Source organism: Mucilaginibacter tolerans (assembly GCF_030519375.1).
GTDB lineage: Bacteria > Bacteroidota > Bacteroidia > Sphingobacteriales > Sphingobacteriaceae > Mucilaginibacter.
The window spans coordinates 1-115,343 of the sequence record NZ_JAUMKB010000004.1; the positions used below are offsets into that span (position 1 = coordinate 1).

The window sequence follows — 115,343 nt, forward strand, 5'->3', positions numbered from 1 at the left end:
AAAAGACATAAAAGAATATATTGACTACTACAATAGAGAAAGAATCAAACTCAATTTAAACGGGATGAGCCCGATAATTTATCGGGCTCATCATTACAATTAATTTTTAAATTCGTCCAACTTTTGGGGTTCAGTCCATTATCAGCCAGGCACTTTTACAGCGAGTTGTTTTTTTAATTATAGTACGTTTTTCCAGCTTACCAGCTCGCCGATGATTTTATCCAGTTGATTGGCAGAAACACGTTCTTGTTGCATAGTGTCGCGATAACGGATGGTTACGGTATTGTCCTCTAACGTCTGGTGATCTACAGTGATGCAGAAAGGAGTACCAATAGCATCCTGGCGGCGATAGCGTTTACCGATAGCGTCTTTTTCCTCGTAGTACAAATTGAAATCAAGTTTTAGTTTGTCCATAATTTCCCGGGCCTTTTCTGGCAGGCCATCTTTCTTGGTTAGCGGGAAAATAGCTGCTTTTACAGGTGCCAGGCATGGGTGCAGGCGCAGAACTACGCGGCTATCCTGCTTTTCCGGTGTGCTCAGGTTTTCTTCTTCGTACGCATTGATTAGAGTCAGTAAAAACATACGGTCTAACCCAATAGAGGTCTCGATCACATAGGGCACGTAGTTCTGATTGATCTCCGGGTCGAAATACTGCAATTTCTTGCCTGAGTATTTCTGATGCTGACCCAGGTCAAAATCGGTGCGGCTGTGGATACCTTCAACTTCCTTGAATCCAAATGGGAACTCAAATTCAATGTCAAAAGCCGCATCGGCATAATGTGCGAGTTTGGTATGCTCGTGGAAACGATATTTGGCAGGGGACGTGCCTAACGCCAAATGCCATTTCAGGCGCGTTTGTTTCCAATGCTCGAACCATTCTTTTTGTGAACCGGGACGAATAAAGAATTGCATCTCCATCTGTTCAAACTCCCGCATACGGATGATGAACTGACGTGCAATTACCTCGTTACGGAAAGCTTTACCAATTTGCGCAATACCAAAAGGAATTTTCATCCTGCCCGATTTTTGTACATTCAGGTAGTTTACGAAAATGCCCTGCGCAGTTTCGGGGCGAAGGTAGATCACATCCGCCTCTTCGGCTATCGCACCCATTTGGGTACTGAACATCAGGTTAAACTGGCGGACTTCGGTCCAGTTAGCGGTACCGCTAATAGGGCAAGTGATATTGTGTTCGATGATGAGTTCACGCAGGCGGGTTAAATCGTCACTTTTTAGCGCCTTATCCATTTCGATCTGCAACTCTTCGGCCAGGTCAGTTTTATTTTCGCTGTCGTACTGTGCTATTTTATCTTCCAGTAACTGATCGGCGCGGTAACGTTTTTTTGAGTCTTTATTATCGATCATTGGATCATTAAAGCCTGCAACATGTCCGCTGGCTTCCCATATTTTTGGATGCATAAAAATAGCCGAGTCGATACCGACAATATTCTCATTCATCTGCACCATGGCCTTCCACCAGTAGGTTTTTATATTATTTTTCAGTTCGGCACCATTCTGACCGTAGTCGTATACAGCGCTCAGACCGTCATATATTTCGCTTGACTGGAATACAAAGCCATATTCCTTTGCGTGTGATATTACATTCTTAAAAAGTTCGTCGGTTGGTGTGCTCATAACAGCGCAAAGATATATTTTTTTGATTGTGGATACCGGATTTTTCGTGTGTCGGTTGTTCCCACGGTGCTCAAGAAAGCTTCGCCGTTTTCGAATTCGGATTTATTTATGGTTTTTCGGTATCTTTATGCTGCCAATTAACCGGTTATGAAAAGCTTGTTGACAGTTATTCTTTTACTGTGTGGTATTATTGCCATTGCACAGGATAAGTCCTCCTCAAAAGAATATAATGCTTATGACCGCGACGGGAAGACTATAGTTGCCAGGGTGCTGGTTAATGCGAATGTAAAAAGCAAATTATTCCTTATTAAGTCGCTGCAAAGGGAAAGTACAGGAAATAGCTATGTAACTACTCTTTACTTCGGCAATAAGGAGACCGGGCCATTGACAGATACACGTATCCTGTTAAAGTTCAGCAAACCGGTGATTTCGGTCATGCCACATTTTGCAACCGCATTCAAAAGCATGAACGGCCTTGCCGAGGATCATAATACTTACACCTTCAAAGCCGGCAGGCTGGAGCGCGACGCAGGCAGTGCTATTGTGATTTACTTTACCATAAAAAGTAAGGACCGGATTGTCACTGAAGTTTCAGGGCTGGATGGGATTCTTCAGTAATTCTACATTGTCATCCCAAACATAGGCTGGCAAAGGATAAATTCCCTCATATCTCATATCTCATATCTCAAATCTAACTTCTACATTTGAGGCATGAGCATCAGCGTTGAATCATTGACTAAAGTTTACGGCACCCAAAAGGCTGTTGATGGTATTTCATTTAGTGCAGCACCTGGTGTGCTGGGTTTTCTTGGTCCTAACGGGGCCGGAAAATCAACTACAATGAAGATACTTACGGGCTATATCCCGCAAACTTCGGGCAAAGCTTCGGTATGCGGTTTTGATGTGGAAACGCAGGCAGTAGACGTGAAACGCAACATAGGTTATCTTCCCGAAAGCAATCCGCTTTACCCCGATATGTATGTACGCGAATCGTTGCAGTTTATCGCCAATATTCACAAGATACATCAGCCCGAAAAGCGCATCGATCAGATCATAGAGCAAACCGGGTTGACTCCTGAAAGGCATAAAAAAATAGGACAGTTATCTAAAGGGTATCGCCAGCGTGTGGGTTTGGCGCAGGCCATTCTGCATGATCCTCAGGTATTAATATTGGATGAGCCAACTTCGGGCCTAGATCCAAACCAACTGATCGGTATACGCCAATTGATACGCGATTTAGGTAAAACCAAGACCATTGTACTTTCTACTCACATTATGCAGGAGGTGGAAGCAGTTTGTAGCCAGGTGATTATCATTAATAAAGGCAAGATAGTTGCTAATGACTCATTGGATGATCTGCGCAATAAAAACAGCGGGAAATCCCTCGAGAATATTTTCATAGAACTAACCAATATTAATTAATTGTAAATTTTTCATAGATTTGACGTTATTGACCTTATTCAAAAACATCAAGTATGAGAAAAATTCTACTAATGGCTGTACTAATAGTTAGCGCAGTAACGGCATCATTTGCCCAAACATCCAAATCAAGTAGTAGCACTAGCGGAAAATTCAGCATTGGCGTTGACCCGGGAGTACCTGTGGGCAGTGTTAGCGACGTTTCTTCTTTTGCAATTGGCGGAGATATTAAATACTCTCTCCCTGCTGCTCCTAATTTTGATGTGAGCCTTTCAGCCGGTTACACAGTTTTTATTGGTAAGACCATCGATTTTGGTGGTACATCAGTAAAGGTAGGCAACTTAAAAGCTATACCTGTGAAATTGGGTGGCCGTTACAATTTTAGCGGAGCTACCGGTTTCTTTGGTGAAGTTGGAATAGGTGCTGCTTTTATCCAGGACGGAGGGGGCACAGCATTTGTCTATGCTCCTGGGATTGGATATGCCCTTGATGGCGGGTTTGAAGTAGGTGCGCGCTATGAAGGATGGTCTAAAAATGGTTCTATAGGCCAGATCGGATTTCGTGTTGCTTACAGCTTCCAATAACAAATTTATTTATCAAACACAAAGCCCTGCCGGATTCCGGCAGGGCTTTGTGTTTGATAAACATTTTGGTGATGCAATACGTGATTGGTTGGTATTTTATATCAAATGGCACTAAAGCATTCAGCGTTGGTTTCGAATTAGGTATTCCCGTCAATGGTGTTTTTAATATTGGTGCAGGAGTATTAGCCAAGTTTGAATTCCCTATCACATAGCCCGTAAGCTTAAGCTGGAGGCGTCTATGCCAGAGAAGAAGCTGGTACAGCTACTGAAACAGACTATGCCAAACAGAGAGTCTTCGCGTTTTCTATCGGCCCCTGTTTTGTTGCACCCATTCGCGAGAAGAATGGAGTGGACATCAGTTTTCGTTACGAGGACTGAGCGCACCAGGTAAGGCAGACCGCTATTCACATTGCTTGATCTGTTTGGATTGTAATTGAAAATAACACCAACTTTTCAACTTTCCAACATTTCAACCATCCAACGTAACGAACCCTTTCTGCATTCACGAATAATATTGTAATTTCGGCAGCCAACAGCCGCAATTTATAGTGTATAGCATCTTAAAGAAAGAAATTACTTCTTACCTCAGTTCGCTGGTAGCCTATGTTACTATAGGGGTATTCTTACTGGTATTAGGTTTGTTTTTATGGGTATTCCCTGATTCGAGTATATTGGACTATGGGTATGCCGGATTAGATAGCTTGTTTAATACCGCGCCATACCTGTTTATGTTCCTGATACCGGCAATTACTATGCGCTCTTTAGCCGAGGAACGCAAAGAAGGAACATTTGAGTTGTTGCTTACACGCCCTCTGACCGACGGGCAGATCGTTCTCGGTAAATTCTTTGCCTGTGTATTGCTGGTGCTTTTCGCCTTGATACCCACGCTGGTTTATTATTATTCGGTTTATACCTTAGGCAATCCGCAGGGAAATGTTGATAGCGGTGCGGTAATAGGTTCATACATTGGCTTGTTTTTATTGGGATCAGGGTTTGCCGCAATCGGTTTGTTTGCCTCGTCTGTCAGCAAAAACCAGATCATCGCTTTTACGATAGCTGTTTTCCTTTCTTACTTCTTTTATAGTGGTTTCGATTCATTAAGCTCATTATTATCATTACAAAACCTGGGTTTGCAGAATATCGGGATCACAGCGCATTATGAATCAGTAAGCAGGGGCGTGCTCGACACCCGCGACCTGGGCTATTTTATTTGCCTGAGTGCCTTGTTTATCTGGTGCACCTTGCTGGTGATCAAAGTACAAAGACAAAAAACCGCCGATAAAAAAGGTTTGATCAGCGGACTGGCTTTTATTATTGCTGTCGCGATCATATCATCTCTTGCGTTTACACGTTTTGATTTTACTAAAGAGAAGAGATTTACGATATCAAAAATTAGCCGCGGTATTTTAGATGGCCTGCCAAAAGATGTAAAAGTAACTGTTTACCTTGAGGGGAATAATTTTCCGGCGGCTTTTAAGCGTCTCAAAAGCGCCACAAAGGATATGCTGAGTGATTTGGAAGCTTATGGCCATAATAAACTTCAGTTTGATTTTGTTGATCCGCTGAAGGGACAATCCAGCGAGCAGCAACAACAAACCTTGCAGGCGATGGGAGAGAAAGGGATTGAGCCTACCAACCTGAGTGAAAAAACAGATAACGGATTGACCCAAAAGCTCATTATTCCTTATGCCGTGGTGTCATCGGGTGACAAAGAGATCCCGGTTAAATTGCTGTTGAATCGTATCGGCCTGTCTCCCGAAGAGCAATTAAATAATTCAATTCAAAACCTTGAATATGCTTTTGTTTCGGCCATAAAAAAGGTAACCACGGGTGGCAAGCCCGAGATCGGGTTTACAGAAGGGCATCACGAATTGACCGATGTTCAGCTGAATGATGCAATGAAATCGTTATCGGAAGGTTATACCGTTGGACGTGTCGATCTAAAAACTATTCCGTTTGCTGCATTGCAAAAAGTTAAACTACTGGTTATCCCAAAACCGGATAAGCCGTTTACTGAATTAGAGAAATTCAAGCTCGATCAATATATCATGCGTGGAGGCCGGGTATTATGGACTATCGATCAGGTAAGCGCTGAATTAGATAGCCTTCGCGGACACGGCGGTGAGCAACTGGCATTTAATAAGCAGTTGAATCTTGACGATCAATTATTTGTGTATGGCGTCCGTATCAATTATGATTTGATAGCCGATATCAGCTGCTCCCAAATTCCGGTGGCGACGGGTAATGTAGGTGGACAGGCGCAGATACAAAATGTGCCTTGGCTATTTTATCCGCTTATAATGCCTTTGTCAAAGCACCCGGTCGTAAAAAACCTGGATGCTATACATAGTGAGTTCATCAGTACCATTGATACCCTCGGTGTAAGGGGAACTACTAAAACGATATTGTTGGAATCATCCCCTTATAACAAGAAATTTAATACGCCATACCTGCTTTCATTGCAAATGCTGGAGCAGGAGCCGCAGCCCAAAGACTTTCAAAGCACCACCAAACCGGTTGCGGTATTGCTGGAAGGCAAGTTTAAATCTGACTTTTTGAACAGACCAACGCCTGAGGGGATGAATGAAAAAGTGGAGTCGCTCACCGAAAGCAAACCAACCAAGATGATCGCGATCAGCGATGGTGATGTGTTTAAAAATCAAGTGGGCTCAGACGGCTCGCCATACCCCTTAGGCTATGATCGCTATACCCAGCAAAGCTTTGGCAACAAGAACCTTTTGCTGAACATTGCCGACTATATGACGGACGATTCAGGCCTGATCGGTTTGCGTGCCAAAGAGATACAATTACGCCTTTTGAACAGGGCCCGCATACGCAGCGAAAAACTGTACTGGCAGGTGATAAATAATGTTATTCCTTTGGGTTTTGTGTTAATATTTGCTATTTTTCAACATTATATTCGCAGGCGAAAGTATGCTCATTAAAATTTATACTTTTGGGTGCTAAATTCGATTCAGATATATGAGATTTATAGTTTCAACGTCCACCTTATTAAAGCAATTACAGTCGGTAAGCGGCGCTTTAAGCAATAGTACAGTTTTGCCAATCCTGGAAAACTTTTTGTTCGAGATTAAGGACGGAAACTTAACTATTTCGGCAACGGACCTGCAAACCAGTATGACTACCTCCCTAACGGTTGAGGCAAAAGAGAACGGCCGTATTGCCATCCCTTCACGCATCCTGCTGGATACCTTAAAATCATTACCGGAACAGCCTATCGCGTTCAATATTGACGATACTACATTTGCTATTGAGATCAATGCCGGTGACGGTAAATATAAGTTGAGCGGCGAGAATGGAGAGGACTTCCCAAAGATTCCGGTGGTTGAAAACGCATCCTCAGTAAACCTGCCTGCTTCAGTATTGGCCGAGGCTATCAATAAAACCATTTTTGCAGTAAGTAACGATGAGTTGCGCCCTGCTATGACAGGTGTTTACTGCCAGTTGTCTACGTCGTCATTGACCTTTGTTTCAACCGATGCACACAAGTTGGTACGTTACCGCAGAAAAGATGCAAAAGCAGCAAGCACTGCATCTTTTATTTTACCAAAAAAAGCTCTAAATTTGCTTAAATCGGCTCTTCCCTCAGAGGACATCAATGTGTCTGTTGAGTATAATAGTACGAGTGCGTTCTTTAAGTTTAGCAATATCAACTTGGTGTGCCGTCTGATAGATGAGCGTTATCCTGATTATGAGGCGGTTATACCGAAAAATAATCCGAACAAGCTTACGATAGACAGACAGGCATTTTTGAGCTCACTTAACCGTGTGGCCATTTATGCCAACAAAACAACCCACCAGGTAAGGCTGAAGATCAGCGGAAGCGAATTGAATATTTCATCAGAAGATATTGATTTTGCAAATGAAGCCCACGAACGTTTAAGCTGTCAGTATGATGGCGAGGATATCGAGATCGGGTTTAATGCAAAATTTTTGATAGAAATGCTGAAAAACCTGAGCTGTGAAGAAGTGATGCTCGAGATGTCGACACCAAATCGCGCCGGTTTGTTATTACCGCAGAACGGGGATGAGAATGAAGATGTGCTGATGCTGGTGATGCCGGTAATGCTTAATAGTTATGCTTAAGTTGTAAACTTAAATTATAAATCCAAATCCAGAGTCCGGTGCAAAAGCCGGACTTTTTTGTTCAACCCAATAACAAAACTGAGTATACACAGTTATATAGCAAATGAAAATCAGGTTATCGGTATTGTTTGTAATTGCTTTAATTGTGGGGCTGGCTGCCTGTAAAAAGAAATACGATGATGCGCCCTCTGCTGTATCGCAGGTAAGATTAAATGTGGTGAATGCATCTGCTGATACAGTCAATATTTATTTGAATGGCAGTCGTCTCAATACTACCTCTGCGATCTTGCCCAGCTATTCTACCGGTTATTATTATGTCCCGGAAGGCAAGCAAACTTATGAAGTAAAAAAGCCATTCAATGTAAATACCAGTGCTGTCCACAGTTTATTTAGTATCACCCTACCCGCAGACACGGATTTTTATCATACATTGTTTATTACGGACGGAAAGGCTGATGACGCCTTTCAGACAATAGACAGTTTTCCGGAGGACACAACGAGTAATACCTGCTATATAAGGTTTGTAAATTCTTCACCTGGTTCTGGAAATCTTGATATGTCTTACGGGGGTACAACACTGTTTAGTGCGGTTGCTTTTAAAAGCTATAGCAAACTTAGTCTGATTAGTACAACAAATGGTGCAAGTGTTACTGGGCTAATCCCAATTAAAATATTTAATACAGGATCGTCGACCCCTTTATATATAGACAGTGTTAGCTTGACCTCCGGTTCTCGTTACACCCTTTATACGTTGGGCACACCGGGTACTACAGGATTTTCTTTGGGGTTTAGGCGGGATTAAAAATATTAGATCAAAAATGTTTAAAAAGAATAATAGAAGTTTAACGGTTTTTCTTTCACTTTTTGTATTGATCTTTTTGATCATGCCCTTTATTTCGTCGTGCGGAAAGAACAGTAACTCCAATGCGGCGGCATTGAATATACAGTATCAGATTGTGAATCTTAATTCCGGGATCGGATCGGTAGACTTGTATGTAAATTATGTCAAAGTCAATTCTTTTTCTTATTTCTATCCTAACTCATCGGGCTATTTTTACTTACCTTCGATCACCACGCCATTTCAGGTTAGGAGAGGTACTTCGCGAACGCCGGGCACTGTAGCACCAAGTTATAATTTCTTGACATTGAATAATGTGTTAGTGCCTAATACCAGGTACACGTTGATGCTGATGGGGCAGGATTCGAGCACGCTATACAGCATTTTTACTGCCGATACGAGTTCTTCGCCAAGCCTGGGTAAAGGCAAACTTCGTTTTGTAAATGCTTCGCCCAATAACCTTGGACAGGTCTCAGTAACAGCAAATGATACCACGGCTTTTGCGGGAGTGCCATATAAAACGATGACTAAATTTATCGAATTGACCGCTGGAACCTATGATTTTAAAATATACCAGACAGGCTCTCCTAATGTTTTGCTTGACAGGCCAAATGTGACTATACAGAACGGCAAGATATATACTATGTATTGTTATGGCTTGGCCAACAGGACAGATAGTTTGGCCTTTGGCTCAGGTTTTATTACCAACAAGTAATCCCGGTTTTATTTATATTTTTGCCAAAATTTTACCCTTGGAAATCATAAAACACCTGATCGATTTTATCCTGCACATTGATAAGCACCTGGCCGATATCATAAGCCAGTATCACACATTAACCTATCTGATATTATTTGTGATCATATTTGCTGAGACGGGCTTTGTGGTAACCCCATTTCTGCCCGGCGATTCGCTCTTGTTTGCTGCAGGGGCTTTGATAGCCGGAGGCAATACCGGTTTAAATATCTACCTGCTTGCCGTTATATTGATTATTGCAGCCTTTGTTGGCAATACTATTAATTATTTATTAGGTAATTATCTTGGTCCGAAGGTGTTCAAGGAAAATAATAAAATACTAAAGCTGCAATATTACCTCGATACCAAAGCTTTTTTTGACAGGCACGGAGGGAAGGCGGTTATTATCAGCCGTTTTATGCCGATCATCCGCACTATTGCGCCTTTTGTAGCGGGCGTGGGCAGAATGCCTATGTTGAGGTATAGCCTGTACAATATTATTGGTGGTGTTTCATGGATCATTCTGTTCCTTTTTGCGGGTTATATGCTTGGAAATGTGCCGTTCTTCAAAGCTCATTTTTCATTGATCGGCATTGCAATTATATTAGTGTCGATATTGCCGCCAATTGTTGCCGCCATTAATAACCGCAGGAAAAAGAAAGCTGCTACGACTTAATAGTTAAATAAATTAACTATTGCGGGTGTCACACATTGACTCATCCTAACATAGGTTGACCTCGCAGTATCTTTTTTTTTCTTCGGGTGATAACGGCTTATCGATCAATTTATTCAAAACTGGCTGACCTGCATCAACCCAGGCCGAATACCAGAAACTACCGATTTCTAAAATAGCCGAACGCATGCGCCGGCGCACCATCCCTTTTAATGCAATATGGTAGGCTTTTGCATAGGCTTCGGAATAATCCTGCACGTTGCGGTTGCCATGTTTTACCATATCATATTTCTTATCAGCAGGGAAATTTTGGTTGATCATTCGCTCAAATCGCAATACAGAATCCACGCAGTTATAAGATGACCTGCATAATTTAAAAGCCTCGTTCAGTGGGTTCTCGAAATTCCTGGCCTTGCCGACATAATCATTATAATGGTCACTGAACAGTTCAGGCAGGCGGCTTTCCCAAAGTGCGTGAATGCCATCCTGGTGGGTGAGTTGCCCGTTATAATTTTGAGTCAGTTGCAAGGGGACATGGGCAACAGCAATGTAATGGCCTAAGTTGGAGGATGTCTTCAGGATGTCTGTTGTATCGTGGTTTTTAAAATCATCCACCAGCCGGTTATATTGATATTGTATCTCCCATGGAACGGTTCCGTATTTATTTAGTGTATCTGCTGAATATTTCTTAGCAGCTTTGTTCCATTTTACCGGGATCTTCATAAAGGGCCGCCTGCCATAATGATCGGCATCAAAGAAATGACCGGAACCTTCCAGTGAGTCCACGTAGCGTTTCTTATCCGGCTCGACAGCATGCTCAGTGATAAAATCAATATTAGCCTTGTAAAAGGCTGACATTGGCCCGGGTAAAGTAAACACTGCGATATGATCGATCCGTCGGTGAGCGAAAAATCCCATGAGCAACAGAAGAGGAGGGCGATAACGATAAGGCAACGAAGAATTCGTCTCACACTCAAATATCCTAAATTAAGTTGGAATGGTCGATTAGGTGAGTGTTTGATTAAGTTGAGTAGGGCTTTTTTGCAGCAACTTAGTCAACTTATTCTAACTCAATCAACTTAATTAACAAATTTTTAAAAAGGCATTTGATAATATAAATATTCGTCATATATTTGCAGTCCTTAAATAAAAACGAATAATTAGCTAAAATGGCAAATCATAAATCATCAATAAAAAGGATCAGAGCAAATGCTGCGAAGCGTCTGCGTAACAGGTATCAGGCTAAAACTACCAGAAACGCCATCAAAAAATTAAGAGGCACTGCTACTAAAGCTGAAGCTACACCGCTTTTAGCCAAAGTGATCTCGATGCTTGACCGTTTAGCTAAAAAGAACGTGATCCACAAAAACAAAGCTTCGAACAATAAATCAAAGCTGACCAAATACGTTAACGGCTTAAAATAATCTTAGGATTTAATCATACGCGGAATAGCGATAAGTGAAGAACTTATCGCTATTTTTTGTTTGTCTGAACCTGAATTCGCAGGATTTAAGAATTGCCTGAATCTTCTTATTTATGCACTTGTAATTCTGTAAATAGGCGAATTCCGGAAATTCCGGTTCTGATCAATGAAACCTTATCAAGATAAGATCAGCATCAAAGCCTGGGCCGAGGAAGACCGCCCTCGCGAAAAATTACGTGCACAGCGACGTCGCGCCTTGACCGATGCCGAACTCATTGCTATACTCATCGTCTCAGGCGGCCGCACCGAAACAGCGGTAGAGCTAAGCAAACGCCAGCGGTATTATCCTGATTCATAACCACCCATCAGGGAATTTAAAACCAAGTCAATTAGATATCCGTCTGACCAAAACACTCTCCGAAGCTGGCCGGTTATTAGATATTCAAATTTTTGATCATCTCATCATCGGCGATACGGGGTTTTATAGTTTTGGAGATGAAAGTTTGTTGTGATTTTAGAAGTACGAAATACGATTTTAGATTTAATTGAAATCGTATTTCGTAAATCCGAAATCGTAAATCAAAATCCTATCTTTGCCGATTATCATTTTGCTATAATGAAGATTTCTTATAATTGGCTTAAACAATTTATTGATACGGATAAAACGCCTGAACAACTATCGCAGATACTAACCGGCATTGGGCTGGAAGTGGAGAGCCTGGAAAAAGTGCAGGCCATCCCCGGTGGACTGGAAGGTTTGGTGATAGGTTACGTGAAAGATGCCCGTCAGCACCCTAATGCCGACAGGCTGAAAATTACTCAGGTAGATGCCGGTACCGGTGCAGAATTACAGATAGTTTGCGGTGCATCAAACGTTGCCGCAGGGCAGAAGGTAGTTGTGGCTACTGTTGGAACCACCGTTTATCCAATCAAAGGCGAACCGTTTAAGATCAACAAATCCAAAATACGTGGCGAGGAGTCGGAAGGGATGATCTGCGCTGAAGATGAGATCGGTTTAGGTGAATCACACGAGGGGATCATGGTATTAGATGCCGATGCAGCTATTGGTGATCTGGCTAAAGATTATTTCAAAGTAACAGATGACTACCTCTACGAGATAGGCTTGACGCCAAACCGTGCCGACGCAGCCTCACATTTAGGGACAGCACGCGATATAGCTGCTTTTATAAAAACACATATTAATAAGCCTGATCTATCAGGTTTTAAAGTCGATAATAACAGCCGCCTTATTGAAGTGGTGGTTGAGAATGCTGTGGCTTGTCCGCGTTATTCAAGTTTGACTATCTCAGGTGTCGAAGTAAAAGATTCACCTAAATGGCTAAAAGAAAAGCTGAGCGTTATCGGGCTAAGGTCGATCAATAACATCGTGGACATCACCAACTATGTGTTACACGGATTGGGTCAACCTTTGCATGCTTTCGATGCGGATGCTATAAAGGGTAATAAGGTGATCGTTGGCATTTGTCCCGAAGGAACGATATTCAAAACGCTGGATGAAGTTGACCGTAAATTATCCGCAGATGACCTGATGATCAATAATGCTGAAGCGCCAATGTGTATTGCAGGCGTGTTTGGCGGTATTGGTTCGGGTGTAAAAGAAAGTACTCAGAATATATTCCTCGAAAGCGCTTATTTCAACCCGGTTTGGATACGAAAGACGTCTAAGAGACATGGTTTGAAAACGGATGCCTCCTTCCGCTTTGAGCGCGGTACCGATCCGAATATTACAGTTGTAGCACTAAAATACGCTGCGCTGCTGATTAAAGAGATTGCAGGCGGAACGATTTCATCAGAAATATCCGATATCTATCCAAATCCTGTTGCGCCATTCGAGGTTGATATTACTTATAAGAATGTCGACAGACTCATCGGTAAGTCGATCACTCAGCAGGAGATCAAATCTATCATCAAGGCTTTGGATATTGAGATCGTTAACGAATCAGAAGAAAGACTATCATTGAAAGTCCCTCCTTATCGTGTAGATGTTACCCGCGAGGTGGATGTGATTGAAGAGATACTACGCATTTACGGTTATAACAATATCGAGATCCCTACCCAGATAAGGGCATCGCTAAATAACTCAATACGCCCTGAAAAGGATGATGTGCAGAACACGATATCAGATATACTAAGTGCAAATGGTTTTAATGAGATTTTATCGAATTCGTTAACCAAATCCGCTTATTCTAACAACCTGGATACCGCTGTAAAGATTCTAAATCCGTTGAGCAGTGACCTTGATGTAATGCGTCAGAGCATGTTGTTTTCCGGTTTGGAAGCTATTGCTTATAATCAAAACAGAAGAAAAACCGACCTGAAATTATACGAGTTTGGTAAGGTTTACAGTGTGAAGGAAGATAAGTATACCGAAACGCAACATTTTGCTATATATCTTACCGGTGCAGATAAAGAAGAGCAATGGAATCAGAAACCGCAGCAATTCTCGTTCTATAGAATAAAAGCGGTTGTCGATGCTTTGATGCAAAGGCTAAGCATCCGTGATTATGCTGTGGAAGATGCAACATGCAGCAAAATGGCATTTGGCTTACAGTATATGCGTAATGGCAAGCAACTGGTGAAGTTCGGTGCAGTAAATAAAGAGGCATTGAAAAAGGTGGACGTAGAAAAAGAGGTTTTCTATGCTGATTTCAATTTCGACCTGGTGCTGGCTGCTGTGAAAAAGAATAAGATTATTTACCAGGAGGTATCCAAGTTCCCGGCAGTACGCCGCGATTTATCCATGCTGGTAGATACGCGGGTTACTTTCGGTCAGCTGAAGCAGATCGCGCAAAAAACTGAACGTAAGCTGTTGAAAGATGTTAATGTGTTTGACGTCTATCAAGGTGATAAACTTCCGTCAGGTAAAAAATCGTATGCTTTAAGTTTTACTTTACAAGACGAAGAAAAAACTTTGACAGACAAAACAATAGATAGCATAATCCAAAAATTAATTTATAATTTCGGAAAAGAAGCAGGAGCGGAGATAAGGAAGTAGAATGAGTTGATTAAGTAAATGGTTTTAAACCTAATCAACTTAATCCAACTTAATCAACCAATTAACAAAACGAATGACAACAGCCGACCAGTTAGATAAAATAATAACAAAAACCGAACGCCTGATGGAGCTTTGCTCTGCCTTGCAGGAGGAAAATGATTTATTGAAACTGGAAAATCAGTCGCTTAATGCAGCTGTAAAAGCGAGCAAAGACAAGATCGATGAACTGGAGCAGAAGCTGAAAGTGATCAAGATGGCCAAGTCGTTTTCAGAGACCAACGAAAAAACTCTTGACATAAAGCAAAAAATTAACGAATTTGTGCAAGAAATTGATAAGTGTATTGTGTTACTGAAAAAGTAGTGCAAAAAGTGAATCGCTCAAATGGGAGAAATCTCCATAAAAATAAATATTGCTGACAGAGTTTACCCCTTAAAGGTAAACATGGAAGAAGAAGAAATTATACGCAGGGCAGCCAAGCTGATTAACGACCGGATAAAAGAATACCAGGAAAATTATGCGGTCAGGGATAAACAAGACCTGCTTTCGATGTGTGTGCTGCATTACGCGACATCCTCATTAAAAGCGGAAAAGAAAGTCATGGTAGAAGATACCGACGTGGCGGACAAAGTTTATCAGCTGGATCATCTGCTGTCTGAATTTTTCTCAAAGTAATAACGTTCTTTACACATACGAGCAAATAAGATTTAACCGCAGTTAAATTTTAGGTTTCACTATTAAAAACTTAACGCTTCAATATCAGCGGATCAAGAAGGTATACGTTACTTCCTCATGCAGTACTTAACGAAGACCCGGTCCCGACACCAGATTTGAGGTTTTTCAATACATGACACTTAAAAATTAGTTGCGGTTTTTTTATTTATATAAACTTAAAAGATGAACATAGTATTATACATTATTGTCGGGCTACTGGCAGGCGTCCCTACGGGGATCGTCATAGGCCGGTACATGCTCAGGAAGCTCTTCAAAGACCAGGAGCAGGCAGCCCAGACCAAGGTGAAAAAGATATTGAAGGACGCTGAAAACGACGCTGAAATATTAAGAAAGAACAAACTGCTTGAGGCTAAGGAAAAATTCCTGCAAATGAAAGCCGAGCATGAGAACGAGATCAATGCCAAAAATAATGCAATTAATCAGCGTGAAAATGGCGTAAAGCAGAAGGAACAATCCTACAATCAGCGACTGGAAAACATGTCGCGTAAAGAGACTGAGCTGGATAATGTCCGGAAAAACCTGGAAAGACAAACAGAAATTGCTGTTAAGAAGCAGGAAGAAGTAGAGCACCTTAAGCAACAGCATGTAGAGCAATTGGAAACTATTGCAGGGATATCAGCTGAAGATGCAAAAAATCAATTGGTGGACAACCTACGCGAAGAGGCCCGTACCAAGGCCATGATGCAGATAAAAGACATTGTGGACGAAGCTAAACTGACTGCTACCAAAGAAGCTAAGAAGATCGTTATCCAAACCATCCAGCGTACGGCCACCGAAAGTGCTATTGAGAATACGGTTTCCATTTTCAATATTGAGAATGACGAAATCAAAGGCCGCATCATTGGTCGTGAGGGCAGGAATATCCGGGCATTGGAAGCAGCTACCGGGATCGAGATTATTGTGGATGACACTCCGGAAGCGATTATCCTTTCTGGCTTCGACCCGGTTCGCCGTGAGATCGCCCGGTTGGCAATGCACCGCCTAGTAACGGATGGTCGTATCCACCCTGCACGTATCGAGGAGGTAGTTGCCAAAACCAAGAAACAGATTGAGGAAGAAATTGTAGAAATAGGGGAGCGTACCGTGATCGATTTAGGTATCCACGGTCTCCACCCTGAACTGATTCGTATGGTTGGCCGTATGCGTTACCGCTCGTCTTACGGACAGAATCTGCTGCAACACTCACGTGAGGTAGCCAACTTCTGCGCTACAATGGCTGCTGAACTAGGTCTTAATGTGAAAATGGCTAAACGTGCGGGCTTGCTTCATGATATTGGTAAAGTGCCTGATGATAACCCTGAATTACCACACGCTATTTTGGGCATGCAGCTGGCTGAGAAATTTAAGGAACACCATGAAGTTTGCAACGCTATTGGCGCTCACCACGACGAGATAGAGATGACTTCGATGTTATCGCCAATTGTTCAGGCTTGTGACGCTATCTCAGGTGCCCGCCCCGGCGCACGCCGTGAGGTGGTTGAAAGCTATATCAAGCGTCTGAAAGAATTGGAAGAACTGGCTTTGTCATATCCTGGTGTAGAGAAAACATTTGCGATACAGGCTGGACGTGAATTGCGTGTAGTGGTTGAAAGCGAAAAGATAACTGATGCGCAATCAGAAATATTAGCCGCTGATATCTCCAACCGTATCCAAACTGAAATGACCTATCCGGGCCAGATTAAAGTAACTGTGATCAGGGAGACCCGGTCGGTTGCGTTTGCAAAATAAAAGCCTCACCCAAACCCCTCTCCATTGGGAGAGGGGCTTATATTTTTTATTGTGGCGACTAACAAATCTTCAAATAAAACTGCTTCCGCTCAGGTTATCACCCGGCCAATTGATCGTTATTTTGATCAATATGCTGAACATCACCAAAACCCAACCAATAAGCTTATCCATTGGATATGTGTGCCATTGATCGTGTTCAGTATATTCGGTTTGGTGTGGGCTATTCCTTTCCCCTATTTAAAGTTTTTAGGTTCGTATAACGGCTTTTTTAACTGGGCGTCATTTCTTATTGCTGCAGTTATCTATTACTATTATAAGCTTTCGCCTATACTATCTTATTTTATGCTATTTGTTTTAATGGGTTTTAGCTACGGAATAATAGAGTTAACCGATTGGCAAAAAGCAGGCGGCCCGGCTATGTGGCTGGTGTGCCTCGTAATTTTCGTACTAGCCTGGGTAGGTCAGTTTATCGGACATCAAATAGAAGGAAAGAAACCCTCATTTCTGGAGGATCTGAAATTCCTGCTTATCGGCCCGATATGGCTGCTGCATTTTATCCTAAAGAAACTTTCTATCAGGTATTAAGGGATCAAATGCTGTTCAGCACAATGATCTCAATAGCATCGGTTACGTTTTTGCATTTATTAGCTGAGGCTTCCAATGAAAATAGTATATCCCGGTGTTTGATGAGTTTAATAGCATCTTTTTCTTGTGCAAAAAGATCAGCCAACGCATGAGAATAGATCAAATCTGTCCGGTGCTCGTAATCCTTCGTCAACCGGCATGAGGCCAGCATACCTTCCGTATCCACTATTTTGCTTAACCCGCTAATCAGTTTTTGCAATTCAATACATGATAGCTTAATATACTTTACAATTTCACTGATAGCGGGCATAAATACATCAATTTCGTATAAGTTAATTCTGCCTGCGGCTTCATGTATATTGTCAGCAACATCATCAATAGCTGATGCCAGGGTGTGAATGTCCTTACGATTAAGGGGCGTGAAGAACACTTTATCCAATCCAAGGTAAACTCTGTGCGTAATATCGTCCCCGTTTTCCTCCAAACTGTTGATCTGCTTAAATAAAGGTTCACGTTCGTCGACCGACTCCGTTTCTACCACAGCCGCAAGCAATTCAGACATCTCTACAATATTCTTCCCCGCCTGGTTAAATAATCCATAAAATAAGGCCCGGTGGGAAAAGAAATCGAAAAACAGGTTACGCATATTAAATAGTATCTAATTGCGAAAATACCTGCCTAGTATTAAGGCATCATTAATCTAAGTCAACCTAATGTTAAGTAATTGTTATTTTATGATAAAAATGCATAATTTATATAAATTGTTGATTTGCAATGATTTATTTTCGATTTAACTAATAATTTAAAGGATCAAATTGACAATGATTTGTTTAGTTAGGTTAAACTTAATGTTGGCATAATATTACCAAATGTTAATCATGTCTTAACATTAAGGTAATGCACGGGATGCAACTTTGACCCGAAATTTAATTTAACCTCACCAGACATGGAAAGAAAGTTTACAAAACTTACAGGATCAATTTTAATGTTGAGCCTTTTAGCGGTTGGCTTCAATGCCCAGGCGCAAACCTCTTTTGCTTCAGACGTGAAGCTTACAAAAGAAGCTGCAAAACAAGAATCATCTGCTACATCAACTGAAACCAAAGCAACTGCAAAACCACAGGAGGACACGACATGGAAACCTCAAAGAAGAATCTGGGGTTATGCTTTTGGTGATTTCTATTACAATGCACATGCTGACGCAGGTAACAGAGGACCGGAACAAAACTACAACGGTGTTCCTCAATACAGAAACGCATTTCAGTTCCGTCGTATATATTTAGGGTATGATTACGAGATAACCAAGAAATTTAAAGCTGAATTATTGTTAGCATCAGAGCCAAGCGCCAGCACCGGCGTAAATGGTTCTACTGCTATTCAAAATGGTGATAACCTGGTTGACGGTAAAATGGCTTTCTATATCAAGAATATCAATATCCGTTACAGAGACCTTTGGAATGGTACCGACTTGGTTGTAGGTGAAATGGCAACTCCTGGTTTCGCTGTTAACGAACCTGGAACTAACGGCCCTACTTCATTATCAGAAACTACCTGGGGATATCGTTTTATCGAAAAAACAGTATCTGACGTACACAAAAACAACTCATATGACGTTGGTGCTGCTTTACAAGGTACATTTGATCCAAAAACCAAAAACTTTGGTTACGTGTTGATGGTTGGCGACAATACCCAGGCTAGCTTATTACCGGCTGCAAACGCAAACTCAGGCTTCTACAAAATATTCTACGGTGATATCTGGGGTAAATTCCTTGACAAGCATTTATTGGTAGACATTTATGCAGATTATGTAAGGACCGGTCCTGCTACTGCAGCCATTGGTGGGCAGGCACACAATATGTTAAAAGGGTTCATAGCTTATACGTCATCAAAACTATCAGTAGGTGTTGAGGCTTATACTCAGAAACTTACCAATGGTGTTACCAACACTACTGCAGCTGCTCCTGCCGATGCTACTGCACAGGCGTTGTCAGTTTGGGTAAAAGGCGCGATCGTTAAAGATAAACTGGGTTTCTTTGCCCGTTACGATGGATATAATCCAGATAAAGATTATATCGGTACCGACGCTTATGCAGCAACTCCTGGTATCTATGCTGCTTACACTCCTGTTTACAAAGAAAGATTCTATACCGCTGGTTTAGATTTTACCCCTACCAAAAATGTACACTTTGCACCAAACCTTTGGTTAGTTGATTACAAGGATCAGAGAAATTCAGGTGTTACAGGCCGCGTATCTGATGACCATAACCTGGTTTACAGAATGACCTTCTACTACGTATTTGGTAAATAATAGCATTTAAAATAGCAAAAACGCAAACCATGAAAATAATTAAAAGTCTAAAATTAGCAGTTGTTGCAATAGCAGCATCGTCCTTAGCCCTTACAGCTGCGGCGCAGGATAACACTCTATTGGGCGCAGGCAGTACATTCGTGTACCCACTGTTCTCAAAGATATTTTCAAAATACACTGCTTCAAAAGTAAACTACCAATCAATCGGTTCAGGTGGTGGTATATTGCAGCTGACTAACAAAACTGTTGATTTTGGTGATTCTGATGCTCCGTTGAACGAGGATCAAACTAAAAAAATGAGTGCTCCGGTTCTGCACATCCCAATGACTTCTGGTGCTGTTGTTGTTACTTACAACGTACCTGGTGTTAAAGGTGGTTTGAACCTGAGCGGTAAGGATCTTGCCGATATTTTCCTGGGTAAAATTACCAAATGGAACAGCCCTGAGATAGCTGATGCTAACAAAGGTGTTGCTCTTCCTGATCTTCCAATCGTTGTTGTTCACCGTTCAGACGGTAGCGGTACTTCGTTCATCTTTACTGATTATTTAACTAAAGTAAACCCTGATTGGGCTAAAAAAGTAGGTAAAGCAAGCGCAGTTAACTGGCCGGCTGGTTTAGGTGGTAAAGGTAGCGAAGGCGTTGCTGGTTTAGTAAAACAGACTCCGGGTGGTATCACTTATGTTGAGTTGGCTTATGCTAAACAAAATGGTATGACTTTCGCTAACATCCAAAACAAAAGCGGTAAATACATCCCTGCAACTATCGAAGCTACTACTTTAGCTAGTAACGTAGAAATACCTGCAGATTCAAAAGTGTCTATCACTAACACTGACAATGCTAAAGGTTACCCAATTGCCAGCTTTACCTGGGCTTTGATTTACAAAGAGCAGAATTACAATGGCCGTTCAAAAGCCCGCGCTACTGAATTGTTGAAATTATTGTGGTACAATATTCACCTGGGTCAGGCTGAGTGTGCTCCTTTGAACTACGCTCCGCTTTCAAAATCAGCTGTTAAGGTTGCTGAGAAAATTTTGAAATCAGCTACTTACGACGGTAAACCGATTTTATAAGTAAAACAGAATCAGGAACCAAGAATCAAGGACGCGGTGTTCTATCCAAAACAAATCTTGAATCTTGGCTCTTGATTCTTGACTCTAAAACAATTACCAGCCCGGAATAAGGTGCTGGTAATTGTTTTGTAAAGCATAACCAATATTTTATGAAACCATCCTTCGCAAATGCCGATAATGCTGCCGGTGCAAACATCCAGGATAGCTTCGTTCCCCAAACACAGGTTAAAGTGAAAAATTCAAGATTAAGCCTATCCGACAAGCAACTGAAATGGGAAGTTACATTCAAGAAGTTGCTGATCATTATGAGCGTCGTTTTGCTGGTACTTGTACTGGGCGTATTGGTGACGCTCATAGTTGAGTCGTTACCATCCATCAAATCATTGGGTATCGGATTCCTTTGGGGAAAAGTATGGGATCCGGTAAGTAATATCTATGGAGCTTATCCATTTTTGATCGGTACGTTGCTGACTTCGTTCATCGCGCTGATTATCTCCATACCGTTTTCATACGCTATTGCTATTTATCTGGGCGAATACAACCCAAAAGGATGGCTTTCTGATCTGTTAAAAAACACTATCGAACTGATCGCCGCAGTGCCGTCTATTATTTATGGCTTTTGGGGCTTGTTTGTATTAGTGCCTCTTGTTCGTGCACTTGAGATCAAATTTCACGTGTTGCCTTATGGTATAGGTATCTTCACCTCATCGCTGATACTTGCTATAATGATCATCCCTTATGGTGCATCATTAGGTATTACTCTGATAAGAATGGTTCCGACTCCTTTAAAGGAAGCTGCTTATGGCTTGGGAGCTACACGTTTTGAAGTGATACGTAAGGTAATCATGCCTTTTACACGTTCCGGGCTCTTTGCAGGTATATTACTATCACTGGGTAGGGCGCTGGGCGAGACCATGGCCGTTACAATGCTTATCGGTAATACCAGTGCTATACCAACCAGCATTTTTGCGCCGGGTAACACTATGGCCAGCGTTATAGCCAATGAGTTTACTGAGGCTGATCATACTGAATATTTATCCGCGCTTATCGAGCTTGGTTTGGTGCTTTTCCTGGTAACCGTAGTTATCAACCTGATAGGTAAAAGAATTATTACACGTTTTACAAATAACTAAGGCATGGAAGCAAAAATAGGATTCAGAAACGTAAAGAGTTTGATCTTTAAGGGGATCATCATTTTTTTTGCCTTTGTTATCACGCTGCCGCTTATCATCATATTACTTTATATTGTAAAGCAGGGGGCATCTCAGGTAAACTGGCATTTCTTAACCCATGTACCTGCACCGGTTGGTGAGAAAGGTGGTGGTATTATTAACGCCCTTGTCGGAAGTGCATTAATGGTGCTGATGTCATCTGTTATAGCTATTCCTATCGGCATGATGGCAGGTATTTATCTGAGCGAGAACCCCCGTACGAGGCTGGCATACTATACTGGTTTGTGTGTGGATATATTACAAGGTGTCCCCTCTATCGTTGTGGGTATCGTTGCTTACTTCTGGCTGGTAAAGCCTTTGGGCACCTTCTCAGCGCTGTCAGGGAGTATTGCATTAGCTATTATGATGCTGCCGATAGTGATCAGGGCAACAGAGCAAACACTACTGATGTTGCCTCCGTCATTAAAAGAAGCTGCATTGTCATTAGGTGTGCCATATCACAGGGTGATCTTAAAGGTGATCGTACCCTGTGGTTTTGCAGGTATTTTATCCGGTATTACGCTGTCAATTGCCCGTGTAATTGGCGAAACTGCGCCATTGTTGTTTACAGCTTTTGGTAGCCCCTTTCTATCGGCCTCAATAAAAAAACCGATGGAAAGTTTGCCTCACTTAATATTTACCTATGCCACAAGCCCGTATGACGACTGGCATGATCTGGCCTGGGGGGCATCGTTCATATTATTAGTATTTGTTTTAACACTAAACATAATCACGAAAGTGATGACAAGAAAATGGAAAGTACAATTGTAAGCGCCGAAAATATCAATGCCTATTATGGCGAGAGTCATGCCATAAAAAACGTCAACATCAAGATCAACAAAAACGAAGTTGTTGCAATGATGGGTCCGTCGGGTTGTGGTAAAACAACCTTTCTGCGTTGCATTAACCGTATGCACGAGCTGATCCCTAACGCAAGGGCCGAAGGGGTAATGAAGCTGGATGGCGAAGACGTTTATAAAATGAACGTAATTTATGTTCGCTACAAGATCGGGATGGTGTTTCAACGCCCTAACCCGTTTCCGAACCTGAGCATTTATGAAAACGTGATCGCCGGTTATTTGCTGAACGGTATCAAGATGTCAAAGGCTGATAAAGATGTTATCGTTGAGAAATCTCTGACCAGCGCAGCACTTTGGAACGAAGTAAAAGACTCCCTGCATAAAAAAGGAACATTCCTTTCGGGTGGTCAGCAGCAGCGGCTGTGTATTGCCCGCGCGATTGCCATGCAGCCTGAAGTGATCCTGTTTGATGAACCAACTTCTGCGCTTGACCCAATTTCGACTTCAAGCGTTGAAAATCTGTTCCACGAACTGAAACAAAACTATACCCTGATCATCGTAACGCACAATATGCAGCAGGCAGCCCGTGTGAGCGACAGAACGGCGTTTTTCTATCTGGGTGAATTGGTTGAGTTTGATGACACCAAGATCATGTTTACCAATCCGAAAGATCAGCGTACACAGAATTACATCACTGGCAGGTTCAGTTAATATTTAATTACTTAATTTTTAGTATTTTAAAGACATGACACAATTAGAAAATGAAATAAGCGCTCTTAAAAAAGAATTAGTGAACATGTGGATCCTGGTTCAGTCGCAGTTGAACAAGGCCCGTGAAGCTATGATAAATTTCGATAAGGACCTTGCCCGCGAAGTATTGGTGAAAGAGAAAAGGGTTAACTCATTCGAACTAAAGATTGACCGCGATTGCGAAAATATATTTGCTTTATACTGCCCCGTGGCTATCGACCTGCGCTTTTTACTGGCAGCACTGAAGATAAACACCAACCTGGAGCGTATCGGTGATATTGCTGCAGGTGTAGCTAAATATGTGATCGACTCAACAGCCGGTTTTGATAAAAAGGTATTGGAAGCCACTGACGTGATACGTATGTATGACGAGGCTATTAATATCGTTATCGATACCCGTACGGCCTTCGAAAATGAAGATACAGCCCTGGCAAGAAGCGTATTTAAGCACGATGAAATGCTGGATGTTATAAACAGAAGCGCCAACACCAATGTAGGCGAGGTGATTAAAGCAGATATCACGATGCTGAATGAGGCATTGTTTATGCTTTCCATTATCCGCAAACTGGAGCGTATAGGAGATCAGTCTAAAAACATTGCTGAAGAGATCATCTTCTACGTGGAAGCTAAGATACTGAAACACTCAGGAGCTTCGAGAGCGAAGGCGTAGTTAGTTGAAAGGGTTGTAATGGTTGTAATAGCTGAAGTGGCTATTGGTTTTGATTAACCTTTACAACCTTTACAACTACTCCAACCAATACAACCAAATCACAAATTCTTCCCCAGCTTCTCCAATATATCCTGTGGTACTTTTTGCAGATCGAGTACTAAGAACCCATCCAGGCAATCGGCAAACTTTGGGTCGATGTTAAAGCAGATGATCTTTGCGTTGAGCGAAATGTACTGACGTAATAACACAGGTACTTTCATACTGCGGGTTTCAACCTCAGATATCATATTATCTAACCCCTTAAAGCTGTCTTCACCTGCCATTAACAAATCAGTATCAATGCTTGAGAAATCCACCCTGAATTTCTTTCTTGGGCGTACATACTGCGCCAGTTCATCGTCAAAGTGATTACGGTTGATATAGTCGACAATAAGTGATTTTGAGAATTTTGAGAAACTGTTGCTGATGCTTACCGGCCCGATTAGGTAACGATAACGTGGATTATCGATCAGGTATTTTAGAATGCCTTTCCATAACAGGAACAATGGCAGTGGCTTTTGCTGGTATTCTTTGCGGATGAATGAACGTCCCAACTCAAGGCTCTTTCTAAGCACCGGCGTAAATTGCTCCTTAATCTTGAACAGCTCGTTGATATAAAAGCCTTTTTTGCCGAAACTGTAAAATATCTCATCTCCCAAACCTATTCTGTAGGCCCCGACGATCAGCTTTGCCTCGGTGTCCCAGATAAACAGGTGATTATAGTAAATATCGTATTCGTCCAAATCGACACTCTTATTAGTGCCTTCGCCTACTTCCCTGAAGGTAAGCTCCCGTAATCTGCCTATCTCGCGGATGATATTCGGTATAGTGGATGTAGGAACAATAAATACTTCATAGTTTTTCTCCACCCAAACCCGGTAGTTTTCGCGCAGAGGTTCTACCTCTTTTTCTAATACAGAAGAAGGTATTTCAGGTGCAATGTCTTCAGCTTCTTTCCGGATCTTGAACAGGTTACGGGGATTGAATATCTTTTTTTCCTCTTCCAGTCCGGTGCCTAAAGCATAAGTACGCGCCCTCAGGAAATTAAGCAGCTTGGTTGGATTATTGGCATCCGGAATGTCTTCCACATTGATCGGTTTGCCTATACGGAGCTTAATAGTATGCCCCTGTTTGTTGAACAACTCTGATGGCAGCTTGGCTGTACGCAAAGCCGGGTGTATCAGGCTCAGCAGGTTGAACAGTAATCCATTATTGCCATGAAAGTAGATAGGCACCACAGGCACTTTTGCCTTAGCGATGATCTTACCCACAACCGGGTGCCACATACGGTCGGTAACCTGTTGTTTGTCTACTTTAAAGGTTGATACCTCACCGGCGGGGAATATGCCGATTGGTGTACCGTTTCCCAGTAACTCAAGTGTATTCTTTAAACCACTTATGCTGGACGAATGGTCGATATTTTCAAAAGGGTTTACGGCCACAAAGTAATCTGCCAGGTTAGGGATCTTTTTAAGCAGGAAGTTGGCCATTACTTTAGCATCAGGCCGAACCATGCACAGCATTTTCAGCAGCACCATGCCTTCAATGCCGCCGTATGGGTGATTGGCAATGGCAATAAAGCTGCCTTCTTTGGGTATATTCTTTAGCTCGCGTTCGTCAAACTCAATGCTTACGCCGCATCCTTCCAGTATAGCGTCCACAAAATCAGGGCCTTGCTTGGGTTGTGCCTGGGCAAACAACTCATTCACCTGATTTATTTTCATCACTTCCATCAGCAGGGCTGCCAGTCCGGGCATCTTCAACTTATCCAGTTTGGTGGCCTTAGCAAACTCTTCGGTGGTTATAATCTTCATTTAGTTTTTTAAAAAGTCCTCTTGGGTTTTTAATCCAATAAATATGCTAAAAATTTCTTTAATTTACAGTTGTATACAGCTAAACCTTAATGAGATCAACCCTAAAAAATTACTTGTCCATCACTAAAAAGAATGGAACGGAATGGTGGTATTGGTTATCTTGATCGCGCTGGTCCTGACTGCACCTTACCTTGTCCAACTGTTCGGCAAAGATACAACAATTAACCCTGCCGATTTTAATAAAGCCATTGCTGTACTCAACCAGTCCCGAAAATCACAAGGAGATGGCCATGAGGCAAATGCTGTACCAACCTATAAAAAAGCAGACCTTAAAGAAGCAATTGAATTAAATACAGCCGATTCTGCCAAACTTACCGAACTGAAAGGCATTGGCCCTTCGTTTGCACATCGTATAGTAAATTAACGTAACCGTTTGGGCGGATTTGTGAGTAAAGAGCAGCTTAAAAGAAGTGTTTGGCATGGATGATGACCGTTACTCCGGATTACAGGCGCAGGTGTCGGTTGATGCTTCTCAGATAAACAAAATTCATATTAACAAAGCTGATTTTGATGGTCTGAAGCACTTTCCTTATCTCAGCTTTAAGCAGATGAACGCCATTATCCAGTTCCGTGCGCAGCATGGGGATTATGTTTCTTTAAATGATATGCGCAACATTGCCATTTTGAATGACGAAATTTTGCGTAAAATTGGGCTTTATATCGATTTTAAATGATAGAGCAGCAGATAAAAGACGCTATTCGCGATATCCCTGATTTCCCGAAACCGGGCATTGTATTTAAGGACATCACCCCGATACTGAAAGACCCTGTGCTTTGCGAAAACATAGTAGATGCCTTCGTTGAAAAGCTGAAAGGTATCCGAATTGATGTGATTGCTGGGGTGGAGAGTCGTGGGTTTTTATTTGGATTGACATTGGCAACCCGCCTGGGTGTGCCTTTTATTCCTGTTCGTAAAGCAGGTAAACTGCCTTATACCATCAAACAAAAAGCCTACAAACTGGAGTATGGCACGGCCATTATCGAAATGCATACCGACGCCTTTAAACCCGGTCAGCACATACTGATACACGACGACCTGCTGGCCACCGGCGGCACCGTAACCGCAGCAAGCGAACTCATTACCGAAATGGGTGGTATTGTTGCTGGTTTTGCTTTTGTGGTTGGCTTAGGATTTCTGAATGGCAAAGAACGTATTCAACCCTGGAGCGATCATATTATTGTACTGGCGGATTACTAAATGCATGTCATTGCTGTAAAGGTTAAATAATTCGGTAACAGAATTATTTAACCTTTACAATTGCCAGGCGCAAGGCGGGTGGTGTGTGCCGCGCAACGAAGCAATCCCAAACTTATACAGGGCGGATAGAACTGTTCAGAACCTGCATAGCCGCTCTGCTAATCGGGGATTGCTTCGTTCCTCGCAAAGACGCGTGATTAGAACTGTCTGATACTGTCTCGCTCTGTCTCGCCTGTCCCGTTGGATGAGTAACAAGACAGGCGAACAGCACCAGACAATTGTTTTTTACTCAGTTATTTTTTTTCATTTTATCCGCTTAAAATCAGTTTGTTATAATTAACTTTAATTAAGGCTTTCTGTCGACCCACCAGAGCCTCATGCTGCGGAATAAGCGTGGAGATGCAATGCATTGCGTCTCTGCAACTCAATAATTAATCACCTAATTTTTTACTGTTATGAAGACCAATTATCAATCTCAGTCAGACCAGCGCCGCAATTTTATTAAACAAGTTGCAACAGGCGCTGCCGTATTAGGTACAGGAATATTAGCTGCACCACTCTCATTAGCCGCCGAAACTGCTCCAGCACCCGGAACGTCGGATGCCGATGAGTGGTTTAAGCAGGTAAAAGGGACTCACAAAATCGTGTTCGATGTAACGGGTCCTAATGGCTTAATGCCTTTTGCCTGGCCACGCGTGTTTACACTTACCAATGCCGCTACCGGTACGCCCGAAAAGGATTGCGGTGTGGTGGTTATCCTGCGTCATAACGCCATCCCGTATGCGCTCAACAACGATCTGTGGGCCAAGTATAAATTCGGCGAGATGTTTAAGATATATGAGGAGGACGGCAAAACGCCAGCTACCAAAAACCCCTTCTGGAAACCTGCTCCCGGCACCTATAAAGTACCCGGAATAGGTCCGGTGCAGATTGGTATCAACGAGTTGCAGGACAGCGGCATTAAATTCTGTGCCTGTGGTATGGCCATTCAGGTGTTCTCGGCAGTTGCGGCTATGCAAGGTAACCAGGATGCCAATGCCGTTAAAAGCGAATGGATAGCAGGCCTGTTGCCAGGCATACCAGCCATGCCATCGGGCGTATGGGCCGTGGGCCGTGCGCAGGAACATGGGTGTGGTTACTGCTTTGCAGGATAAATCAATGTTATTAAATTGAGAAAAATTCCCCCATTTTTGCTTGCAAAACAGAGGGTGGTCGAGCAAAGCAATGACCGGGTGAGTTGACTATGCGAACCGCATTTGCGCAAATGCAATATCGCAAGTTTACTCACCCCGACTACGCTGCGCTGGTCGGCCCTCGCGTCCGTAAACGGAAAAGAGGGTGAAGAAAAACTGTTTTTTATAATCATTCACTTATGTCACGTACCCTAAGTTTAACGCTATTGGTTACTGCTTTTACTATGGTAATAAGCATCGTGGCTTGTGAAAAACATGAAAAGGAAGCTGCGTCGGTAACGGAAATCCAACCACCAAAGCCAAAATGGATCATACCCGATACCAGCGAAATAACCAGTGCTGAAGAGGCTAAACTGATCAAATACGGCAGGTCGTTGATTGTAAATACCTCCTATTATTTCGGGCCGAAGGGTGTAATTGCCCATAAAAGCAATGGGCTGAATTGCCAGAACTGCCACCTGAATGCCGGTACTAAGCTGGATGGCAATAATTTCTCGTTGACAGCCGTAGGTTATCCACGGTTTAAAGAACGGAGCGGTTCTGTAGAAACGATCGTAAAAAAGGTGGAAGATTGTTTTGAGCGCAGCCTGAGCGGCAGCCGCATCGACAGTAACAGCCACGAAATGAGGGCTTTTGTGGCTTATTTAAAGTGGATAGGTAAAAATGTAAAGAAGGGTACCAAACCGGCAGGTTCGGGCATTGAAGAGCTGGCTTTTCTGGATCGCCCGGCGGATACGGCTAAAGGAAGGGCGGTGTATGTATCCAAATGCAAGGTTTGTCATGGTAAAAATGGCCAGGGGATATTGAATGCGCAGGGAACAGCTTATACCTATCCTCCTCTATGGGGTGCGCATAGTTATAATATTGGCGCCAGTATTTACCGGTTATCAAAATTTGCAGGGTTTGTAAAGCACAATATGCCCTACAATGCCGATAAAAGCGCTCAGCTTACTACCGAACAGGCATGGGACGTGGCGGCCTTTGTCAACTCGCAATCCCATCCTTATAAGAATATTGAGGGCGACTTTCCAAAGCTGGCTACCAAACCATACGATTATCCTTTTGGCCCTTATGCCGATAGCTTGTTCAATAAAGATCAGCGCAAGTATGGGCCTTATGGGCCGATAAAGAAGTATTATCCGGGCCTGGCGAAGAAGTAGGTTATTCTCCGTCATTTAAGATGCACTGTCCCGCCTGTCCCACTCTGTCTCATCCTAAAAAAGCCGCGACAGTGGGACAATCCTATTTCGCTACCACGGTAATGCTTTGCGTAGTATGCGCGCTAAAATAGCCTAAAACAGATGGTGCAATATTAGTTGGCGGATTAGATGGTGCCACGGCCCCGCCGGGATTATTGCCCTGCTGCTGCTCCAGCGTGAACCAGTAGGTGTATACCGGGCGGTCGATATTCTGCATCTCTACTCTTACCGTATCACCGGGGAAAATATCTTTTTCGCTCTGTTGCAGATCGAGGGTGACATGCTTGCCGTCAATAAACTGATCGTCAAATGCAAAAATGTAGTTGACTTGCACTTTATTTACGTACATCACAAAGCGGTATTGATTCTTTACTCCAGCCGGATCGTTGAAGTAGACAGTCATCATCCTTTTGTTATCCGTTTTATCAAGGAGGTTGCTCGAAGTCGCTACCGAGTCCATCGCCACATGCTGCGGCATTATAGAGCGGGCATTGTAAGTCTGGCCTCCGGTGTTAACTGTCAAAAAGTAAGTGTGACCTAATACGCCTACGCCTTTATTCACTGAGTATGTACCGGCCGAGTTTTCTACCATATCAAAATAAAGGTTGGCGGTACTATCATAAATAGTAACGTTGGCGCCGGTTACAGGCGGGTAAGTATTGGTGCTGGTAAAAGGTGCATTACGGCTCAGTTTTACGTATTGCGGCCCGGATTCGTCGGTAATATTAGCTTCGATGACCAGTTTGCCGCTATCGTTCCCCAGGTCAAGGCTGATTACCTTTTTGCAGGATAATACCACCATTGCAATCAGCAATAAACCTGAATAATATTTAAGCTTCGTCAGTCTCATACATCAAAATTTAAAGTTCCAGGTTACGGATGGTATCATGGTAGCAAAAATACTGGTCTCCACGGCTTCGGTTGTATTCGGTACGGTTTTGCTGTCGCGGAAAGTAATGGTATACGGGTTGCGGTGCGCATATACATTGTAAATGCCGAATGTCCAACTCGAATGGTACTTTTTATGCTGTTTGCCCTCCAAAGTAGCGCCAATGTCGAGCCGGTTGTTGGATGGCATACGGTAGCCATTACGTTCGGAATAGGAGTAAGTGGTTAACCCGCCGACATTGTATTTACCCGTAGGGTAGGTAACTGCATTGCCGGTGCCATACACAAAATTGGCCGAGAACGTCCAGCGTTTATTATATTGATAGATGCCTACAACAGAAATATCGTGGGTACGGTCTTGCGTTGCAGGGTAATATTGATCGTTATTAATATCAGGGAATTTACGCTCGGTGCGCGAAAGGGTATAACCTATCCATCCGTTAAATCTGCCGTATTTCTTTTTCAGGAAAAGCTCCAGTCCATATGAGCGGCCCGCGCCATAAACCAATTGGGATTCCACGCCCTGGTTCACCAACAATTGTGCGCCGTCTTTATAGTCTATCTGGTTTTGCAGCCATTTATAATATACCTCGGCAGAGAGCTCGTAATTGTTATCCAGGAAGTTTTTGAACCATCCGGTAGAAAGCTGGTCGGCAATTTCGGGTTTAATATTATTGGTGCTCATCACATACAGATCAGTAGGGGTATTACTGGTCGAGTTGGTGAGCAGGTGGATATTCTGTGTATTGCGGTTATAAGAGAATTTAAGCGAGTTGGCATCATCCAAAACATAACTTGCTGAGAAGCGGGGTTCGAGATGGGTATAACTCTTCACCAACTGGCCCGATGTGTAGGTTTTTGAACTGGTGACATTGCCATCAGCATCATAAGTATCAAAAGTGCCCGATCCTAAAAGGAAGATGGTACTGAGGCGTAAGCCATAAAGTAAAGTCAGGTGATTGCTGGCTTTCCATTCATCGCTGATGTAAGCGGCGGTTTCATAACCATAGCGCTCCTCCACATGGATATTATTAAAGCTGGATGATTCCGGTGCTGTAATATCTCCGGGAGCGATGGTATGGTGCAAAAGGTTCACACCAAATTTAACAGTATGGTTATCACCCAAAGTGTAGGAAAGGTCTTCCTTCAGGTTAACATCGGTTATTTTAGACGTCGCTTTAAAGCCTTCGTTATTCAAAAAACTCTCAATTACATAATTATAGTTGCTGTATACGAGCGAGGTATTGGAAAACAACCTGCTATTGAACAAGTGGTTAAAGCGGATGGTGCCTGTAGAGTTCCCCCAGTTAGTACCAAAGGTATTTTTAAGCGACAATACATCCTTACCAAAATACCCCGACAGGTAAATAGCATTCTTGTCATCAAAATGATAATTGGCCTTGGTATTCAGATCATAAAAATAGATAGAGCTGCCGCGGATGGTGGAATCGGATGAGGCTTTCAGAAAGAAATCGATATAAGTACGGCGGGCGCTCACCATAAATGAGCCTTTGTCTTTAACCAGCGGCCCTTCTACCTTAATGCGTGATGAGATCAACCCCAAACCACCCTGAACGGTATAGTTTTGATTGTTACCTTCGTTCATTTTAATATCCAGCACCGATGAAAGCCGTCCGCCATATTCAGCTGGCATACCACCTTTATAAAGGCTCACATCTTTTATCGCATCCGAATTAAAAGTGGAGAAGAAGCCGAAAAAATGCGATGCATTATACACCGTTGCCTCATCCAGCAGGATCAGGTTCTGATCGGCACCACCACCACGTACATAGAAGCCGGTATTACCCTCACCTGATGACTTTACACCAGGCAGTAGGGACAGGGTTTTCAAAATATCCCTTTCGCCAAGCAATACGGGGACCTGGTTTATCTGCGCCATATTCAGCTTCTCGACACCCAATTGCGGCGATGCTATATTATCATTATTAGGCGCATTGGCACGGATCACTACCTCCTTCAGATCGCTTTTTACCTGCAGCGGGATATTTACTTCCTGATTTTGGTGCAGGGAGATTTTCTGCTCTACAGGCTCGTAACCGGTGTAGGTAAATAATAAGATATAATCGCCCTCTGGTGCATAGATGGAATAAAAGCCATAGCTGTTGGTAACCGTGCCGCTCTGTGGTAATTCCTTTATGCGGATGGTAGCGCCTATGAGTTGCTCGCCGGTTGTGCCGTCTTTAATAGTACCGTTAATGGAATATTTCTTTTGGCCGAAGGAGATGAGAGCTATACTAAGAAATAGGAAAAGTAGTAACGTTTTGGCCATTAAGGAAGATTTGTCGCTAAAGTAGCGGTATTACAGATATCATTTATTAAGAAGTTAGATGATAAATGTTAAATATTGTTAAGGCTAAACGGAGATTTATTTTTGGCGGAATTAATTAGTGAAAAGGATCAGATCGACACTTGTGGTGCCACCACTGGAGGGTTCGGTCACTGGTAGTACTTTGTCATAGTCAGTGATTGCACCATCACCATTAATATCCATGTAGATGTCATCGCCGACTTTGGTATTAGGTCCCTGATATGGCGAACTGTTTATTTGCTGCTGGCTGGTGAACTTGCCCTTTACAAGATAAGTAGCATCGGCATTGAAAATGGCTTCCTGGTTAGTGCCGTCATAATACAGGTAGTAAGTTCTGCCCGGAATGACGATATAATCTATTTTCCCGCTAACATCACTGGTGCCTATAGTAGAGCTGATTATGCTACCGGAGGATACGGTAAACAGCTTTACATTAACATTGCTTTGTACGCCTGCGTTCTGTAAATGTACACTTACTTCTATCACAGATGGTTTGCTATCTTTTTTACAAGCGGTGAATAAGAGGACTGGCAGGATGAATAAAGCGGGGTTAAGACGCATAATGGATAAGTTAGATATGCTTGATGGATGGATTGTACGGAGCAAGATAGCAAAAGGTTTGTAAAGAGGAATATTGGACGATGGTAGCTATATGGTGTCCCGCACTGTCCCGCATGTCTTATTCCCACAAAACCGGGACAGCGGGACAGTCCACCCATCCAGCTATTTTTTATCGGTATTCTTTGCTTTATCCTGACCGATGCCCATGGTCAGTGCAGTTAAGCCTGCCATGCTGCCAAGTTGCATAGTATCGATTGCCGAGCTCGGTACAATGACAATAGTCGAATTTTGTTTTAAACCCTCATAAAGCATATTCATCGCCCTTAAATGTAAGGCTACGGGGTTATCTGCGTACGTAAGGGCCGCTTCTCCAAACTTTTCGGCTACCTGTTTTTCAGAGTCTCCCAAAATTACCCGGGCCTGCCGTTCTCTTTCTGCCTGTGCCTGCATTGACATGGCGTTCTCTAATGCACCAGGTATCAAAACATCTTTAATCTCCACCGAATTGACATTGATTCCCCAGGGTTCGGTACGTTCATCAATTATTTTTTGCAGTATGCCGCTGATTTTCTCCCTTCCTTCAAGCATGTCCGATAGCATCGTCTTTCCAATAACATCGCGCAATGCAGTTTGCGAGGCCCAGCTGATTGCACCAATATAATCTGCAACTTCCAGGGCAGCCTTTTTAGCATCAAGCACTTTCCAGAAAAGTACGGCATCCACATCAACAGGTACGGTATCTTTGGTAAGCGTTTTTTCGGCCTTAAACGATGTCGTAATCACGCGGGTATCGATCCAGTAGGGTATGGTATCCAGAATAGGGATAATGAAAAAAAGTCCGGGTCCACTGAGCGATTGAAAACGGCCCAGGCGCAATACAACGGCCTTCTCCCAGGGATTGGCTATCTTAATAGAGATAGAAATTAGTAAAGCAATCAAAAAAGTGCTAATGGTAATAATGACGCTTAACGCAACATTAGAAGCGTCATACGCAGCTCTGGCCCATACAATACCAATGCCCAGTATTATTAAGAATATGATTATTGGGAACGAATTTTGATTTTTCATATCAAACCACCTCCTAACTGGTTGATATATTGTATAATACAAGGTAATCAAATTGCGCCCCTTATTGGTAATGGCAATCACATATTTTTGTGAGTCGACTGAGTAGATTATGCGATTGACATGTTAATAATATCGACGCTTCACCCGGCCCGATGATATTTATTGGGGATAAGGATTAGTAAAAACATCGCTCCAGCGAAAGCGCATAATGCGCCCAATATAAATACAGACGCATGGCTGACATTATCCCATAATTGCCCGGCTATTATACTTGAGAATAATCCTGATAAGCCAACGGTGGTGGTGTACCAGCCTATGCCGCTTGCCTGTAAGTGTGCCGGAATAAAATCAGCAGCAAGCGACTTTCCCGCTGCCCTGAATATTCCTTGGAAGAGGCCGTAAAAAATGAAGAGCATACCTATAAGTACAACACCTGAAATAACGGCAAATCCGGTATAAGAGACCATAAAAATAATGAACCCGGCTAACAGAACAGGTTTTCTTCCGAATTTGTCAGAAAGCGCCCCGGCAGGATACGAGATCAGTGCCGCTACAAGATTGAACCCGGCATACACCAGTACAGTGGCTACCAATGAAAGTCCCTTATGCTTCATTTGCAGAATAAGAAAGGCATTACTTGAATTGCCGATTCCAAACAAAGCGGTTACGATAAGATATTTCCAATACATTTTAGGGAATTGCCGGATATGCAGGTCGATCGCTGCCTTAGCTTTGACTTTTTTTCGCCCTTCCTTTACGAGTGCCATCATCAAAACCGATAACAAGCCGGGAATTACCGCCAGATAAAAAATCGGCCCTATATTAAAGTGCAGCATAAAGAACAGTAACACGGTGATTAGCGGCCCCAAAAAAGCCCCCAGGTTATCGCCGAAACTTTCTAACCCAAAGGCTTTTCCCTTATCTTTTTCAGCAACGGATGCTGCAATGAGCGCATCACGCGGAGCGGAGCGGGTACCTGCACCCAAACGGTCCGAGAAGCGTCCGGCTAAAACCCCATACCAATTGCTGGCTAAACCAATTAATGGCTTTGACAGTGCCGACAGAAGCGTACCGATAAGAGCTATAGATTTTCTTTTTTGCAATTTGTCTGATAAATACCCTGAAAAGCCCTGGATAATATTTTGAGTTGCCTGTGCAATGCCATCGATAAGCCCTATTATACTTCCATTTACTATCATAACCTGCGTAAGGTAAATGGGCAATATCGGGGTAAGCATCTCGGTAGAAATATCTCCAAAAAGCGAGCTGCATGCGAGCAGAATGGTATTGGAGCTCAAGCCCGAGAAATATTTCTTTTTTATTGACGCCATGTTTGCTCAGTTTTGACAGATTTAAAATTAAAGCTAATTATTAAAAAGAAACGGTTTTTATCTGTTATCTGTCTCGCTGTGTCCCCCACTGTCTGGCCTGTCTCACTATTTTAAAACCGGGACAGTGGGACAGTTGACTCACCCGGTCATTGCTTCGCTCGACCACCCTCTTTACCGTCAGCGGTAAAGAGGGGCAAGGGGTGAAGCGACTATACGAGCGATTCACATCCGCTAGGACAGTATTTGTTTTTGCTATGCATGCATAGTAAATGTTTTTGCTTAAATTGCGGCATAATACTATATTTATATATGGACAGCACCTATAAAACTGATACAGGCATTGATTTTTCCGTTTCTGAGAACCAGCAGATGGTGGGACAAATGGCAAAGGATTTTGCTGAGAAACATATTAGACCGCATGTAATGGAGTGGGATGAGGAGCAGCGTTTTCCACGCGAGCTATTTAATAAATTAGGCGAACTGGGTATGCTCAGTGTATTTGTTCCCGAAGAATATGGCGGTTCGGGCTTTGGTTATTTCGAATACGTGACAGTTATACAGGAGATTGCCAAAGTATGCGGTTCCATAGGTTTATCTGTGGCTGCACATAATTCACTTTGTACAGGGCATATCCTCAACTTTGGCAACGAGGAACAAAAGCAAAAATGGCTGCCCAAACTGGCTACTGGCCAATGGCTGGGTGCATGGGGACTCACTGAAGCCAATACCGGGTCAGATGCCATGCGAATGACTACAACGGCGGTGTTGGATGGTGACCATTACGTTATTAATGGTGCAAAAAACTGGATTACGCATGGTAAATCAAGCAGTGTGGCAGTAGTGATGGCGAGAACAGGAGAAATTGGAAGTTCAAAAGGTATATCTGCTTTTGTGGTGGAGCGCGGTACACCCGGCTTTAATGCAGGCAAAAAGGAAAACAAGCTGGGCATGCGCGCATCGGAAACTACAGAGATGATATTTGATAACTGCCGCATTCCTAAAGAAAACCTTTTAGGAAATGAGGGTGAAGGCTTTAAACAGGCCATGAAAGTATTGGATGGCGGACGTATATCTATCGCTGCTTTATCACTAGGTATAGCTAAAGGAGCTTTTGATGCAGCAGTGGCTTATTCAAAGGAACGGCATCAATTTGGCCAGCCGATCAGCAATTTCCAGGGGATATCATTCAAACTGGCGGATATGGCCACACAAATAGAAGCTGCCGAAATGCTGATAATGCAGGCGGCAGACTTGAAGAACCGTCACCAACCCGTGACCAAACAAGCCGCCATGGCAAAATACTATGCATCGGAAATTGCTGTTAAAGTGGCTACAGAAGCTGTGCAGATATTCGGAGGCTACGGCTATACCAAGGATTTCCCGGTAGAAAAATATTACCGAGATGCCAAATTATGCACCATAGGCGAGGGAACTTCCGAGATACAGAAGATTGTGATTGCGAGAGAAGCGTTGAGGGGGTAGGGTTGATTGGGTCGGATCATGGTTCACTCGTATAATTAACTCCTTTAATTTCTTTGCAAGAACCTTGCGCTAAAAATTTAAGTGTTGATTTTAATTTTTCTGTGCCCTTTAATAGAGTATCCACTTCTGATCCGGTGTTTAGATTTACAAGAAATGTTGAACTTTCCCATGTTTTATCGGTCATTAATTCTTGCTGATACCAAACGACCCCTTTAATGCCGGGTAAAACGTGACCATAAAAAGCCCTGGCTTTGTAAAGCACGGTATCGCTTTCAAAATCTTTTTCAGTTCCGGGATATTGAAACCTGTTTTTGCCGTTGTCCATATTTAAGCGGCCATTTGATGGTGAATGGATGTAAATAGAAATAATTTCGTCACACTCATTACAATCACGGCCAGAGAAAATTAGAAATGGGGCTTTGTTCCCATTGGTTAAACTCCCGATGTATTTTACATCAAAAAGCCCTGTGTTGAACTTTTGACCATTCGTAAATTTCAGAATAGAACCAGAAACATTATCTAAAAGCCAGCTAGTCTGTAATTTATTGGACTTTGTATTTTTGACAACTGTTCCTTCTTTATTTGAATTACGGCAAGATATTAATAGAACAAATCCAGCTAATATTATAAATATAAATCTCATTGTTTATTTAAGGATAGGGTTTTTTCGCCTAAATTAAACAAAGATTCAGATTTCCCAATTCTAACAGAACAACAATTAAAATACCTAATCAACTCAATCAACCGCTTAATCCAACGAACTAAATCAACAAACCATTTTAATATTAAAAACCAAATACTTACCTTTGTCGTCCCATGAAAGGAGGTATATAAGGGAATATGATCATTATCAATGTTAAAGAAGGCGAATCATTAGATAAAGCGCTTAAACGTTTTAAGAAGAAATTTGAAAAGACCGGTGTTTTAAGAGAACTTCGTAGTCGCCAGGCTTTCGAAAAGAAATCTGTTACCCGCAGGCACGTTGTTAAACATGCTATATACAAACAAGGTATGAACCAGGAAACTGTGTAATTCTGTTTAAAAGAATTTTCAGTTTTTTTGAATATATATTAAAACTATTTGTACATTCAATTCCACGTGTGTACAGATAGTTTTTATGTTTTTAGAGCGGTTTATACAATATATTCAATTTGAAAAACGGTATTCTCCGCATACAGTCTCCGCTTACCAGTCAGACCTCGATCAATTTTTTAAATTCCTCAACGAGCCTGAGCCAACTGTAGATCATCCTGCCCAAATTACCTATCAGCATATCCGTAGCTGGATGGTGCACTTGATGAGTGAGATGACCGCAAGGTCCGTCAACCGTAAAATAGCTACACTCCGGAAATATTTTAAATTCCTGCTTCGCGAGGGTTTGATCACCGATAACCCCACGTCTAAAATTCAGTCTCCCAAAAATGTAAAGCACCTGCCTGTAGTGGTTGAGGATGAAAAGCTCAATGCCATGCTGAACAGCAATGACGTATTTGGTGACGACTTTGAAGGAACCCGTGATAAACTGGTGCTCGAAATACTATTTGGTACCGGTATCCGCCTTGCCGAACTGGTAGGTTTAAAAGAACAGGACATCAATACTTACGACGGAACCATTAAGGTATTAGGTAAGCGTAATAAGGAACGTATTGTCCCTGTTAACCACGAATTGAAGCTGCTGATAGAGCAGTATATCGACTTAAAGAAAAGTCAAAATTTTCATAACAATTCCGTAACTTTAATCGTTACAAACAAAGGATCGGATGCGTATCCAAAGTTTATCTATTTAATAGTGCATAAATACCTCTCATATATATCAACCCAGAATAAAAGAAGTCCGCACGTGCTGAGGCACACATTTGCAACGAGCCTGCTAAACCGGGGAGCCGATTTAAATGCTATAAAAGAGCTCCTGGGCCATGCAAACCTCAGCGCCACCCAGGTTTACACACACAACTCAGTGGAGCGATTAAAATCTATTTACAAACAAGCCCATCCAAAGGCATAACCAAGGAGGAAAAATGAAAATTACAGTGCAGTCTATCCGTTTTGATGCAGACAAGAAATTGTTAGATTTTATTCAGAAGAAGGCCAACAAGTTAGATCAGTTTTTTGACAGGATCATTAGTGGCGAAGTTTATTTAAGATTAGAAAAAACAGAAGATGTAGCAAATAAAATAACGGAGATAAAACTGACGTTACCGGGCACGCAGTTATTCGCAAAAGAGCAGTGTAAGTCATTTGAAGAAGGCACAGACCTGGCGGTTGAATGCCTCAGAAAGCAAATAGAAAAACATAAACAAAAAAAATCAATAGCAGCCGATGTGGCAAAAAAAGCTGTTTTACAAGCCTCCGAAGGGGAATATGATTGAAACTCAGCGTTAAAAAAATGCAGAGATCGGCGGGTTTTAAGCCCGCCGATTTTTTTTTGTAAAATTATTTTGTCAGGGTTTAAAAATGTGTAAATTTGCAATCCCTTTCGGAGAGGTGTGCATCGCGCAAAATCTTAATGAAAAGGGTGGTTCTTTAAAATAGAAAAATTGAAGTCTTTAATTTAAGCAGGTGGCTTTCAGTAATATTCGAAAGTTTACTGCAAGAATTAAGACTATACATCACTTTAACTCAGCTGACGGATCCTTGGAAATAGCAACATGCCGTGGGCGGAAAAAGTAGATAATAAAAGCCTCCTTAGCTCAGCTGGTAGAGCAACTGACTTGTAATCAGTAGGTCATTGGTTCGATCCCGATAGGAGGCTCTGTTTGTTTTAGAATTACGATTTTAGATTTACGATTAATAAGCAGTCGTAAATCGTAGTTCAAAAATCTAAAATCAACAATGGGGAGATACCAGAGCGGTCAAATGGGACGGACTGTAAATCCGTTGCTTCGGCTACGAAGGTTCGAATCCTTCTCTCCCCACAATTAAATTCTAAAGTTCAAATTCTAAATTCTAAAATTAATTAGGGTTTAGGATTTGGAATTTAGAGTTTATTAATGCGGAAGTAGCTCAGTTGGTAGAGCGATAGCCTTCCAAGCTATAGGTCGCGAGTTCGAACCTCGTCTTCCGCTCTGTTAAACAGTGAATAGTATAATAACTATAAACTGTATATAAGCCGACGTAGCTCAGGGGTAGAGCACTTCCTTGGTAAGGAAGAGGTCATGGGTTCAAATCCCATTGTTGGCTCGGCGTTTAAAAACGACAATTAAAAATAAAATTAACCTACAAAAAGTTTATAAATCATGGCAAAAGAAAAATTTGACCGCAGTAAACCGCACTTAAACATCGGTACAATCGGTCACGTTGACCACGGTAAAACAACCCTTACCGCAGCTATTACAAAGGTATTGGCTGATAAAGGTTTATCTGAGGCTCGTTCTTTCGATTCAATCGACTCAGCTCCTGAAGAAAAAGAGCGTGGTATCACTATCAACACTGCGCACGTTGAGTATTCAACTGCAAATCGTCACTATGCTCACGTTGACTGCCCGGGACACGCTGACTATGTAAAGAACATGGTTACTGGTGCTGCTCAGATGGACGGTGCGATTATAGTGGTTGCTGCTACTGATGGTCCTATGCCTCAAACCCGTGAACACATCCTGTTAGCTCGTCAGGTAGGTGTACCTGCGCTTGTTGTTTTCATGAACAAAGTTGACATGGTTGATGATCCGGAACTGTTAGAATTAGTTGAAATGGAAGTTCGTGAATTATTATCATTCTACGAATTCCCTGGAGATGATATCCCTGTAATCCAAGGTTCAGCTTTAGGTGGCTTGAACGGTGACCCTAAATGGGTTGAAAAGATCATGGAGTTGATGGACGCTGTAGATAGCTACATTCCAATCCCTCCACGTCTGACCGATCTTCCATTCCTGATGCCGGTTGAAGACGTATTCTCAATCACTGGTCGTGGTACTGTTGCTACTGGCCGTATCGAGCGTGGTGTAATCAACTCTGGTGATGCTGTAGACATCCTGGGTATGGGTGCTGAAAACTTGAAATCAACTGTAACCGGTGTTGAAATGTTCCGCAAGATCCTCGATCGCGGTGAAGCTGGTGACAACGTAGGTTTATTGTTACGTGGTATTGAAAAAACCGATATCCGTCGTGGTATGGTTATCTGTAAACCAGGTTCAGTAACTCCTCACACCGATTTTAAAGCAGAAGTTTACGTATTATCAAAAGCAGAAGGTGGCCGTCACACTCCATTCTTCAATAAATACCGTCCTCAATTCTATTTCCGTACTACTGACGTGACAGGCGAAATCGCTTTGGAACCGGGAGTGGAAATGGTTATGCCTGGTGATAACGTTACCATCACTGTAAAGCTGATCAACGCTATCGCAATGGAAAAAGGCTTACGTTTCGCTATCCGTGAAGGTGGTCGTACCGTAGGTGCAGGTCAGGTAACTGAAATCTTAAAATAATCTACCCTGACATCCGCCTCAGGCGGAACACAAGGAATAGGTTAATTTCTTTCAAAGTACTTAGCCAAATTTGGCTAAGTACTTTGTTCACTAATAAAGGGGAAATAAAAAATAAGTATACACGGGAATAGTTCAATGGTAGAATAGAGGTCTCCAAAACCTTTGATCAGGGTTCGAATCCTTGTTCCCGTGCGTAATAAGTAACAAAAATGGCTGCAATAACAGAGTATATCAAAGAGTCTTATATAGAGCTAACCGAGAAGGTTACCTGGCCTACCTGGCGCGAGCTTTCAAACAGCGCTATTGTAGTATTGGTAGCTGCTATCATTATTGCCCTGGTTATATTTGGTATGGACCAAGTCATCCATTTTATACTGGACAAGCTTTATACATCACTAGCCTAATTTGTATACGAAATGAGTGAACAATTGAAATGGTATGTGGTAAGGGCCATCAGCGGTAAGGAAAAAAAGGTTAAACAATATATTGATGCCGAAATTAATCGTTTGGGCATATCGCATTTAGTTCCGCAGGTATTAATACCTACTGAAAAGTACTACCAGATGCGCGACGGCAAGAAAATTGCAAAAGAACGCAATATCCTTCCGGGTTATGTGCTGATGGAAGCGGCCCTTGATGGTGAGCTGGAGCATATTATAAAGAATATCAATAGTGTGATCGGTTTCTTAGGCGATAAGGCCGGCAACGCTATTCCTATGCGTCCGTCTGAAGTGAGCCGGATTTTGGGCAAGGTTGACGAGATGACCGCACAGGGTGAAACGATGACCGTTCCATATTATGTAGGCGAAAGCGTGAAAGTAATGGACGGTCCGTTCAATGGTTTCAGCGGTGTGATAGAAGAAGTGAACGAGGAAAAGAAAAAATTAAAAGTAATGGTAAAGATATTCGGGCGCCGTACGCCGCTTGAATTGAATTACATGCAGGTAGAGAAAGAATAGATTTGAGATATGAGATTTTTAGATGTAAGACATCTGAAAGTCAAAATAGATCAAAGCAAACAATATAAATGGTTTGAATAAGTTAAATGAGGCGCAAATCTCATATCTCACATCTCAAATCTGATAAAAATCTTAAATGTTACATAGCTTCCACTTATAACATTGAGTACTAACAAAAATTAATAAAATGGCAAAAGAAATCGGTGCTATGGTTAAACTTCAGGTGAAGGGCGGCGCTGCAAATCCATCGCCTCCAATTGGACCTGCTTTAGGTGCAAAAGGGGTGAACATTATGGAATTTTGCAAGCAGTTCAATGCACGTACCCAGGACAAACCTGGTAAAGTGTTACCTGTAGTGATCACTGTGTATGTCGACAAGTCATTTGATTTTATCATCAAAACCCCTCCTGTAGCAATCCAGTTAATGGAAGCCTCAGGTATCAAAAGTGGGTCGGCTGAGCCAAACCGTAAAAAGGTTGCCAGTGTAAACTGGAACCAGGTTGAGGCGATAGCTAAAGATAAAATGCCTGACTTGAATGCGTTTACAGTAGAATCAGCCATGAAAATGGTGGCAGGTACTGCCAGAAGTATGGGAATTACCGTTACCGGTACAGCTCCCTGGAACAATTAATTTATACAAATCAGTTTAAGACAGTGGCAAGATTAACAAAAAATCAAAAAGCGGCACAGTCCAAAATTGAGGCTAACAAAGCGTATTCATTACAGGATGCGTCATCTTTGGTAAAGGAAATTAACTATACCAAGTTTGATTCATCAGTAGATATTGATGTTCGTTTAGGTGTTGACCCGCGTAAAGCCAATCAAATGGTGCGTGGTATAGCAACCTTACCTCATGGAACCGGCAAAACTGTACGTGTACTGGTACTTTGTACTCCTGACAAAGAGCAGGAAGCAAAAGACGCAGGCGCAGATTTTGTAGGTTTGGATGACTACATTGCCAAGATTGAAGGTGGATGGACTGATGTTGATATTATCATTACTATGCCAAGTGTTATGGCAAAGGTTGGACGTTTGGGCCGTATTTTAGGTCCGCGTAACCTGATGCCAAACCCTAAATCAGGAACTGTAACTACCGAAGTTGGTAAGGCAGTTACTGAGGTAAAAGGTGGTAAGATCGACTTCAAGGTTGACAAAACCGGTATCATTCATGCTTCAATAGGAAAAGTATCTTTCCCTGCTGATAAAATTTATGAGAATGCTTTAGAAGTATTGCAGACTATCTCGAAATTAAAACCATCAGCAGCTAAAGGAACATATTTCAAGAGTATCCATCTCTCTTCAACTATGTCGCCCGGAATCGAAATTGAAACTAAAACAGTAGCGGGGATCTAATCATGAATAAAGAAGAAAAACACGAGCTTGTTCTTGCCCTCACTGAACAGATGAAAGAGTACGGTAATTTTTACATCACTGATACTTCTAATCTGACGGTTGCAAAAGTAAACGATATCCGTCGTAAATTTTTCGAAAGCGACATCACCATGCAGGTTGCTAAAAATAGCTTGATTAAAAAAGCTATGGAAGCAGTTGGCGGTGATTTCAGCCCGATGTACGAAGCTTTAAAAGGTTCATCATCAATTCTTTTCTCAAAATCAGCAACTGCTCCGGCAAAGTTGATCAAACAATTGAGAAGGACAGGTGACAAGCCAATTTTAAAAGCAGCTTATATCGATTCGTCTGTATTTATCGGCGACAAACAGTTGGATACCCTGATCAACCTGAAATCTAAAGAACAGTTGATCGGCGAGATTATCGGATTGCTGCAATCACCAGCTAAAAATGTTATTTCTGGTCTGCAATCAGGCGGAAATAAACTGGCAGGAATTGTTAAAACATTACAGGAAAGAGGTTAACGGGCGCCCAAAAGTTCCGCATTAAACAACAAAGTATTTAAAGAAAAAGTAAAAATAAAATGGCAGATTTAAAATCATTTGCTGAACAGTTAGTAAACTTAACAGTAAAAGAAGTTAACGAATTAGCTCAGATATTGAAAGATGAGTACGGCATTGAGCCTGCTGCTGCAGCTGTTGCTGTAGCTGCTCCAGCTGCTGGTGGTGGCGATGCTGCTCCTGCTGCTGAAGCTGTTCAAACTGCATTCGACGTTATTCTGAAAGAAGCTGGCGGTCAGAAATTAGCAGTTGTTAAATTGGTTAAAGATCTAACCGGCCTTGGTTTGAAAGAAGCTAAAGATCTTGTTGACGGTGCACCTAAAGAAGTAAAAACTGGTGTATCTAAAGAAGAAGCTGAATCTCTGAAAAAACAATTAGAAGAAGCTGGAGCTGTTGTTGAAGTTAAATAACTTCAACCGGCATAATTAACATAAGACTCCGACCTGTTTTGGTCGGGGTCTATTGTCGTTTATAACATTCTCATTTTTGTTTGAAGTTCAGGTAAAACTTTAATCAAACAGTTCAAGTTTATTAATAAACTAAAATTATAATCCCTTGGCAAACAAAAATAATCAAAGAGTAAATTTTGCAACCAGCAGAAAAGTGTTGGATTATCCAGACTTTCTGGATGTTCAGTTGCAATCTTTCCAGGAATTTTTTCAATTGGAAACCACCTCAGACAACCGCCACAAGGAAGGGTTGTTTAAAGTGTTTGCCGAAAATTTTCCAATTTCGGACTCAAGAAATATCTTCGTTTTAGAGTTTCTTGACTATTTTATTGATCCGCCACGTTACGATATACGCGAGTGTATTGAACGCGGATTGACTTATAGTGTGCCGTTGAAAGCGAAACTTCGCTTATCATGTAATGACGCTGAACACGAAGATTTCGAAACTATCGTACAGGACGTGTACCTGGGAACCATCCCTTACATGACCCCTAAAGGTACTTTCGTTATCAACGGTGCCGAGCGTGTAATTGTTTCTCAGTTACACCGTTCGCCTGGTGTGTTCTTCGGTCAGAGCCGTCACACAAACGGTACAAAATTGTACTCTGCCCGTGTTATCCCTTTTAAAGGATCATGGATAGAGTTTGCTACGGACGTGAACAACGTGATGTATGCTTACATCGACCGTAAAAAGAAATTCCCGGTTACTACGCTGCTTCGTGCAATAGGCTACGATTCTGATAAAGACATATTGGAATTATTTGAGCTTGCCGACGAAGTGAAAGTGAGCAAATCAGGTCTGAAAAAATATATCGGCCGCAAGCTTGCCGCAAGGGTTCTCAAAAAATGGGTTGAAGACTTTGTAGATGAAGATACAGGTGAAGTGGTGTCTATCGACCGTAATGAGATCATTCTTGAGCGTGAAACCGTTTTGGAAGACGACCATATTGATATGATCATCGATGCCGGTGTGAAAACCATCATCCTGAACAAGGAAGATGCTTCTACCAGCGGTGATTATACTATAATATATAATACCTTACAAAAAGATACTTCCAACTCAGAGAAAGAAGCGGTTGAGCACATCTACCGTCAATTGCGTAATGCTGAACCACCTGATGAAGAAACAGCTCGTGGTATCATTGATCGTTTGTTCTTCTCTGATAAAAGATATGACCTGGGTGATGTGGGGCGTTACCGCATCAACCGTAAGCTTCAGCTGGATACATCAGATGAGACTAAGGTTTTAACCAAGCAAGATATTATTGCGATCGTTAAATACCTGATCAAACTGATCAACTCAAAAGCTGAGGTGGATGATATCGATCACTTGTCAAACCGTCGTGTACGTACCGTAGGTGAGCAGTTATACGCTCAGTTTGGTGTAGGTCTGGCACGTATGGCACGTACCATCCGTGAGCGTATGAACATCCGTGATAACGAGGTGTTCACACCAACCGACCTGATTAATGCACGTACATTGTCATCGGTGATCAACTCGTTCTTCGGTACCAACCAGCTTTCTCAGTTCATGGATCAAACCAACCCATTGGCAGAGATTACGCACAAGCGTCGTCTGTCAGCCTTAGGTCCGGGTGGTCTGTCACGTGAGCGTGCCGGTTTCGAAGTTCGTGACGTACACTATACCCACTACGGTCGTTTGTGTACCATCGAAACCCCGGAAGGTCCGAACATTGGTCTGATCTCATCACTTTGCGTACACGCTAAGATCAACAACTTAGGTTTCATTGAAACCCCATACAAACGTGTTGATAATGGTATTGTAGCTGTTGACGAACCTGTTGTATATCTGTCTGCCGAAGACGAAGATGGCAAAACTATCGGTCAGGCTAACGCGGTATATAACGATAAAGGTGTTTTTGCAACTCCGCGTGTTAAAGCACGTTTTGAAGGTGACTTCCCGGTAATTGAGCCTGAAAGACTTGATTATATGGATATTGCTCCGAACCAGATCACTTCGATAGCTGCATCGCTGATTCCATTCCTGGAACATGATGACGCTAACCGTGCGCTGATGGGTTCGAACATGCAACGCCAGGCTGTACCACTGTTGCGTCCTGAGGCGCCAATTGTAGGTACAGGTTTGGAAGGCCGTGTTGCAAAAGACTCGCGTACGCTGATCAACGCTGAAGGCGATGGTGTGGTTGAATATGTTGATGCAACCGAGATCCGTATTAAATATGACCGTAGCGAGGATGATCGCCTTGTGTCATTTGACGGTGACAGCAGGACCTACCTTTTAACTAAGTTTAAGAAAACCAACCAAAGTACTACTATGAACCTGAAACCGATCGTTAAGAAAGGTGAGCGGGTTGAAAAAGGCCAGGTGCTTTGCGAAGGTTATGCAACACAAAATGGCGAACTGGCATTGGGTCGTAACCTTAAAGTGGCGTTCATGCCTTGGCAGGGATATAACTTTGAGGATGCGATTGTGATCTCAGAACGCGTTGTGTCGCAGGATATATTTACTTCATTACACGTTGAAGAGTTCGAACTGGAAGTTCGTGACACTAAACGTGGTGAAGAAGAACTGACACCGGATATCCCGAACGTATCAGAAGAGGCCACTAAAGACCTTGATGAGGACGGTATCATCCGTATTGGTGCGGAAGTGAAAGAAGGCGATATCCTGATCGGTAAGATCACTCCAAAAGGTGAGTCTGATCCTTCACCAGAAGAAAAATTGTTACGTGCCATATTTGGTGATAAAGCAGGCGACGTAAAAGACGCTTCACTGAAAACTCCGCCGTCTATCAGTGGTGTGGTTATCGATACCAAATTATTCTCACGTGCAAAGAAAACTTCAAAGGCAGAAGAAAAAGCTCAGCTGGATAAGCTTGACACCAAGCATGAAAAGGCAATGAAGGATCTGAAGAATATTTTGATCGACAAATTATTCGAGATCGTGAACGGCAAAACATCACAAGGTGTTTACAATGTTTACAAAGAATTGCTGGTACCAAAAGGTGTTAAGTTCACCCAAAAAATCCTGGCTGAGTTGAACTATGAAAATATCAACCCAACCAAATGGACAACTGATGATGACAAAAATGAGCAGATCAAGATTTTGCTTCATAACTATGGCATCAAAGTGAATGAGGAACTGGGTGCTTACCGTCGTGATAAATTCGCGATCAGCGTAGGTGACGAGCTTCCATCAGGTATCGTTCAGATGGCTAAGGTTTACATTGCTAAAAAACGTAAACTGAAAGTAGGTGATAAAATGGCCGGACGTCACGGTAACAAGGGTATTGTTGCCCGTATCGTACGTGATGAAGATATGCCATTCCTTGAAGACGGAACACCTGTTGATATCGTTCTGAACCCCCTGGGTGTACCTTCGCGTATGAACCTGGGCCAGATCTACGAAACCGTATTAGGCTGGGCCGGTAAAGAGCTTGGTGTTAAATTCGCTACCCCTATCTTCGACGGTGCAACCCACGAAGAGGTAGAAGAATGGATCGCTAAAGCAGGTTTACCAGAGTCGGGCAGAACATACCTGTATAATGGTTTGACCGGTGATCGTTTTGATCAGCCAACTACAGTAGGTATTATCTACATGCTGAAACTGGGTCACATGGTTGACGATAAGATGCACGCTCGTTCAATAGGGCCATACTCATTGATCACACAACAACCATTGGGTGGTAAAGCTCAGTTCGGTGGTCAGCGTTTTGGTGAGATGGAGGTTTGGGCACTGGAAGCATTCGGTGCGTCAAACATCCTGCAGGAAATATTGACTGTTAAGTCGGACGACGTTATCGGCCGCGCTAAAACTTACGAAGCAATTGTTAAGGGTGAAAATCTGCCTACACCATCAGTTCCTGAATCATTCAATGTATTGGTTCACGAATTAAGAGGTTTAGGTTTGGATATCACGCTAGAATAATTAGTGAATTAGTGAATGAGCGAATGAGTGATTAAGATCTTCATTCATTCATTCACAACTCACTCATTCACTTATTAAAATCAAAGGAGACTATGTCTTACAAAAAGGATAATAAAATCAAAAGTAACTTCACCACCATTACCATCAGTCTGGCTTCACCTGAATCCATTCTGGAGCGTTCAAGCGGTGAGGTTTTAAAACCAGAAACCATTAACTACAGGACCTATAAGCCTGAGCGTGATGGATTATTCTGCGAGCGTATTTTTGGTCCGGTTAAAGATTACGAATGCCATTGCGGTAAATACAAACGGATCCGTTACAAGGGTATCGTGTGCGACCGTTGCGGTGTTGAAGTAACTGAGAAGAAAGTGCGCCGTGAGCGTATGGGCCACATCAACCTGGTGGTTCCGGTTGCTCATATCTGGTATTTCCGTTCGCTGCCAAACAAAATTGGTTACCTGCTGGGCTTGCCAACCAAGAAACTCGATCTGATCATTTATTATGAAAGATACGTAGTTATTCAGCCAGGTATCAAAGAGGCGGATGGTATCAGCACAATGGATTTCCTGACAGAAGAAGAATACCTTGATGTATTGGATACTCTTCCAAAAGAAAACCAATACCTGGATGACAAAGACCCTCAGAAATTCGTTGCAAAAATGGGTGCTGAGGCGTTGGAGGAATTGTTAAAACGTCTTAATCTGGATCAGTTATCCTATGATCTGCGTCACCAGGCTGCTAACGAGACCTCACAACAACGTAAAAACGAAGCTTTAAAACGCCTTCAGGTAGTTGAGGCTTTCCGTGATGCAAAAACAAGGATCGAAAATAACCCTGAATGGATGATCGTTAAAATCGTTCCGGTTATTCCACCTGAACTGCGTCCGTTGGTGCCTTTGGAAGGCGGTCGTTTTGCTACTTCCGATTTGAACGACTTATACCGTCGTGTGATCATTCGTAACAACCGTTTGAAACGTTTGATCGAGATCAAAGCACCTGAGGTAATCTTACGTAACGAAAAACGTATGTTGCAGGAAGCTGTGGATTCGTTATTCGATAACTCACGTAAAGTTAACGCTGTAAAAACAGAAGGTAACCGTGCTTTGAAATCACTTTCAGACATCCTGAAAGGTAAACAAGGCCGTTTCCGTCAAAACTTATTAGGTAAACGTGTTGACTACTCAGCCCGTTCGGTAATTGTTGTAGGCCCAAACCTGAAATTACACGAATGCGGTTTACCAAAAGATATGGCTGCCGAGTTGTTTAAACCATTTATCATTCGTAAGATGATCGAAAGAGGTGTGGTAAAAACGGTAAAATCAGCTAAAAAGATTGTCGACCGCAAGGATCCATTGGTTTGGGATATATTGGAAAACGTACTGAAAGGTCACCCCGTGTTACTAAACCGTGCGCCTACGCTGCACCGTTTGGGTATCCAGGCATTCCAGCCAAAACTGGTAGAAGGTAAAGCTATTCAGCTGCACCCATTAACCTGTACCGCGTTCAACGCCGACTTTGACGGTGACCAGATGGCTGTGCACGTACCACTTGGTAACGCTGCTATTTTGGAAGCCCAAATACTGATGCTTGCATCACACAACATCCTTAACCCTGCCAATGGTACACCTATTACTGTACCATCTCAGGACATGGTGCTTGGTTTGTACTACATAACCAAAGGCCGTAAAACAGATGCCGGACGTACTATTAAAGGTGAAGGTTTATCGTTCTATTCTGCTGAAGAGGTGATTATTGCTTTCAACGAGAGGAAAGTTGACCTGCATGCCTTCATCAAGGTTAAAGCCAACGTGAAGGAAAAAGATGGTAGCATTAAAAACAAACTGATCGAAACTACTGTAGGCCGTGTATTATTTAACCAGCACGTACCAACAGAAGTTGGTTATATCAATGAATTATTGACTAAAAAGTCACTTCGTGATATCATTGGTGATGTGGTGAAGGTGACGGGTATGGCACGTGCCGCGCAGTTCCTGGACGACATCAAGGAATTAGGTTTCCAGATGGCATTCCAGGGTGGATTATCATTTAACCTGAAGGACATTAACATCCCTGCTGAAAAAGTTACTTTGATCGAACAGGCTTCTAAACAAGTTGAAGAAGTAATGGGTAACTACAACATGGGATTCATTACCAACAACGAACGTTATAATCAGATCATCGATATTTGGACACGTATCAATAACCGTTTGACTGCAAACGTGATGGAGATATTGTCGACAGATAACCAGGGCTTCAACTCTGTGTACATGATGTTGGATTCTGGCGCCCGTGGTTCAAAAGAGCAGATCCGTCAGCTCGCAGGTATGCGTGGTCTGATGGCGAAACCACAAAAATCAGGTTCAGGTGGTGAAATTATCGAGAACCCGATCCTTTCAAACTTTAAAGAAGGTTTGTCGGTATTGGAGTACTTCATTTCAACCCACGGTGCCCGTAAAGGTTTGGCCGATACCGCGTTGAAAACTGCCGATGCTGGTTACCTGACACGTCGTTTGCATGACGTTGCCCAGGATATGATCGTTGGTGAAGTTGACTGTGGAACGCTCAGAGGTATATTTACTACTGCGTTAAAAGATAATGAAGACATTGTTGAACCATTGTATGACCGTATTTTGGGCCGTACCTCATTACATGATGTACACGACCCGATCACCGGTGATCTATTAGTTTCAGCAGGTCATGATATAGACGAAGAAATCGCTAAGAACATAGAAAACTCACCGCTGGAAGGTATTGAGATCCGTTCAGTATTAACCTGCGAAAGCAAACGCGGTGTATGTTCCTTGTGTTATGGCCGTAACCTGGCAAGCGGTAAACGTGTGCAAATGGGTGAGGCTGTAGGGGTAATTGCTGCGCAGTCTATCGGTGAGCCTGGTACACAGTTAACACTTCGTACATTCCACGTGGGTGGTACCGCTTCGAACATTGCTGCTGAATCGCAGATCAATGCCCGTTTTGAAGGTATCATCGAGTTTGAAAACGTACGTACCGTGCCATTCCAAACTGAAGACGGTACAGTGGACGTAGTATTAGGCCGTTCAGGTGAGTTCCGTATCCTTGAACAGGGAAGCAATAAAGTGATCATGACCAACAACATTCCATACGGCTCATACCTGTATGCGAAAGATGGCAGCAAGATCACTAAAGGCGACCGTATCTGTTCCTGGGATCCATATAACGCCGTAATTATCTCTGAATTTGCAGGTGTTGCCAAGTTTGACGCTGTATTGGAAGGTATCACTTTCCGTGAAGAATCAGACGAACAAACTGGTCACCGCGAAAAAGTGATCATCGATACCCGTGATAAAACCAAGAACCCTGCTATCCAGATCGCCGATACAAAAGGTAATTTAATAAAAGGATACAATATCCCGGTAGGCGCGCACATCGCTGTTGATGAAGGTGATAAGATCCAGACAGGGCAAGTTATCGCTAAGATTCCTCGTTCAACTGGTAAAACACGCGATATCACCGGTGGTCTGCCACGTGTGACTGAGTTGTTCGAAGCACGTAACCCATCTAATCCGGCTGTAGTAACCGAAATTGATGGTGTTGTAAGCTTAGGCGGTGTTAAGCGTGGTAATCGCGAGATCACTATCGAATCAAAAGATGGTCAGATCAAGAAATACCTGGTTCCGCTGTCAAAACACATCCTTGTACAGGATAATGACTTCGTGAAAGCCGGTATGCCGTTGTCTGATGGTTCCATATCGCCGGCTGATATCCTGGCTATTAAAGGCCCGGCTGCAGTACAGGAATACCTGGTAAATGGTATACAGGAAGTTTACCGTTTGCAGGGTGTGAAGATCAACGACAAACACTTTGAAGTAATTGTTCACCAGATGATGCAGAAAGTACAGATTGAAGATGCCGGCGACACCCGCTTCCTTGAAAAAGAAGCTGTTGATGGCTGGGATTTCATGATGGAAAATGATGAAATCTACGATAAGAAAGTAGTTGTTGAGCCAGGTGACTCTACTACGTTGAAAGCTGGTCAGATCGTATCGGTTAGAAGACTCAGAGATGAGAACTCTATCTTGAAACGTAAAGACATGAAGCTGGTTGAAGTAAGAGACGCTATACCTGCAACATCTAGTCCGTTGCTGCAAGGTATCACCAGAGCGTCGTTGGGTACGAAATCATTTATCTCTGCTGCATCATTCCAGGAAACTACCAAAGTACTGAATGAAGCTGCTATCGCGGGTAAGAAAGACCTTATGCTTGGCCTGAAGGAAAACGTGATCGTAGGTCACTTGATCCCATCAGGAACAGGTTTACGTCAGTACGAAAACATCCGCGTAGGTTCGCAAGAGGAGTTCGATCGCCTGATGGCTTCGAAGACCGAAGAAGTTGAAGCTTAATTCAACTGCTAAATAAATTTGGTAAAGCCTTCTGTGAAAACGGAAGGCTTTACTGTTTTAAGCAGGTTTTGTAACTATTTCAATATTAGTTACTTTTGTGCTGGTAAATGGGCAAAGTGAAACTTATATCGGTCAATCTTTTTTAATTTGCTTATTATTGCACGCAAAAACTAAACAACAGTTTTTTGTGTTTTCACTCCTATGATTATCGACAAAGAATGAATAGTTTAAAAATCTACCTAACCATACTTGTTACTCTTCTGTTTTTTTTAGCTTATAGTCCGGCTTCAGCGCAGTCGCTACCTCAAAACCTGTCCAGCATAAATGTTGATGATTTATCAGATGCGCAGATATTGCAGTTAATGCAAAAGGCTCAGCAGATGGGTCTTAGCGATTCTCAGTTAATGCAACTAGCCCAGGCCAAAGGTGTGTCTGATGAACAGATAAGAAAATTACAGGCAAGAGTTGCTGGACTTCGTAATAAAAATGGGCTTAATAGTGGCAACAATACTAATAATTCTCCAGGCAATCTGAGCGACACCACCCGGCAGGCTTCACGGAAATTAAATTATACGCCTGATACAACAAACAATCAGAAACAATCCAATCAATTTGATTTTTTTGAACAGCTCAAGCCCAAGATATTTGGTGCCGACCTCTTTAGAAACAGTAATTCCAATACTTTTCAGCCTAACCTGAAATTGGCTACACCTGTAAACTATATTGTAGGTCCGGATGATCAGATCAGGATCAATGTTTATGGTAACTCTTCAGTCGATTGGAGTTTGGCTGTTTCGCCTGAAGGTAATATCAATATTCCCGGAGTAGGGGTGTTGAACGTTGCAGGCAAAACCATTGAAGATGTAACTTCCGCAATAAAAAGTAAACTGGCCGCAAATAACTATGCTATTGGCAGAGGCACGAATGTTAAAGTGAGTTTAGGTGATATCCGCAGCATCAGTGTGATTTTACAGGGTCAGGTAATGAAACCGGGAACTTACACTTTACCATCATTATCAACAGTATTTAATGCCTTATATGTAGCAGGTGGCCCTAATGATGTGGGATCATTTAGGCAAATTGAAGTAATACGTGACAATAAAGTGATCCGGCATGTCGATCTGTACGACTTCCTGGTTAAAGGCAGCCAGAAGGATAATATTTCGCTGAGAGACCAGGATGTTATTCGTATACCTGCTTATAAGGTACGCGTTCAACTAAAAGGCGAGGCGAAAATCCCTGCATTATTTGAAGTATTACCAGGTGAGAAACTACAGGATGTATTAAATTTTGCCGGAGGGTTCACCGATGAAGCGTATACCAACCGTATCAAAGTTGACCAGGTTAGTGACCAGCAGCGTAAGATTGCAGACGTTTTTGAAAAAGATTATAACACCTATACGCCTTCCCGTGGCGATAAATATACAGTTGATAAAATTATCAATCGTTACGAAAACCGGGTACAGATTACGGGAGCTGTTTTTAGGCCAGGCGTGTTTGAATTGAAAAAGGGCTTGACCTTGTCGCAATTGATCAAAAATGCGGGCGGGCTAAAAGAGGACGCATTTACAGGTCATGGAAGTATTGTGAGGCTCAATCCGGATAATAGCCCCCAACAATTGTCTTTTAACGTGAATGACGTCCTGAATCAACCTTCAGCTGATATTCCATTACAACGGGAAGATAGCGTATCAATCGCTTCTATCTTTGATTTACGTGATAAGTATTCAATCAGTATTAAGGGAGAGGTGCGAAGCCCTGGAGATTATGTGTTCGCTGATAGTATGAAGGTGACTGACCTGATCATCAAGGCCGGAGGTTTTAAAGAAGGCGCTACCGGGAAAAGAATAGAAGTATCAAGAAGAATTTATGATAGCGATCCGATGGCAGCAAATACCAAAGTTGCCCAGGTGTTTAGTGTAAATGTTGATCCGAGTTTAAAGACTAATGATGCCAATTTTACCCTTCGGCCTTATGATATCGTATCGATTTATAGCTTACCTGGCTTTGAAACTCAAAGAGTAGTGAAGGTGGAAGGGGAAGTTTTATATCCTGGGTACTATACGATTCAAAACAAAAATGAGCGAATATCTGACATGATTAAGCGGGCCGGTGGACTGACAAAATCTGCAGATATAGATGGTACAAGTTTAAAACGGGATAATGCAGCTGTATTGGGAGTTGATAAATCAAAAGTTGATACTTCTGAAATAAATAAGGAACGTGCTGAGAATTTTCAAAGGCTCCAAAATGATTATAATACCTCTATTGACAATAATTCAAATATGAATGGTGCGTCAAATGGTAGTGTTACAGCAAACGGTAATAATAAAGGGCAGAATAATAACAATAGCGATATCATTGCAAAGAAGGATAGCATTTATCAACCCAGAAATAACTTCATAGGTATCGAACTCCGCAAGATTTTAGAAAATCCGGGCGGCACCTACGATCTTATTTTGGAAGATGCGGATGTTTTAAGAGTGCCTAAATTACTGCAAACGGTTAGAGTAAATGGCGAGGTATTATACCCAAGCGCCGTTGTATATACTAAAGGAAAGTCATTTAAAGAATATGTGCTGAACGCAGGCGGATATTCACCTAATGCTTTAAAGAGGGGTGCGTATGTAGTTTATCCAAATGGAACCGTTAAAGGAACAAGAAAGGTCTTGTTCTTTAACAGCCACCCATCTGTAAAGCCCGGAAGTGAAATTTACGTGCCGGAAAAACCAGAGAAAAAATCCAATCCGCAAGAGTTAGTGGCATTCACTACCGGGTTTGCCTCATTAGGAGCGATTATCCTTGGTTTAATTACGTTGCTAAAAAAATAATACCTGATTAAATTCGGAATTAATGATTCAATCTGATTTAGAAGATAAGGATATGGATGCCCCGGATAAGACATCGTTGAAGCATTTTATCCAAAGGGTGCAGTATTGGTGGGCTTATTTAAAGCGTAAATGGATTATTATACTATTGGCGTTTCTGGGTGGCGCAGCATTGGGTTTAACTTACTCCTTCTTAAAAAAACCTCTCTACGATGCTGGTCTTAGTTTTGCTATCCAGGATGATAGTTCCACCGGGGGAAAACTCGGCGCTGCAGTTGGGTTAGCCAGTCAATTTGGAATTGATCTCTCAGGAAGTAATATCGGCGGAGCTTTTTCTGGCGACAATTTGTTAGAGCTGTTACGCTCCCGTGCAATGGTAGAGAAAACTTTGCTTACATCAGTTACTATAAACGGAAAGCAGGAGACGCTTGCAGAATTATACATTACTTTTAATAAATTTCGTGAGCGTTGGGGAGACAATCCTGCTTTAAAAAATATTCAATTTTTACCCAATGCCGATCGGAGTAAATTTACCTTGACTCAGGACAGTTTATTGGGTCTGTTTTATCAAACTATCTTAAAAAAGAACCTTAATGTAGATAAGGTAGATAAAGATTTGAGTATAATTACCATAAAAGTAGAAACCAAGAATGAGCTGTTTTCAAAATATTTTACGGAGGCATTGGTGAAAACTGTTTCAGACTTTTATATAGAAACCAAGACTAAAAAATCAGCACAAAATGTAAATGTACTGCAAAAGTTAACCGATTCGGTTCGCAGGGAATTAAACGCAGCTATTACAGGCGTTGCTACCACGGCTGATATCAATCCAAACGCTAATCCAACTTTGCAAATATTAAAAGTACCATCGCAACACCGGCAGGTGGATGTGGAAGCTAATGGTGCCATGTTAACGGAGCTTGTTAAAAATTTAGAGCTTTCCAAGATCTCACTACGAAAAGAAACACCCCTGATACAGATAATAGATACCCCGATCCTGCCTCTTGAAGAAAAGAAGGTTTTGAAACCGGTCGCATTTATTGTTGGAGGTATTATCGGGGCGATATTGATGGTAATCAATATCTTGATCAGGGCACGGTACAGAGAAATTATGGACGCGAAATAATTGATAAGGACAAAAAACATCTTTAGTACTATGGTTGTTCCATGTTCTTATCTGTGATTGAAAATTTACCTTTGATTAAACCAATTTATGTCAGAAATACAAAGCCCTTCATTATTTAAACCTTCCGAAAAAGTGAGGATCGGGATTATTGGGCTTGGTTATGTGGGATTGCCTTTAGCTGCCGAGTTTGCGACAAAATATACGGTTATAGGATTTGATATTAATAAAAAGCGCATAGAAGAACTGGCTTCAGGGCACGATCATACTTTGGAAGTTTCCGAAGAGCAGTTGCTGAAGGTGGTTATTACCCGGGATCAGTTGAATAGCCATGCGACTGGGCTTTTCTGTACAAATGATCAGGAATGTTTAAATGATTGCACCGTTTTTATTATCACAGTTCCAACGCCAACTGATAGACACAACCGACCCGATTTAACGCCATTGTATAAGGCCAGTCAAACAGTTGGTAACGCCCTCAGGAAAAATGATGTGGTCATATATGAATCTACCGTATATCCCGGTGTTACAGAAGATGAGTGTGTGCCGGTACTGGAACAAATGTCAGGACTGAAATATAACCAGGATTTCTTTGCCGGGTATTCACCTGAGCGGATTAACCCGGGCGATAAAGAGCACACAGTCGCTAAAATATTAAAAGTAACTTCGGGCTCGACTACGGAAGTTGCTGAATTCGTCGATCAATTATATGGTTCTATTATCATTGCCGGAACATATAAGGCAGCGTCTATTAAGGTAGCTGAAGCTGCCAAAGTAATCGAAAATACACAGCGGGACATCAATATTGCGTTTGTTAATGAACTGAGCAAAATATTTAACCGACTGGGTATAAATACAAATGATGTATTGGAAGCCGCAGGCACTAAATGGAACTTTTTAAAATTCAAACCCGGACTGGTTGGCGGGCACTGCATTGGTGTCGATCCTTATTACCTGGCGCAGAAAGCGCAGGAACTGGGCTATCATCCTGAGATGATATTGGCGGGCCGTAGGTTAAACGATGGCATGGGCGAATACGTGGCTGATGAAGTGATTAAACTGATGGTCAGAAAAGGCATACAGGTTATTCATAGTAAAGTGCTGTTACTGGGATTCACATTCAAGGAAAACTGCCCGGACGTGCGTAATACCAAAGTGATCGATATTGAGAGGAGATTGAAAGAGTATAAAACAGATGTTCATATACTCGACCCATGGGCCGACCCTGCTGAGGTAAACCGTGAGTACGGTGTCACCTGCAGTAATGATACGGCTATTGGAGCAAAATATGATGCAGTAATATTAGCAGTAGCACACAGGGAGTTTAAGGACTTGGATATTTCAGGATTTCTAAAAGATACGGCTGTGGTTTATGATGTGAAGGGCGTTCTGTCACGCGATTTAGTGGATGCGTGTTTATAATTATTAATTATTGCTAAAAATGTACGAACACAAATACCATAACGAAGATATTAACAAATATAGTTTTCTAATCACGGGCGGAGCGGGCTTTATCGGCTCAAATCTGGTGGAGTATTTATTGAAACATGGTGCCAGGAAAGTTCGTGTGTTAGATAATTTATCAACAGGATATTACAACAATATCGAACGCTTTACTACTCATCCGGGGTTCGAATTTGTTGAAGGTGATATCCGAAATCCGGATGCTTGCCATAACGCCGTAAGAGGAATGGATTTTGTATCGCATCAGGCAGCTCTCGGGTCGGTTCCGCGTTCTATAAATGATCCGATTACCACAAATGAAGTAAACATCAGCGGTTTTTTGAATATGTTGGTGGCTGCCCGCGATGGGAATGTAAAACGATTTATTTACGCCGCCAGTTCAAGTACCTATGGTGACCATCCGGGGCTTCCTAAGGTTGAAGATAAAATAGGTAACCCTCTTTCTCCTTATGCAGTTACTAAATATGTAAATGAGTTGTATGCTGCGGTATTTTCAAAAACCTACGACTTTCATACGATAGGGCTAAGATATTTTAATGTATTTGGGCCATATCAGAATATTCATGGACCGTATGCCGCTGTTATACCTTTATTTATAGAAGCGGCGTTAAAAAATGAGGCCCCAAATATTAACGGGGACGGCGAGACGAGCCGCGATTTTACCTTTGTTGACAATGCTGTTCAGGCCAATATTAAAGCAATGCTTAACTGCAATATTAATAAACACGAAGTGGTTAACATTGCTGTGGGGCAACGCACAACACTGAATCAGTTATGGCAAATATTGTGTGAATTATCCGGTAGTGATATTCAGCCTGTTTATAAGCCTGAGCGTAGGGGCGATGTGCGGCACAGTCTGGCTGATATAAGCAAAGCAGAGGCGTTAATTCAATATGAACCTCAATATTCAATTAAAGAAGGGCTTGGACTAACCTATAAATGGTATCAAAACGAAGTCCACAGTAAACTGTAATATGAGTTTAGTGTTAGCAAAGATTATTAATCTGCCCAAAATCCTTGACGAGCGAGGTAATTTGTCGTTCCTTGAGGAAACTAAACATATTCCGTTTGAAATAAAGCGTACCTATTGGATTTATGACGTACCGGGGGGCGAGACACGCGGCGGCCATGCCTATAGAACAAACCAGGAATTTATTGTAGCTATCTCGGGCAGTTTTGATGTGACATTGAATGATGGGAATGATAAAAAGACATTTTCATTGAACAGATCATATTATGGCCTGTATGTACCTAATGGCTTATGGCGTCATATGGAAAATTTCTCAACTAATTCTCTTGCATTAATTATCGCTTCCGAAGATTATGATGCGAATGATTATATACGGGACTATGATCAGTTTTTATTCAGCTCCAAAGCCAGGTAAGATGATTTCAGTATACGATTGCTCCATATTTGAATTGCCAAGGATTAAAAACAGAGCGGGTAATATTACGCCGGTACATAATAATATTGAAATACCTTTTGCCATAAAAAGAGTGTTTTATCTGTATGACATTCCCGGTGGAGAATCAAGGGGCGCACATGCTCATAGAGAGTGCCATCAGTTTTTGATTGCTGCCAGCGGAAGTTTTGAGGTGTCACTCAATGACAGTAGAACACAACGGACGATACAATTAAACAGGCCTTATTTAGGATTGCATATTCCTCCGGGCATTTGGGCTTCTGAGATTAACTTTTCTTCCGGGGCCATTTGCCTGGTATTTGCGTCACATCTCTACAATGAGAATGATTACATAAGAGAGTATAATGATTTTCTAACCTATAAAAAATGAAAAAAATATTAATTGCCGGAGCTGGTGGCGCGCCTTCTGAAGGGGTAATAAATTCCCTTCTGAAAAGTGAAAAGGATGAGCTGATCATGGGTATGGGAAGCGAGCCAACAGATTTGGTTATGTCTGCTGCACAAGAAAAGTATTATATTCCATATGCAAATTCGAGTGAGTATAAAAAATCACTACTGCATTTACTAAATGAAGTAAAACCCGATCTTATTCACTTCCAAAACGATCTGGAAATTTATCATGCTTCAAAATTCATCGATGAAATACATGCTTGTGGAGTTAAAACATTTATGCCAGATCACGAAGTAATTGATACTTGTGTACACAAGTACAAGACTTACCTGAAATTTAAAAGTGCAGGTATCGCGGTGCCAACTAACTATATGATCAATAACCCGGACGATCTGAAGAGAGCTTTTTCTGATTTGGGTGATGAGAATGGGAACATATGGTTGCGGGCCTCGTCTATAGGCGGGGGTGGTAAGGGAGCTTTACCTACCAATGATTACGTTTTTGCGAAAGGATGGTTGGATCGTTTTAATGGCTGGGGCGATTTTACAGCCGCGGAAATGTTAATGGCAGAAACCGTAACCTGGTTGTCTATATGGCATGAGGGAGAGTTGGTAGTTGCACAAACCAGGATAAGAAAGGGATGGACCCACGGCAACAGAAGTGTTTCGGGAGTGACCGGCGTTACCAAGGTTGGCCAAACTTTCTCAGATCCTTTGGTTGATGATATTGCTATCAAATCAGTTAAAGCCGTTACTGAAAAGCCGCACGGAATATTTGGCGTAGACATGACCTATGACAAGAATGGCGTGCCAAATCCGACAGAAATTAATATCTCAAGGTTTTTCACTACAGTGTTATTTTTTACAGAAGCGGGGCTCAATATGCCTGAGATATTTAAGAATATTGCATTGTATAATGAGTTTCCAAAACTGAAAAACAATCTTAACCCATTAGACAATGGCTTGATGTGGCTTAGAGGGATGGATATCAAACCAATGCTTACCCGCTCTGAGGAAATTGGGAAGATCATTAAGAATTTGTCATGATATTATTGACAGGCGCTTCCGGTTTTATTGGTAAACACTTACACAATGCTCTAATCAAGAAATTTGGAGCAGATAACGTAGTGGCCCTCACATCCGAACCAATCCCGGGAGCCAATTGTCTGTTACATAATAATTATCACTTTGAACCAAGTTACTTTGCCGAAAATGGTTATGCTGATGCCATCGAAGTAATCGTTCATGCAGGAGCATATACGCCAAAGAATGCCTCGCAAGCTAATGACTATTTAAAATGCAATCAGAATATTTATAATACCGAGAAACTATTATCCTCTGACTTGCCTAAACTTCAAAAGGTAATTTATTTGAGTACTTTGGACATATATGGTAAAACGGACGTGGTATCAGAGTCTTCGCTCGTGGAGCCTGTTTCCCTTTACGGATATTCTAAATTGTATGGTGAGAAAATGATTGCTGCCTGGGGTAATGAAAAACATAAAAAGTTCCAAATATTGAGAATTGGCCATGTATATGGTCCCGGAGAAGAAAATTATCAGAAGATCATACCAGTTACTATGAAAAACCTGATCAATAACCAACCCATACAAATTTGGGGAAATGGCAAAGAGATCAGGTCATTCATTTATATAAAAGATGTTGTTGAGGCGATAGTAAATGCGATAAATTTAGATGAAGATATTGGGCCAGTTAATCTGGTAGGCAATAATTCAATAAGCATTTTAGAATTGGTAAATGAGCTTATCAGAATAAGCGGGCATAAGGTTGCAGTTGAACATGTTGCGAGCGCTGGCGCAGGCAGGGATCTGGTTTTTGATAATAGCAAACTAAGAAAATATTTATTACAATCTGAAACGAGCTTAGATAAAGGACTCACTGAAGAATGGCATTACATGAACCGGAGCGATGGAGAATATATTTTTTGATTTAGACGGAACATTACTGGAGTCGAGGCCACGGCTTTATAAACTATTTCAACAGATGGTGCCACTGTCGGGGTTGTCATTTGATGAATATTGGGCATTGAAAAGAAATAAAACCGCCCACAAAGAGATTTTAAGAGACCTGTTTAATTATCAACCGATGGAGATAACCAGGTTTGAAGCGGACTGGTTAAAACAAATAGAGCAACCCGAATGGCTTATTTTGGATGAACCTTTTGCAGGAATATCAGACTACTTAAAAGCATTGAAACAGACGCATAAGGTTTTCATTGTAACTTCAAGACAATCTGAAAAAATGGCATTTGAGCAGATCAGCAGGTTTGGCTGGCTAGAGATGATAGACAAGTTATTGGTTACAGGTCAGGTGCAGGAAAAGTACGACCTCATAAAAAATGAAGTAAAAGTAAGTTCAGGGGATTGGTTGGTTGGGGATACCGGGAAAGATATCCAGACAGGAAAACGATTGGGGATGAATACCGCAGCAGTTTTAACCGGTTTTTTGAACAGGGAGAAACTCGCAGAATATGAGCCTGATATTATTGAAACGGAAGCTACAAGGCTGAATTTTAATCAATTAAATAAGCTGAGGACTACCTGATTAGTTCCATATAAGAGATAAATTAAATAACCCATTCCGGGTATTATCCGGGATGAAAGTATAACAGAAATACGATGATAAAATTCTTGGATCTGTATAATATAAATCAGCAGCATAAATCTGAATTGATACATGCGTTTGAACGTGTGCTGGATTCAGGGTGGTACATTTTAGGGAAAGAAGTAAAACAATTTGAGGATGATTTTGCCGCCTGGTGCGGTACAAGGTATGCCATAGGGGTAGCAAATGGCTTAGATGCTTTGATACTGATTATCAGGGCATACAAAGAATTGGGAATATTTGAGGACGGTGATGAGATAATCGTCCCGTCAAACACCTATATCGCCAGCATTTTGGCTGTATCTGCGAATGATCTTATACCGGTTTTAGTTGAGCCTGATCCGGAGACCTATAATATCGATCCTGGTCTTATCGAGGCCAAAATCAGCTCAAAAACCAAAGCAATTTTGCCGGTTCATTTGTATGGCCAATTGTGCGATATGGAAAATATCAGCAAGATTGCCCGAAAGCACAATCTAAAAGTGATTGAAGATTGTGCACAATCACATGGTGCGGCAATCAATGGCAGAAAGGCTGGTAATTTTGGAGATGCTGCAGGCATTAGCTTTTATCCCGGGAAAAACCTGGGCGCTTTGGGTGATGGCGGGGCAGTAACTACCAATGATGATGAATTAGCTTCAGCTGTAAGGGCGCTGGCAAATTACGGGTCCCATATCAAATACAAGAATAAATACAAAGGTATTAATAGCCGGTTGGATGAACTACAGGCGGCATTACTTGGGGTGAAACTAAAATCGTTGGATGCAGACACACAAATCAAAAGAGATATAGCTAACCGTTATCTGCAGGAAATAAAGAATGATAAAATAAAGCTACCCAAAGTAACGGAACAGAGCGCACACGTTTGGCATTTGTTTGTGGTTCGGACAAATGATCGTAATGGCCTGCAGCAATATTTAACTGATAATGGTATCCAAACAGTAATACATTACCCTATACCCCCGCATAAGCAGGAGGCATATAAAGAATGGAATGAACTAAGCTATCCAATATCTGAACAAATACATGCTGAAGTATTAAGTCTGCCATTGAGCCCGGTTATGCCCGTCGCGGAAGTAAATAAAGTTATTGAAGTATTGAATAATTATTAATCGCCGGTTTGAAATTAGTAAAGACAACTTTTTTTACCTCTATTATTACCTTCGTTCGTATAGGTTCAGGCTTTGTGAGCAGTAAGATAGTAGCCATGCTCACAGGCCCTGCCGGTGTCGCCATAATCGGGGCGTTCAGCAATTTTATATCTATCGTACTGATTTTCGCAAATGGCGCCATTAACACCGGAGTAGTAAAATATACTGCTGAGTACAATGGAAATGATGGCCAGCTAAAGGAGCTCTTCAGCACTTCCCTCAAGATATCTGTATACTGCTCATGTATTGTGGGCTTGTTGCTTATTATTCTGGCGCCTTATTGTTCGGCATGGTTGCTTCTAAACGACATTTACACTAATGTGATAAGGGTGCTCGGTATAACTATCATACTATACTCGCTGAATACTTTATTTATAAGCATTTTAAATGGTAAAGGGCAAATAAAAAGCTATACGATAGTAAATGCCGCCGGTAGTGTGATCGGGTTAATAATGACAGCAGTGCTGGTATATTTTTTTAAAGTACGGGGTGCACTGTATTCGTTGGTCTTAACACCTTCCATTGTTTTTTTTGTTACTGCAAGCTTAATTATAAGGACCCCCTGGTTCAGGTGGGATTACTTTAAAGAGGCATTTAATAAAACAGTTGGTAAAAAATTAAGTCACTTTAGTTTAATGGCCATAGTCTCTGCGATAACGGTCCCTGTTGCCCAAATCGTATTGCGTAATATAGTAATTGCCAAAGTGGGCATAAATTCTGCAGGATACTGGCAGGGAATGATGAAAGTATCAGATGGTTATTTGCTGTTAATTACAACATCGTTAAGCACCTATTATTTACCAAAGCTATCCTCTTTAAAAACCAGGGCAGAATTAAGAAAGGAAATCTTTTCAGGGTATAAAATCATACTACCAGCCGTGCTTTTAGGGTGCTGCAGCATATATTTCCTTCGTTTTATTATTATACGCGTTCTATATACGCCTGATTTCTTAAAAATGGAGGGTTTGTTTATCTGGCAGCTATGCGGGGATTTTTTTAAAATATCCGCATGGATATTAGCTTACCTGATGTTGGCAAAGGCTATGACAAGAGCATTTATTTTTACCGAAATAATATTTAGCGCCAGTTATGTTGTTTTAGGATATGTATTCCTCAATATTTTTCACCTAAAAGGCATAACAATGGCATTTGCTGTAAATTATTTTTTATACCTGATAACCATGATCCTCTTATTCAGAAAATTACTGTTCTGGAAAAAAGATGCACGTGTAAATAGTTGATCTTATGCAGGCAACGACTGAATTAAATGCGCCTTTGGTATCGGTGATAGTACCAAGTTATAATCATGAAAGATTTATAACCCAATGTGTTGAAAGCGTAATGCAGCAGACTTATAAAAACTTTGAGCTAACGGTTATTGATGATGGCTCAAAAGATGGGAGCAGGGAAATATTAAAACAACTACAAGAAAAATACACCTTCAACTTAGTGCTTCAGGAAAATATTGGATTGACCTCGACGCTGAATAAAGGCATTCAAAACTACGCTGAGGGCAAATACGTTTCTTTTTGTGCATCTGACGATTACTGGGCATTGGATAAACTGGAAAAACAGGTAGCGTTTATGGAACAGAACGCAGAATTTCCGGTGTGTTTTGGGAAGGTATATATGGTCGATCTGGATGGAAACGTCATCCCATATCTTACGGAGGCGGCTAATAAATTCTTAAAAGGCGGCTATATATTTAAAGAAATTATATTTCAGGAGCTTCACCCGCCGGTAAATGCTTTGTTCAGAAAGTCAATATTTGAGGAAGTAGGGTATTACAAAAATACCTGGGCCGATGATTTCTATATGGATTTGAAAATTGCGGAGAAACACCCTTTCGGCTTTATTGATGACTATTTAAACTATTACCGCCGCAGCCCCGAAGTAAACGATGTGAAGTCCAAAATGATCAATCAGAAAACTATCTATTCCCATCTTGATTCCATCAATGAGTATAAGCATTCACCTTATTACAAAAAAGCCATAAAGCTTTGGTATTTAAGGTGTTTTTATTGGTATCTTCCATATCGGTCGACCAAAAAACTGGCCTTTAAAGGAATGATCAGAAATTTAGATCAGTTGACCTCTTTCAATTTTTTAAAAGCAATTTTTAAATTCATGGTTCTTTGGAACTAACGGATAAATAAGCTTGTATAATGATGAATTTAGGAAAATATGTGAAGACTGGTATGCTGATTTTTGCGGTATACATCTACATATTTAACCCTCCGGTTAAAGGGCTTCCTAATCTTATCTGGCTGTTGTTGCCTATTGTTTGGGGCTATTTATTATACTATTCGTTAGTCGGTAAGCTCTTATACCTGTTTAAGAATGAGATCATCCTGGTCATTCTAATAACTTTGTTTACGCTACTCCGTGACATTGACTGGACTAATGGCACATCCAGCAAAAACTTCTTATATATTAACGGGACATTGCTGATCGAGGCCATCCCGTTTGCCTTTTTTATTGTCGATATCTGCTCTCGCAGGTTGAAATTACCTGACAAGGCCTCGCATGAAGAACGGCTGATCAATATTATATTATGGACGTGTTTCTTTGCTGCACTTATTACGGTCATGCTGCTTGTCAACCCTTCACTGAATAATGTGATGAATAACAAGATCCTTGCAGCAAGTGAGTACCAGCAAAATAATTTGCTCCGGGGGTTTGGTTTTGCATCCACGTTGTTTTATTCTTATGGGCTTGTTCAGGGAACGGCCGCTGCGATCATTCTTTTGAAGATGTCGGAGGGAAGAAAGCATTTTGTAATATATTTTATAACCCTTGTTCTTTTGCTAATCTCAATAATGGTAAACGCACGCATCGGTATGGTGCCCGTTATTGTTATGGGGTTTTACCTAATATTTGTCAGGAAAAAGATAAAGATGTTTTTGTATGCATCTGGGATATTAGGAGTGATGCTTGTTGTATTTCTTTCATCTGATTTTGCCGAAAAGTATCAGAAGATAATTGAATGGGGATTCGGTTTTTTTACACAAACCCTGGGTTTTGTATCGGGTGGTAAAAGTAAAACCGGACCAGACACATTCGGGGTATTAGGTAATATGGTGGTGTTGCCTGATAATGCATTGGATTGGATAGTAGGTTCGGGGGCTGACCTGTTTTTGCACGGCCAAACCAGTGGTACGGTTACTCATTCAGATATTGGTTTTATAAGACAGCTTTACTATGGTGGTATAGTATACCTCACATTATTGATGACGTTAGTCACTATAATGGCCGTTCGTCTTTACAATCTTAAAAAGCACAGATGGTTTTTTGTGCTTTTTGTATTTACAGTGATAGCGGCAAATGTTAAAAGTAATTTTATAAATAATCACTCGGCCTTCCGATTGTTCCTGCTGATATATATGGGATTTATATATTATTCGTTTCTTGAACGTACCGAAAAGCAGCCACGGGCGATAAAATATTAAAGTTTGATAGCTAAATATGGATAATGACTTTTGTAAAATTCTGATAATATCAAACAGTATTCCCAACGACGATAATGCCACCAGCATTACCTTAAAGAATATGTTTTCGGGGTGGCCAGCGGGTAAAGTGGCCATCGTTTATACCTCACTCGATAATAACACCCCGCAGAGTATCTATCGTGTATTTCATATATCTGAGTTAAAATATATGAAGAATAAAACTTCAGATAGTGACGGGCTGCTTAGGGGACTTCGTTCATCAAAAAGTGAGGTAAAAGGGGTAAGTGGAGCAGCGGCGGATAAATCGCTAAAAGGTAACATATTAAATTACTTACATACTCTTGCCTCTTCCTATAAGGCATTGCTCCCGTATCGATATGATAAGGCGTTAGACCAATTTATTTCTGAATTTAAGCCCGGTATCATTTATTCGCCACTAGGCTCTATTGCCATAACGGATATTGTGTATAAACTTTCCGTTAAATACAATCTTCCCGTTGTTCCGCATTTTATGGATGATTGGCCGCATACCATTTACGAAGGCGACCCTTTGCTAATAATGCCCCGGCTGAAAAAGAAACACCTTTTAAATAAAGTATTCAGACAATCAGAGGTTGGTATTGTGATCAGCGAAAAGATGGGAATAGAATATCGGTCTGAATATCATAAAGAGTTTTTTGCTTTGATGAATTGTGTCGATATCAAAGAACCCCATAAAAGCGATCTGCATGAAAACCAAAAAATAATATTTTCTTATTTCGGAGGGCTTCATTTGCTAAGATGGCAAACGCTACTACAGTTTTTTAGGGCAGTTAAAAACAGCAAGGCTTATGCCTCGCAGAATCTGGGGTTCAGGATATATACTTCTGATGCAGACCGTGCGAAATATGAACGCCAATTCGGACAAATAGCAGAAGTGGTATTTTGTGAAAGAGTTTCTCAGGAAGAGTTGATCGGCAAGATGCGGAGCAGCAATTATTTGATTCATGTAGAAGCATTTGATGAAAAGATAAAAAAATACACGCGGTTGTCCATTTCGACAAAAATTCCGGAATATTTGGCAGCGCAAAGGCCCATAATTGCCATCGGCCCTCGTGACATCGCTTCGATAGAATATCTAAGGGATAATAATTGTGCTTATGTGATAGCAGATTTAAATGGTCCGGATGTATCGGCGATAATAGAAAACTCATCGTCAGAGGACAGTAATAAACGACTGCTGGCTAACGCCTGGCAACTGTTTTTAAAAAATCATGAAAAAGAAACACAGCATAAGTTGCTTAATTATGTTTTCCAGAAATCATTGGATAAAAGTCAAAAGATAAGATGAGTAACCAACCACCAGTCTCCGGTATGGGCAAAAAAGGAATTTTATATGTAGGGGGATTTGAACTACCTGATAAGAACGCAGCGGCTCAGCGTGTGGTTGCCAACGGAAAGCTATTCATGGAGTTGGGTTATTCTGTTTACTATCTTGGTATTGATCGCACATTGACTGAACGAACGCCCGTTGAATCAACAAAAAAAGTATTCGAAGACTTTGAATATTACGGTTTAAAATATCCTTCTGGCTTAGCTGAGTGGATATATTATTTGAATAATATTACGGATATTATCAGGATTGCAAATAAGATTGATTCATTAGAATACATAATAGCTTATAACTATCCGGCTTTCGCATTGGCAAAACTGGGCGGCTGGTGCAGGTCGAGAAACATCCGCTTAATTTCGGACTGCACAGAATGGTATGATCCGCAGGGCAACTTGGCGTTTAAAATGATCAAAGGCTTTGACACCTATTTACGGATGAAAGTTGTTCAACCCAAATTAGATGGGTTGATCGCGATAAGTGGTTACCTGTATTCATTTTATGCCAGCCGGATGAAGAATGTAATACAAGTTCCGCCCTTGGTAGATATTCGGGCCGAAAAATGGACAAGTGATTGCATACGCAGCCCAAAAGAAATGGTGCTTGTATATGCTGGCTCGCCGGGAAGCGGAGCAAAAGATAAATTAGATGATGTATTGAGTGCGCTGGCTATTATTAAAACAGACACAAAGATCCGGTTTTTGCTCAATGTTGTTGGCCTGACAAAGCAGCAATATATCGATAATTTTGGTATCAGTTCCTTCCCCGAGATTTTGGAAAGTGAGGTGAGGTTTAAAGGACGTTTGTCCCATACCGATGCCCTTAATGAGATAAAATGTGCTGACTATGCGGTGTTTATAAGAGATAACAACCTGGTAAATACGGCAGGCTTCCCGACAAAGTTTGTTGAAGCACTCTCCTGCGGAACTCCGGTTCTTGCTAATGCCAGCAGCAACATTACCGATTATTTGAAAGATGGGGAGAATGGGTACATTTTAGACAATTCTACCAGCGAAAACCTGGTACGTACTTTTAAATTTGCATTATTGCAGGGTAAAGACAAAATACAGGCTATGAAAAGGCTGATTAAAAGCAACAATATTTTCGATTATAGAAACTATAATGAATTAATAAGACGGTTTTTAAACTCGGTTAGGATGGAGAAATAAATATATAAATTCCTGATTGTGAAAAATCTATTGCTTTTAACTGGCCTTTTTCCCGATGAAATACGTTCGGAACTTATTGAAAACAGTAAGGCGAATACTCAATTTGCTGCGGACGCACTACAATGGTCTTTTCTAGGGGGATTAACCAAATACTATCATAACCTACATGTTCTCAATTTTCCTTTTGTGGGTTCGTACCCGGTGTTGTGTAAAACTCCTTTTATAAAGTCTCTGCCCTTCGGGAAAAACAAAGGGTTTGACGGGTTTAACGTTGGTTATTTCAACCTGATGGCATTGAAGAATGGCATTATATACCGGGAGGCGAAAAATAATATCCGCAAATGGGTAAAGCAGGCTGAAGGAGAGAAGGCGATTCTAATCTATTCTGCATTTTTACCTTTCCTAAAAGCTGCTATTGCTGCAAAAAAGGAATTTCCTGAACTTAAAGTTTACCTGATATTACCAGATTTGCCCCAGTTTATGGGCGGGCCTGATAATGTTTTGTATAAGGCATTCAAAAAATTCACCAACGACCAGTTGTATAAAAACTTTGGCGAAATTGATGGTTTTGTACTTGTCAGTAAGTTTATGGCCGAAGCATTAAATATGAATAGTAAACCGTGGACAGTTGTGGAAGGTATTTATAATGATCCAGCAAGTACCGTTCTTTCCTCTAAAACACCTTCCGGTAAAAAGATCATTCTATACACGGGCACTTTGGCCCGGCGTTACGGCATATTAAGACTACTGGAAGCTTTCGGTTTAATAGATGATAAAAATTACCTGTTGGTAATTTGTGGCGACGGAGATACAAAAGAAGATATTAACTTAGCCGCCGAAAAGGATACCAGGGTCATTTACAAAGGATCGATCGATAGGGTAGAAGTGCTAAAACTACAGCAACAAGCTTCATTGCTGATCAATCCCAGGACTGCCGAAGGGGAGTTTACCAAGTTTTCTTTTCCATCTAAAACTATGGAATATCTTGCTTCAGGTGTACCCACACTTTTATATAAATTACCCGGTATCCCGGATGAATATTATGATTATTGTTATAGCTTAGAAGATATTTCTATACCTGTATTAGCAGCTAAAATCACTGAAATTCTAAGCCTTGACCCGATAGTTTTAGCCGAAAAGGGGCTTAAAGCCAGGGAGTTTGTTTTGAATAACAAAAATCCCGAAAGACAATGTGAAAAAGTATATAAGTTAATTGAAGAAATTAGTTAACCACGATGTTTAAAGATAAAATATTATTGATTACCGGCGGAACAGGCTCATTTGGTAATGCAGTTTTAAGTAGGTTTTTACATACAGATATAAAAGAGATCCGCATTTTCAGTCGTGATGAGAAGAAACAGGACGATATGCGAAACCAGCTTAAAAACGAAAAGCTGAAATTTTATATAGGCGATGTACGGGATTACAACAGCATTGAGCGAGCCATGCACGGTGTCGATCTGGTATTTCATGCAGCTGCATTAAAGCAAGTGCCGTCCTGCGAATTTTTTCCGATAGAAGCCACAAAGACTAATGTATTCGGTACGCAAAATACAATCGATGCTGCTGTAGCCAATAAAGTAACCAAAATAATATGCCTGAGCACAGATAAAGCAGCATACCCGATCAATGCAATGGGTATTTCAAAAGCGCTGATGGAAAAGGTTGCCATTGCTGCGTCGCGCAACATTATTGATAATACAACTACTGTGTGCCTGACGAGATATGGCAATGTAATGGCTTCCCGCGGTTCCGTTATCCCCCTGTTTTTGAAACAGATAAAAGAAGGTAGTCCAATAACTATTACCGATCCCAAGATGACACGTTTCCTGATGTCGCTGGAAGATGCGGTTGACCTGGTTTTGTTTGCTTTTGAGCATGGTAATCAAGGCGACTTGTTTGTCAATAAAGCACCTGCAGGCACTATTGGCGATTTGGCTACAGCATTAAAAGAATTGGCCAAGGCCGATAATGAGACGCAAATAATTGGTACACGTCATGGCGAGAAGTTATACGAAACATTGTGTACCCGTGAGGAAATGGCCAAGGCGCAGGATATGGGCAATTTTTACAGAATACCTGCTGATAACCGCAACCTGAACTATAACCAATATTTTTCGGAGGGTGAAGTGGATATCGCCCGGATCGAGGATTACCATTCGCACAATACTCAGCAGCTGGGGGTAGAAGGAATGAAAAAACTGTTAGCTGATCTGCCTTTAATAAAAAAGGAATTGTTTGGTGATAACGAGGTGGCGCAATATCCGGGGTAAGCTGATATGAGTAATCAACCTGAGATTATATCCGGTGCCGTACATGCCGATCAGCGAGGCAGCATCTCTTTTATTAACGATTTTACGTTTGCCGATATAAAGCGCTTTTATACTATTGAACCGGCGGATTCAACGATTGCTAGAGCCTGGCAGGGGCACCGGCACGAAAGCAAGTGGTTTCACGTTATTGCAGGCTCGTTTAAAGTAGTAGCAGTAAAGATAGATAATTGGGAAAACCCTTCCGATGGGTGCGAACTATTTGAATATGATCTGTCAGCCGGCAGCCCGGCTGTTTTACATATTCCCGGGGGATACGCTAATGGTTTTAAAGCTTTAGAATCCGGCTCACGTGTGATGATATTCTCTGATTTTACAGTTCAGCAATCTATCGGTGATGACTACCGGTACGATCAAAATAAATGGTATAACTGGAATGAAATAAGCAATACAATATGAAAATAGGTATTACAGGAAATGAAGGATTTATCGGTAAACACCTGGCCAATACCCTCGGGCTTTTTCCTGAAGAATTTGAAGTAGTCCCTTTCTCCAGGGAGTATTTTGAAGATGATAATAAGTTACAGCAATTTGTTGCTGACTGTGACGCCATTGTTCACCTGGCTGCGTTAAACCGTCATCAGGATCCGGATACTATTTATAAAACTAATATTGAACTGGTTGAAAAACTGGTTAATGCACTGGAGGCTGTTAACAGCGAAGCACATGTTCTGTTCTCTTCTTCGTCTCAGGAGGAAAGAGATAACGTATATGGCAAAAGCAAGAAAGAAGGCAGGGAACTGTTTGCTGCCTGGGCCAAGCGTTCGGGCGGAAAGTTTACTGGTATGGTAATCCCCAATGTCTACGGTCCTTTTGGTAACCCTTATTATAATTCGTTCATCGCTACTTTTTGCTATCAGCTAACACACAACGAGCCCCCGAAGATTGAAGTTGACGGAGATGTGAAACTGATCTACGCAGGAGATTTGGCAATGGCTATTATAGATGAGATCAGGAGCAAGGTCGGAAATGATCTGTTGATTATCCCGCATACCGATGAAAGGAAAGTGTCCGTTATTTTGAACCTTTTGGAAGGTTATAAAAGCCACTATATGGATAACGGTATCATTCCGCAACTAAGTCATCCATTTGAAGTGAAGCTGTTCAATACGTTCCGTTGCTATATGGATATCAAAAACCATTTCCCGGTTAAGTTTAAGCAGCACATCGATCCAAGAGGGGCCTTTGTGGAGGTGATCAGGCTAAATGTAGGCGGGCAGGTGTCTTTTTCTACCACTGTGCCCGGCATAACGAGGGGCAACCATTATCATACACGAAAAATTGAGCGCTTTGCAGTTATAAAAGGAGAGGCATTAATACAGCTCAGAAGGATCGGGACAAACGAGGTGCTTGACTTTCATCTTTCCGGCGATGAGCCTGCCTATGTGGATATGCCTGTATGGTATACTCATAATATTAAGAATACAGGTACTGAAGAATTATACACTATTTTCTGGATCAATGAGTTCTACGACCCGGCTGATCCGGATACTTATTTTGAAAACGTTTAGCTGAATATTAAAACATCTGCCTAATATTATATAATGAAATCGAGACTTAAAGTAATGACCGTGGTTGGCACCCGGCCCGAAATAATAAGATTGTCGCGGGTAATGGCGGCATTGGATCAGTCGGAAGCCATTGACCATATACTGGTTCATACCGGCCAAAACTATGATTACGAGCTGAACCAGATATTCTTTGATGATCTGGGCATACGCAAGCCAGACCACTTCTTAAATGCTGCCGGAGCGACAGCTACCGAGACTGTCGGGCAAATACTGATCAAGATCGATCCGTTGCTGGAAAGCGAAAAGCCTGATGCTTTTCTGATACTGGGAGACACTAATAGCTGCCTTTGTGCTATACCCGCAAAAAAACGCCATATCCCAATATTCCATATGGAAGCGGGTAATCGCTGTTTCGATCAGCGTGTTCCCGAAGAAACGAACCGCAGGATAGTTGACCACATAGCTGACATTAACCTTACTTACAGTGATATTGCCCGCGAATATCTTTTACGGGAAGGTCTACCTGCCGACAGAATTATTAAAACCGGTTCTCCAATGTTTGAGGTTTTGAATTATTATCGCCCTGAGATCGAAAAATCGGAGGTGTTGAGCCGTTTGAGCCTGGAAGAGAATAAGTACTTTGTAGTTTCGTCACACCGCGAGGAGAACATTAACAGCGAGAAGAATTTCAATGGATTGATCGCAAGCTTAAATCATATTGCAGAAACTTTCGGTTTCCCGATAATCGTAAGCACGCACCCGCGTACCAGGAATATGATTGAGGCTAAAAAGGTGTCGGTAAGGCCGGAAGTACAGTTCCTGAAGCCGTTGGGATTTAATGACTATAATGCTTTACAGATGAAATCGTATGCTGTTTTATCAGACAGTGGGACTATATCCGAGGAATCATCGATCCTGAACTTCAGGGCATTGAACATACGCGACGCACATGAGCGTCCTGAGGCAATGGAAGAGGCAGCGGTAATGATGGTAGGAATGAACCCTGAACGCATTATGCAGGGGTTGAAGCAATTACAATATCAAAAGACAGGCGAGGAGCGGAATTTCAGGCGGGTGGCAGACTATTCGATGCCGAATGTTTCTGATAAAATGGTTAAGATCATTTTAAGCTATGTCGATTATGTTAAACGTGTTGTATGGAGCGAATTTTAAACTCCCGACGCCAAAACCAATCAAATAGCTTAATGTTATACAAACAGCTATAAAAACTAAAAAGTTATGAAAAAGTTTCCCCTTACCCCATTTAAAATACTGATGTTATCACTGATAATATCTATGTGTATCTCCGCAAAAAATTGTAATGCACAATCCGGGTTTCAAGTTAAACCTATCCCTGCTCAATACAAGCCGTCGGCTGATATGCTATCCCCATATCGCGAAAAAGCCAATGCAGAAAAGGCCACCGCTTACGACCTGACCAAAAGCTTACCGCAAGGTTACGTCACCGATGGATCAGTTGATTATACTTCCTATTTGCAGCAGGGTATAAATAGCAATGCCAAAGTTGTTTTCCCAAATTTCCCTGTACTGATCAATATTAAAGGATTGGCATTGAAAAGTAACAGCACCGTTATTTTTGATGTAAATTCAAAACTGATATTAGCCCCAAGCGAAAACCCTCACTACCAGTTATTAGGCATTTTCAATGTACAGAACGTAAAACTATATTTCCCAGTGCTGGAGGGCGACCGCAAAAACCATAACGGTACTAAAGGAGAATGGGGCATGGGTATTTCTATTGCAGGGGCAACCAATGTGGATATTATTAATCCCGTTATTTCTGATTGCTGGGGCGATGGTATTTACGTAGGAAGAATGCCTGGAACTTCCAAAGATATCCGCATCTTTTGTCCTGTGTTAAATAACAACCGCAGGAACGGTATCTCTATAGTTTCGGTGGATGGTTTGACTATTAGAAAAGCGCTGGTGTGTAATACAAACGGCACCGATCCGCAAGCAGGTATCGATTTTGAACCTAATGGTAATACGGATGTTTTGAATAACATTTTGATTGATGCGCCAATCACTTATAACAATGCGAAGATTGGTATGGCATTCTCAATATGGGCGATGCGGGGCAAAATAGATAAGGAGGCAACTATTACTATCCGTAATCATCTGGATGATGGTTCGGACAATGCTTTTTTATACTATGGCTTCAGAGATACACAGGATTCTAATAATATGAACGGTCATATACAGGTTATTAACCCAAAGTGGAAGAACAACAGAAAATCGTTTGTACGTATGGGGCATTCTGAAAAAGGACCTAATATTGAATTCAACAATGTTTCTATATCAAAAGACAGTGCTGATCAACCGGACTCATTAAAAAAACTTAAAAGGAACTTTGGCAGGGATAAGATAAATTTTCATTAATCTTTTTCCTTTGTCAGGATATTATAAAAACGGATCGCCGGCTTGTACAGCTGGCGATCTTATTTTACGAGTGCCGGATATTCTTTAATACATTACTTTTACGGAAAATTGTCAAACGGTTGGTTGACGCATTAATTTGAAATTTATTTAATGGGTAAAAAGCTTCTTTTTGTAGTAAATGTCGATTGGTTTTTTGTTTCGCACAGGTTGCCGCTGGCTCTTGAAGCGTTAAAAAGAAAATACGACGTTTATTTAGTTACCAAAGACACTGGATGCGAAAGATCACTAAAGGAGCACGGTATAAAGGTGATCAATATCGATTTTGAACGTTCAGGCAAAAATCCGGTTAAAGAACTTTCACTCATCACCCGGTTAACAAAAATATATAAAGAAATAAAGCCGGATATTATTCATCATATCACGCTAAAACCGTCGATATATGGCACTATTGCAGCCCGGAAAGCCAAATCAAAGGCGAAAGTCATCAATGCGGTGAGTGGCTTAGGATATACCTTTACGGATAATCGGAAGTCGCTAAGTAAGGTGTTTTTGAAAGGACTGTTGAAATGGGCCTTCAGCGACCAGAAATCACATTTTATTTTTCAGAACCCTGATGATCAGGCTTTTTATAATCAGCTTGGTTTTTTAAATGGAAAAAACTTTGTGGTAATTAAAGGCTCTGGAGTGGATGAAAAAGAGTTTGGCTTTTTGGCGCCTGTAAAAAAACAAAAACTGGTGGTGGTGCTCCTTGCAAGGATGTTAAAGGACAAGGGCGTACTCGAGTTTATAGCGGCAGCACAGGTATTGATAAATGAGTTTGCCGATCAGGCAGAGTTCTGGCTGGTAGGTGGAGTTGACGAGCATAATCCGGCGCATATTACTGAAAAGGAGCTGAATGAAAAATGCGACCCTGGTTATATTGTTTGGTTGGGGCACAGGAGCGATGTACAGCATATTTATGAGCAATCGGACATTGTATGCCTGCCTTCGTACAGAGAAGGGTTGCCCAAGTCGTTGATAGAAGCTATGGCAATTGGTCGCCCGGTCTTAACGACAGATGCAATTGGCTGCAGGGAATGTGTCGATGAAGGTATTAATGGCTTTAAGGTACCCGTAAAAGATCATCAGCAATTAAGTCTACGTATTAAGCAACTGTTGCAGGATGAGAATTTGAGATTAAAAATGGGAAAAGCCTCAAGAGAGAAGATGGTAAACGAGTTCTCACTTAAAGAAGTGGTGGCGCAGACATTTAATTTGTATGAAGGCTAATGTTTTAATCACGGGCTCAACCGGTTTTGTTGGTCAGAATTTGCTGCATTATCTGAAGGGTGATTGTCGGGTTCATACTATTAACCGCACCGAGCTGCAAGGTGTTTCTGTTGAGGCGTTAAATTCGATAGATACCATAATACATCTGGCGGGCAAGGCGCATGATCTAAAAAAATCTTCCAGTCCTGGCGAATATTATCAGGTGAACTTTGAACTTACCCGCAAGCTATACGATGCTTTTCTAAAATCAACAGCGCAAAAGTTCATTTTCATAAGCTCGGTAAAAGCAGCTGCTGATTCCGTGACAGGTGTTCTTGCTGAAAATGATAAACCCAATCCTCAAACAGATTACGGCAAATCAAAATTAATGGCTGAAGAATATATACAGAATCAGCCTTTACCCGAAGGCAAATCGTACTATATACTTCGCCCATGTATGATTCATGGCCCGGGTAATAAGGGTAATCTTAACTTGTTATACAAATTTGTAAAAAAAGGCATTCCATATCCATTGGCAGGTTTTTATAATCAGAGGTCATTTTTGAGTGTCGAAAACTTGTGTTTTGTTATAAAAGAATTGACCCGACAGACTGGAATCGCTAACGGGGTATACAATGTAGCCGATGATGAGACGCTATCGACCAACCAGGTGGTGACGCTACTAGCCAATGCAATAGGAGCAAAGCCGAAGCTGTGGAAGATAAACCCAAAACTTATAGGTTTTTTAGCAAAATGCGGAGGTGTGTTGCATTTGCCGCTGACCACCGAACGTTTGCAAAAACTTACAGAAAATTATATTGTTAGCAATAATAAACTAAAGCAGGCGCTAGGTAGTGTATTGCCACTTACAACGATAGAAGGTCTTACAATTACTGCTAAATCATTTAACAAAGCGTAGCCGTCGATATATCATTACAAATTTCAAAAGCCTTTGCTATTTTTATACCATGGAAGAACAAAATGAGAATCAGCTGAATATTGAACTTTCTGAAGAGATGGCGGAAGGTGTTTATTCAAACCTGGCAATTATAACTCACTCTAACTCAGAGTTTGTGATAGATTTTATACGTGTAATGCCGGGAGTGCCTAAAGCAAAAGTTAAATCACGTATTATTCTGACCCCTGAGCATGCTAAACGCCTTGTATCGGCTTTGCAGGACAATATTGAAAAATTTGAAAATGTAAATGGCCGTATCAAAATTCAATCTGAGCCAACCGGGTTCCCCATGAATTTTGGGGGTACAATGGGGCAGGCTTAAGTATTATTAATAAATATTTTACTAATTTAATAATATATATTGCGTAGTTTGCCGAAAGAAAGAGTACAAGTGGCTGTTTTTTCGATAAAAAACAAGTTTCCTTCAGAATTTTCGCTTAGATTTAATATAATATTTAATTTTTTAAGGTAATATAAAACAATTTTCGTTATTTATTGTAGTGATATATAACACAAACAGTTCATTCACTAATTTAATATGAAATATTGTTTATTATGAGTTTTGAGCCCGCATACAGTTATATATCAGAAAAAAATATTGAAATAATTAACCCAATTGTCCCGGGCGATACTGTCTTAGATGCAAGATCGTCCTCCAAGATTAACATTGGTGAAATGAATAAGGTTACCGACGCATCAAAAAATGTCCTCCAATTTTTATGCTTTAACTCACCTTATGGCGGTAGTTTTTTCCAGTCCCTGTTGATGCTTGAGCAGAAATTAAACCAGGATGATGTGGATATGGTTTATCTATTCCATATGGACACTTCACATTATGACTGGATTCAGAATCTCATTAAGCAAGGAAAAAAAATATATTTTTTAAGTGGAAATCTTTCAAAAGATGTTTTTTATATAAGAGATATACTTGTAAAACATAATATTAAATATATACATGCGCACTTTGCCGGGCTTAAATATTTGTTCTTGCTGAATGTTGCCAGCAAACTATACAGCAGGCAGACTTTTATTCTGAGACATCTTCGGAACCATGACAAACCAAGAGGTTTTTTTGGCGAAGGCCTTAGAAAAATGTTAAATAAAGTTGATTTGTATATAGGGTGCAGCGAATCTGTAGCCCTTGAATATCAAAGGAACTTTAAAATTGATAATAAGAAGATCACACACGTTACCAACGCAATCAACTTCAACAGGTTAAATAAATTTGAGAACCTGCAACGTGCTGATTATGGGATAGGTGCTGACACAAAAGTGTTTTTGCTGTTTGGGTTTGACTACCATCGCAAAGGCGTCGACGTTGTTCTTGAGGCGATGGACGGCTTAGTAGCAGCTGGTTATGACGTTTGTTTATTACTGAGTTTGTCTACCAACAGAGAGGTAATTGAATCGAAGATTGCCGACCGCTTTTCCAAAATTCCGGATTGGCTGAGAATACTTAATCCCAGGGATGATATTGCTTCTTACTATCGTTTAAGTAATTACTTTATATCTGCCTCCCGCGAAGAGGGTTTCTGTAATGCTTTGGTAGAAGCGGCTTATTGCGAAAGGCCAATAATCAGCAGTGATATACCGGGCCAGGGCGAATTGAATATTCCTCATACTTATAAATTTACTTCTGAAAATATAGCCGAGTTGAAAGATGCGATGATTGCAATTATATCATTATCAGATTCGAAGAAAAGTCAGATTGTATCCGAACAAAGAGAATATGTTATTAAGAATTTTGATTTGGAAACATGGGCTGATCAAATTACAGGAGTTTACAAAACCCTTAATTGATATCTCCGAGTTTTCTGTCATTTGAACCGCTTTTATTGTTCAACAAGACATAGAGGTATTCTTTGGCTCCATAGCAGAATACAAATCCTCTTAGTCTAATTTTTTAACTATTTTTACGTCGCAAAAATTACCTCTTCGTTGTGGAAAAAAATTCAAAGATCTATATAGCAGGCCACCGTGGCATGGTTGGTTCGGCAATCTATCGTAAACTTCAAAAGGAAGGCTATACTAATATAATTACCCGTTCATCAACAGAACTTGATTTAAGAATACAAAACGATGTCGCCGACTTCTTCGAACAGGAGAAGCCGGAATATGTTTTTTTAGCAGCTGCGAAGGTCGGTGGTATTGTAGCAAACAACACTTACCGTGCTGATTTTCTATACGAAAATCTTCAAATTCAGAATAATATTATCCATTCATCATATCTTAATGGTGTAATAAAGCTGATGTTTTTGGGCTCAAGTTGTATATATCCCAAACTGGCTCCCCAGCCTTTGAAAGAGGATTATTTACTTACAGGTCTGCTTGAGCCTACTAATGAACCTTATGCTATTGCCAAGATAGCAGGTATCAAGATGTGCGATGCTTATCGCTCCCAATATGGTTGCAATTACATATCAGTAATGCCAACTAATTTGTATGGCTATAATGATAATTATCACCCGCAAAACTCACATGTATTACCTGCTTTAATACGTCGTTTCCATGAGGCCAAGGTTAATCATACACCAGAGGTAACTATTTGGGGAACGGGTACTCCTAAACGCGAATTTTTATTTGCAGATGACCTGGCTGAAGCCTGTTACTATCTGATGCAGAACTATAACGAAGAGGGCTTGGTAAATATTGGCACTGGAGAGGATATTTCTATTAAAGACCTGGCTTTGCTGATAAAAGATATTATCGGATATGAAGGGGAAATTAAGTTTGATACTTCAAAACCGGACGGCACCCCTCGTAAACTGATGGATGTTTCTAAACTACATAGCAAAGGCTGGCATCATAAAATAGAGTTAAGGGACGGTATAAAATTGGCTTACGAAGACTTTTTGACGCATCAGGCAAACCTGGTTTCTAATTGATCATTTTTCGAAATAATAAACTAGGATCATGACTATCGAATCTACCCCCCTGAAGGGTTGTATTATTATAAAACCAAGCATTTTTGGTGACCAACGCGGTTATTTTTTCGAAAGTTTTAACCAGGAGAAATTCAGAGCATTAACCGGGATCGATACTGTATTCATACAGGATAATCAATCTTACTCAACGAAAGGAGTGCTTAGGGGCTTACACTTACAAAAAGGGGCGTCGGCGCAGTCAAAATTAGTACAGGTGGTAAAAGGAGAAGTTCTGGATGTTGCGGTTGATTTGCGTCGGAACTCAAAAACCTATGGCAAGCATTTTAGCATAAGGCTTTCTGATGACAATAAGCTGCAACTATATATACCGCGGGGATTTGCACACGGCTTTGTAGTATTAAGCGATGATGCCATATTCCAGTATAAATGTGATAATTACTATGACAAGACAGCTGAAGGAGGTATCTATTATGCGGACCCTGACCTGGCAATCGATTGGATGTTGCCTTATGACCAGTTGATCGTATCACCTAAAGACCTTGAACTGCCTAATATGTCAGCAATGGGAGCAACCGGCTTTTAAATTTATCGGATGAGTAATATTGTAGTTTTTGGCGCCTCGGGCCAGTTAGGGCAATGCTTGAAAACGGTTGCGAATGCACGGGGGCTTACCTCTATATTTTTTCCGTCTGAAACCGATGCCAATATTTTGGATAAGGAAGCACTTAAGAAAATATTTGATACTTATAAACCTTCGTGGTGCATCAACTGTGCAGCATATACAGCTGTGGATAAAGCAGAAGATGAAATTGATCTTGCCCGTAAAATAAATAAAACAGGAGCTGAGAATATAAGTGAATTATGCCTGGAGTATAATTCGGTTTTTATTCATACCTCTACAGACTTTGTATTTAGAGGAGATAAGGCAACACCTTTGGATGAAGAAGATGTTGCTGAACCTATCAATATTTACGGTTTAACCAAACTGGAAGGTGAACAGGCGGTAACTAATAAACTAAAGAAGTTTTTCATTCTTCGTACCAGCTGGCTTTATTCGGAGTATGGAAACAACTTTGTTAAAACCATGATGCGGTTGGGCAGTGAACGGGACGAATTAAAGGTAATTGCCGACCAGATAGGGACGCCAACCTATGCTATGGATTTAGCGGAATGTATCCTGAATATTATTTCAAACGAGAGCACTGCTTATGGTCTATATCATTATAGTAATGAGGGTGTGGCTTCATGGTATGATTTTGCCAAAGCCATATTTGATATTTTAGGAAGTAAAATAAAAGTATTGCCTATAAAAACATCAGAGTATCCTACACGCGCGGAGCGCCCGGCTTATTCTGTAATGAGTAAGGCGAAAATCAAGGAGACTTTTAATATCGAAATTCCATATTGGCGCGATAGTTTAATAACTTGTATCAGTAAACTTTAATCTTCTTATGAAAGGTATCATATTAGCCGGCGGTTCAGGCACCAGGCTTTTCCCAATTACAAAAGCTATCAGTAAGCAGTTAATGCCTATTTACGACAAGCCAATGATCTATTACCCTTTGTCGATATTGATGATGGCTGATATCCGTGAGATACTGATCATCACCACGCCTGAAGATAGCGATAGCTTTAAAAGATTATTAGGCGATGGGCATGAGTTAGGTTGTCATTTTGAGTATGCTGTTCAAGCAGTTCCAAATGGATTGGCGCAGGCATTTGTAATAGGCGAGGAGTTTATTGGTGACGACAAAGTAGCACTGATATTGGGGGATAACATCTTCTATGGTACAGGGTTTGACCAACTTATCCAGAGTTTTAACGACGTAGATGGTGCAGCAATTTTTGCCTATAAGGTATCCGACCCGGAAAGATATGGTGTGGTGGAATTTGATGAGCATTTTACTGCTTTATCGATCGAAGAAAAGCCATTGAAACCGAAGTCATCTTATGCTGTGCCGGGATTGTATTTTTATGATAACGAAGTGGTAAGTATTGCTAAGAACATCAAGCCATCCCTTCGCGGAGAATATGAAATTACCGATGTAAACCGTGCTTACCTGGAGAATAAAAGATTGCACGTAGGTGTGATGGATCGTGGCACAGCATGGCTGGATACAGGTACTTTTGATTCATTAAGCGATGCGACAGAATTCGTTCGCGTAATAGAAAAGCGTCAGGGCACCAAGATAGGTTGTATTGAAGAAGTCGCCTATCGTCATGACTTTATTGATAAAGATCAACTAAAAGTGCTGGCCGAGAAATACATTAAAAGCGGATATGGAATGTATCTGAAAAATCTGCTTCAGTAAGCGTTCTCTGGCAATACATCCCATATTTCCCCAGGGAATTTAACTGCTAAAAAGGCTCATATTATTCAGCGACTTTTCGATCATATTTTTTGTAATCTGGGAGATTTTGTGTCCGTCTTTTCCTTCGATACCTGTGGTTGAGCACCAGTTTGTGGATGCCACATTAACGACAGTTCCTGATTTGGCGGTCTTCTTAAACACAATGAATGTACCAAGCCCTTTATTGCCCCAGTTAATCGCGAAATCATAACCCAATAGCTCGATTTTAAAGAAGTTTAATTTCGAATTATCAATAACAGGTATTTCTGAGGACCCGGGGTGGATCATTTTAATTACAGGCGCTCCATCATATTCAAGTGTTGGCAAGCTTAGAATATCACCATTTTTCAGTCCTGTGCCTTCAAATAATGGCGATTTTTCATTGACGATCTTATAACCATTAAATCCATTTTCCAGTTTATTGCCGTATCCTCCACCTTCAAAATCAGCGCCAATGCTGCTTATAACCGGGTATTGCAATTGAGGAGTTGACCAAAAAATAGTGCTGTAGATCGTGCCACCAAGCGGATCGAGTTTTTTATCTTTATAGCATATCATCAAGTCCTTGGTGGAATTATACCTGACCTGGAAGTACATGGTATTACCCGAGAGTATTAAGACATTTTTCCCCGAGGCGATAAACTTGTCGATATTTTTCCTGGCTTCTCTTGTCCAATACTCACTATGACCTGCTATAATGATAATTTTAGTGTCCTGTATCTCCGTATAATCATCCAGATCGGGATCTGTGATATATCTTATGTCATAAGGCTGATTACAGGCCCATTTTAAAAAGCCAGAAGTATAATCTACTGCACCCCATACCGAACGGGCGTACGATGCAACCGTACTCCGGGAGTTATCGGGTTTATACAAACTCTTACCTCCCTGTATATTGTAGGCATTATCCGTATTGCTAGGATAAACGACGGTGATGTCATTATTTTTTGTTTTGCTTTTACAGATGATCGAACAGATGATTACACCATTTGCAATAAATCTATAAATTCCGCTTTTGAGATCGGCCGGCAATTTTACCGTGACAGTTGGTTTATAGCCGGATCCGTTTAGCCAGGGTTTCAGGCTGCTGTTGGCTTGAATGTTTATCGCCTGGTTGATGTGACGAATTACTTTTTCTGCAGCGTCGGTAAACTTAATTGTTTGGTTGCTGTTAGCAGCGCCGGAAATATATAAGGTAACAGTATCACCTGGATAATAGGTCAATTTGTCTGAATAACATTTAATAATCCGTGAAATAAAATCAGGCTCCGGCATCAAGTCTGCTCCGGTTTCGGTGATGGTAAATTGGCCGAGATAGTCACTTGACACAACAGGAGGCACTGGTATTGAACCAGGCCCGGAATTGGGAATGTTCGAAGATTCTTTTTTGCACCTTGAAAAGGCAAAAAGCAGCACCAGGGAGCTTAAGAAGTTCCTCCTTTTAATAGGGGTATTCATAAAGTATAAATATTAAAGTAAATTTTGTCGCAAAATAATATTGGCTATATTTTCTTAAAGTTTAAATAATATTAAATAAACAGAGTAAAATAGAGCTGTTTAAAAAGTAACAGTTATAATTAATATTACGGAGCAAGAAGAGTAAGTGCTACAGTATGAGAAAAATATTCACTAATTTTTTAGTTCTGAGTATGAGGGGCTTAGGTTTTGATGATAGATTCAGGAAGATTTTCTGACGCTGCATCCAGCCATTTTATATCCTTGTCTTTTCTAAACCAGGTAAGTTGACGCTTGGCGAAACGGCGTGTATTTTGTTTAATCAAACTGATAGCAGTATCTAAATCAGTTTTGCCATCGAAATAATCAAACAGCTCGCTGTAACCAACAGTATTCAATGCGTTAAGGTGCCGGTATGGCAAAAGCGAACGCACCTCTTCAACTAGCCCCTCCTTAACCATTAAATCCACACGTTGATTGATGCGGTTATACAATAACTCACGTGGTAAATTCAAAGCAATTTTAACAATTTCAAAAGGACGCTTATTAATAGTAGCCTTCCGGTAAGAGGAAAAAGGATTACCAGTAGCCTCGAATATTTCCAATGCCCTGATCAGTCTTTGGGGATTATTCAGATCAACCTGTTGATGATAATCAGGGTCGGCTACTTTAAGTTTAGCCTGAAGATGTTGAACGCCTTTTTCTGCAAGTTCCTGGTTAAGTCGCTCTCTAATCTCCGGGTCAACTGTAGGCAGATCATCAAAACCTTGTGTTACAGCTTGTATATATAAACCTGATCCGCCTACCATTATCACCTGGTCGTACGTTTTAAACAGCTCATCCAATAATTGCAGGGATTGTTTTTCAAAATCACCTACAGTGAAATTTTCTGTTATGGAATGAGAATCAATGAAATAGTGTTTGGCTTGTGCTAATTCCTCTGCATCCGGCTTGGCGGTGCCGATAGACATTTCGCGATAGAATTGACGCGAATCAGCCGAGATGATCTCCGTCTGCAATTGTTGGGCCACTTTTATGGCAGCAGCAGTTTTACCTACCGCCGTGGGTCCTGCAATTATAATAAGCTTTTTGGGAGATCGGGAGTGACTCATAGCGCATGGTTCATGGTCGGTACAATAAATGAGTGCTATGAACTATGAACCATGGGCTACAAGCCAGAATTAATAATCATCGTTGTGCTGGTGGTGGCCTTCGTCTTCAAAGCCTTCATTATCAGAAAATTCGCTGCCAAACTCGTCTTCAGTCTCCTCTTCGCTTTCATGGTGTTCCTCAACCTCCAATTCATCCTCTGTATCAAGAACTTCGGTGAAACCTTCTTCAGCGTCCTCGGCGTTAAATTCTATCTCGTTCAGGAAATCGAAATCTTCGCTGGCCGGAGGTAATATGGTTGGATTGAATACATTGCCAAATTGTTTCGGCGCCTCGCCGCTAGATTTTACTACGGCAGGGTAAGTTGTACCTGGTGTTTCATCAAGCAAGATCTTCAACAATTCAATATGAAAATCAAACGGGCGATCGAAATTAAAAGTGTAATAAAATTTTTGATGGGGGTCGTCTATCCTATTGCTGAGCTTCACTTTATCCATCTGTACTATTCCACGGTCAATTCTGCGTTGATTAGGCATAAAGGTGATTTCTTCGCCTTTTATCCATTGGTCATTGCTAACATAGAATGAAGATGGATATTCGCATTTATAACCTATTGCCTGATGAATTGCACGATGAAAGTCTTCGAATGTTTGGTTTGATTTTATGTCTATTTCTCTAACCACGTCATCGTAATCTTCAAAAGCAACCCGAAATCTGTATACTGCCATTTTTGTTTGTAGAATTTTACAAAGTTAATTGTTTTAAATTAATATGTGTTTGCCACAACTTTTAAGCCAATTTCTGCGCCTTTTTTTATTGTGAAGTCGAGAGCAGCCTCGCGTGAGTTTGGAATTTCACCTTCCAGTATTGCCTCGCGAATCTGATTTTTGATAATTCCAACTTCGCGCCCCTCTTTAATGCCGAATATATGCATAATATCTAAGCCGCTAACAGGGGGTTGCCAGTTGCGTATTTTATCACGCTCCTCAACATCTTTTAGTTTTTGCTGAACCAGCTCAAAGTTGTTTCTGTACTTCTTTATTTTGTATTCATTTTTTGTCGTTATGTCTGCTTTACACAACAGCATCAACGATTCGATGTCATCGCCGGCATCGAATAATAACCTGCGGACAGCCGAGTCGGTTACCACATTTTGGGCAAGAACAATAGGCCGTAAATGAAGCTGTACCAATTTCTGCACAAACTTCATTTTTTCATTTAGCGGCAGTTTCATGGTCGCAAATATTTTGGGTACCATGCGTGCCCCTTTATCCTCATGTCCGTGAAAGGTCCAGCCATGACCCGGCTCAAAACGTTTGGTTGCAGGCTTGGCAATATCATGCAATATGGCCGCCCACCTGAGCCAAAGGTCATTGGTAGTAGTGGAAATATTATCCAGTACCTGCAGCGTATGATAAAAGTTGTCCTTATGGCCCTTGCCATCAATATAATCGACGCCGAAGAGATTAGCCATCAATGGAAATATCTTATGCAACAGTCCAGTATCGAATAGATAAATAAAACCTACCGATGGCTTGGCCGACAAAATAATCTTATTCAACTCCTCGGTAATACGTTCCTGCGATATGATCGAAATTCGTTCTACATTTTGCCTGATGGCTTCAATTGCTGCCGGATCGATTGTAAAACTCAATTGTGACGCAAAACGTATCGCCCGCAGCATTCTTAGTGGATCATCTGAAAATGTCTCCACCGGATCAAGCGGTGTCCTGATCAGTTTTTGTTCAAGGTCTGTTACACCACCAAATGGATCGAGCAATTCGCCGAATTGATCCGGGTGCAGGGCTATAGCCAGTGCATTAATCGTAAAATCGCGGCGTTTCTGATCATCATCCAATGTGCCATTCTCTACAATAGGCTTGCGGGTATGGGCGCGGTATGACTCCTTGCGTGCGCCTACAAATTCCACTTCAATGTCCCTATATCTCAGCATAGCCGTACCGAAGTTTTTGAACACCGACAGCTTTACTTTCAGCTTCTGGGCAACGCTTTCGGCAAAGGCTATTCCGTTGCCAATAATGACGATATCAATATCTTTTGAGGGCCGATTTAGCAGTAGGTCGCGCACAAAACCACCTATGACGTAAGCCTGCACACTCTGCTCTGCAGCAATGCCACTTACTATTGAAAATAAAGGATGTTTAAGGTGTTGTTTCATGCGATGGTATGCTTCGCTGGTTCAAAAGCACAAATTATTCCGCTACAAAAATCGTAATTAGAAAGCCTAAACCATAATAAAATTAACGACGGATAAATTCAAACTGCCCATCGGGGTTAAGGCGCATAATGGTTGATGGTTTTTTCTTCTCTGTGTTATGCTGTTCCAGATTCACTACATAGTCCACGCCATCAACAACTTCCTGGTCAACTTCATCGAAAGTTTGAGGTGAAGGTTTGCCACTGATGTTTGCAGAAGTAGATACGAGAGGCTTGCGCAGCCGTTGTATCAGTTGCTGGCAAAAGTCATGCTTTGCTACCCTGATACCCACACTGCCGTCAGCTGCAATCAAGGCGGGCGATATGTTTTTGGCTCCCGGCATTACCAGGGTAAGGGGATTCTCAGCATATTCAATCAGGTCATATGCAATCGAGGGGACCTCCTGTATATAACTTTCCAATTTGTTTTCTGTATCTAACAAAATGATCATGCTCTTAGCTTCATCGCGTTGTTTTAGCGCAAATATCTTTTTGATGGCCTGCGTATTGGTGGCATCACATCCTATCCCCCAAATAGTATCGGTAGGATAGAGGATAATCCCACCATCCTGGATGACTTTTAAGGCCTTAGCAACTTCTTCCTTCAACATATTATAAATATAAGCTTAACGCGTTTATAATTTCAGGTTCGTCAATTAACTGCATACACTTGGGAATGCCGTATAGTTTGCAGGTATTGCGCACACAGGGCTCACATTCCAGTTTCCCGGCGCGGATCACCTTCAGATGTTCCTTATTATAAGGAGCGGTATTTAATTCATTCCCTGCTCCAAACAATACGATAGTAGGCACGCCTAAGCTATTGGCCAGGTGCGCCGGGCCTGAATCGGTAGTCAACACGGCTTTTGATGAAGCCATCAAACTACATAATGCTTCAAGATTTGTCTTCCCGGCATAGTTTTCAATTTGTCCGTTTTCTGTGCCGCTTAGTAATTCATCGATATAAGCTTTCTCTTTTGGAGAACCAACCATCACAAACCGGGTATTTTTAAAGACATTGGTTAGTGTGTTGATCAATTGTTTTCCTTTATCAAGCGGCATCCGGCGGGAAACAGCCTCCGAGTTAAAGTTTAATACAACCTGGTTGCCATCATTCTCAACCATTTTAGCCCGAAGCCTGACGGACCGTTCCGTGATCTTATTCCCCGTAAATTGCTCAAGTAACGAGACATACTCATCCGTACGATGCAGGTTTGCAGGCTTTTTGAACGTGCTGGTCATTAAAAAGAACCGCCCCTCCTTACCAAACCCGATTCGTTTTTTGGCCTCAGTTGCCCAACCCATTACTGCTGATGAAAGCGAATCGGGCAGGCAAAAAAACAGGTCATATTCTTCAATTTGCAGAGTCTTGCCAAAACGATAGACGCCGGATAGCCCCGGATACTCCTGTTTCGAGAATAAATGAATCTTATTAAGTCCGGGGATAAGTGACGCAATACCACCTAATTCCTTTTTGATGATCACATCAACCACCGCATCAGGGTAAAGCTGTTTTACCGCACCAACAAAAGCAGTACTCATTACCACATCGCCGAGCCAGTTGGGTAGCCTGATTAAAATCTTCATACGGGGAGATGTGAGATATGAGATGTGAGATATGAGAAAGCTAATCCAATGCTCTGCATAGTTCAATCTTTAATTTATAATGAGCTCATATCTCAAATCTCACCTCTCAAATCTAAACTAGACCGCTACATTATTTTCCCTCAAAGCATCATTCAGTGAGGTTTTTTTATCGGTCGATTCTTTTCTTTTACCGATAATCAATGCACATGGTACCTGGAATTCACCTGCTGGGAATTTTTTTGTATAAGAGCCAGGGATCACTACTGATCTCTCAGGTACACGACCTTTGTATTCAATCTTATCCTCGTGAGTAACATCGATAATCTTAGTGGATGCAGTAAGCACCACGTTAGCACCTAATACTACTTCCTTCTCTAAATGCACACCTTCAACAACGATAGCACGTGAGCCTAAGAAACAATTGTCTTCAATAATAACAGGAGCAGCCTGAACAGGTTCCAATACACCACCAATGCCTACACCCCCACTAAGGTGGCAATGTTTACCTATTTGTGCGCATGAACCTACCGTCGCCCAGGTATCTACCATGGTCCCTTCGTCAACATAAGCACCGATATTTACATAAGACGGCATCATAATCACACCTTTTGCCAGGTATGCCCCATAACGTGCAATAGCGTGCGGAACAACGCGGACGCCTGTTTTTTTGTAATCGGTTTTCAATTTCATTTTATCGTGAAAAACGAACGGGCCTACTTCAATCTCTTCCATTTGCCTGATCGGAAAATAAAGGATCACCGCTTTTTTTATCCAATCATTTGTATGCCAGCGATGGCCTACTAACTCGGCCACACGCATTTCGCCACGGTCTAGTCGTTGTATTACTGTTTCAATGGCGGTGGTATAATCATGGTTCCCCAAAAGGGTCCGGTCTTCCCAAGCCTCTTCAATAAGTTTCTTTAGATTTTGCATTAGTGATATAAACTTTTGACAAATTAAAGGATTTTAAAGGAGAATTGTTCACCTATAGGCAGAGTATCTTGGTTATAACAAACCATAAATCTATCTGTTTAATTAACCCAGTGATAACTAGTTCTTACCTTTGCCGGTATTAATAGAAGCAATCGCAACTGAATCCTTAAAGAAATGCCTGAGAAAGAGAAACTACGGATCGATAAATATTTGTGGGCGATAAGAATTTTCAAAACCCGTTCACTGGCAACCGAGGCTTGTAAAGCAGGTCGCATTAAGCTTGATGGACAGAATATTAAACCTGCTCATGAAGTGAAAGTGGGGGAGGTATATCTTGTGTCGAAGGGACCGGAGCGTAAAATAATCAGGGTACTTGGATTATTAGAAAATCGCATGGATGCGAAAAGTGTCGCAGGTTTTTATGCTGACGAAACACCTGTTGAAATGACCCACGCGTTTAAATCGATTTTTAATGCACCGGTTTTAAAACGTGACCGTGGAACGGGCCGGCCAACCAAACGGGATCGACGAGAAATTGATGATATGAAGGACAATTTCTTTGATACAAAAGAAGACTAAGCCGGAGCAAAAACTGCCTGACCAATTCCTAATCTTGATGTTAGCGAAAAAAAGTGCATCTTTGCAGCATTTTTGGGAGCCTCCGGTCACCATACGCCAAATTGAAAAACTATATTGATTGACATCCTACAACATATCAAATCAAAAAAGGCTGCCTGGCTAAATCTTGGTTTCCCATTTAACAACTCAGCCTTTATAGTATGATCTACGGGATAATAGCAGTTTTTTTTTTTGCGGGCATGTTATTATACTTCCCAATTGCAGAACATTATAACATCATCGATCACCCCAACGAACGTAGCTCACACAGTGCCGTCACTATTCGCGGTGGTGGGGTAATCTTTCTTTTTGCTGCTTTAACTGCTGTGATTATGCATCCGGCTTACTGGCTGCCTGTACTGGCGCTTTTTATAGTGGGCATAATCAGTTTTATTGATGACCGGATCACCTTGTCGAGCAAAATAAGGCTACTGGTGCATTTGATAGCAACAACTTTGTTTTTCGTTTACCTGGGCGTTTTCTCCCGGCCAATTTACGAATCCCTCTTTCTATACTTTGTGGTAATTGGGATTATTAATGCCTACAACTTTATGGATGGCATAAATGGTATCACGGGTTGCTATAGCCTGGTCGTGTTAGCCGGATTACAATATGTTAACCTGAAGCTAAGCTTTATTGAGAAGGATATGATCTGGTTACCTATGATAGCCTGCGGCGTGTTTCTTTATTTTAATTTCCGTAAAAAAGCCAGGTGTTTTGCAGGGGATGTGGGAAGTATCACTATTGCCTTCTGGATCGTAATGTTATTGATCAAATTAATATTGGTGACGAATAATTGGTCCTATATTTTAGTTCTGTCCGTGTATGGTACAGATTCAGTGTTAACAATAATACATCGGATTTGGCTAAAACAAAATGTATTTAAACCACACCGCCTGCACCTGTATCAAATTATGGCTAATGAACGTAAAATGTCGCACCTGTGGGTATCATTCGGCTATATGCTCTTGCAAGGCGGGATAATCTTTTTTGTTGTAAATAACAAAGTGTTTACCGTGATAGGTTTATTTGCTGTTATCTTGATACCGCTTATATTAATATATATAATATTAAAAGTAGTACTGATGAAAAAAATAAGTACCTGATACCATGCGATTAAACCATCGGATACGTTTTTTGTCATAAGAACTAAAACTTTTTGCTGTGCGGTTTTGTTCTGTTGTCTGACAGGAGTTGTGGATATGTTAAAGCAAATAGGTATTGTAACAATAATGTTTAACGATGCATCTGAAAAACCGGGTTATTTTTAATAAAATTGCATTTTTATTTTCCCCCTATTATGTTTCAACTGGTGCATTTTTTGCGTATTTAAAAAATATTAGCTATAATTATATCATCTACTCATCTACTAACATCATTTTATGAAAAAATACCTACTCTTTTCTAAGGTCGTGCCGCGATGGTTGATAATGCTTGTTGATCTTTCGATTGTGGCCTGGTCTTTTTCCACTTCTTATTTTATTGTAGAACGATTCGAATTTGTTAATATCCTTCGCGGTTACTTCTTCATATATACAGGTTTATACAGTGCTGTAGCAGCAATCGTAATGTTTGCCATGCGCATACACATCGGGCTGATCCGTTATTCCAATACGCGTGATGTGCTGCGCATTTTTGGTTCAGCGTTTATAGCCAGCCTGCTTTATCTGGTCATCATTAACACCTGGGTTGTTCACGCGATTCATGTTGATCTGGTGACGATCAACCTGGTTCTTTTGATCAATTTTTCTGTATCAAGCACTTTGCTGATTCTATTGCGTACGACTGTAAAAAGTATCTTCTTTTACTTGACTAACAACACGAATGCGAAGAAAACAATCGTCCTGATTTACGGATCTGATAATAATGCCGTGCTTGTAAAGCAGGCGCTTGAAGCCAGTGCAAATACCAACTTTTGTGTAGTTGGCTTTGTGGATGATGGCAGTAAAAAGATAGATAAGGAAATCCAGCAGGTAAGGGTATATCACATTGATAAGCTTGGGAAACTGAAGGAAAAGTATAACGTGGATAAGCTGATCATCATGAATCACAATCTTGATGAGCACACGAAAAAATCTGCACTCGAAAACTGCCTCGCGCTGGGTATTCAAGTGTTAACCGTGCCGCCCTCAGATCAGTGGATTTACGGCAAGCTTAACCCGCAGCAGATTAAAGATCTTAAGATCGAGGATTTGTTGCAGCGCAAGCCGATTAAAATCGATAATACGCGCATTTCGGAAGATCTACATGGCAAACGCGTGTTAGTTACAGGTGCAGCAGGTTCTATCGGTTCAGAAATTGTAAACCAGGTGCTGGGCTACAAACCCGCGATGGTTATTTTGTGTGATCAGGCTGAATCCCCTTTGCACGAAATAAAACTCGAGGTGGAGGAGAAATTCCCGAATGTGCCTACTACAATATTTATTGCCGATATCAGGAATTTACAGAGAATGCACAAACTATTCTCTGATTATCGGCCTGAAGTTGTTTTCCATGCCGCCGCGTACAAACATGTGCCAATGATGGAAGAAAACCCATCGGAAGCAGTATTGGCAAACGTGTTGGGTACCAAACATGTGGCCGACCTGTCAGTTGCCTTTGGAACTGAAAAATTCGTTATGGTTTCAACGGATAAAGCGGTTAATCCATCCAACGTAATGGGTACTACCAAGCGCATTGCCGAAATATATATCCAGGCATTGAAGGATAACCCGATTAATAACAGACCGGGTATTCAACCTACCCGTTTCGTTACCACCCGCTTTGGTAATGTATTGGGGTCAAATGGTTCAGTTATTCCGCGTTTCAGGGCGCAAATACAAAAAGGCGGTCCTATTACTGTAACGCACCCTGAGATCACCCGTTATTTCATGACCATACCTGAAGCTGTTCAATTAGTGCTTGAGGCCGGTACAATGGGAACAGGCGGCGAGATATTCATATTTGATATGGGGCAACCGGTAAAAATTACCGATTTGGCATTGAAAATGATCAAATTGGCAGGGTTGCAGCCTGAAAAAGATATCAAGATTGTTTATACCGGGTTAAGGCCAGGTGAAAAACTATATGAAGAGTTGTTAAACGCAGGCGAACGTACCATGCCTACACATCATCCTAAAATCAAGATAGCACAGGTAATAACCTATCCTTATGAAGGTGTTGCTGCGGATATTGAGGAACTTCTCGAATTGAATAAAAACCAGGATGATGAAGCTATTGTGAATAAGATGAAAGACATCGTTCCTGAATTTATCAGCAAAAATTCACAGTATGAATACTTGGATAACAATGATGGAGATATCGAAGTAATAGAAGCGCTTGCAAGCTGATACTTCTGATCTTTAAATATTAAAAGCGCCCTGTTCAGGGCGCTTTTTTGTGATCAATAATCTGTTTTTGATTCAGAGTCAACCCAGAGTTTAAATGCTGATATTGCCTCATCGTGCAAAAGCTGAATGATCGGTAATTTGCGCTTGTTCATCGGCAATTCCAGTTCCTTGTAGATGTAGTGATCGTCAAAACCAATCTCTGCTGCATCAACTTTTGTATTGCCGTAGTAAATGGTATCCATATGGGCCCAGTAAATGGCGCCAAGGCACATAGGACAGGGTTCGCAACTGGTATAAATAACACAACCAGTGAGATCATAAGTGCCTAACTGCTGGCAAGCAAGTCTGATAGCTGATACCTCGGCATGCGCCGTTGGATCGTTTTGCTGGACAACTTGATTGGCACTGGCCGCAACCACTTCGCCATTTTTTACAATCACCGCACCAAAAGGTCCACCCGCAGCCCCCTTTACGTTTTGCTCAGACAGTTCTATCGCCATCCGCATGAATTTTTCGTGTTCCTTCATTTCCATAGCTTCTGCGAATTAAAAACCCCGGTCTTTAAGGAACCAGGGTCTTGTTGTATTTTTAAAACATGTATCTGTTGGTACATGTGTATAAGGGTTATTTTTTGTCTTTTGCGTAAGCATCATTCAGCCTTTTTGTAACATCGGCTGTAACATCAAGTCCCGGATCGCCATACCACATAGTGGTGTTGCCTTTTTGATAGGTCAGAATCATTTTATAGCCTTTTTCCTTAGCATAGTCTTTCATAAACGCAGCAACTTTTTCATAAAGCTTCTTTTGCTCGTCATTCTGCTCATTCTGAAATTGAGCAGCTGCATTTTGTTGATATTGCTGAAACTCCTGTCCCTCACGCTGCAAACGTTGTTCAGTACTTGCCCGTTGATCCGCACTTAGCGTATTAGCGCTTCTTTGATATTCGGCAGCCTCTCTTTGCAAAGCCTGCTGGCGTGAGCCTACATCGCCTTGTGCAGATTTGCCTTTATCCTCAAGGCGTTTGGTCATATCTTTAAAGTAGTCATATTTTGATAGCAGCGTGTCCTGGTTTACATATACAATGCTGCCTGCTCCTGCAGTAGTTACTGAAGCTGCTGATTTATCTGAAGTTTTATTTTGGTTGCACGCCACAATAGTTCCGGCAACCATAAGGCCTAACGTTAGTTTAGTTAAGGACGAGGTCTTGATTTTCATTCTCTTAAATTCAAAAATTTTGACAAAGATAAACTTTCACCTCAACTATCCTAATTTACTGATGTGCAAATTTACCGATGTGCAAATATGTAAATGCGAGGGACGCGCAGATGCGAATTTAACTTTTCATAGAAGTTGAAATGGCGCTTTTTCGGCGTTATTTGTACATTCGCACACTTGTATATCAGCATATATAAACATCCCCCTTATTTATCCACAGCATGCCTTAAATCCGGGGTAAAATGCGTATTTTTGTATATTAATTCCCCAAATAAAAACGGGGTGATTGTTGGACACAAATATGAGCGAAGAAGTAAAAGAAGTATCGAATTATTCAGCAGATAATATACAGGTTTTAGAAGGATTGGAAGCGGTGCGTAAGCGCCCTTCAATGTATATAGGTGATACCGGCCCAAAGGGTTTGCATCACCTGGTATATGAGGTGGTAGATAACTCGATCGACGAAGCGCTTGCCGGTTATTGCGACACCATCAAAGTAATTATCCATAAAGGCAATTCCATCACAGTTGAAGATAACGGCCGTGGTATCCCAACCGGGATAAATACCAAGGAACAGAAATCGGCATTAGAACTGGTAATGACCATATTGCACGCCGGTGGTAAATTCGATAAAGATACTTACAAAGTTTCGGGTGGCTTACACGGGGTGGGTGTATCCTGCGTGAACGCGTTATCGACCCACATGATCACGGTTGTTCATCGTGAAGGTAAAATATTTACCCAGGAGTACGAACGTGGTAAGCCAATGTTTGATGTAAAGGCTATCGGCGTATCGGATCGCACCGGCACTATACAAACATTTTACCCTGATCCTGAAATATTTACTCAAACTCTGGAGTATAAATACGACACACTGGCAACCCGTTTGCGTGAGCTTGCATTCCTCAATAAAGGTATTAGGCTTACCCTTACAGACGAACGCTATCCCGATGATAATGGTAATTACATTACAGAGGAGTTTTATTCTCAGGGCGGCTTAAAGGAGTTTGTACGATACCTGGATGGCACCCGCACGCCGTTGATCCCTGAGCCGATTTATGTAGAAGGTAACAAACAAGGCATACCGGTTGAGCTTGCCCTGCAATATAATGATACCTACAGCGAGAACGTGTTCTCGTACGTAAATAACATCAACACCATTGAAGGCGGTACCCACGTGGCGGGTTTCCGCATGGGGCTGACCCGTACGCTGAAAAGCTATGCAGATAAGTCGGGTTTACTAAAAAATGTGAAGATCGATATTACAGGTGATGACTTCCGCGAGGGATTAACTGCGGTGATCTCTGTAAAGGTTGCCGAGCCTCAGTTTGAAGGTCAGACCAAAACCAAGTTGGGTAATAGCGAAGTGAGTGGTGCTGTGAACGTTGCGGTGGGCGAAATTTTGTCTAACTATCTCGAAGAGAATCCGAAAGAGGCAAGGCTGATCGTTAATAAAGTGATTCTGGCAGCTACAGCGCGCGCTGCCGCACGCAAGGCTCGCGAAATGGTGCAACGCAAGAACGTAATGGGCGGTAACGGATTGCCCGGAAAACTGGCTGATTGCGCTAATAACGATCCAGCAGTATGCGAGATATTCCTTGTCGAAGGGGACTCGGCGGGTGGTACTGCAAAACAGGGCCGTAACCGCGAATACCAGGCTATTCTGCCATTAAGAGGTAAAATCCTGAACGTAGAGAAAGCCATGGAGCACAAGATCTACGAGAATGAGGAGATCAAGAATATGTTCACAGCATTAGGGGTGAGCATAGGAACTGCAGAGGATGATAAAGAATTGAACCTTTCCAAGTTACGTTATCATAAGATCGTCATCATGACGGATGCCGACGTGGACGGGTCGCACATTACTACACTTATCCTGACCTTCTTCTTCCGTTATATGAAGGAGCTTGTTGAATTCGGTTATGTATATATTGCTACTCCACCACTTTATTTGGTGAAGAAAGGCAAAGAGCAGGAGTATTGCTGGAACGAAGTTCAGCGCGATGCGGCTATACAACGCCTAAAAGGCAGTGGCAAAGAAGATAGTGTACATGTACAGCGTTATAAAGGTTTGGGCGAGATGAATGCAGAACAATTGTGGGAAACTACAATGAATCCGGAGACCCGTACGCTGCGCCGGGCAGGTATTGAAAATGCTGCCGAATGCGATCATACCTTCTCTATGCTGATGGGCGATGAGGTTGCACCCCGCAGGGACTTTATTGAAAAGAATGCGAAGTACGCTAAGATAGACGTATAAATATTTCTGTATTGAAAGTCTGAATATTATAAAGCCTTGCCGATTTGGTGAGGCTTTATGTTTTATGATTCGATATGGAAACTGAGTGTTTGCTGGCCATAATCGATCACTGCACGATATTTCATAAGAATATCCCCACCTAATACGCCTAAAACTTCCGGATGATTGAGCTGACGGTAAGCGATATTAATTGTTGAGAGATCGAGCACCGCAACCTCAAAATCGGGAACATAGAGATCCCCAATCTGAATATCATGGATGACTGCGGTTGATGAAATCATATTTGTTACCCCCAAGCCTGTAGATAGTCTTTCGCTTGCGGTGATAAGCACTCCCGACTGCGCTAATTGATCATGATCAAAAGCCGTTTTGGATGCGCCGGTATCAAGCACCAAAATATAGTCTATGCCATTGATCTTTATCTCAACCAAAGGATGATAGCCATCGCCGTGAAGGTCAATAATTTGAAGGGGAACCGTTATAGTCATCTTGCAATAATAAGTATTCCCTAATTCAATCATTCAATAATTGACTAAAAGGGATATCCTATGGCCAGATTGAATACTCCGTATTGCGCTTTAAACTTATAAGGCTGTCCCGGAGGGAACGGATAACGTACCGGGAACCCCAGATCAGTACGAAGGATAAGAACAGTTAAGTCAAAGCGTAAACCGAAGCCCCAGTCCACAGCCATTTGATTGATGAAATCTTTACCAAAGGCTGCCCCCGGTAACCCCGCATGCGGTCTTAAGTTCCATATATTTCCCGCATCCATAAAAAGCGCGCCGTATACGATACTAAATAATTTCGGCCGGTATTCCACATTGGCTTCAATTTTTATATCGCCCGATTCATCCGGAAGGAAACCATTGGCGCTCGTAATTGTCTCTGCCGGTGTGTAAGTGCCTGGCCCGATTGATCTAGCCCTGAATCCACGCAGGCTATTGGTGCCACCTATGAAAAATTGCTGGCTGTACGGCAGAATAGTAGAATTGCCATATGGTAAACCAAGACCTACGATCAATCTGGTAGCGATACTGCTATTGGGGGTTAGTTTATGATAAAAATGGAATTCATTCTCAATCTTTACATATTGGTTAAATGGAACGCCAAACAACTTGCGCACCTTTCCGGCTAATGTGTCTGCACCTGTTAACAAACCATAAATGTTGCCTGAAAGGGAAATTCTTCCATTATAAAAATAGGTATTGGTGCGATTGGTTTGTGTGGTAGTTGTGTACGTATACCCATAACTTGGCCCGAAAGTAAATTGGTTATCTATTACATGTTTCAGTGTTGGGTTTTGCGTATGTTGTATACTATCTAAATATTGCTGTGTTATGTGAGCTGCATCTACCCGGGTCACATTGATAAGATTCAGATCATGGGTAACAAAGGTGTTCTGCTTCCATTCATAGCCCCATGATCCGGTGTATGAATTCAAAAGATAAAGCTTACTGCGATTAACAAGTGTATATCCTAAGGTCAAGTTGGTATGTGGAATGTAGGCGTTGTCAGCCTTTGGATCGCGGAACGGCATGATAAAGCGCGGCCATGATACGGTAGTCTGAACGCCGGTTTGGTATACATTATAGCCGCTATTTTGTCCGGAGAACTGAACGTCTGAACTGCCGAATAGGGTAACAGTCAGGGCTTCGGCTCCTTTAAAGGCATTACGGTTTTTCCAGTTTATATTGATCTGTGTACCTGTGTAATTCGCAGATGTAGTTCGCCCTAATAAGTCAAGTTGCAGGGATTTCTTCGGGTACGGCGTCAAAAAGTAGTAAATATTTAACTTCGATGAGTCAGCAGAAACATCTTCAAACCGGTTTTTTACAAATTTAAAAGGCCCCAGGTTAATCATCCTGTTCAATGACTTATTGTGATCAGTACGGTTATAAACCTGTCCTGGCTGTAACAATACAGAGTTTTTAAATACGAATGGCCGTACTGTATTTTTTGTGTCGATCACATTATACCAGCGATATTTTACTGCCGAATCGAGTTTAAGAGCAGTATCCCTTAATGTATAATGCGGGTACACATAAATATTGCCAATCTTATATATCCTGCGCGCCTCGTCGGCGGTTTCGTCTTTTACTTTTACATAAATATCTACCTGGTGGCCTTTTACGGTACTATCCACGCGCATAATCAGGTCTTCAGGTGCGAAATAATAAAAACCTTCCTCCTTTAACCTTGCATCAATACGTAAGCGCTCATTCTTTATCACATCCAGGTTATAGTTATTGCCAACAACGAATAAGGTTTGCTTTACAGTCCCGGCAACTGCCGTATCTACATCGCTTTTCCCTGTTGGGAAATATACCGAACGGATGGTATAATTTGGACCAGGTTCTACAGTATATATTGCCTTGGCGATTTTCTTCTTGCTGATGGTGTCGCCGCTTACCTGCGCCTGGAAATAACTTTCATTTTGCAGTCTGCTTTGTAATACCTGGCTGTTCTTGTCCACGTCAACCTCGCTGATCAATACTGGTGGCTGACCGAATTTGGTATTGAGCCAATGCCTGAATCCTTTCCTTTTGTTGGTTTTGGTCTTATCGTATATCCATAGTTTTACCCGCATCCCCAATATTTTTGAATTTGGATGAGGACGCAGCAGATCAGTTAGTTCTTCGCTCATTCCCTTTGCGTCTTTTGCAGTTACATTCCCCGCAGTGTCGGCAAATTTTACAGTGCCGCCATCATAGAGTTTCTGATTTGGCCCGAGATATTTGGTAGTGCTGCAGGCAGTCAGTACAAGCGAAAGAATGAAAATATATCGTAGTCTTGGATTCATGGGGTAATTAGTTGGCTGCTTGCTGCTGGGTATTTTTAGCTTCCTGGTCTTTTTCTTTTTGATCTTGCTTGTATTTACGTTCCAATTCCTTGTCCTTAGGCGTTTTTCTTCTGAATATCTGGCTAAAGCGGTTGTAATCGACGGTTAACGTAAAGCCTACACCGGTTTCAATGATCTCGCCCTCAATCACCACAAATTGGTCGCGGCGATAGGCGCGTAGTTGATAGCGGCCATCTTTACTCAGTTTATAATTCACGGAAACATTTCCCGCTATATCAGTGGTTTTTTGCCCGGGTTGATTCTGACCCTCAAGATTGAAATTGTTCCCCACACTCACAGTAAGCCGGTCATTTAGAAACCGCTTGGATAGCCCTACATTCAGGTCCGTTCGGTTTTGGGCTGTACCGGAGGAGTAGTCTTCGCCAGATGTTAATCCGAAGTTTAAATCAACACCTGCTATCAGGTTACCTGCCAGCCGGTTCAGTTGATCTGACAACAAGCTGCTCACGCTATTGCGTACCAAACCCTCAACACCGGCATTGCCCCCCTGGCTTTGCAGTGGATTATCGCCAATAAAGTGACCTAACACTAAGACTCCTAACACTTGCTTATTCAACTCATTTGGATCTTGCCTGATCTGCGCAAGCCGGGAATCAACCGTGTTAATTACATCCTGGGATACAGTGTAGCTGCTGTCTGGTAACACGATATCAAAACTGATATCTGGTTTCATTAGATCATTCTGCAGTGTCAGGTTTACGTTGAACGGTAGCTTTTGCTTATACATGGTTTGATTTTCCGTACCCGTCAATTGGTCGCTTACCAGGTCGATAGGAGGTACATCGGCCACATAAGTGGCTGTCAGGTTGATACTGGCGCTGGTAGGATCGCCGGTCCAGGTTATACTGCTCCCTTTTTTGAAAATGAATTTACGGTTGACTGAGGCGTAGGAAAGATTGTATGATCCTTGCTCTACAGTATAGGTTCCTGTTAAATTCGTCTTCCCGCTAGGGTCTATCCCTCCATTCAGTTGTGCTTCACCTTTAATATGGACAATGTCACCATTGTTCTGATCGACCACAATATTAAAAACGGCATTTCGGTTCACTCTGATGGTGGCGTTTACATCCATGCCCTTGAGTTTGCTTTTCTTCAAAGAATCAAGCTGCCGGGCCAGCATAATAGAATCCGACTTAGGGGCATTAGGGTCAATAAATTCTACCACCCCTTTCCGGTCTTCTATACTTGGGTCACTCGATGGAAGAACGATGGTTAGGTTGGTTTTGTCATTCACTGTAAGGTCTGCTGCCACAACCGGTGAATTCATATCGCCTCTTATTTTGATGTCGCTATTCAAATATAGTTTTCCATAGTACAGCTGGTTGTCTTCCCGTGTTGAGTTGATCACCCTGAAATTATCGCTGTGGATATTAACCCCGAATTTGTAGTCGGCATAATTAGAGGTGTAAACCGTTCCGGATACTATTGCTTTATTGCCGGTTGAATCAACTAGGGTAAAATCATTAAATCGTATGCCGTCATTATTAAAAGTGATGCTTTCGCGTGGCATGGTAAAGTAAGAATTCAGCATAGATACATTGAACCCAACTTTGTTAAAATTTACGTCACCGCGTATGGTCGGCGCTGCTGTGGTACCTGTTATCTTCAGCTCACCGGTAATGTCGCCACTTGCTTCTTTGATGCTACCGAAGCTAAAGCCTTCAATACTTTTCATATTCAGTTTCACAATGTTCAGGTCAAGATCAAAACGGCTTTGAAGAGCGGTATAATACAATCCCTTCAAATCAACCTGGTTGCCTTGGCCTGTAATACCTACGTCTGCGGCAAAAGTATTTTCTGTTTGATTATTTATTTTGATGGCAATATTGCCGACGGTATCTCCCTTAAAGTTAAAGTCGCTAATATTCATAGCTGTTGTAAATACTAGCGATTTCTGGAAATTGCTGATGGTAGCATCTCCGTTGATGACGCCGCCAACTTGTAATGAATCCTGTTGAGCTATACGAGTTAAAGTCTCGATGTGGAAATTTTTAAAATCGACTTTAACAGGGGCATTCATTTGTTGAGCAGTGCTATTAATACTTAGTATCTGATTGTTGTTAGTAATGGTGAAATCTTTGGCAAATATGCCCTTGTCACCAAATTGCAGAGCGTTGTCTGTGCTTACAGCCCATTGCTTATAATCGAGCAGGAGGCCGTTTTGCAGGAAACTGAATTGATATTCGTTAGGTAATAAGCTGAATATGCCTGCAATCCGGTAGCGTTCTTTTTTTGCAGCATCCCGAACCTGTAAATTGACGTCCAGTTTATCGTCCTCAGCCTTGCCTGTTATGCTGGTATAAAGCAGGTTGATAGAAGATGACGCCCTGATCTGATCGGCTGTCAAACTGTAGTCCATTTCGTCCCGGTCGGTTTTTATAGCCAGTTTTACATTACTTATCTCATTACCGGCATAAATCACTTTTGGCATATTACCATTCACAACAAGGTCACCGGTTTGACTGTTGAACCACCCATTAACTGTTATAGGATCCATCTGTTTTAGGTCCGGGGCAAAATCAGTTACCAGCGGCGTCTTTACAAAGCGGGCATCGAATTTAAATTGCTGCGGCGTATATTTTGGTTTGGCAATGGCTGTTTTAGAGGCAATCGAGCGATTAAAATATTGGTTGAACACATCTTGGATGGCTGCGCCAATTTCAGTCAGCTTGTACTTCCCTACCATATGGGCATAAAGCATTGGCGTTTTCAGGCGTAGGCTGCTGCTATCAGCATTGGATGTCGATACCAGGCTTACTGTATCAATTTTGATCCGTTTGCCGGATGTAAACATTACTATGTCGGTCGCCTTGATATTGGCATTTAAATAATCTGGATCGGCGGTGGGCACATTCGCTTCAATCTTGCCATGAAACCGGGTTTCGTTGGTTGCCAGGTTCAGGTTTTTCAGGTTAATACTATCCACTTCCAGTGTTGCGTTAACTGACGGATATTTCTTATTCAAGTTAGCTTTAGCATTCAGGCTGAAATTGATATTCGGATCCTTCATCCGGGCAATGGCCGTATAGCTGCCGTTTACAGCGGTGCCTTTAAGAGCGATGTTTTTATAGGTATATCCTTTAATGTAGGCACTGGCAATGTCGCCATTAAATTGCAGGCTAGCTGTTTTTGGATCGATGCCTGTGCCAGATATCTCAGTTGATAACGTAAAGCTGCCCAGTTGCTGAGGCTGTTTGGTTAAAGCGCCCACATTTAGCTGATTTAAATTGACATGCGCTGAATAAGTAGCTTTCTTTTTATTGGTGCCATTTTTCATTTGTGCATCCACATCAGCGCTGCCCAGGCTCGATTTTAAAGCCAGTTTGGTATTGAAGTTAGCCATGCTGCCTTTGAAGTTCCCTTTCAGATTGAAGTTCTCGGGAACAGTAACGTTCGAGGGTATCATTTGTGCAGGAACAACTTTAGCCAAATCAGAGCGGCTTGTATTAAAGTCATTTATCGTTACATCAAAATAAGCCTTGCTTATGTCAGGTAACCCCTTCATTTTAGCAGATGCTTTGATGTGAGTATTACTTAGGCCTGTGATTTCTAGAGACGGAATACTTAAGTCGTTCACTCGACCCCTCACCCGGCCATTGATCTTGAATACCCCATTCGGTGAGTGCTTGAATGGCTCCATAGTTGCCATGGTAGGCATAACAAGCAGTACATCTTTTAATCCCAGGCGACTGCCATCCAGGTCAGCATTAATATTGATCTTTCCTAAATCCCTGTTGATATTAGCTAAAGAAGGATAGCCAACAGCTATCTTTCTTTGTAAAATAGTTTGCGGTGTTTCCAGGTATAGATCGTTTAGGTAAGATTTATGCTCGCCATAGAAGAAAGCGGTATGGAATTTCTTGATCGCCAAGCCGCTCTTTTCGATAAAGGTCAGGTTGTTGATCTTTCCCGAAGAGCTGTCAGCTGTGTAAGATAGATTTTCCAATTCTGCATTCAGGTCGCGTATGTTCATGTGAGCGTAATCTAATCCGTTTTTTAACGGAGCCTGCGCATTGTTATCAAACTGGATGTGATCATTTTTAAAGCGGAGTTTCCGCAACACAGCTGACCATGGTTTGCCGCCTTGGGGTTTAGCCACCAGTGTATCCAGTTTTTTTACCGTTTTGACGATTGCTTTTTTAACTGTTTGTGGTTTGGCAAAAGTGAGCGAGGCGTGGGTATTATCCAGTGAGATATTATTGATATCTACCACCTGGCTTTTCAGATCGAGCTTGTTCATCTCGAGCAAAAACTTTCCGAGATTTACATTGGCCGCCATTTCATTGGTGCGGTAATCAACCTTGATGCGGGACAGATCAATTATACCCAGATTAAGGGTCATATTGATAGGTCGTGTCGCCGTATCAATTGTTGCTGCCTTTTGAATAGACGAACCCGCCGGTGTCTGAATAATTTTCGCATCGATGTCTGATACAGTGATCTTCGGAATCGAAAACTTCATTTTATCCATATCAAAATCCTTGATCCGCGTATCAAAATGGCCTAATATGAATTTGACATTATTGCCATTCGTCAGGTCGTTATAGCCTATATTGATCTTGTTCAGGACTATCTTATCCAGCGAGACCTTCATGGATGAAGTATCCTTCGGATTAGCTGGTTTAGATGGCCCACTGTTAAAGGCTTTGATGATATAATCGAAGTTGAAAACGCTGTCCTTACTGCGATATACATTGGCGGTGATGCCCTTCAGGTTGATTTCGTTTACTGTCAATTTGTGATGAAGCAGATCAAGCAGGCTTACATCCAGTTTTAGCTGATCCCCGGCTACAAGGGTGTCGCGTCTCTGGTCTTCCATGTAAACGCCGTCGATAACTATCAGCTTTGGAAGGCCTAAACTTATATGGCCGATCTTAACTTTGGTGTGAATCTTATTCTGGACGTAATTGACCGCTTTGTCCTTAATGAAATTCTGAATCCCAGGTATCTGAATTAAAATTATAATAACCAGTACCAGGAACAGAACGCTGCCAATAATCCAAAGGGCAGTCTTTAAGGCTATGCGGCCAAATCTTTTCAAGGGTATATGTTTTTCAATGGTTATTTTATAACTATCATGCTGTCAAATAGTTTGCTTTTGAACTCAATTTACTGAATTTAGTTCGCATTTTCAGTTTTCAACATATGGGGGTTTTTTAAACAGTAATTAACCATGAACGGCGTTTTTTTATAGATTTGTATTCCCCGGGAAAGTTGATCCAGATTAGTTATGCCAGATTTTTCACACTTACACGTACATACTCAATTCTCATTATTAGACGGTGCTGCCGACATCTCCAAGCTGTACAAAAAAGCCGCTGCCGATGGTATGAAGGCTTTGGCCATAACCGATCATGGGAATATGTTCGGCGTGTTCAAGTTTGTGGCTGAGGCCAGTAAACATAATGTAAAGCCTATTGTAGGTTGCGAGTTTTATGTGGTAGCCGATCGGCATATAAAACAGTTTACGAAGGAGAAAAAAGACGTTCGATGCCATCAGCTACTTTTGGCAAAGAACGCCGAAGGCTACCGTAACCTGGTAAAGTTATGTTCGCTGGGTTACATGGAGGGGCTTTACAGCAAATGGCCCCGTATCGATAAAGAGCTTATTGTAAAATATCATAAGGGATTAATCGCCACTACCTGCTGTATCGGTGCTTCGGTTCCGCAAGCGATATTAAGGGAAGGTGAGCAGAGGGCCGAAGAGGAATTTAAATGGTGGCTCGATCTTTTTGGTGAAGATTATTATATCGAATTACAGCGCCACGATATTCCTGAGCAGAATATTGTAAATGAAGTTCTGCTAAAATTTGCTAAGAAACATAATGTAAAAGTGATCTGCTCTAATGACTCGCACTATGTGGATCAGCAGGATGCCAACGCGCACGATATTTTGCTTTGTGTGAATACCGGCGATATGCAAAGTACGCCGATAGCAACGGATGAGGAAGGCGGTAAAGGTTATCGCTTTGGCTTCCCGAACGATCAATTCTACTTTAAAACACAGGCCGAGATGGGTAGACTGTTTCACGATCTGCCTGAATCATTGGATAACACCAACGAAATCGTCGATAAGGTAGAAGTGCTGAAACTGAAGCGTGATATCATGCTTCCCAACTTCGTTATCCCTGAAGAATTTAAGATACACAACACACCCGATGCAGACACCCTGAACCAGTGGGAATACCTGAAGCACCTGACTTTTACGGGTGCGAAGGAACGTTATAAGGACATAAGTCCTGAGGTAGAAGAACGCCTGAATTTTGAGTTATTCACCATCCGTACCATGGGTTTTGCAGGGTACTTCCTTATTGTAGCCGACTTTATTAAGGCTGGGCGCGATATGGGTGTGTTTATTGGACCGGGGCGTGGTTCGGCAGCGGGATCAGTGGTGGCTTATTGTATAGGCATTACCAATATCGACCCGATCAAATATAATTTGCTATTCGAAAGGTTCCTGAACCCCGACCGAAAGTCGATGCCCGATATTGATACGGACTTTGATGACTCGGGCCGTCAGAAAGTGATCGACTATGTGGTTGATAAATATGGCAAGAATCAGGTAGCGCAGATCATTACCTACGGCTCCATGGCCGCCCGTACCAGTATACAGGACGTCGGCCGTGTGCTGGACATGCCGCTATCCGAAGTGAGCGCATTGAAAAAGCTGGTGCCAGAAACTTTGGGTATCACCCTGCGCCAGGCCATCGATCAGGTGCCCGAATTACAGGATATTTATAAAGACCCCGGACTAAAAGGCACCGTACTTCGCGAGGCGGAAAAGTTGGAAGGGTCGGTACGCAATACGGGCGTCCACGCCGCGGGTATCATCATTGCCCCTGACGATTTGACTAATATCGTTCCAGTTGCCACAGCAAAAGACTCCGATCTGTTGGTAACTCAGTTCGATGGCCGTGTGATTGAGGATGCAGGCGTAATCAAGATGGACTTTTTGGGTCTGAAGACTTTGACCATCATTAAGGATGCACTTCGATTGATCAAACAAAACCACGGCGTCGAGATCGATATAGATTATATTCCGCTGGATGATGCAGAAACTTTTGCACTTTATCAGCGCGGAGATACCAACGGTACGTTCCAGTTTGAAAGTGACGGTATGCAAATGTACCTGCGCGATCTGAAGCCGGATAAGTTTGAGGATTTGATTGCCATGAACGCCTTATACCGTCCGGGGCCGATAGAGTATATTCCAAACTTCATCAGTCGTAAGCATGGCCGCGAACCTATCACATTCGACTTGGATGATATGGAAGAGTACCTGGGCGAAACCTATGGTATTACTGTGTACCAGGAACAGGTGATGCTTTTATCGCAAAAGCTGGCGGGCTTTAGTAAAGGTGATGCTGACGTATTGCGTAAAGCGATGGGTAAGAAGCAGATAGAGGTATTGAATAAGATGGAGGCGCAGTTTATGGATGGGGCCATGGCCAAAGGTCACCCAAAAGATAAGCTAACTAAAATTTGGACCGACTGGAAGGCTTTCGCTCAATACGCATTCAATAAATCGCACTCTACCTGTTATGCGTTTGTTGCCTATCAAACCGCTTTCCTGAAGGCGCACTACCCGGCAGAATACATGGCAGCGGTATTGAATAACCAGAACTCGATAGAAAAAATTTCCTTCTTTATGGAAGAATGCCGCCGAATGGGGGTACCTGTGCTTGGCCCGGATATTAATGAATCGGACATGGCGTTCTCAGTCAATAAAAAAGGAGAGGTCCGTTTCGGATTAACTGGCGTTAAGGGGGTAGGTGAAAAAGCTATAGAGAGTATCATAGAAGAACGTGAAAAAAATGGGCCATATCAATCTGTGTATGATTTTGCAAGGCGGTCAAATGCGCGTTCTGTGAATAAAAAATCATACGAAAACCTGGTTTACAGTGGCGCTTTTGATGAATTTAAATTGAACCGCGCCCAGTTCTTTGCCAAAACAGAAAATGGTGTCCTTACGGGTGTGGAGCGGTTGAGTAAATATGGCGTTGATTATCAGAATACCCAAAGCAGTTCGCAATCTTCACTTTTTGGAGGATCAGTGGCATCATATATTCCTGAGCCACCCATGCCTGAGGCCGAAGAGTGGCCATTGATAGAAAAGCTGAAATATGAAAAGGATGTGATCGGCATTTATCTGACCGGGCACCCACTGGATAACTACAAGTTAGAATTACAGCGCTATTGCAACGCTACTGTATCCGACCTGAAGAATATGCAAAAAGCGCGCTCCGGCGAGGGTGGAGATGAAGTGAAGGCAGCCTTTAATGAGTTGCGCAAAAAAGGCGAACTGAGCATAGGTGGCCTGGTTTCTACAGTTCAGCATAAAATGACTAAGACGGGGAAGCCATTTGGAACATTCGTGCTGGAAGATTACAATGACTCCTACGAGTTTGCCCTGTTTGGTGAGGATTATGTGAAATTCAGAAACCTGCTGGTTGATGGATACTTTCTGCACATCAAAGGTAATATTGAAGAAAAATTCAGGCAGAAAGATAACTGGGATCTGCGTATTGCAACCATGTCTTTATTAACCGAAATGCGCGACAAACTAACCAAATCCGTAACCGTTTGTATAGATTTGAATTCGCTGAGCGACAGTTTGATGAGCAACCTGGAACAGATAGTTGAGGAAAATAATCAGAAATACCCGGTAAAGAATTGTACGTTGCGATTCATGGTAAGAGATATGGAGGAGTCGTTGCTGATCGAGTTGCCAAGCAAAACTTTTAAGGTAAATCCAAGCGATGATTTGATGGCTGAGATACAGAGTTTAACGCACGCCGAGCCGGTATTGAAGTAGGTAAATTGTTAATAAACAGACTGGATTGATTGTTTGTTAATAAATTAATTTGACCCTGCCTGCCAATAAGACTACATTTATTGTCACCAATAAGTTAATGTGTCATACGTACATAATATGATTGTCACATTGTCATAGGTACACTTGTGGCAAGCAATTTGAATAGTATATATTTGTAAATAATTTAAATTTAAAAATCATGGCTTTAGAAATAACTGATGCAAACTTTGAAGAACTAGTTCTCAAAGCAGATAAACCGGTTTTGGTTGACTTTTGGGCAGAATGGTGCGGTCCGTGTCGCATGGTTGGTCCGGTAGTTGAGGAAATCTCCAAAGAATATAGCGGCAAGGCTATTGTTGGTAAAGTAAACGTCGACAATAACCCAGGCATATCGATGAAGTTCGGTATCCGCAATATCCCTGCTTTGTTATATTTCAACAAAGGCGAAATCGTTGACAAACAGATCGGTGCAGTACCAAAATCGATACTTGCCGGTAAGTTAGACAAACAGTTAGCATAATATATATTCAACCAGTATAAAAGAGGCCGTCTCAGACGGCCTCTTTTTTTTGTACTCCATCCTCCACCTTCCTCTAAATTTAGAAGGCATCGCACAGGCCTTTGCTTTTTACTTTTGATTTTAAATTATAGGCACTACGGGTCAAGCCATTGATGATCCAGGCTGACTTTTCTTATACTGAATTACTAAAAAACATTGTGTTCGTATCTATAATAAATTATCCCATTCACCAGTTTTTATTTGAATACACCAATCTGTTAACTACATTAGCAGTATGCCTAAATTAAGCGATGAACAGGAAATACGCCACCTGGCCAACCTTGAACTGTTGGCCCGGCAGGTAGTGGAGGGGTTTATAACCGGCTTGCACCAAAGCCCCTTTCATGGGTTTTCTGTCGAGTTTGCTGAGCACCGTCTGTATAACAATGGTGAATCGGTAAAAAACATCGACTGGAAGTTGCTGGCGCGAACGGATAAGCTTTTTGTAAAACAGTTTGAAGAGGAAACCAATCTGCGCTGTTACCTGCTGCTGGATACTTCATCGTCAATGAATTATCCTGAAAAGGGAATGGACAAGCTGCAATTCTCTATTTATGCAGTGGCGTCTTTGGCATATTTGTTCAAAAGACAAAGAGATGCATTTGGCTTGTGTCTTTTTTCTGATAAGATAGATTGGATCAGTGCCGCACGGTCAACCTCAAAACACTTGTTTTACCTGTTTGCTGAACTGGAGAAAGTTTACAATCAGCCTAAAAAGAACGCCACAACCAATATTACCAGTGTATTACATCATATTGCAGAGGAAGTTCATCAGCGTTCAATGATCATCATCTTCAGCGATATGCTGGAGAATAATTACACCGAGGAAAAACTGCAAGCTTTGTTCGCGGCTATTCAGCATCTGAAATATAACAAACATGAGGTGGTGATATTTAATGTGAACGATCGTCATAAGGAGCTTGAATTTGATTTTGATAATCGCCCGCATCAATTTGTAGACATTGAAAGCGGTGAGGAAATCAAAGTTCACCCAAATAAGATTCGCGAAGCTTACCGGTCAAATTTGGACAACTACCGTCATCAGTTAGAACTAAAATGTGCGCAGTATCATATAGATCTGGTTGATGCCAATATCCATGATGGTTATCACAATATTCTGAAAGCTTACCTGGTGAAGCGGAACAGCATGATTTAAGTAACAAATTAAATACAAAGGTTATTGAAACTGAATTTTGAAAAAGAAAATCAAAATGTAGATTTGTCGACACCAGTTTATACATAATACCTTTTTTAAATACTTATTTAATGGACGATATCCAGATTAAGAAGCAACCGAAAAAATACGATGCTATTATCGTTGGTTCGGGTGCAGGTGGCGGTATGGCCGCGTATGTTTTAGCTAATGCAGGTTTAAAAGTTTGTTTGCTTGAGGCAGGTCCAAATTATGACCCCCGCGAAAATTCATCACAATTAAAACAACCTTGGGAATCGCCGCGTCGTGGTGCCAGCACAAAGTTCCGTCCGTTTGGCGACTTTGATGGTTGCTACTGGGGATGGGAAATTGATGGCGAACCCTACACCCAGAAAGACGGGAGTAACTGGGAATGGTGGCGCGCCCGTATGGTGGGCGGTCGTACCAATCACTGGGGACGTATCTCACTGCGCTTTGGCCCGAATGACTTTAAACGCCGCAGTATAGATGGGTTGGGTGATGACTGGCCAATTGGCTACGATGATATAAAACCTTACTACGATAAGATAGATAAGCTGATAGGAGTATTTGGTACCAATGAAGGTTTATATAACGATCCGGATGGTATATTCCTGCCACCGCCAAAGCCGAGATTACACGAGTTATTTATAAAGAAGGCTGCTGGTAATATCAATATCCCGGTAATCCCTTCACGTTTATCTATATTAACCAAAAAGATCAATAAAGACCGCGAAGCATGTTTCTACTGCGCACAGTGTGGACGCAGTTGTAAAATTTATGGTGACTTCTCGTCTTCATCAGTATTGGTAAAACCGGCGGTTGCTACAGGCAATGTCGACCTGGTGGTAAATGCTATGGCCCGCGAAGTGTTAACCAACCGCGACGGTCTGGCGACAGGTGTTTCGTATGTGAACAAGGCTGATATGCAAGAGTACCAGGTATTTGGCCGTACGGTGATTTTAGCTGCCAGCGCCTGCGAAAGCGCGAGATTAATGTTGAACTCCAAATCAAGCCGTTATCCTAATGGTATTGGTAACTCAAGCGGTGTGGTAGGTAAATATCTTCACGATTCTACTGGCGCTGATATGGGCGGTATTATTCCTGCATTGTTTGACCGTAAACGCTATAACGAAGATGGCGTAGGCGGTATGCACGTGTATACCCCATGGTGGCTGGATAATAAGAAACTGGATTTTCCTCGTGGTTATCACATCGAATACGGTGGCGGTTTCGGTATGCCTTTATATGGTTTTAATTGGGATATACAGAACCTGAATGGCGCATATAAAATTCACGGTAAGCAAAAAGAAGCAGGCGGTTACGGCGCTTCACTGAAAGAAGATTACCGTTACTTCTTTGGTGCGCACGTAGGCATGGCCGGCAGAGGTGAAGGTATTGCCCGCGAGGACAGCTATTGCGAAATCGATCCGAATGTGGTAGATAAATATGGCATCCCGGTACTGCGTTTCCATACTAAATGGTCGGATTACGAGATCAATCAGGCTAAGCACATGAAGGAAACCTTTAAAGAGATATTACACAGCATGGGCGCTGTAATTACCTGGGGGGGAGACGACGGTCCACATAATAACTACGGTTTGCATGCACCTGGCAATATCATCCATGAGGCCGGAACGGTACGTATGGGTAACGATGCTAAGAAATCGCCATTAAATAAATATAGCCAGTCGCATGATGTGAAAAACCTGTTCTGCGTGGATGGCGGACAGTTTGTATCGCAGGCGGATAAGAATATCACCTGGACGATACTGGCGCTCTCCATGCGTGCATCGGAGTATATAGTTGACCAAATGAAAAAACAAAATATTTAATTCTGTTATCATGGATAGAAGAGATTCCCTTAAAGCCCTGATCGTTGGTGGTATATCCACATCAGTTTTGCTGGATGCCTGCAAGCAACCGGCAAAAGAGGGCGCTGAGAATAACGAAAACAAAGATGCTAAAGGTCCGGATGAATCGGACCGTATGGCTGAAGAAAAACTGGTGAATAAACAGTTGCGCGAAGCTCCAAAATTTTTCACAGATAATGAAATGGCTACCATTATCATTTTAGGAGATATTATTATTCCTAAAGATGATGTAAGTGGCAGCGCTTCGGATGCAAAAGTGCCTGATTTTATTGAATTTATAGTGAAGGATATGCCTGAGCACCAAACCCCGATGCGTGGTGGTTTGCGCTGGTTGGATATGCAATGCCTGAAACGATATGATAAGGCATTTAAAGATTGCAACCATACCCAGCAAATGGAAATGGTTGATGAGATTGCCTGGCCGAAAAAAGCAAAACCCGAAATGCACCAGGGAGTAGCCTTCTTTAACTTGATGCGTAATCTTACAGCTACCGGTTTTTATACCTCCGAGATTGGTGTAAAAGATGTAGGTTACAAAGGCAATGCGCCAAACCAATGGAATGGTGTGCCAGATGATGTATTGAAACAATACAATATGGCCTATACCGAAAAGGAGCTGAAAGAGTGCATCAGCTTTGATACTAAAGCATAACATAAACGCCCCGTTAACCGGGGCGTTTTCTTTTTGGTGTTATTGTCTTTACAAACCTTCTTCCAATTGTTAATATTTTGAAAATGTTAACATTGTATTTTGTGTAAACACCTATTCATCATCTATCGGTAACATTAACTTAAAACGAGAGGAGCACCTTTGCGGCAGTTAAAACGCCGGATATTTCAAATCATCGTCTCGTTCTTTATTCCGGCTTTTAAGATCAGTTAATAGTTAGTTATGATGAAGAGAGCTTGCTCTCTTTATTTGTTTCTACAAAGTCGTATTCATTCTTCGCCGCGTATGCGAAATACCATTCCATTCATGTCTTTCCTTATCCTCAATTGACAAGCGAGGCGGCTGTCCGGTCCGGCATCTGGCAAGGTATCTAAAAGGTCAAGTTCGGCATCCGATGGATGAAAATATCCCTCAGGTCCTTCCAAAACCTGAACATGGCACGTTGCGCAAAGAGCCATACCTCCGCATGTAGCAAGTATATGGTGATCTGCTGCTTTTAGAACTTCCATTAAGCTC

The 115,343-nt window shown here is 41.7% G+C and carries 103 protein-coding genes and 5 tRNA genes (1 of these 108 running past the window's edge); 85 read left to right on the forward strand and 23 right to left on the reverse strand.

Annotation, left to right across the window (positions count from 1 at the left end):
- The first annotated feature begins 7 nt into the window (after positions 1-7).
- The gene (locus Q3A68_RS23140; protein WP_368045660.1) at positions 8-103 is read left to right on the forward strand and encodes an IS3 family transposase; all 96 of its coding nucleotides are present in this window, start codon (positions 8-10) and stop codon (positions 101-103) included.
- 74 nt (positions 104-177) lie between these two features.
- On the opposite strand, the gene Q3A68_RS06625 is transcribed toward Q3A68_RS23140, so the two are convergent.
- A complete protein-coding gene (locus tag Q3A68_RS06625) occupies positions 178-1,635 on the reverse strand; it encodes a glycine--tRNA ligase (protein ID WP_302900276.1) in 1,458 nt (485 codons plus the stop codon).
- Between the two features lie 147 nt (positions 1,636-1,782).
- On the opposite strand from Q3A68_RS06625, the gene Q3A68_RS06630 reads away from it, so the two are divergent.
- The 9 genes from Q3A68_RS06630 (at position 1,783) to Q3A68_RS06670 (ending at position 9,992) form a co-directional block, all read left to right on the forward strand.
- Positions 1,783-2,253, forward strand: coding sequence for a hypothetical protein (locus tag Q3A68_RS06630; protein WP_302900277.1), 471 nt, complete (start codon positions 1,783-1,785; stop codon positions 2,251-2,253).
- A gap of 93 nt (positions 2,254-2,346) precedes the next feature.
- On the forward strand, positions 2,347-3,057 hold the full coding sequence (locus Q3A68_RS06635) for an ATP-binding cassette domain-containing protein (RefSeq protein WP_302900278.1): 711 nt from the start codon (positions 2,347-2,349) through the stop codon (positions 3,055-3,057).
- A 53-nt stretch (positions 3,058-3,110) separates the two neighbouring features.
- A complete protein-coding gene (locus tag Q3A68_RS06640) occupies positions 3,111-3,638 on the forward strand; it encodes an outer membrane beta-barrel protein (RefSeq protein WP_302900279.1) in 528 nt (175 codons plus the stop codon).
- A gap of 71 nt (positions 3,639-3,709) precedes the next feature.
- On the forward strand, positions 3,710-3,850 hold the full coding sequence (locus tag Q3A68_RS06645; RefSeq protein WP_302900280.1) for a hypothetical protein: 141 nt from the start codon (positions 3,710-3,712) through the stop codon (positions 3,848-3,850).
- Between the two features lie 336 nt (positions 3,851-4,186).
- Positions 4,187-6,583 carry a gliding motility-associated ABC transporter substrate-binding protein GldG gene (gene gldG, locus Q3A68_RS06650; RefSeq protein ID WP_302900281.1) on the forward strand — a complete coding sequence of 799 codons (2,397 nt, stop codon included), beginning with the start codon at positions 4,187-4,189 and terminating at the stop codon, positions 6,581-6,583.
- A 37-nt stretch (positions 6,584-6,620) separates the two neighbouring features.
- Complete coding sequence (dnaN, locus tag Q3A68_RS06655; protein WP_302900282.1) at positions 6,621-7,745, forward strand: DNA polymerase III subunit beta; 1,125 nt, start codon at positions 6,621-6,623, stop codon at positions 7,743-7,745.
- A gap of 103 nt (positions 7,746-7,848) precedes the next feature.
- Positions 7,849-8,547 carry a DUF4397 domain-containing protein gene (locus tag Q3A68_RS06660; protein ID WP_302900283.1) on the forward strand — a complete coding sequence of 233 codons (699 nt, stop codon included), beginning with the start codon at positions 7,849-7,851 and terminating at the stop codon, positions 8,545-8,547.
- An 82-nt stretch (positions 8,548-8,629) separates the two neighbouring features.
- Complete coding sequence (locus Q3A68_RS06665; protein WP_302900284.1) at positions 8,630-9,298, forward strand: DUF4397 domain-containing protein; 669 nt, start codon at positions 8,630-8,632, stop codon at positions 9,296-9,298.
- Positions 9,299-9,335: 37 nt separating this feature from the next.
- A complete protein-coding gene (locus Q3A68_RS06670; protein WP_302900285.1) occupies positions 9,336-9,992 on the forward strand; it encodes a DedA family protein in 657 nt (218 codons plus the stop codon).
- Positions 9,993-10,037: 45 nt separating this feature from the next.
- Here the strand turns inward: Q3A68_RS06670 and Q3A68_RS06675 are convergent, their stop codons facing one another.
- A complete protein-coding gene (locus tag Q3A68_RS06675; protein WP_302900286.1) occupies positions 10,038-10,847 on the reverse strand; it encodes a zinc dependent phospholipase C family protein in 810 nt (269 codons plus the stop codon).
- Between the two features lie 311 nt (positions 10,848-11,158).
- Here Q3A68_RS06675 and rpsT point away from each other — a divergent pair, with 311 nt between their 5' ends.
- The 8 genes from rpsT to Q3A68_RS06710 all read left to right on the forward strand — a co-directional run bounded on the left by rpsT (position 11,159) and on the right by Q3A68_RS06710 (position 17,474).
- Complete coding sequence (gene rpsT, locus Q3A68_RS06680; RefSeq protein WP_302900287.1) at positions 11,159-11,413, forward strand: 30S ribosomal protein S20; 255 nt, start codon at positions 11,159-11,161, stop codon at positions 11,411-11,413.
- 165 nt (positions 11,414-11,578) lie between these two features.
- Complete coding sequence (locus Q3A68_RS23145) at positions 11,579-11,770, forward strand: UPF0758 domain-containing protein (protein ID WP_368045658.1); 192 nt, start codon at positions 11,579-11,581, stop codon at positions 11,768-11,770.
- Entirely contained in the window at positions 11,763-11,924 is a 162-nt protein-coding gene (locus tag Q3A68_RS23150; protein ID WP_368045661.1) for a JAB domain-containing protein, read from the forward strand. Before Q3A68_RS23145 ends, Q3A68_RS23150 begins: the two co-directional genes overlap by 8 nt.
- A gap of 104 nt (positions 11,925-12,028) precedes the next feature.
- A complete protein-coding gene (gene pheT, locus Q3A68_RS06690; RefSeq protein WP_302900288.1) occupies positions 12,029-14,428 on the forward strand; it encodes a phenylalanine--tRNA ligase subunit beta in 2,400 nt (799 codons plus the stop codon).
- Positions 14,429-14,501: 73 nt separating this feature from the next.
- Positions 14,502-14,789 (forward strand): hypothetical protein, encoded by a 288-nt coding sequence (locus Q3A68_RS06695; protein WP_302900289.1) that lies wholly within the window; start codon positions 14,502-14,504, stop codon positions 14,787-14,789.
- A gap of 21 nt (positions 14,790-14,810) precedes the next feature.
- On the forward strand, positions 14,811-15,101 hold the full coding sequence (locus Q3A68_RS06700; protein WP_302900290.1) for a cell division protein ZapA: 291 nt from the start codon (positions 14,811-14,813) through the stop codon (positions 15,099-15,101).
- Positions 15,102-15,323: 222 nt separating this feature from the next.
- Positions 15,324-16,889, forward strand: coding sequence for a ribonuclease Y (rny, locus tag Q3A68_RS06705; protein ID WP_302900291.1), 1,566 nt, complete (start codon positions 15,324-15,326; stop codon positions 16,887-16,889).
- 51 nt (positions 16,890-16,940) lie between these two features.
- Complete coding sequence (locus Q3A68_RS06710; RefSeq protein ID WP_302900292.1) at positions 16,941-17,474, forward strand: Mpo1 family 2-hydroxy fatty acid dioxygenase; 534 nt, start codon at positions 16,941-16,943, stop codon at positions 17,472-17,474.
- Positions 17,475-17,478: 4 nt separating this feature from the next.
- Here Q3A68_RS06710 and Q3A68_RS06715 read toward each other — a convergent pair whose 3' ends face one another.
- Positions 17,479-18,120, reverse strand: coding sequence for a DUF47 domain-containing protein (locus tag Q3A68_RS06715; protein WP_302900293.1), 642 nt, complete (start codon positions 18,118-18,120; stop codon positions 17,479-17,481).
- Positions 18,121-18,420: 300 nt separating this feature from the next.
- On the opposite strand from Q3A68_RS06715, the gene Q3A68_RS06720 reads away from it, so the two are divergent.
- The 6 genes from Q3A68_RS06720 (at position 18,421) to phoU (ending at position 24,283) form a co-directional block, all read left to right on the forward strand.
- A complete protein-coding gene (locus Q3A68_RS06720) occupies positions 18,421-19,782 on the forward strand; it encodes a hypothetical protein (protein ID WP_302900294.1) in 1,362 nt (453 codons plus the stop codon).
- Positions 19,783-19,811: 29 nt separating this feature from the next.
- Complete coding sequence (pstS, locus tag Q3A68_RS06725) at positions 19,812-20,852, forward strand: phosphate ABC transporter substrate-binding protein PstS (RefSeq protein ID WP_302900295.1); 1,041 nt, start codon at positions 19,812-19,814, stop codon at positions 20,850-20,852.
- A 149-nt stretch (positions 20,853-21,001) separates the two neighbouring features.
- Entirely contained in the window at positions 21,002-21,985 is a 984-nt protein-coding gene (gene pstC / locus Q3A68_RS06730) for a phosphate ABC transporter permease subunit PstC (protein ID WP_302900296.1), read from the forward strand.
- Positions 21,986-21,988: 3 nt separating this feature from the next.
- The gene (gene pstA / locus Q3A68_RS06735) at positions 21,989-22,834 is read left to right on the forward strand and encodes a phosphate ABC transporter permease PstA (RefSeq protein WP_302900297.1); all 846 of its coding nucleotides are present in this window, start codon (positions 21,989-21,991) and stop codon (positions 22,832-22,834) included.
- Positions 22,816-23,574: a phosphate ABC transporter ATP-binding protein PstB gene (gene pstB / locus Q3A68_RS06740; RefSeq protein WP_302900298.1), complete on the forward strand. Its 759-nt coding sequence runs from the start codon at positions 22,816-22,818 to the stop codon at positions 23,572-23,574. Before pstA ends, pstB begins: the two co-directional genes overlap by 19 nt.
- Positions 23,575-23,608: 34 nt before the next feature.
- Positions 23,609-24,283 (forward strand): phosphate signaling complex protein PhoU, encoded by a 675-nt coding sequence (gene phoU / locus Q3A68_RS06745; protein WP_302900299.1) that lies wholly within the window; start codon positions 23,609-23,611, stop codon positions 24,281-24,283.
- 98 nt (positions 24,284-24,381) lie between these two features.
- On the opposite strand, the gene Q3A68_RS06750 is transcribed toward phoU, so the two are convergent.
- The gene (locus Q3A68_RS06750; RefSeq protein WP_302900300.1) at positions 24,382-26,136 is read right to left on the reverse strand and encodes a bifunctional lysophospholipid acyltransferase family protein/GNAT family N-acetyltransferase; all 1,755 of its coding nucleotides are present in this window, start codon (positions 26,134-26,136) and stop codon (positions 24,382-24,384) included.
- Positions 26,137-26,278: 142 nt separating this feature from the next.
- Here Q3A68_RS06750 and Q3A68_RS06755 point away from each other — a divergent pair, with 142 nt between their 5' ends.
- From Q3A68_RS06755 to Q3A68_RS06775, 5 genes are all read left to right on the forward strand, one after another.
- A complete protein-coding gene (locus Q3A68_RS06755) occupies positions 26,279-26,560 on the forward strand; it encodes a helix-hairpin-helix domain-containing protein (RefSeq protein WP_302900301.1) in 282 nt (93 codons plus the stop codon).
- A 55-nt stretch (positions 26,561-26,615) separates the two neighbouring features.
- The gene (locus Q3A68_RS06760) at positions 26,616-26,870 is read left to right on the forward strand and encodes a ComEA family DNA-binding protein (RefSeq protein ID WP_302900302.1); all 255 of its coding nucleotides are present in this window, start codon (positions 26,616-26,618) and stop codon (positions 26,868-26,870) included.
- Positions 26,867-27,394 (forward strand): adenine phosphoribosyltransferase, encoded by a 528-nt coding sequence (locus Q3A68_RS06765; protein WP_302900303.1) that lies wholly within the window; start codon positions 26,867-26,869, stop codon positions 27,392-27,394. The genes Q3A68_RS06760 and Q3A68_RS06765 overlap by 4 nt, the downstream gene beginning before the upstream one ends.
- A 455-nt stretch (positions 27,395-27,849) precedes the next feature.
- On the forward strand, positions 27,850-28,548 hold the full coding sequence (locus Q3A68_RS06770) for a twin-arginine translocation signal domain-containing protein (protein WP_302900304.1): 699 nt from the start codon (positions 27,850-27,852) through the stop codon (positions 28,546-28,548).
- 218 nt (positions 28,549-28,766) lie between these two features.
- A complete protein-coding gene (locus tag Q3A68_RS06775) occupies positions 28,767-29,747 on the forward strand; it encodes a c-type cytochrome (protein ID WP_302900305.1) in 981 nt (326 codons plus the stop codon).
- 82 nt (positions 29,748-29,829) lie between these two features.
- On the opposite strand, the gene Q3A68_RS06780 is transcribed toward Q3A68_RS06775, so the two are convergent.
- The 5 genes from Q3A68_RS06780 to Q3A68_RS06800 all read right to left on the reverse strand — a co-directional run bounded on the left by Q3A68_RS06780 (position 29,830) and on the right by Q3A68_RS06800 (position 35,963).
- Positions 29,830-30,636: a DUF4249 domain-containing protein gene (locus tag Q3A68_RS06780; RefSeq protein ID WP_302900306.1), complete on the reverse strand. Its 807-nt coding sequence runs from the start codon at positions 30,634-30,636 to the stop codon at positions 29,830-29,832.
- A gap of 3 nt (positions 30,637-30,639) precedes the next feature.
- Positions 30,640-32,964, reverse strand: coding sequence for a TonB-dependent receptor (locus Q3A68_RS06785; protein ID WP_302900307.1), 2,325 nt, complete (start codon positions 32,962-32,964; stop codon positions 30,640-30,642).
- Positions 32,965-33,075: 111 nt separating this feature from the next.
- Positions 33,076-33,564, reverse strand: a complete 489-nt coding sequence (locus tag Q3A68_RS06790) for a hypothetical protein (protein WP_302900308.1) — start codon at positions 33,562-33,564, stop codon at positions 33,076-33,078.
- A gap of 162 nt (positions 33,565-33,726) precedes the next feature.
- Positions 33,727-34,632 carry a slipin family protein gene (locus Q3A68_RS06795; RefSeq protein ID WP_302900309.1) on the reverse strand — a complete coding sequence of 302 codons (906 nt, stop codon included), beginning with the start codon at positions 34,630-34,632 and terminating at the stop codon, positions 33,727-33,729.
- A gap of 140 nt (positions 34,633-34,772) precedes the next feature.
- Positions 34,773-35,963 (reverse strand): MFS transporter, encoded by a 1,191-nt coding sequence (locus Q3A68_RS06800; RefSeq protein ID WP_302900310.1) that lies wholly within the window; start codon positions 35,961-35,963, stop codon positions 34,773-34,775.
- A 309-nt stretch (positions 35,964-36,272) separates the two neighbouring features.
- Here Q3A68_RS06800 and Q3A68_RS06805 point away from each other — a divergent pair, with 309 nt between their 5' ends.
- Positions 36,273-37,445, forward strand: a complete 1,173-nt coding sequence (locus tag Q3A68_RS06805) for an acyl-CoA dehydrogenase (RefSeq protein ID WP_302900311.1) — start codon at positions 36,273-36,275, stop codon at positions 37,443-37,445.
- 16 nt (positions 37,446-37,461) lie between these two features.
- On the opposite strand, the gene Q3A68_RS06810 is transcribed toward Q3A68_RS06805, so the two are convergent.
- Complete coding sequence (locus Q3A68_RS06810; protein ID WP_302900312.1) at positions 37,462-38,088, reverse strand: hypothetical protein; 627 nt, start codon at positions 38,086-38,088, stop codon at positions 37,462-37,464.
- Between the two features lie 197 nt (positions 38,089-38,285).
- On the opposite strand from Q3A68_RS06810, the gene rpsU reads away from it, so the two are divergent.
- The 46 genes from rpsU (at position 38,286) to rfbA (ending at position 84,112) form a co-directional block, all read left to right on the forward strand.
- Positions 38,286-38,477 carry a 30S ribosomal protein S21 gene (rpsU, locus tag Q3A68_RS06815; protein WP_166090118.1) on the forward strand — a complete coding sequence of 64 codons (192 nt, stop codon included), beginning with the start codon at positions 38,286-38,288 and terminating at the stop codon, positions 38,475-38,477.
- 85 nt (positions 38,478-38,562) lie between these two features.
- A complete protein-coding gene (locus Q3A68_RS06820) occupies positions 38,563-39,450 on the forward strand; it encodes a tyrosine-type recombinase/integrase (protein WP_302900313.1) in 888 nt (295 codons plus the stop codon).
- Positions 39,451-39,463: 13 nt separating this feature from the next.
- Positions 39,464-39,814, forward strand: coding sequence for a ribosome hibernation-promoting factor, HPF/YfiA family (gene hpf / locus Q3A68_RS06825; protein WP_302900314.1), 351 nt, complete (start codon positions 39,464-39,466; stop codon positions 39,812-39,814).
- A 310-nt stretch (positions 39,815-40,124) separates the two neighbouring features.
- Positions 40,125-40,197, forward strand: a tRNA-Thr gene (locus tag Q3A68_RS06830).
- A gap of 82 nt (positions 40,198-40,279) precedes the next feature.
- A tRNA-Tyr gene (locus Q3A68_RS06835) sits at positions 40,280-40,360 on the forward strand.
- A gap of 77 nt (positions 40,361-40,437) precedes the next feature.
- Positions 40,438-40,510: transfer RNA gene (locus tag Q3A68_RS06840), tRNA-Gly, on the forward strand.
- 43 nt (positions 40,511-40,553) lie between these two features.
- A tRNA-Thr gene (locus tag Q3A68_RS06845) sits at positions 40,554-40,625 on the forward strand.
- 56 nt (positions 40,626-40,681) lie between these two features.
- On the forward strand, positions 40,682-41,869 hold the full coding sequence (tuf, locus tag Q3A68_RS06850; RefSeq protein ID WP_302900315.1) for an elongation factor Tu: 1,188 nt from the start codon (positions 40,682-40,684) through the stop codon (positions 41,867-41,869).
- Between the two features lie 121 nt (positions 41,870-41,990).
- Positions 41,991-42,061, forward strand: a tRNA-Trp gene (locus tag Q3A68_RS06855).
- Between the two features lie 17 nt (positions 42,062-42,078).
- Positions 42,079-42,273, forward strand: coding sequence for a preprotein translocase subunit SecE (gene secE / locus Q3A68_RS06860; protein ID WP_302900316.1), 195 nt, complete (start codon positions 42,079-42,081; stop codon positions 42,271-42,273).
- Between the two features lie 12 nt (positions 42,274-42,285).
- On the forward strand, positions 42,286-42,828 hold the full coding sequence (gene nusG, locus Q3A68_RS06865; RefSeq protein WP_302900317.1) for a transcription termination/antitermination protein NusG: 543 nt from the start codon (positions 42,286-42,288) through the stop codon (positions 42,826-42,828).
- Between the two features lie 187 nt (positions 42,829-43,015).
- On the forward strand, positions 43,016-43,459 hold the full coding sequence (gene rplK, locus Q3A68_RS06870; RefSeq protein ID WP_302900318.1) for a 50S ribosomal protein L11: 444 nt from the start codon (positions 43,016-43,018) through the stop codon (positions 43,457-43,459).
- 23 nt (positions 43,460-43,482) lie between these two features.
- Entirely contained in the window at positions 43,483-44,181 is a 699-nt protein-coding gene (gene rplA, locus Q3A68_RS06875; protein WP_302900319.1) for a 50S ribosomal protein L1, read from the forward strand.
- Positions 44,182-44,183: 2 nt separating this feature from the next.
- The gene (rplJ, locus tag Q3A68_RS06880; RefSeq protein WP_302900320.1) at positions 44,184-44,702 is read left to right on the forward strand and encodes a 50S ribosomal protein L10; all 519 of its coding nucleotides are present in this window, start codon (positions 44,184-44,186) and stop codon (positions 44,700-44,702) included.
- A 59-nt stretch (positions 44,703-44,761) separates the two neighbouring features.
- Positions 44,762-45,148, forward strand: a complete 387-nt coding sequence (rplL, locus tag Q3A68_RS06885) for a 50S ribosomal protein L7/L12 (protein ID WP_302900321.1) — start codon at positions 44,762-44,764, stop codon at positions 45,146-45,148.
- 145 nt (positions 45,149-45,293) lie between these two features.
- The gene (rpoB, locus tag Q3A68_RS06890; RefSeq protein WP_302900322.1) at positions 45,294-49,097 is read left to right on the forward strand and encodes a DNA-directed RNA polymerase subunit beta; all 3,804 of its coding nucleotides are present in this window, start codon (positions 45,294-45,296) and stop codon (positions 49,095-49,097) included.
- 92 nt (positions 49,098-49,189) lie between these two features.
- Positions 49,190-53,476, forward strand: coding sequence for a DNA-directed RNA polymerase subunit beta' (rpoC, locus tag Q3A68_RS06895; RefSeq protein ID WP_302900323.1), 4,287 nt, complete (start codon positions 49,190-49,192; stop codon positions 53,474-53,476).
- A gap of 218 nt (positions 53,477-53,694) precedes the next feature.
- Positions 53,695-56,307: an SLBB domain-containing protein gene (locus tag Q3A68_RS06900; protein ID WP_302900324.1), complete on the forward strand. Its 2,613-nt coding sequence runs from the start codon at positions 53,695-53,697 to the stop codon at positions 56,305-56,307.
- Between the two features lie 22 nt (positions 56,308-56,329).
- Complete coding sequence (locus Q3A68_RS06905) at positions 56,330-57,430, forward strand: GumC domain-containing protein (protein ID WP_302900325.1); 1,101 nt, start codon at positions 56,330-56,332, stop codon at positions 57,428-57,430.
- 87 nt (positions 57,431-57,517) lie between these two features.
- Positions 57,518-58,849, forward strand: a complete 1,332-nt coding sequence (locus tag Q3A68_RS06910; RefSeq protein ID WP_302900326.1) for a nucleotide sugar dehydrogenase — start codon at positions 57,518-57,520, stop codon at positions 58,847-58,849.
- Between the two features lie 19 nt (positions 58,850-58,868).
- Complete coding sequence (locus Q3A68_RS06915; protein WP_302900327.1) at positions 58,869-59,864, forward strand: SDR family oxidoreductase; 996 nt, start codon at positions 58,869-58,871, stop codon at positions 59,862-59,864.
- 1 nt (position 59,865) lies between these two features.
- Entirely contained in the window at positions 59,866-60,276 is a 411-nt protein-coding gene (locus tag Q3A68_RS06920; RefSeq protein WP_302900328.1) for a sugar 3,4-ketoisomerase, read from the forward strand.
- Complete coding sequence (locus Q3A68_RS06925; RefSeq protein ID WP_302900329.1) at positions 60,242-60,685, forward strand: sugar 3,4-ketoisomerase; 444 nt, start codon at positions 60,242-60,244, stop codon at positions 60,683-60,685. The genes Q3A68_RS06920 and Q3A68_RS06925 overlap by 35 nt, the downstream gene beginning before the upstream one ends.
- On the forward strand, positions 60,682-61,752 hold the full coding sequence (locus Q3A68_RS06930) for an ATP-grasp domain-containing protein (RefSeq protein ID WP_302900330.1): 1,071 nt from the start codon (positions 60,682-60,684) through the stop codon (positions 61,750-61,752). The genes Q3A68_RS06925 and Q3A68_RS06930 overlap by 4 nt, the downstream gene beginning before the upstream one ends.
- Positions 61,749-62,654 (forward strand): NAD-dependent epimerase/dehydratase family protein, encoded by a 906-nt coding sequence (locus tag Q3A68_RS06935; RefSeq protein WP_302900331.1) that lies wholly within the window; start codon positions 61,749-61,751, stop codon positions 62,652-62,654. The genes Q3A68_RS06930 and Q3A68_RS06935 overlap by 4 nt, the downstream gene beginning before the upstream one ends.
- On the forward strand, positions 62,635-63,270 hold the full coding sequence (locus Q3A68_RS06940) for an HAD family hydrolase (protein WP_302900332.1): 636 nt from the start codon (positions 62,635-62,637) through the stop codon (positions 63,268-63,270). Before Q3A68_RS06935 ends, Q3A68_RS06940 begins: the two co-directional genes overlap by 20 nt.
- Positions 63,271-63,344: 74 nt before the next feature.
- Positions 63,345-64,442 carry a DegT/DnrJ/EryC1/StrS family aminotransferase gene (locus tag Q3A68_RS06945; protein ID WP_302900333.1) on the forward strand — a complete coding sequence of 366 codons (1,098 nt, stop codon included), beginning with the start codon at positions 63,345-63,347 and terminating at the stop codon, positions 64,440-64,442.
- Between the two features lie 8 nt (positions 64,443-64,450).
- A complete protein-coding gene (locus Q3A68_RS06950) occupies positions 64,451-65,722 on the forward strand; it encodes an O-antigen translocase (protein WP_302900334.1) in 1,272 nt (423 codons plus the stop codon).
- A gap of 4 nt (positions 65,723-65,726) precedes the next feature.
- Complete coding sequence (locus Q3A68_RS06955) at positions 65,727-66,626, forward strand: glycosyltransferase family 2 protein (protein WP_302900335.1); 900 nt, start codon at positions 65,727-65,729, stop codon at positions 66,624-66,626.
- A gap of 20 nt (positions 66,627-66,646) precedes the next feature.
- Positions 66,647-67,930, forward strand: a complete 1,284-nt coding sequence (locus Q3A68_RS06960) for a hypothetical protein (protein WP_302900336.1) — start codon at positions 66,647-66,649, stop codon at positions 67,928-67,930.
- A 16-nt stretch (positions 67,931-67,946) separates the two neighbouring features.
- Positions 67,947-69,260 carry a glycosyltransferase family protein gene (locus Q3A68_RS06965; RefSeq protein WP_302900337.1) on the forward strand — a complete coding sequence of 438 codons (1,314 nt, stop codon included), beginning with the start codon at positions 67,947-67,949 and terminating at the stop codon, positions 69,258-69,260.
- A complete protein-coding gene (locus Q3A68_RS06970) occupies positions 69,257-70,468 on the forward strand; it encodes a glycosyltransferase (RefSeq protein WP_302900338.1) in 1,212 nt (403 codons plus the stop codon). The genes Q3A68_RS06965 and Q3A68_RS06970 overlap by 4 nt, the downstream gene beginning before the upstream one ends.
- An 18-nt stretch (positions 70,469-70,486) precedes the next feature.
- Positions 70,487-71,698, forward strand: coding sequence for a glycosyltransferase (locus Q3A68_RS06975; RefSeq protein ID WP_302900339.1), 1,212 nt, complete (start codon positions 70,487-70,489; stop codon positions 71,696-71,698).
- A 5-nt stretch (positions 71,699-71,703) separates the two neighbouring features.
- Positions 71,704-72,741, forward strand: coding sequence for a polysaccharide biosynthesis protein (locus tag Q3A68_RS06980; RefSeq protein ID WP_302900340.1), 1,038 nt, complete (start codon positions 71,704-71,706; stop codon positions 72,739-72,741).
- A 6-nt stretch (positions 72,742-72,747) separates the two neighbouring features.
- Entirely contained in the window at positions 72,748-73,197 is a 450-nt protein-coding gene (locus tag Q3A68_RS06985) for a cupin domain-containing protein (RefSeq protein WP_302900341.1), read from the forward strand.
- On the forward strand, positions 73,194-74,309 hold the full coding sequence (locus Q3A68_RS06990; RefSeq protein WP_302900342.1) for a polysaccharide biosynthesis C-terminal domain-containing protein: 1,116 nt from the start codon (positions 73,194-73,196) through the stop codon (positions 74,307-74,309). Before Q3A68_RS06985 ends, Q3A68_RS06990 begins: the two co-directional genes overlap by 4 nt.
- Positions 74,310-74,342: 33 nt before the next feature.
- Positions 74,343-75,482, forward strand: coding sequence for a non-hydrolyzing UDP-N-acetylglucosamine 2-epimerase (wecB, locus tag Q3A68_RS06995; protein ID WP_302900343.1), 1,140 nt, complete (start codon positions 74,343-74,345; stop codon positions 75,480-75,482).
- Positions 75,483-75,548: 66 nt separating this feature from the next.
- Positions 75,549-76,709 carry a hypothetical protein gene (locus Q3A68_RS07000; RefSeq protein WP_302900344.1) on the forward strand — a complete coding sequence of 387 codons (1,161 nt, stop codon included), beginning with the start codon at positions 75,549-75,551 and terminating at the stop codon, positions 76,707-76,709.
- Between the two features lie 150 nt (positions 76,710-76,859).
- Positions 76,860-77,978: a glycosyltransferase family 4 protein gene (locus Q3A68_RS07005; RefSeq protein WP_302900345.1), complete on the forward strand. Its 1,119-nt coding sequence runs from the start codon at positions 76,860-76,862 to the stop codon at positions 77,976-77,978.
- Positions 77,968-78,876 (forward strand): NAD-dependent epimerase/dehydratase family protein, encoded by a 909-nt coding sequence (locus Q3A68_RS07010; RefSeq protein WP_302900346.1) that lies wholly within the window; start codon positions 77,968-77,970, stop codon positions 78,874-78,876. Before Q3A68_RS07005 ends, Q3A68_RS07010 begins: the two co-directional genes overlap by 11 nt.
- Positions 78,877-78,925: 49 nt before the next feature.
- Entirely contained in the window at positions 78,926-79,237 is a 312-nt protein-coding gene (locus Q3A68_RS07015) for a DUF3467 domain-containing protein (RefSeq protein ID WP_302900347.1), read from the forward strand.
- Positions 79,238-79,590: 353 nt separating this feature from the next.
- A complete protein-coding gene (locus Q3A68_RS07020) occupies positions 79,591-80,715 on the forward strand; it encodes a glycosyltransferase family 4 protein (RefSeq protein WP_302900348.1) in 1,125 nt (374 codons plus the stop codon).
- A gap of 140 nt (positions 80,716-80,855) precedes the next feature.
- On the forward strand, positions 80,856-81,800 hold the full coding sequence (gene fcl, locus Q3A68_RS07025) for a GDP-L-fucose synthase (protein ID WP_302900349.1): 945 nt from the start codon (positions 80,856-80,858) through the stop codon (positions 81,798-81,800).
- A 28-nt stretch (positions 81,801-81,828) separates the two neighbouring features.
- Positions 81,829-82,383: a dTDP-4-dehydrorhamnose 3,5-epimerase gene (rfbC, locus tag Q3A68_RS07030; protein ID WP_302900350.1), complete on the forward strand. Its 555-nt coding sequence runs from the start codon at positions 81,829-81,831 to the stop codon at positions 82,381-82,383.
- A 9-nt stretch (positions 82,384-82,392) separates the two neighbouring features.
- On the forward strand, positions 82,393-83,244 hold the full coding sequence (gene rfbD / locus Q3A68_RS07035) for a dTDP-4-dehydrorhamnose reductase (protein WP_302900351.1): 852 nt from the start codon (positions 82,393-82,395) through the stop codon (positions 83,242-83,244).
- 7 nt (positions 83,245-83,251) lie between these two features.
- Entirely contained in the window at positions 83,252-84,112 is an 861-nt protein-coding gene (gene rfbA / locus Q3A68_RS07040; protein ID WP_302900352.1) for a glucose-1-phosphate thymidylyltransferase RfbA, read from the forward strand.
- Between the two features lie 39 nt (positions 84,113-84,151).
- Here the strand turns inward: rfbA and Q3A68_RS07045 are convergent, their stop codons facing one another.
- The 7 genes from Q3A68_RS07045 to Q3A68_RS07075 form a co-directional block, all read right to left on the reverse strand.
- Complete coding sequence (locus tag Q3A68_RS07045) at positions 84,152-85,609, reverse strand: N,N-dimethylformamidase beta subunit family domain-containing protein (RefSeq protein WP_302900353.1); 1,458 nt, start codon at positions 85,607-85,609, stop codon at positions 84,152-84,154.
- Positions 85,610-85,809: 200 nt separating this feature from the next.
- Positions 85,810-86,718 carry a tRNA (adenosine(37)-N6)-dimethylallyltransferase MiaA gene (gene miaA, locus Q3A68_RS07050; protein ID WP_302900354.1) on the reverse strand — a complete coding sequence of 303 codons (909 nt, stop codon included), beginning with the start codon at positions 86,716-86,718 and terminating at the stop codon, positions 85,810-85,812.
- 69 nt (positions 86,719-86,787) lie between these two features.
- Positions 86,788-87,444, reverse strand: coding sequence for an IS1096 element passenger TnpR family protein (locus Q3A68_RS07055; RefSeq protein ID WP_302900355.1), 657 nt, complete (start codon positions 87,442-87,444; stop codon positions 86,788-86,790).
- A gap of 38 nt (positions 87,445-87,482) precedes the next feature.
- On the reverse strand, positions 87,483-88,895 hold the full coding sequence (locus Q3A68_RS07060) for a CCA tRNA nucleotidyltransferase (RefSeq protein ID WP_302900356.1): 1,413 nt from the start codon (positions 88,893-88,895) through the stop codon (positions 87,483-87,485).
- A gap of 82 nt (positions 88,896-88,977) precedes the next feature.
- On the reverse strand, positions 88,978-89,544 hold the full coding sequence (locus tag Q3A68_RS07065) for an L-threonylcarbamoyladenylate synthase (RefSeq protein WP_302900357.1): 567 nt from the start codon (positions 89,542-89,544) through the stop codon (positions 88,978-88,980).
- Position 89,545: 1 nt separating this feature from the next.
- Positions 89,546-90,520 (reverse strand): glycosyltransferase family 9 protein, encoded by a 975-nt coding sequence (locus tag Q3A68_RS07070; RefSeq protein WP_302900358.1) that lies wholly within the window; start codon positions 90,518-90,520, stop codon positions 89,546-89,548.
- Between the two features lie 117 nt (positions 90,521-90,637).
- The gene (locus tag Q3A68_RS07075; protein WP_302900359.1) at positions 90,638-91,453 is read right to left on the reverse strand and encodes a 2,3,4,5-tetrahydropyridine-2,6-dicarboxylate N-succinyltransferase; all 816 of its coding nucleotides are present in this window, start codon (positions 91,451-91,453) and stop codon (positions 90,638-90,640) included.
- A gap of 174 nt (positions 91,454-91,627) precedes the next feature.
- Here Q3A68_RS07075 and Q3A68_RS07080 point away from each other — a divergent pair, with 174 nt between their 5' ends.
- The 3 genes from Q3A68_RS07080 to Q3A68_RS07090 all read left to right on the forward strand — a co-directional run bounded on the left by Q3A68_RS07080 (position 91,628) and on the right by Q3A68_RS07090 (position 95,400).
- Complete coding sequence (locus tag Q3A68_RS07080) at positions 91,628-92,032, forward strand: RNA-binding S4 domain-containing protein (RefSeq protein ID WP_302900360.1); 405 nt, start codon at positions 91,628-91,630, stop codon at positions 92,030-92,032.
- Positions 92,033-92,271: 239 nt separating this feature from the next.
- Positions 92,272-93,177, forward strand: a complete 906-nt coding sequence (locus Q3A68_RS07085; protein WP_302900361.1) for an MraY family glycosyltransferase — start codon at positions 92,272-92,274, stop codon at positions 93,175-93,177.
- Between the two features lie 276 nt (positions 93,178-93,453).
- Positions 93,454-95,400, forward strand: coding sequence for a polysaccharide biosynthesis protein (locus Q3A68_RS07090; protein WP_302900362.1), 1,947 nt, complete (start codon positions 93,454-93,456; stop codon positions 95,398-95,400).
- A 53-nt stretch (positions 95,401-95,453) separates the two neighbouring features.
- On the opposite strand, the gene Q3A68_RS07095 is transcribed toward Q3A68_RS07090, so the two are convergent.
- Both Q3A68_RS07095 and Q3A68_RS07100 read right to left on the reverse strand, forming a co-directional pair.
- Entirely contained in the window at positions 95,454-95,933 is a 480-nt protein-coding gene (locus Q3A68_RS07095) for a nucleoside deaminase (protein WP_302900363.1), read from the reverse strand.
- A 91-nt stretch (positions 95,934-96,024) separates the two neighbouring features.
- Positions 96,025-96,615 (reverse strand): OmpH/Skp family outer membrane protein, encoded by a 591-nt coding sequence (locus tag Q3A68_RS07100; RefSeq protein ID WP_302900364.1) that lies wholly within the window; start codon positions 96,613-96,615, stop codon positions 96,025-96,027.
- A gap of 301 nt (positions 96,616-96,916) precedes the next feature.
- Between Q3A68_RS07100 and gyrB the strand changes: the two genes are divergently transcribed.
- A complete protein-coding gene (gyrB, locus tag Q3A68_RS07105) occupies positions 96,917-98,875 on the forward strand; it encodes a DNA topoisomerase (ATP-hydrolyzing) subunit B (RefSeq protein ID WP_302900365.1) in 1,959 nt (652 codons plus the stop codon).
- 62 nt (positions 98,876-98,937) lie between these two features.
- Here gyrB and Q3A68_RS07110 read toward each other — a convergent pair whose 3' ends face one another.
- Genes Q3A68_RS07110 through Q3A68_RS07120 form a run of 3 tightly spaced genes read right to left on the reverse strand, consistent with a single transcriptional unit; the run spans position 98,938 to position 106,779 of the window.
- Positions 98,938-99,396, reverse strand: a complete 459-nt coding sequence (locus tag Q3A68_RS07110; protein WP_302900366.1) for a retropepsin-like aspartic protease — start codon at positions 99,394-99,396, stop codon at positions 98,938-98,940.
- Positions 99,397-99,407: 11 nt separating this feature from the next.
- A complete protein-coding gene (tamL, locus tag Q3A68_RS07115) occupies positions 99,408-101,678 on the reverse strand; it encodes a translocation and assembly module lipoprotein TamL (RefSeq protein WP_302900367.1) in 2,271 nt (756 codons plus the stop codon).
- A gap of 7 nt (positions 101,679-101,685) precedes the next feature.
- Entirely contained in the window at positions 101,686-106,779 is a 5,094-nt protein-coding gene (locus Q3A68_RS07120; protein ID WP_302900368.1) for a translocation/assembly module TamB domain-containing protein, read from the reverse strand.
- 189 nt (positions 106,780-106,968) lie between these two features.
- Between Q3A68_RS07120 and dnaE the strand changes: the two genes are divergently transcribed.
- From dnaE to Q3A68_RS07145, 5 genes are all read left to right on the forward strand, one after another.
- A complete protein-coding gene (gene dnaE, locus Q3A68_RS07125; protein WP_302900369.1) occupies positions 106,969-110,553 on the forward strand; it encodes a DNA polymerase III subunit alpha in 3,585 nt (1,194 codons plus the stop codon).
- 199 nt (positions 110,554-110,752) lie between these two features.
- The gene (trxA, locus tag Q3A68_RS07130) at positions 110,753-111,073 is read left to right on the forward strand and encodes a thioredoxin (RefSeq protein ID WP_302900370.1); all 321 of its coding nucleotides are present in this window, start codon (positions 110,753-110,755) and stop codon (positions 111,071-111,073) included.
- Between the two features lie 274 nt (positions 111,074-111,347).
- Positions 111,348-112,268, forward strand: a complete 921-nt coding sequence (locus Q3A68_RS07135) for a DUF58 domain-containing protein (protein WP_302900371.1) — start codon at positions 111,348-111,350, stop codon at positions 112,266-112,268.
- Positions 112,269-112,378: 110 nt separating this feature from the next.
- On the forward strand, positions 112,379-114,118 hold the full coding sequence (locus Q3A68_RS07140) for a GMC family oxidoreductase (protein WP_302900372.1): 1,740 nt from the start codon (positions 112,379-112,381) through the stop codon (positions 114,116-114,118).
- Positions 114,119-114,128: 10 nt separating this feature from the next.
- Positions 114,129-114,809 carry a gluconate 2-dehydrogenase subunit 3 family protein gene (locus Q3A68_RS07145; RefSeq protein WP_302900373.1) on the forward strand — a complete coding sequence of 227 codons (681 nt, stop codon included), beginning with the start codon at positions 114,129-114,131 and terminating at the stop codon, positions 114,807-114,809.
- Between the two features lie 287 nt (positions 114,810-115,096).
- Here Q3A68_RS07145 and Q3A68_RS07150 read toward each other — a convergent pair whose 3' ends face one another.
- Positions 115,097-115,343, reverse strand: partial view of a 2Fe-2S iron-sulfur cluster-binding protein gene (locus tag Q3A68_RS07150; RefSeq protein ID WP_302900374.1) — the 3' portion only. It continues 71 nt past the right edge of the window; only the last 247 of its 318 coding nucleotides appear in the window; its start codon lies beyond the right edge, outside the window; its stop codon occupies positions 115,097-115,099.

What these genes read in the sequence shown, in the direction of transcription:
- Q3A68_RS06625 (WP_302900276.1), bottom strand. Translation starts at nt 1,635, where the DNA reads ATGAGCACACCAACCGACGAACTTTTTAAGAATGTAATATCACACGCA.
- Q3A68_RS06630 (WP_302900277.1), top strand. Translation starts at nt 1,783, where the DNA reads ATGAAAAGCTTGTTGACAGTTATTCTTTTACTGTGTGGTATTATTGCC.
- Q3A68_RS06635 (WP_302900278.1), top strand. Translation starts at nt 2,347, where the DNA reads ATGAGCATCAGCGTTGAATCATTGACTAAAGTTTACGGCACCCAAAAG.
- Q3A68_RS06640 (WP_302900279.1), top strand. Translation starts at nt 3,111, where the DNA reads ATGAGAAAAATTCTACTAATGGCTGTACTAATAGTTAGCGCAGTAACG.
- Q3A68_RS06645 (WP_302900280.1), top strand. Translation starts at nt 3,710, where the DNA reads ATGCAATACGTGATTGGTTGGTATTTTATATCAAATGGCACTAAAGCA.
- dnaN (WP_302900282.1), top strand. Translation starts at nt 6,621, where the DNA reads ATGAGATTTATAGTTTCAACGTCCACCTTATTAAAGCAATTACAGTCG.
- Q3A68_RS06660 (WP_302900283.1), top strand. Translation starts at nt 7,849, where the DNA reads ATGAAAATCAGGTTATCGGTATTGTTTGTAATTGCTTTAATTGTGGGG.
- Q3A68_RS06665 (WP_302900284.1), top strand. Translation starts at nt 8,630, where the DNA reads ATGCCCTTTATTTCGTCGTGCGGAAAGAACAGTAACTCCAATGCGGCG.
- Q3A68_RS06675 (WP_302900286.1), bottom strand. Translation starts at nt 10,847, where the DNA reads ATGTCAGCCTTTTACAAGGCTAATATTGATTTTATCACTGAGCATGCT.
- rpsT (WP_302900287.1), top strand. Translation starts at nt 11,159, where the DNA reads ATGGCAAATCATAAATCATCAATAAAAAGGATCAGAGCAAATGCTGCG.
- Q3A68_RS23145 (WP_368045658.1), top strand. Translation starts at nt 11,579, where the DNA reads ATGAAACCTTATCAAGATAAGATCAGCATCAAAGCCTGGGCCGAGGAA.
- pheT (WP_302900288.1), top strand. Translation starts at nt 12,029, where the DNA reads ATGAAGATTTCTTATAATTGGCTTAAACAATTTATTGATACGGATAAA.
- Q3A68_RS06695 (WP_302900289.1), top strand. Translation starts at nt 14,502, where the DNA reads ATGACAACAGCCGACCAGTTAGATAAAATAATAACAAAAACCGAACGC.
- Q3A68_RS06700 (WP_302900290.1), top strand. Translation starts at nt 14,811, where the DNA reads ATGGGAGAAATCTCCATAAAAATAAATATTGCTGACAGAGTTTACCCC.
- rny (WP_302900291.1), top strand. Translation starts at nt 15,324, where the DNA reads ATGAACATAGTATTATACATTATTGTCGGGCTACTGGCAGGCGTCCCT.
- Q3A68_RS06715 (WP_302900293.1), bottom strand. Translation starts at nt 18,120, where the DNA reads ATGCGTAACCTGTTTTTCGATTTCTTTTCCCACCGGGCCTTATTTTAT.
- Q3A68_RS06720 (WP_302900294.1), top strand. Translation starts at nt 18,421, where the DNA reads ATGGAAAGAAAGTTTACAAAACTTACAGGATCAATTTTAATGTTGAGC.
- pstS (WP_302900295.1), top strand. Translation starts at nt 19,812, where the DNA reads ATGAAAATAATTAAAAGTCTAAAATTAGCAGTTGTTGCAATAGCAGCA.
- pstC (WP_302900296.1), top strand. Translation starts at nt 21,002, where the DNA reads ATGAAACCATCCTTCGCAAATGCCGATAATGCTGCCGGTGCAAACATC.
- pstA (WP_302900297.1), top strand. Translation starts at nt 21,989, where the DNA reads ATGGAAGCAAAAATAGGATTCAGAAACGTAAAGAGTTTGATCTTTAAG.
- pstB (WP_302900298.1), top strand. Translation starts at nt 22,816, where the DNA reads ATGGAAAGTACAATTGTAAGCGCCGAAAATATCAATGCCTATTATGGC.
- phoU (WP_302900299.1), top strand. Translation starts at nt 23,609, where the DNA reads ATGACACAATTAGAAAATGAAATAAGCGCTCTTAAAAAAGAATTAGTG.
- Q3A68_RS06750 (WP_302900300.1), bottom strand. Translation starts at nt 26,136, where the DNA reads ATGAAGATTATAACCACCGAAGAGTTTGCTAAGGCCACCAAACTGGAT.
- Q3A68_RS06755 (WP_302900301.1), top strand. Translation starts at nt 26,279, where the DNA reads ATGGTGGTATTGGTTATCTTGATCGCGCTGGTCCTGACTGCACCTTAC.
- Q3A68_RS06760 (WP_302900302.1), top strand. Translation starts at nt 26,616, where the DNA reads ATGGATGATGACCGTTACTCCGGATTACAGGCGCAGGTGTCGGTTGAT.
- Q3A68_RS06765 (WP_302900303.1), top strand. Translation starts at nt 26,867, where the DNA reads ATGATAGAGCAGCAGATAAAAGACGCTATTCGCGATATCCCTGATTTC.
- Q3A68_RS06770 (WP_302900304.1), top strand. Translation starts at nt 27,850, where the DNA reads ATGAAGACCAATTATCAATCTCAGTCAGACCAGCGCCGCAATTTTATT.
- Q3A68_RS06775 (WP_302900305.1), top strand. Translation starts at nt 28,767, where the DNA reads ATGTCACGTACCCTAAGTTTAACGCTATTGGTTACTGCTTTTACTATG.
- Q3A68_RS06780 (WP_302900306.1), bottom strand. Translation starts at nt 30,636, where the DNA reads ATGAGACTGACGAAGCTTAAATATTATTCAGGTTTATTGCTGATTGCA.
- Q3A68_RS06785 (WP_302900307.1), bottom strand. Translation starts at nt 32,964, where the DNA reads ATGGCCAAAACGTTACTACTTTTCCTATTTCTTAGTATAGCTCTCATC.
- Q3A68_RS06790 (WP_302900308.1), bottom strand. Translation starts at nt 33,564, where the DNA reads ATGCGTCTTAACCCCGCTTTATTCATCCTGCCAGTCCTCTTATTCACC.
- Q3A68_RS06795 (WP_302900309.1), bottom strand. Translation starts at nt 34,632, where the DNA reads ATGAAAAATCAAAATTCGTTCCCAATAATCATATTCTTAATAATACTG.
- Q3A68_RS06800 (WP_302900310.1), bottom strand. Translation starts at nt 35,963, where the DNA reads ATGGCGTCAATAAAAAAGAAATATTTCTCGGGCTTGAGCTCCAATACC.
- Q3A68_RS06805 (WP_302900311.1), top strand. Translation starts at nt 36,273, where the DNA reads ATGGACAGCACCTATAAAACTGATACAGGCATTGATTTTTCCGTTTCT.
- Q3A68_RS06810 (WP_302900312.1), bottom strand. Translation starts at nt 38,088, where the DNA reads ATGAGATTTATATTTATAATATTAGCTGGATTTGTTCTATTAATATCT.
- rpsU (WP_166090118.1), top strand. Translation starts at nt 38,286, where the DNA reads ATGATCATTATCAATGTTAAAGAAGGCGAATCATTAGATAAAGCGCTT.
- Q3A68_RS06820 (WP_302900313.1), top strand. Translation starts at nt 38,563, where the DNA reads ATGTTTTTAGAGCGGTTTATACAATATATTCAATTTGAAAAACGGTAT.
- hpf (WP_302900314.1), top strand. Translation starts at nt 39,464, where the DNA reads ATGAAAATTACAGTGCAGTCTATCCGTTTTGATGCAGACAAGAAATTG.
- tuf (WP_302900315.1), top strand. Translation starts at nt 40,682, where the DNA reads ATGGCAAAAGAAAAATTTGACCGCAGTAAACCGCACTTAAACATCGGT.
- secE (WP_302900316.1), top strand. Translation starts at nt 42,079, where the DNA reads ATGGCTGCAATAACAGAGTATATCAAAGAGTCTTATATAGAGCTAACC.
- nusG (WP_302900317.1), top strand. Translation starts at nt 42,286, where the DNA reads ATGAGTGAACAATTGAAATGGTATGTGGTAAGGGCCATCAGCGGTAAG.
- rplK (WP_302900318.1), top strand. Translation starts at nt 43,016, where the DNA reads ATGGCAAAAGAAATCGGTGCTATGGTTAAACTTCAGGTGAAGGGCGGC.
- rplJ (WP_302900320.1), top strand. Translation starts at nt 44,184, where the DNA reads ATGAATAAAGAAGAAAAACACGAGCTTGTTCTTGCCCTCACTGAACAG.
- rplL (WP_302900321.1), top strand. Translation starts at nt 44,762, where the DNA reads ATGGCAGATTTAAAATCATTTGCTGAACAGTTAGTAAACTTAACAGTA.
- rpoC (WP_302900323.1), top strand. Translation starts at nt 49,190, where the DNA reads ATGTCTTACAAAAAGGATAATAAAATCAAAAGTAACTTCACCACCATT.
- Q3A68_RS06900 (WP_302900324.1), top strand. Translation starts at nt 53,695, where the DNA reads ATGAATAGTTTAAAAATCTACCTAACCATACTTGTTACTCTTCTGTTT.
- Q3A68_RS06905 (WP_302900325.1), top strand. Translation starts at nt 56,330, where the DNA reads ATGATTCAATCTGATTTAGAAGATAAGGATATGGATGCCCCGGATAAG.
- Q3A68_RS06910 (WP_302900326.1), top strand. Translation starts at nt 57,518, where the DNA reads ATGTCAGAAATACAAAGCCCTTCATTATTTAAACCTTCCGAAAAAGTG.
- Q3A68_RS06915 (WP_302900327.1), top strand. Translation starts at nt 58,869, where the DNA reads ATGTACGAACACAAATACCATAACGAAGATATTAACAAATATAGTTTT.
- Q3A68_RS06920 (WP_302900328.1), top strand. Translation starts at nt 59,866, where the DNA reads ATGAGTTTAGTGTTAGCAAAGATTATTAATCTGCCCAAAATCCTTGAC.
- Q3A68_RS06925 (WP_302900329.1), top strand. Translation starts at nt 60,242, where the DNA reads ATGATCAGTTTTTATTCAGCTCCAAAGCCAGGTAAGATGATTTCAGTA.
- Q3A68_RS06930 (WP_302900330.1), top strand. Translation starts at nt 60,682, where the DNA reads ATGAAAAAAATATTAATTGCCGGAGCTGGTGGCGCGCCTTCTGAAGGG.
- Q3A68_RS06935 (WP_302900331.1), top strand. Translation starts at nt 61,749, where the DNA reads ATGATATTATTGACAGGCGCTTCCGGTTTTATTGGTAAACACTTACAC.
- Q3A68_RS06940 (WP_302900332.1), top strand. Translation starts at nt 62,635, where the DNA reads ATGGAGAATATATTTTTTGATTTAGACGGAACATTACTGGAGTCGAGG.
- Q3A68_RS06945 (WP_302900333.1), top strand. Translation starts at nt 63,345, where the DNA reads ATGATAAAATTCTTGGATCTGTATAATATAAATCAGCAGCATAAATCT.
- Q3A68_RS06955 (WP_302900335.1), top strand. Translation starts at nt 65,727, where the DNA reads ATGCAGGCAACGACTGAATTAAATGCGCCTTTGGTATCGGTGATAGTA.
- Q3A68_RS06960 (WP_302900336.1), top strand. Translation starts at nt 66,647, where the DNA reads ATGATGAATTTAGGAAAATATGTGAAGACTGGTATGCTGATTTTTGCG.
- Q3A68_RS06965 (WP_302900337.1), top strand. Translation starts at nt 67,947, where the DNA reads ATGGATAATGACTTTTGTAAAATTCTGATAATATCAAACAGTATTCCC.
- Q3A68_RS06970 (WP_302900338.1), top strand. Translation starts at nt 69,257, where the DNA reads ATGAGTAACCAACCACCAGTCTCCGGTATGGGCAAAAAAGGAATTTTA.
- Q3A68_RS06980 (WP_302900340.1), top strand. Translation starts at nt 71,704, where the DNA reads ATGTTTAAAGATAAAATATTATTGATTACCGGCGGAACAGGCTCATTT.
- Q3A68_RS06985 (WP_302900341.1), top strand. Translation starts at nt 72,748, where the DNA reads ATGAGTAATCAACCTGAGATTATATCCGGTGCCGTACATGCCGATCAG.
- Q3A68_RS06990 (WP_302900342.1), top strand. Translation starts at nt 73,194, where the DNA reads ATGAAAATAGGTATTACAGGAAATGAAGGATTTATCGGTAAACACCTG.
- wecB (WP_302900343.1), top strand. Translation starts at nt 74,343, where the DNA reads ATGAAATCGAGACTTAAAGTAATGACCGTGGTTGGCACCCGGCCCGAA.
- Q3A68_RS07000 (WP_302900344.1), top strand. Translation starts at nt 75,549, where the DNA reads ATGAAAAAGTTTCCCCTTACCCCATTTAAAATACTGATGTTATCACTG.
- Q3A68_RS07005 (WP_302900345.1), top strand. Translation starts at nt 76,860, where the DNA reads ATGGGTAAAAAGCTTCTTTTTGTAGTAAATGTCGATTGGTTTTTTGTT.
- Q3A68_RS07010 (WP_302900346.1), top strand. Translation starts at nt 77,968, where the DNA reads ATGAAGGCTAATGTTTTAATCACGGGCTCAACCGGTTTTGTTGGTCAG.
- Q3A68_RS07015 (WP_302900347.1), top strand. Translation starts at nt 78,926, where the DNA reads ATGGAAGAACAAAATGAGAATCAGCTGAATATTGAACTTTCTGAAGAG.
- Q3A68_RS07020 (WP_302900348.1), top strand. Translation starts at nt 79,591, where the DNA reads ATGAATAAGGTTACCGACGCATCAAAAAATGTCCTCCAATTTTTATGC.
- rfbC (WP_302900350.1), top strand. Translation starts at nt 81,829, where the DNA reads ATGACTATCGAATCTACCCCCCTGAAGGGTTGTATTATTATAAAACCA.
- rfbD (WP_302900351.1), top strand. Translation starts at nt 82,393, where the DNA reads ATGAGTAATATTGTAGTTTTTGGCGCCTCGGGCCAGTTAGGGCAATGC.
- rfbA (WP_302900352.1), top strand. Translation starts at nt 83,252, where the DNA reads ATGAAAGGTATCATATTAGCCGGCGGTTCAGGCACCAGGCTTTTCCCA.
- Q3A68_RS07045 (WP_302900353.1), bottom strand. Translation starts at nt 85,609, where the DNA reads ATGAATACCCCTATTAAAAGGAGGAACTTCTTAAGCTCCCTGGTGCTG.
- miaA (WP_302900354.1), bottom strand. Translation starts at nt 86,718, where the DNA reads ATGAGTCACTCCCGATCTCCCAAAAAGCTTATTATAATTGCAGGACCC.
- Q3A68_RS07055 (WP_302900355.1), bottom strand. Translation starts at nt 87,444, where the DNA reads ATGGCAGTATACAGATTTCGGGTTGCTTTTGAAGATTACGATGACGTG.
- Q3A68_RS07060 (WP_302900356.1), bottom strand. Translation starts at nt 88,895, where the DNA reads ATGAAACAACACCTTAAACATCCTTTATTTTCAATAGTAAGTGGCATT.
- Q3A68_RS07065 (WP_302900357.1), bottom strand. Translation starts at nt 89,544, where the DNA reads ATGTTGAAGGAAGAAGTTGCTAAGGCCTTAAAAGTCATCCAGGATGGT.
- Q3A68_RS07070 (WP_302900358.1), bottom strand. Translation starts at nt 90,520, where the DNA reads ATGAAGATTTTAATCAGGCTACCCAACTGGCTCGGCGATGTGGTAATG.
- Q3A68_RS07075 (WP_302900359.1), bottom strand. Translation starts at nt 91,453, where the DNA reads ATGCAAAATCTAAAGAAACTTATTGAAGAGGCTTGGGAAGACCGGACC.
- Q3A68_RS07080 (WP_302900360.1), top strand. Translation starts at nt 91,628, where the DNA reads ATGCCTGAGAAAGAGAAACTACGGATCGATAAATATTTGTGGGCGATA.
- Q3A68_RS07085 (WP_302900361.1), top strand. Translation starts at nt 92,272, where the DNA reads ATGTTATTATACTTCCCAATTGCAGAACATTATAACATCATCGATCAC.
- Q3A68_RS07090 (WP_302900362.1), top strand. Translation starts at nt 93,454, where the DNA reads ATGAAAAAATACCTACTCTTTTCTAAGGTCGTGCCGCGATGGTTGATA.
- Q3A68_RS07095 (WP_302900363.1), bottom strand. Translation starts at nt 95,933, where the DNA reads ATGGAAATGAAGGAACACGAAAAATTCATGCGGATGGCGATAGAACTG.
- Q3A68_RS07100 (WP_302900364.1), bottom strand. Translation starts at nt 96,615, where the DNA reads ATGAAAATCAAGACCTCGTCCTTAACTAAACTAACGTTAGGCCTTATG.
- gyrB (WP_302900365.1), top strand. Translation starts at nt 96,917, where the DNA reads ATGAGCGAAGAAGTAAAAGAAGTATCGAATTATTCAGCAGATAATATA.
- Q3A68_RS07110 (WP_302900366.1), bottom strand. Translation starts at nt 99,396, where the DNA reads ATGATTGAATTAGGGAATACTTATTATTGCAAGATGACTATAACGGTT.
- tamL (WP_302900367.1), bottom strand. Translation starts at nt 101,678, where the DNA reads ATGAATCCAAGACTACGATATATTTTCATTCTTTCGCTTGTACTGACT.
- dnaE (WP_302900369.1), top strand. Translation starts at nt 106,969, where the DNA reads ATGCCAGATTTTTCACACTTACACGTACATACTCAATTCTCATTATTA.
- trxA (WP_302900370.1), top strand. Translation starts at nt 110,753, where the DNA reads ATGGCTTTAGAAATAACTGATGCAAACTTTGAAGAACTAGTTCTCAAA.
- Q3A68_RS07135 (WP_302900371.1), top strand. Translation starts at nt 111,348, where the DNA reads ATGCCTAAATTAAGCGATGAACAGGAAATACGCCACCTGGCCAACCTT.
- Q3A68_RS07140 (WP_302900372.1), top strand. Translation starts at nt 112,379, where the DNA reads ATGGACGATATCCAGATTAAGAAGCAACCGAAAAAATACGATGCTATT.
- Q3A68_RS07145 (WP_302900373.1), top strand. Translation starts at nt 114,129, where the DNA reads ATGGATAGAAGAGATTCCCTTAAAGCCCTGATCGTTGGTGGTATATCC.